70 protein-coding genes, 4 tRNA genes and 1 riboswitch are annotated in these 84,641 nt (G+C 70.0%); of the genes, 37 read left to right on the plus strand and 37 right to left on the minus strand.

The genetic code is table 11. The annotated features are described in order from the left end of the window. The coding region (locus ACTHL4_RS12075) for an NAD-binding protein (protein ID WP_440283017.1) at positions 1 to 244 on the minus strand (244 nt) is incomplete at its 3' end. Positions 245 to 305: 61 nt separating this feature from the next. Here ACTHL4_RS12075 and ACTHL4_RS12080 point away from each other — a divergent pair. From ACTHL4_RS12080 to ACTHL4_RS12100, 5 genes are all read left to right on the plus strand, one after another. Continuing rightward, positions 306 to 2,309: an APC family permease gene (locus ACTHL4_RS12080; RefSeq protein WP_440283018.1), complete on the plus strand. Its 2,004-nt coding sequence runs from the start codon at positions 306 to 308 to the stop codon at positions 2,307 to 2,309. Next, a complete protein-coding gene (locus ACTHL4_RS12085) occupies positions 2,306 to 3,610 on the plus strand; it encodes a class I SAM-dependent RNA methyltransferase (RefSeq protein ID WP_440283019.1) in 1,305 nt (434 codons plus the stop codon). The genes ACTHL4_RS12080 and ACTHL4_RS12085 overlap by 4 nt, the downstream gene beginning before the upstream one ends. A 53-nt stretch (positions 3,611 to 3,663) precedes the next feature. Further along, on the plus strand, positions 3,664 to 4,203 hold the full coding sequence (locus ACTHL4_RS12090; protein ID WP_440283020.1) for a TIGR03086 family metal-binding protein: 540 nt from the start codon (positions 3,664 to 3,666) through the stop codon (positions 4,201 to 4,203). A 140-nt stretch (positions 4,204 to 4,343) separates the two neighbouring features. After that, the gene (locus ACTHL4_RS12095; protein ID WP_440283021.1) at positions 4,344 to 7,166 is read left to right on the plus strand and encodes an aconitate hydratase; all 2,823 of its coding nucleotides are present in this window, start codon (positions 4,344 to 4,346) and stop codon (positions 7,164 to 7,166) included. Between the two features lie 153 nt (positions 7,167 to 7,319). Continuing rightward, a complete protein-coding gene (locus ACTHL4_RS12100; protein ID WP_440283022.1) occupies positions 7,320 to 8,672 on the plus strand; it encodes a C39 family peptidase in 1,353 nt (450 codons plus the stop codon). A gap of 20 nt (positions 8,673 to 8,692) precedes the next feature. Here ACTHL4_RS12100 and ACTHL4_RS12105 read toward each other — a convergent pair whose 3' ends face one another. The 3 genes from ACTHL4_RS12105 to ACTHL4_RS12115 form a co-directional block, all read right to left on the minus strand. Continuing rightward, positions 8,693 to 9,385, minus strand: coding sequence for an energy-coupling factor transporter transmembrane component T family protein (locus ACTHL4_RS12105; protein WP_440283023.1), 693 nt, complete (start codon positions 9,383 to 9,385; stop codon positions 8,693 to 8,695). Further along, positions 9,382 to 10,806: an ABC transporter ATP-binding protein gene (locus ACTHL4_RS12110; RefSeq protein WP_440283024.1), complete on the minus strand. Its 1,425-nt coding sequence runs from the start codon at positions 10,804 to 10,806 to the stop codon at positions 9,382 to 9,384. Before ACTHL4_RS12110 ends, ACTHL4_RS12105 begins: the two co-directional genes overlap by 4 nt. After that, the gene (locus tag ACTHL4_RS12115) at positions 10,803 to 11,432 is read right to left on the minus strand and encodes an ECF transporter S component (protein WP_440283025.1); all 630 of its coding nucleotides are present in this window, start codon (positions 11,430 to 11,432) and stop codon (positions 10,803 to 10,805) included. Before ACTHL4_RS12115 ends, ACTHL4_RS12110 begins: the two co-directional genes overlap by 4 nt. After that, a riboswitch (TPP riboswitch) is annotated at positions 11,423 to 11,526 on the minus strand. (Overlaps the previous gene by 10 nt.) Positions 11,527 to 11,667: 141 nt before the next feature. On the opposite strand from ACTHL4_RS12115, the gene dxs reads away from it, so the two are divergent. Together dxs and ACTHL4_RS12125 are read left to right on the plus strand one after the other, a co-directional pair. Continuing rightward, positions 11,668 to 13,542 carry a 1-deoxy-D-xylulose-5-phosphate synthase gene (gene dxs / locus ACTHL4_RS12120; protein ID WP_440283026.1) on the plus strand — a complete coding sequence of 625 codons (1,875 nt, stop codon included), beginning with the start codon at positions 11,668 to 11,670 and terminating at the stop codon, positions 13,540 to 13,542. Continuing rightward, positions 13,539 to 14,531 carry a phosphotransferase gene (locus ACTHL4_RS12125; RefSeq protein ID WP_440283027.1) on the plus strand — a complete coding sequence of 331 codons (993 nt, stop codon included), beginning with the start codon at positions 13,539 to 13,541 and terminating at the stop codon, positions 14,529 to 14,531. The genes dxs and ACTHL4_RS12125 overlap by 4 nt, the downstream gene beginning before the upstream one ends. Here the strand turns inward: ACTHL4_RS12125 and ACTHL4_RS12130 are convergent. Then, a complete protein-coding gene (locus tag ACTHL4_RS12130) occupies positions 14,461 to 15,510 on the minus strand; it encodes an FUSC family protein (RefSeq protein WP_440283028.1) in 1,050 nt (349 codons plus the stop codon). The two genes, ACTHL4_RS12125 and ACTHL4_RS12130, sit on opposite strands and share 71 nt — an antisense overlap. 269 nt (positions 15,511 to 15,779) lie before the next feature. Here ACTHL4_RS12130 and ACTHL4_RS12135 point away from each other — a divergent pair, with 269 nt between their 5' ends. Continuing rightward, positions 15,780 to 17,297 (plus strand): DEAD/DEAH box helicase, encoded by a 1,518-nt coding sequence (locus ACTHL4_RS12135; protein ID WP_440283029.1) that lies wholly within the window; start codon positions 15,780 to 15,782, stop codon positions 17,295 to 17,297. A 62-nt stretch (positions 17,298 to 17,359) separates the two neighbouring features. On the opposite strand, the gene ACTHL4_RS12140 is transcribed toward ACTHL4_RS12135, so the two are convergent. The 6 genes from ACTHL4_RS12140 to ACTHL4_RS12165 form a co-directional block, all read right to left on the minus strand. Further along, a complete protein-coding gene (locus ACTHL4_RS12140; RefSeq protein WP_440283030.1) occupies positions 17,360 to 18,148 on the minus strand; it encodes a glycerophosphodiester phosphodiesterase in 789 nt (262 codons plus the stop codon). Positions 18,149 to 18,165: 17 nt separating this feature from the next. After that, the gene (locus ACTHL4_RS12145; protein ID WP_440283031.1) at positions 18,166 to 19,698 is read right to left on the minus strand and encodes a helix-turn-helix domain-containing protein; all 1,533 of its coding nucleotides are present in this window, start codon (positions 19,696 to 19,698) and stop codon (positions 18,166 to 18,168) included. Positions 19,699 to 19,807: 109 nt separating this feature from the next. Continuing rightward, entirely contained in the window at positions 19,808 to 21,919 is a 2,112-nt protein-coding gene (locus ACTHL4_RS12150; protein WP_440283032.1) for a 3-hydroxyacyl-CoA dehydrogenase NAD-binding domain-containing protein, read from the minus strand. Continuing rightward, complete coding sequence (locus tag ACTHL4_RS12155) at positions 21,919 to 23,157, minus strand: thiolase family protein (RefSeq protein ID WP_440283033.1); 1,239 nt, start codon at positions 23,155 to 23,157, stop codon at positions 21,919 to 21,921. The genes ACTHL4_RS12150 and ACTHL4_RS12155 overlap by 1 nt, the downstream gene beginning before the upstream one ends. 51 nt (positions 23,158 to 23,208) lie before the next feature. Next, entirely contained in the window at positions 23,209 to 24,561 is a 1,353-nt protein-coding gene (locus tag ACTHL4_RS12160; RefSeq protein WP_440283034.1) for an HRDC domain-containing protein, read from the minus strand. Between the two features lie 67 nt (positions 24,562 to 24,628). Beyond that, entirely contained in the window at positions 24,629 to 25,216 is a 588-nt protein-coding gene (locus tag ACTHL4_RS12165; protein WP_440283035.1) for a DUF3000 domain-containing protein, read from the minus strand. 101 nt (positions 25,217 to 25,317) lie between these two features. Between ACTHL4_RS12165 and hemE the strand changes: the two genes are divergently transcribed. Continuing rightward, the gene (gene hemE / locus ACTHL4_RS12170) at positions 25,318 to 26,379 is read left to right on the plus strand and encodes a uroporphyrinogen decarboxylase (protein WP_440283036.1); all 1,062 of its coding nucleotides are present in this window, start codon (positions 25,318 to 25,320) and stop codon (positions 26,377 to 26,379) included. Here the strand turns inward: hemE and yczE are convergent. Further along, complete coding sequence (yczE, locus tag ACTHL4_RS12175; protein ID WP_440283037.1) at positions 26,273 to 27,016, minus strand: membrane protein YczE; 744 nt, start codon at positions 27,014 to 27,016, stop codon at positions 26,273 to 26,275. The two genes, hemE and yczE, sit on opposite strands and share 107 nt — an antisense overlap. 125 nt (positions 27,017 to 27,141) lie before the next feature. Here yczE and yczR point away from each other — a divergent pair, with 125 nt between their 5' ends. The 3 genes from yczR to hemQ all read left to right on the plus strand — a co-directional run bounded on the left by yczR (position 27,142) and on the right by hemQ (position 30,786). After that, the gene (yczR, locus tag ACTHL4_RS12180; RefSeq protein WP_440283038.1) at positions 27,142 to 28,563 is read left to right on the plus strand and encodes a MocR-like transcription factor YczR; all 1,422 of its coding nucleotides are present in this window, start codon (positions 27,142 to 27,144) and stop codon (positions 28,561 to 28,563) included. Positions 28,564 to 28,667: 104 nt separating this feature from the next. Next, positions 28,668 to 30,050 (plus strand): protoporphyrinogen oxidase, encoded by a 1,383-nt coding sequence (gene hemG, locus ACTHL4_RS12185; protein WP_440283039.1) that lies wholly within the window; start codon positions 28,668 to 28,670, stop codon positions 30,048 to 30,050. Between the two features lie 22 nt (positions 30,051 to 30,072). Continuing rightward, a complete protein-coding gene (gene hemQ, locus ACTHL4_RS12190; protein ID WP_440283040.1) occupies positions 30,073 to 30,786 on the plus strand; it encodes a hydrogen peroxide-dependent heme synthase in 714 nt (237 codons plus the stop codon). A 2-nt stretch (positions 30,787 to 30,788) separates the two neighbouring features. Here hemQ and ACTHL4_RS12195 read toward each other — a convergent pair whose 3' ends face one another. The 3 genes from ACTHL4_RS12195 to ACTHL4_RS12205 all read right to left on the minus strand — a co-directional run bounded on the left by ACTHL4_RS12195 (position 30,789) and on the right by ACTHL4_RS12205 (position 35,259). Beyond that, positions 30,789 to 32,219: an amino acid permease gene (locus tag ACTHL4_RS12195; RefSeq protein WP_440283041.1), complete on the minus strand. Its 1,431-nt coding sequence runs from the start codon at positions 32,217 to 32,219 to the stop codon at positions 30,789 to 30,791. Between the two features lie 88 nt (positions 32,220 to 32,307). Beyond that, the gene (msrB, locus tag ACTHL4_RS12200; RefSeq protein WP_440283042.1) at positions 32,308 to 32,733 is read right to left on the minus strand and encodes a peptide-methionine (R)-S-oxide reductase MsrB; all 426 of its coding nucleotides are present in this window, start codon (positions 32,731 to 32,733) and stop codon (positions 32,308 to 32,310) included. A gap of 123 nt (positions 32,734 to 32,856) precedes the next feature. Next, a complete protein-coding gene (locus ACTHL4_RS12205; RefSeq protein ID WP_440283043.1) occupies positions 32,857 to 35,259 on the minus strand; it encodes a lamin tail domain-containing protein in 2,403 nt (800 codons plus the stop codon). 136 nt (positions 35,260 to 35,395) lie between these two features. Here ACTHL4_RS12205 and ACTHL4_RS12210 point away from each other — a divergent pair, with 136 nt between their 5' ends. Continuing rightward, positions 35,396 to 36,475: a DNA polymerase domain-containing protein gene (locus tag ACTHL4_RS12210; protein ID WP_440283044.1), complete on the plus strand. Its 1,080-nt coding sequence runs from the start codon at positions 35,396 to 35,398 to the stop codon at positions 36,473 to 36,475. Positions 36,476 to 36,716: 241 nt separating this feature from the next. After that, entirely contained in the window at positions 36,717 to 38,030 is a 1,314-nt protein-coding gene (locus ACTHL4_RS12215) for a DUF222 domain-containing protein (protein ID WP_440283045.1), read from the plus strand. A 241-nt stretch (positions 38,031 to 38,271) separates the two neighbouring features. On the opposite strand, the gene ACTHL4_RS12220 is transcribed toward ACTHL4_RS12215, so the two are convergent. Continuing rightward, positions 38,272 to 39,333, minus strand: a complete 1,062-nt coding sequence (locus ACTHL4_RS12220; RefSeq protein WP_440283046.1) for an ATP-dependent DNA ligase — start codon at positions 39,331 to 39,333, stop codon at positions 38,272 to 38,274. Between the two features lie 36 nt (positions 39,334 to 39,369). Here ACTHL4_RS12220 and ACTHL4_RS12225 point away from each other — a divergent pair, with 36 nt between their 5' ends. Continuing rightward, positions 39,370 to 40,521 carry an alpha/beta hydrolase family protein gene (locus ACTHL4_RS12225; protein WP_440283047.1) on the plus strand — a complete coding sequence of 384 codons (1,152 nt, stop codon included), beginning with the start codon at positions 39,370 to 39,372 and terminating at the stop codon, positions 40,519 to 40,521. A gap of 28 nt (positions 40,522 to 40,549) precedes the next feature. Then, positions 40,550 to 41,425 (plus strand): polyphosphate kinase 2 family protein, encoded by an 876-nt coding sequence (locus tag ACTHL4_RS12230; RefSeq protein ID WP_440283048.1) that lies wholly within the window; start codon positions 40,550 to 40,552, stop codon positions 41,423 to 41,425. A 12-nt stretch (positions 41,426 to 41,437) separates the two neighbouring features. Here the strand turns inward: ACTHL4_RS12230 and glgX are convergent, their stop codons facing one another. Further along, entirely contained in the window at positions 41,438 to 43,555 is a 2,118-nt protein-coding gene (gene glgX, locus ACTHL4_RS12235; RefSeq protein ID WP_440283049.1) for a glycogen debranching protein GlgX, read from the minus strand. A 94-nt stretch (positions 43,556 to 43,649) separates the two neighbouring features. On the opposite strand from glgX, the gene ACTHL4_RS12240 reads away from it, so the two are divergent. The 5 genes from ACTHL4_RS12240 (at position 43,650) to ACTHL4_RS12260 (ending at position 45,277) form a co-directional block, all read left to right on the plus strand. After that, the gene (locus tag ACTHL4_RS12240) at positions 43,650 to 44,750 is read left to right on the plus strand and encodes a YihY/virulence factor BrkB family protein (RefSeq protein WP_440283050.1); all 1,101 of its coding nucleotides are present in this window, start codon (positions 43,650 to 43,652) and stop codon (positions 44,748 to 44,750) included. Between the two features lie 41 nt (positions 44,751 to 44,791). Continuing rightward, a tRNA-Gly gene (locus ACTHL4_RS12245) sits at positions 44,792 to 44,864 on the plus strand. A gap of 51 nt (positions 44,865 to 44,915) precedes the next feature. Next, positions 44,916 to 44,986: transfer RNA gene (locus tag ACTHL4_RS12250), tRNA-Cys, on the plus strand. Between the two features lie 109 nt (positions 44,987 to 45,095). Then, positions 45,096 to 45,168, plus strand: a tRNA-Gly gene (locus ACTHL4_RS12255). A 34-nt stretch (positions 45,169 to 45,202) separates the two neighbouring features. Then, positions 45,203 to 45,277, plus strand: a tRNA-Val gene (locus ACTHL4_RS12260). A 120-nt stretch (positions 45,278 to 45,397) separates the two neighbouring features. Here ACTHL4_RS12260 and ACTHL4_RS12265 read toward each other — a convergent pair. Together ACTHL4_RS12265 and ACTHL4_RS12270 are read right to left on the minus strand one after the other, a co-directional pair. Next, a complete protein-coding gene (locus ACTHL4_RS12265; RefSeq protein WP_440283051.1) occupies positions 45,398 to 46,858 on the minus strand; it encodes an MFS transporter in 1,461 nt (486 codons plus the stop codon). Between the two features lie 103 nt (positions 46,859 to 46,961). Continuing rightward, positions 46,962 to 47,768, minus strand: a complete 807-nt coding sequence (locus ACTHL4_RS12270; protein ID WP_440283052.1) for a GAF and ANTAR domain-containing protein — start codon at positions 47,766 to 47,768, stop codon at positions 46,962 to 46,964. Between the two features lie 74 nt (positions 47,769 to 47,842). Here ACTHL4_RS12270 and ACTHL4_RS12275 point away from each other — a divergent pair, with 74 nt between their 5' ends. From ACTHL4_RS12275 to ACTHL4_RS12285, 3 genes are read left to right on the plus strand one after another with little or no spacing between them, the layout of a single operon-like run. Beyond that, the gene (locus ACTHL4_RS12275) at positions 47,843 to 48,019 is read left to right on the plus strand and encodes a hypothetical protein (protein ID WP_440283053.1); all 177 of its coding nucleotides are present in this window, start codon (positions 47,843 to 47,845) and stop codon (positions 48,017 to 48,019) included. 9 nt (positions 48,020 to 48,028) lie between these two features. Further along, the gene (locus ACTHL4_RS12280) at positions 48,029 to 48,820 is read left to right on the plus strand and encodes a GntR family transcriptional regulator (RefSeq protein WP_440283054.1); all 792 of its coding nucleotides are present in this window, start codon (positions 48,029 to 48,031) and stop codon (positions 48,818 to 48,820) included. A gap of 25 nt (positions 48,821 to 48,845) precedes the next feature. Next, entirely contained in the window at positions 48,846 to 49,667 is an 822-nt protein-coding gene (locus ACTHL4_RS12285) for a sulfite exporter TauE/SafE family protein (protein WP_440283055.1), read from the plus strand. Positions 49,668 to 49,689: 22 nt separating this feature from the next. Here ACTHL4_RS12285 and ACTHL4_RS12290 read toward each other — a convergent pair whose 3' ends face one another. Beyond that, positions 49,690 to 50,844 carry an acyl-CoA dehydrogenase family protein gene (locus ACTHL4_RS12290; protein WP_440283056.1) on the minus strand — a complete coding sequence of 385 codons (1,155 nt, stop codon included), beginning with the start codon at positions 50,842 to 50,844 and terminating at the stop codon, positions 49,690 to 49,692. A 90-nt stretch (positions 50,845 to 50,934) separates the two neighbouring features. On the opposite strand from ACTHL4_RS12290, the gene ctaD reads away from it, so the two are divergent. The 3 genes from ctaD to ACTHL4_RS12305 all read left to right on the plus strand — a co-directional run bounded on the left by ctaD (position 50,935) and on the right by ACTHL4_RS12305 (position 54,785). Continuing rightward, positions 50,935 to 52,695: an aa3-type cytochrome oxidase subunit I gene (ctaD, locus tag ACTHL4_RS12295; protein WP_440283057.1), complete on the plus strand. Its 1,761-nt coding sequence runs from the start codon at positions 50,935 to 50,937 to the stop codon at positions 52,693 to 52,695. Further along, a complete protein-coding gene (locus ACTHL4_RS12300; protein WP_440283058.1) occupies positions 52,692 to 53,099 on the plus strand; it encodes a cytochrome c oxidase subunit 4 in 408 nt (135 codons plus the stop codon). Before ctaD ends, ACTHL4_RS12300 begins: the two co-directional genes overlap by 4 nt. Before the next feature lie 81 nt (positions 53,100 to 53,180). Then, positions 53,181 to 54,785 carry a phytoene desaturase family protein gene (locus ACTHL4_RS12305; RefSeq protein WP_440283059.1) on the plus strand — a complete coding sequence of 535 codons (1,605 nt, stop codon included), beginning with the start codon at positions 53,181 to 53,183 and terminating at the stop codon, positions 54,783 to 54,785. Positions 54,786 to 54,830: 45 nt separating this feature from the next. Here the strand turns inward: ACTHL4_RS12305 and ACTHL4_RS12310 are convergent, their stop codons facing one another. Next, positions 54,831 to 55,301, minus strand: a complete 471-nt coding sequence (locus tag ACTHL4_RS12310) for an SRPBCC family protein (RefSeq protein WP_440283060.1) — start codon at positions 55,299 to 55,301, stop codon at positions 54,831 to 54,833. A gap of 93 nt (positions 55,302 to 55,394) precedes the next feature. Between ACTHL4_RS12310 and ACTHL4_RS12315 the strand changes: the two genes are divergently transcribed. Further along, positions 55,395 to 56,462 carry an NAD-dependent epimerase/dehydratase family protein gene (locus ACTHL4_RS12315; RefSeq protein WP_440283061.1) on the plus strand — a complete coding sequence of 356 codons (1,068 nt, stop codon included), beginning with the start codon at positions 55,395 to 55,397 and terminating at the stop codon, positions 56,460 to 56,462. 7 nt (positions 56,463 to 56,469) lie between these two features. Here the strand turns inward: ACTHL4_RS12315 and ACTHL4_RS12320 are convergent, their stop codons facing one another. Beyond that, positions 56,470 to 57,258, minus strand: coding sequence for an MBL fold metallo-hydrolase (locus ACTHL4_RS12320; protein WP_440283062.1), 789 nt, complete (start codon positions 57,256 to 57,258; stop codon positions 56,470 to 56,472). 99 nt (positions 57,259 to 57,357) lie between these two features. Between ACTHL4_RS12320 and ACTHL4_RS12325 the strand changes: the two genes are divergently transcribed. The 3 genes from ACTHL4_RS12325 to ACTHL4_RS12335 are packed head-to-tail and all read left to right on the plus strand — an operon-like array spanning position 57,358 to position 61,656. After that, positions 57,358 to 58,452 carry a baeRF2 domain-containing protein gene (locus tag ACTHL4_RS12325; RefSeq protein WP_440283063.1) on the plus strand — a complete coding sequence of 365 codons (1,095 nt, stop codon included), beginning with the start codon at positions 57,358 to 57,360 and terminating at the stop codon, positions 58,450 to 58,452. Then, positions 58,449 to 61,391 carry an FAD-binding and (Fe-S)-binding domain-containing protein gene (locus ACTHL4_RS12330; protein ID WP_440283064.1) on the plus strand — a complete coding sequence of 981 codons (2,943 nt, stop codon included), beginning with the start codon at positions 58,449 to 58,451 and terminating at the stop codon, positions 61,389 to 61,391. Before ACTHL4_RS12325 ends, ACTHL4_RS12330 begins: the two co-directional genes overlap by 4 nt. Positions 61,392 to 61,395: 4 nt before the next feature. Further along, on the plus strand, positions 61,396 to 61,656 hold the full coding sequence (locus tag ACTHL4_RS12335) for a hypothetical protein (RefSeq protein WP_440283065.1): 261 nt from the start codon (positions 61,396 to 61,398) through the stop codon (positions 61,654 to 61,656). Here the strand turns inward: ACTHL4_RS12335 and ACTHL4_RS12340 are convergent, their stop codons facing one another. Next, a complete protein-coding gene (locus tag ACTHL4_RS12340) occupies positions 61,657 to 62,103 on the minus strand; it encodes a hypothetical protein (protein ID WP_440283066.1) in 447 nt (148 codons plus the stop codon). Between the two features lie 21 nt (positions 62,104 to 62,124). Beyond that, positions 62,125 to 63,141: a glycosyltransferase family 9 protein gene (locus ACTHL4_RS12345; RefSeq protein WP_440283067.1), complete on the minus strand. Its 1,017-nt coding sequence runs from the start codon at positions 63,139 to 63,141 to the stop codon at positions 62,125 to 62,127. A 126-nt stretch (positions 63,142 to 63,267) separates the two neighbouring features. On the opposite strand from ACTHL4_RS12345, the gene ACTHL4_RS12350 reads away from it, so the two are divergent. Both ACTHL4_RS12350 and ACTHL4_RS12355 read left to right on the plus strand, forming a co-directional pair. After that, positions 63,268 to 63,849: a hemerythrin domain-containing protein gene (locus ACTHL4_RS12350; protein WP_440283068.1), complete on the plus strand. Its 582-nt coding sequence runs from the start codon at positions 63,268 to 63,270 to the stop codon at positions 63,847 to 63,849. After that, positions 63,846 to 65,024: an alcohol dehydrogenase catalytic domain-containing protein gene (locus ACTHL4_RS12355; RefSeq protein WP_440283069.1), complete on the plus strand. Its 1,179-nt coding sequence runs from the start codon at positions 63,846 to 63,848 to the stop codon at positions 65,022 to 65,024. Before ACTHL4_RS12350 ends, ACTHL4_RS12355 begins: the two co-directional genes overlap by 4 nt. A 46-nt stretch (positions 65,025 to 65,070) precedes the next feature. Here ACTHL4_RS12355 and ACTHL4_RS12360 read toward each other — a convergent pair whose 3' ends face one another. Together ACTHL4_RS12360 and ACTHL4_RS12365 are read right to left on the minus strand one after the other, a co-directional pair. After that, positions 65,071 to 65,751, minus strand: coding sequence for an HAD family hydrolase (locus ACTHL4_RS12360; RefSeq protein ID WP_440283070.1), 681 nt, complete (start codon positions 65,749 to 65,751; stop codon positions 65,071 to 65,073). Continuing rightward, entirely contained in the window at positions 65,748 to 66,374 is a 627-nt protein-coding gene (locus tag ACTHL4_RS12365) for a D-sedoheptulose-7-phosphate isomerase (protein ID WP_440283071.1), read from the minus strand. Before ACTHL4_RS12365 ends, ACTHL4_RS12360 begins: the two co-directional genes overlap by 4 nt. A gap of 144 nt (positions 66,375 to 66,518) precedes the next feature. On the opposite strand from ACTHL4_RS12365, the gene ACTHL4_RS12370 reads away from it, so the two are divergent. Then, positions 66,519 to 67,481 (plus strand): TIGR03557 family F420-dependent LLM class oxidoreductase, encoded by a 963-nt coding sequence (locus tag ACTHL4_RS12370; RefSeq protein ID WP_440283072.1) that lies wholly within the window; start codon positions 66,519 to 66,521, stop codon positions 67,479 to 67,481. Between the two features lie 2 nt (positions 67,482 to 67,483). Further along, positions 67,484 to 68,575: a transaldolase family protein gene (locus tag ACTHL4_RS12375; RefSeq protein WP_440283073.1), complete on the plus strand. Its 1,092-nt coding sequence runs from the start codon at positions 67,484 to 67,486 to the stop codon at positions 68,573 to 68,575. A 1-nt stretch (position 68,576) separates the two neighbouring features. Here ACTHL4_RS12375 and ACTHL4_RS12380 read toward each other — a convergent pair whose 3' ends face one another. Further along, positions 68,577 to 70,463: a transketolase gene (locus ACTHL4_RS12380; protein WP_440283074.1), complete on the minus strand. Its 1,887-nt coding sequence runs from the start codon at positions 70,461 to 70,463 to the stop codon at positions 68,577 to 68,579. An 80-nt stretch (positions 70,464 to 70,543) separates the two neighbouring features. Here ACTHL4_RS12380 and ACTHL4_RS12385 point away from each other — a divergent pair, with 80 nt between their 5' ends. Next, entirely contained in the window at positions 70,544 to 71,782 is a 1,239-nt protein-coding gene (locus tag ACTHL4_RS12385; protein ID WP_440283075.1) for an enolase C-terminal domain-like protein, read from the plus strand. Between the two features lie 45 nt (positions 71,783 to 71,827). Here ACTHL4_RS12385 and ACTHL4_RS12390 read toward each other — a convergent pair whose 3' ends face one another. The 3 genes from ACTHL4_RS12390 to ACTHL4_RS12400 are packed head-to-tail and all read right to left on the minus strand — an operon-like array spanning position 71,828 to position 75,375. Next, positions 71,828 to 73,495 carry an alpha-amylase family glycosyl hydrolase gene (locus ACTHL4_RS12390; RefSeq protein WP_440283076.1) on the minus strand — a complete coding sequence of 556 codons (1,668 nt, stop codon included), beginning with the start codon at positions 73,493 to 73,495 and terminating at the stop codon, positions 71,828 to 71,830. Positions 73,496 to 73,514: 19 nt separating this feature from the next. Then, entirely contained in the window at positions 73,515 to 75,122 is a 1,608-nt protein-coding gene (locus ACTHL4_RS12395) for an alpha-amylase family glycosyl hydrolase (RefSeq protein WP_440283077.1), read from the minus strand. After that, positions 75,103 to 75,375, minus strand: coding sequence for a DUF7218 family protein (locus ACTHL4_RS12400; protein WP_440283078.1), 273 nt, complete (start codon positions 75,373 to 75,375; stop codon positions 75,103 to 75,105). Before ACTHL4_RS12400 ends, ACTHL4_RS12395 begins: the two co-directional genes overlap by 20 nt. A 123-nt stretch (positions 75,376 to 75,498) precedes the next feature. On the opposite strand from ACTHL4_RS12400, the gene ACTHL4_RS12405 reads away from it, so the two are divergent. After that, positions 75,499 to 76,032, plus strand: a complete 534-nt coding sequence (locus tag ACTHL4_RS12405; RefSeq protein ID WP_440283079.1) for a hemerythrin domain-containing protein — start codon at positions 75,499 to 75,501, stop codon at positions 76,030 to 76,032. Positions 76,033 to 76,068: 36 nt separating this feature from the next. On the opposite strand, the gene ACTHL4_RS12410 is transcribed toward ACTHL4_RS12405, so the two are convergent. The 7 genes from ACTHL4_RS12410 to ACTHL4_RS12440 form a co-directional block, all read right to left on the minus strand. After that, complete coding sequence (locus ACTHL4_RS12410) at positions 76,069 to 76,788, minus strand: SDR family oxidoreductase (RefSeq protein WP_440283080.1); 720 nt, start codon at positions 76,786 to 76,788, stop codon at positions 76,069 to 76,071. Next, complete coding sequence (locus ACTHL4_RS12415; protein WP_440283081.1) at positions 76,772 to 78,172, minus strand: PfkB family carbohydrate kinase; 1,401 nt, start codon at positions 78,170 to 78,172, stop codon at positions 76,772 to 76,774. The genes ACTHL4_RS12410 and ACTHL4_RS12415 overlap by 17 nt, the downstream gene beginning before the upstream one ends. Then, positions 78,172 to 79,395 carry a glycosyltransferase gene (locus ACTHL4_RS12420; RefSeq protein ID WP_440283082.1) on the minus strand — a complete coding sequence of 408 codons (1,224 nt, stop codon included), beginning with the start codon at positions 79,393 to 79,395 and terminating at the stop codon, positions 78,172 to 78,174. Before ACTHL4_RS12420 ends, ACTHL4_RS12415 begins: the two co-directional genes overlap by 1 nt. After that, positions 79,392 to 80,369, minus strand: coding sequence for a glycosyltransferase (locus ACTHL4_RS12425; RefSeq protein WP_440283083.1), 978 nt, complete (start codon positions 80,367 to 80,369; stop codon positions 79,392 to 79,394). Before ACTHL4_RS12425 ends, ACTHL4_RS12420 begins: the two co-directional genes overlap by 4 nt. Next, positions 80,357 to 81,436, minus strand: coding sequence for a glycosyltransferase family 9 protein (locus ACTHL4_RS12430; RefSeq protein ID WP_440283084.1), 1,080 nt, complete (start codon positions 81,434 to 81,436; stop codon positions 80,357 to 80,359). The genes ACTHL4_RS12425 and ACTHL4_RS12430 overlap by 13 nt, the downstream gene beginning before the upstream one ends. Next, positions 81,433 to 82,962, minus strand: a complete 1,530-nt coding sequence (locus tag ACTHL4_RS12435) for an HAD-IIIA family hydrolase (RefSeq protein ID WP_440283085.1) — start codon at positions 82,960 to 82,962, stop codon at positions 81,433 to 81,435. The genes ACTHL4_RS12430 and ACTHL4_RS12435 overlap by 4 nt, the downstream gene beginning before the upstream one ends. Then, positions 82,959 to 84,641: carbamoyltransferase family protein (locus ACTHL4_RS12440; protein ID WP_440283086.1), on the minus strand; the 1,683-nt coding region annotated here is incomplete at its 5' end. The genes ACTHL4_RS12435 and ACTHL4_RS12440, both read right to left, overlap by 4 nt.

Consider the following 84,641-nt stretch of genomic DNA (forward strand, 5'->3'; position numbering starts at 1 on the left):
AGATGATGTTCGAGTTGTCGCCGCTGGAGACGGCGGCGAATGCGTCGGCCCGCTCGGCACCGGCCGCGACGAGGACCGCGCGGGGGAAGCCCTGCCCGACGACCTGGCGCCCGTGGAACTCCGGACCGAGCCGGCGGAACGCCTGCGAGTCGCGGTCGATGACCGCGACCTCGTGCCCGTGTTTCTCCAGGCTCAGCGCCAAAGTGGCTCCCACCCGGCCGGAGCCCATGATCACGAAGTACACGCACTGAACGCTACCGGAGCGGTGGTGCGACGACGTCGGCACGGCCCTAGACTCACGCGTTGTGTCTGGGACCGGTCGCGCACTGAAGCGCATCGTGGTGGGTCGCGCCATGCGCAGCGACAAACTCGGTGAAACCCTGTTGCCCAAGAAGCTCGCGCTGCCGATCTTCGCCAGCGACGCGCTCTCGTCGGTCGCCTACGCGCCCGACGAGATCCTGCTGACACTCGGCCTGGCCGGTGGCTCGTTCGCCTTCACCCACTCGTGGCAGATCACTCTCGGTGTCGTCTTCGTGATGGCGGTGGTCGTGGCGTCATACCGGCAGAATGTGCACGCCTATCCCTCGGGCGGCGGCGACTACGAGGTGGCCACCACCAACCTGGGCCCGAAGGCGGGGTTGACCGTCGCATCCGCGCTGCTGGTCGACTACACGCTCACGGTGGCGGTGTCGATCTCCTCCGGTGTGCAGAACGCCGCCTCGGCCATGCCGTTCCTGCACGGGCACGAGGTGATCGTCGCGGTCCTGCTGATCGTCGCCCTGACCGCGATGAACCTACGAGGGGTGCGGGAGTCGGGCAGCTTCTTCGCCATACCCGTGTACCTGTTCATGCTCGGCGTGATCGCGCTGGCGATCGTGGGTGTCATCCGCAAACTGGCCGGCGACCTGCCGTTGGCAGAGAGCGCGAAGTTCACCCTGGCGCCGCAGCCGCACATGGACACGTTGTCCCAGATCGCCGTGGTGTTCCTGTTGCTGCGCGCTTTCTCCAGCGGGTGTGCCGCGCTGACCGGTGTCGAGGCGATCTCCAACGGCGTGCCGGCGTTCAAGAAGCCGAAGAGCAAGAACGCCGCGACGACGCTGTTGCTGATGGGTTCGATCTCGGTGGTGATGCTGGTGTCGATCGTGACGCTGGCCAACTGGACCGGCATCCACATCCAGGACCCGGACCACCCCGGCAACCTGCTGCTGCACGGCAAGCCGGTGACCGGCTACACCGAGGACACGGTGCTCGGTCAGTTGTCGCACGCGGTGTTCCACGGCTTCCCGCCCGGCGTCGTGTTCGTCGCCATCGTGACCGGCGTCATCCTGGTGCTGGCGGCCAATACGGCATTCAACGGCTTCCCGGTCCTCGCCTCGATCCTGGCCCGCGACGGCTGGCTGCCCCGGCAGCTGCACACCCGCGGTGACCGGCTGGCCTACTCCAACGGCATCCTGATCCTGGCCGGTGTCGCCATGCTGCTCGTGGTGGTCTACCAGGCCGAGCCCACCCGGCTGATCCAGCTCTACATCGTGGGTGTGTTCGTCTCCTTCACCACCAGCCAGATCGGCATGATCCGGCACTGGAACCGCAACCTGCGGCTGGACGACCCACCCACGTCGCCGGCCCGGATGAAGCGGGCGCGCGTCATCAACGCGATCGGCGCGGCGATGTCCGGCACGGTGCTGGTCGTCGTGCTGCTGACCAAGTTCACCCACGGAGCCGGTTACGCGGTGGCGGCGATGGTGGTGCTCTTCGCGCTGATGGTGCAGATCCGGCGGCACTACACGCACGTCAGCGAGGAGCTGCGACTCTCCGAGTCCGCCGAGGACCAGCTGCTCCCGTCCCGGGTGCACGCTGTGGTGCTGGTCTCCAAACTACACAAGCCGGCGATGCGCGCCCTGGCGTATGCGCGCGCCACCCGGCCGTCGGTGCTCGAGGCGATCACCGTCGAGGTCGACCCGGAGGAGACCCGGGCGCTGCAGGAGGAGTGGGACCGCCGTGAGATCCCGGTCACGCTGAAGATCATCGCCTCGCCGTACCGGGAGATCACCCGGCCGATCATCAAGTACGTCAAGACGATCCGGCGGGACAGCCCGCGCGACGTGGTGATGGTCTACATCCCCGAATACGTCGTCGGCCGGTGGTACGAGCAGCTGCTGCACAACCAGTCGGCGCTGCGGCTGAAGTCGCGACTGCTGTTCACTCCCGGCGTGATGGTCGCCAGCGTGCCCTGGCAACTGCGCTCCAGCCAGGGCCATGAGATGCGGTATGACGGCCCGGCGCCCGGCTCGGTCCGGAGAGGTCGATGAGCCGCTCGAGCAGGGGTCGGCAGCGCCGAGGGGCCCGGCGCGGCGGACGCGAGCGCGTAGCCGCCCGAGGTGATTCGCTGGTCGGCGCCGAGTTCGAGGTGGAGGTCGGTGACGTCGCGCACGGGGGCTTCTGCGTCGCCCGGCACGAGGGGCGGGTGCTGTTCGTGCGGCACGCCCTGCCCGGTGAACGCGTCGTCGCCAGGGTCACCGACGGCGGCACGACGTCGCGCTTCCTGCGCGCGGACGCCGTGCAGGTGCGGGACGCCTCGCCGCAGCGGCGGGAGGCGCCGTGCCCCTTCGCCGGTCCGGGAGCCTGCGGCGGATGCGACTGGCAACACACCTCTGCAGCCTTCGGCCGTGAGCTGAAGACCCGCGTGGTGCGCGAGCAGCTGCGGCGACTGGCCGGCCTGGAGTGGGACGGCGCGGTCGAGGCGGTGCCCGGCGACGTGAACGGCCTGCGCTGGCGGACCCGCGTGGAGTTCTCGGTGGCGACGGACCGCTGGCTCGGCCTGCGCAAGCATCGCTCGCACGACGTCGTGCCCGTCGACGACTGCCTGATCGCGGTGCCGGAGATCGCGGCCACCGGGCTGCTGCAGGAGCCCGCCGAGCCGGGCGTCACCGGCGTCGACGTCGCGGTCGCCGCCGACCGGGAGGTGGTGGCCGTGGACCTGCCGGTGCGCGACGCGGGCGTGCCCGACGTCGTGGAACGGGTGGGCCCGCCCGGGGAGCACGCGCGCGACTTCCGGGTGTCGGCGCGAGGTTTCTGGCAGGTGCACCCGGGGGCGGCGGCGACCTTCGTCGGCGCTGCTCTCGACGGGCTCGAGCCGCGGACGGGAGAGCGGGCGCTGGATCTGTATGCCGGGGTCGGTGTCTTCACGGCGTTCCTGGCCGACGCGGTCGGGCCGGCCGGCCGGGTGCTCGGCCTGGAGGGAGACTCCCGGGCGGTGCGCGACGGCGGACCGAACATCGGCGGACTGGGGCAGGCGACGTTGCAGCGTGCCGACATCGGCACCGGCGACTGGATGATCCCGGTCGACGAGATGCTGGACCGGGTCGACCTGGTGGTGCTGGACCCGCCGCGGTCCGGCGCCGGACGTGCCGTCGTCCGCGACGTGCTGACCCGCGGCCCGCGGCGGGCGGCATACATCGCCTGCGACCCGGCCGCGCTGGCGCGTGATCTGGCGTATGCCGCCGAGTGCGGCTACGAGCTGGTGTCGCTGCGTGCGTTCGACGCCTTCCCGATGACCCACCACGTCGAGTGCGTGGCGATCATCGAGCCGTCCGGCGCTGCTGCGCAGTAGCGTGGTCCTGCGGCCGGCGACGGGCGATTCGGCCACGGCGAAGGGGCGATGCGATGTTCGATCTGGGGCACGGCACCACGCTGATGAGCGACCTGGTCTGCGCGGTGCGTGACGACCAACTGGGGCAGCCCACACCGTGCACCGAGTGGACGGTGGCCGACCTGTTGACGCACATCCACCAGTTCAGCAACGTCTTCACCGCCAATGCGACGAAGACGGCGCCGGACCCGCCGGGGGCGCTCGTCGACGACTGGCGGACGGCGATCCCCGAGGCGCTGGCCGACCTTGCTGCGGCGTGGCAGCGCGAGTCCGCCTGGCAGGGCAGGGTTTCCGCGGGCGGGGTGGAGATGGATGCGGCCGACAATGCCGTGGTCGCAGCCGAGGAGCTGACCGTCCACGGGTGGGACCTGGCACGTGCAACGGGCCAGGCCATGGCGCCGGTGGACAGTCAACTCGACCGCGTCGACGCCTTCTTCGAGGTCTTCGGGGGCGCCCCGTTCGGCCCGCCCGGCGACGCCGCCCCGGACGCCACGCGGCTGGCGCGCGTCATCGCACGCACCGGGCGTGACCCGCACTGGTCGCCCGCACGCTGACGCGGTCGGCCCCGCCATACGGCCGCCGGCGGTGAGAGGATCGGGGCGTGCTCGCCGGCCGGCGACAGTTAGGCAGACCTTCGCTGATGCCGCGACGCACGCTGTGATTAACTTATCTTGACATCAAGATAAAGCCGTCCATGAGTGCCAGAGACGAAGGAGTCGATGTGAGCACCAACAGCTTCGGGGCGAGGGACACGCTCGCCGTGGGCGAGAAGTCGTACGAGATCTACCGCCTGGACAAGGTCGAGGGCAGCACCAATCTGCCGTTCAGCCTGAAGGTGCTGCTCGAGTGCCTGCTGCGCACCGAGGACGGCGCCAACATCACCGCCGACCACATCAACGCGGTGGGGCAGTGGGACGAGAACGCCAACCCCAGCACGGAGATCCAGTTCACGCCGGCCCGGGTCATCATGCAGGACTTCACCGGAGTGCCGTGCGTGGTCGACCTGGCCACGATGCGCGAGGCCGTCCGCGACCTCGGCGGTGACGCCAAGAAGATCAACCCGCTGGCACCTGCCGAGATGGTGATCGACCACTCGGTGATCATCGACGTGTTCGGCCGCGCTGACGCCTTCGAGAAGAACGTCGAGATCGAGTACGGCCGCAACAAGGAGCGCTACCAGTTCCTGCGCTGGGGCCAGACGGCCTTCGACGACTTCAAGGTCGTGCCCCCGGGCACCGGCATCGTGCATCAGGTCAACATCGAGCACCTCGCCCGCGGCGTCATGGCGCGTGAGTCCGCCGACGGTGTCGTGCAGGCCTACCCCGACAGCTGCGTCGGCACCGACAGCCACACCACCATGGTCAACGGCCTGGGCGTGCTCGGCTGGGGTGTCGGCGGCATCGAGGCCGAGGCGGCGATGCTCGGCCAGCCGGTGTCGATGCTCATCCCGCGCGTCGTCGGCTTCAAGCTCACCGGTGAGATCCCCTCGGGTGCCACCGCCACGGACGTCGTGCTGACGATCACCCAGATGCTGCGTGAGCACGGTGTGGTCGGCAAGTTCGTGGAGTTCTCCGGCGAAGGCGTCGCGTCCGTGCCGCTGGCCAACCGCGCCACCATCGGCAACATGAGCCCCGAGTTCGGCTCGACCTGTGCGATCTTCCCGGTCGACGACGTGACGCTGGACTACCTGCGCCTCACCGGTCGCACGGACGAGCAGGTCGCGCTCGTCGAGGCCTACGCCAAGGAGCAGGGTCTCTGGCACGACCCGAGCGTCGAACCGCGCTTCTCCGAGCGGCTCGAGCTGGACCTGTCGACGGTCGTGCCGTCGATCGCCGGCCCGAAGCGGCCGCAGGACCGCATCGAGCTGTCCGTCTCGAAGGAGTCGTTCCGCAAGGTGCTGCCGACCTACGTGTCGCACCACGAGGGCGACGCCGGCAACGCGTCGAGCTTCCCGGCCAGCGACCCGAGCCCGGAGGGCACCACCGAGGGGCAGAACGGTGGCGATCGGCCGGCCGAGGAGGGCGCGGGCGCCGACCGCCCGACCCGCAAGGTCCCGGTGACCCTCGCGGACGGCCGCAGCTTCGAGCTGGATCACGGCATCGTGGCGATCGCGTCCATCACCAGCTGCACCAACACCTCGAACCCCTCGGTGATGCTCGCCGCCGCGCTGCTGGCCAAGAACGCCGTCGACAAGGGCCTGACCGCCAAGCCGTGGGTCAAGACCTCGGTCGCTCCCGGTTCCCAGGTCGTCACCGACTACTACGAGAACGCCGGCCTGTGGCCCTACCTGGAGAAGCTCGGGTTCTACCTGGTCGGCTACGGCTGCACCACCTGCATCGGCAACTCCGGCCCGCTGGACGAGGCGATCTCGCAGGCGATCCAGGACAACGACCTGGCCGTCACCGCGGTGCTGTCCGGCAACCGCAACTTCGAGGGCCGGATCAGCCCGGACGTGAAGATGAACTACCTCGCGTCGCCGCCGCTGGTCATTGCCTACGCGCTGGCCGGGACGATGGACTTCGACTTCGAGAAGGACTCCCTGGGCCAGGACGCCGAGGGCAACGAGGTCTTCCTCAAGGACATCTGGCCGGCTCCGGCGGAGGTCGAGCAGGTCATGGCGCAGTCCATCTCCACCGAGATGTTCAGCAAGGACTACGCCGATGTCTTCGCCGGTGACGAGCGCTGGCAGTCGCTCCCGACGCCCGAGGGCGACATCTTCGAGTGGGATGCCGAGTCGACATACGTCCGTAAGCCCCCGTACTTCGAGGGTATGGCGAAGACCCCGGAGCCCGTCGAGGACATTCACGGTGCCCGCGTGCTGGCCAAGCTGGGCGACTCGGTGACCACCGACCACATCAGCCCGGCCGGGTCGATCAAGGGTGACAGCCCCGCGGGCAAGTACCTGCGCGAGCACGGCATCGAGCGCAAGGACTTCAACTCCTACGGTTCGCGGCGCGGCAACCACGAGGTCATGGTCCGCGGCACCTTCGCCAACATCCGGCTGCGCAACCAGCTGCTGGACGACGTCGCGGGGGGCTTCACCCGCGACTTCACCAACGACGGCGAGCAGACGACGATCTTCGACGCCGCGCAGAACTACGAGAAGGCCGGCATCCCGCTGGTCGTGCTCGCCGGCAAGGAGTACGGCACCGGCAGCTCGCGCGACTGGGCGGCCAAGGGCACCGTGCTGCTCGGGGTGCGGGCGGTCATCGCCGAGTCGTTCGAGCGGATCCACCGGTCCAACCTGATCGGCATGGGTGTGCTGCCGCTGCAGTACCCGGAGGGCGAGACCATCGAGTCGCTGGGGCTGTCCGGCACCGAGACCTTCGACATCACCGGGGTCACCGCCCTCAACGAGGGCAAGGACATCCCCCCGACGGTCCACGTGAGCGCGGCCACGGAGGACGGTTCGACGGTGGAGTTCGACGCGGTGGTCCGCATCGACACACCCGGTGAGGCGGACTACTACCGCAACGGCGGCATCCTGCAGTACGTCCTGCGGTCCCTGGTGGACTGAGAGTCGTCATACGCAGGAAGGCCCCGCACTCTCGTCGGAGGGTGCGGGGCCTTCCTGCGCGCGAAAAGATTTTGCGCGGATCTTCCGTCGGCGGACGTCCTTTACGCAAGACTGAGGGGATCGTCCCCCGTACGGTCTTCAAGGAGTCTGATCATGTCCGATCGTTCCGCGCTGCTCCCCACGGTGCATTTGCCGTCGCTGACCCGCCGCCAGGCGGTGCTGGGTGGTATGGCGGCCGGCGGCGCGTTGTTGTTCGGCGCGCCGGTCGCGTCGGCGGCGTCGCGTGTCACCGCCGCAGCTGGGAGTGAGCGCCACATCCGCTATCACCGGTTCACCGGTGCGCGGGCTTGGGCCCACGGCAAGGGTGCCGGCGTGCACTTCGACCAGCACGGCCTGCGGATCGCCCGCCCGTCCGGCACGCGCGCCTTCGCCGACCCGACGGTCACCGGCGCACCCACCACGCTGTATGACGTCAGCACGTGGACCTCACCGTGGCGCGCCAACGGCTTCGGGCTGACCGAGCTGATCAGCTCCTGGAACGCCGACACCCCGAACGGCACCTGGATCGAGGTCAACGTCCGCGGACATGCCGAGGACGGCACGCTGACCGACTGGTTCGTGATGGGCCGCTGGTGCAGCAACGACCCGGCGCAGGGCGGTGCCATCAACCGTCAGTCGGTCGATGGGCAGGGCACCGACTACGCGACCGTCTGGACCGACACACTGCACATGTATGGCGCGCACACCCTGCAGGACATCCAGTTGCGGGTGCAGTTGCTGCGTCCGCACGGCACGTCGCTGACCCCCACGGTGCGCTTCCTCGGCGCGGTCTCGTCCGCCCTGCCGGACGACGCGACCGTGCCGGTCAGCACGTTCACGCTGGGCCGTGAGCACATCCTGGACGTGCCGACCTTCTCCCAGGAGAAGCACGTCGGGCAGTACCCGCAGTGGGACAACGGGGGAGAGGCCTGGTGCTCACCGACATCGTCGTCGATGGTGCTCGCGTACTGGAAGCGCGGGCCCAGCAAGGCCGATCTGTCGTGGGTCGATCCGTCATACGAGGACCCGCAGGTCGACTTCGCGGCACGCAACACCTACGACTACGTCTATGAGGGCTGCGGCAACTGGCCGTTCAACACGGCATACACCTCGCGCTACGGGCTCGAGGGCTTCGTCACCCGGTTGCGGAACCTGGCCGAGGCGGAGCCGTTCATCGCCGCCGGTATGCCGGTGATCACCTCGGTGTCGTTCAAGAGTGCGGATCTGGACGGTGCCGGCTACTCCACCAACGGCCACCTGATGGTGCTGGTCGGCTTCACCGCCGACGGCGACCCGGTGATGAACGACCCGGCATCGCACCTGATCGCGGACAACAAGGAAGTGCGGGTCACCTACCAGCGCGAGCAGTTCGAGAACGTCTGGGTCCCGCACAGCGGCGGCACCGTCTACATCAACCACCCGGCGCACCTGAAGCTGCCGCGTGCGCCGCGCGAGGCCAACTGGTGACCGTCAGCTCCCGGTCGCGCTCACCCCAGCGCGATCGGGAGGACGATCGTCACCAGCACCGCCACCACGACGACGACGGTGTCGCGTCGGTGCCACGGTGACGGCTGCGCCCACGTGCGTCGCTGCGCGGTCGCGAAGCCGCGCGCATCCATGGCGAGCGAGAGCTGGGTCGCGCCGCGCATCGCCGAGACGAGCAGTCCGAAGGTCAGGGGCACGGTGCTCGCGGCCCGCGAGAGGGGGCTGCGGGTCGGCCCGAAACCGCGGATCCGGCGAGTGCGCTGCAGCTGCTCGAAGGTCTCGCCGAGCCGGTCGAAGCGGGTGAGGGAGGCGGTGAACGCCCCGACGAAACGCGCCGGCAACCGCAGGATCTGGGCCAGCGCGTCACCGAAGCGCATCGGGTCGATGAATGCCGCGACGATCGCGCCGGGCAGGGCCAGCACCAGGATGCGGCCCGCCGCGACGGTGGCCAGGGACGGATCGTGGCCGCCGAGCAGCCACGAGGACCACCACAGCGAGATCGCGGCGAATCCGACGGCGAGCAGCCGCCACCGCAACGGGCGCCAGCTCGGCACGACGAGGGCCGCCAGCACGGCATACACGGCGACGACGATCACGGCGGCCGACACCCGATCGACCAGGAACGAACCGAGCACGGCGGAGAACCCGAAGGCCAGCAGCGCGAGCGGGTTGGCGCGGGCCACGACGGTCTTCATCCGACCGCCTGCCCGCTCTTGAGTTGTATGACGCCGTCCGACCGGTGCATCAGCGCCACGTCGTGCGTCGCGACGCCGACGGTGGCACCGGCGTCCCTGGCCGCCTGCATCCAGCCGACCACAGCCGCCCAGGTGTGCCGGTCCTGCCCGACAGTGGGTTCGTCGAGCAGCACGACGCCCGGGCGGTGTGCCAGGGCGGCCAGCACGGCCAGTCGGCGTTGCTCACCACCGGACAGTTGGTACGGATTCGCTCCGGCGAGATGGTCCAACCGCAGCAACGTCAGCAGTTCGTCCACCTCGACCGTTCGGCCGAGGCGCGTTGCGGTGCACGCGACTTCGTCGCGCACGGTCGTGCGCAGGAAGCCGTGCTCGGGGTTCTGCGGGACGAAGCCGACAGCGGCCGCGAGGTCGGCCGAACGCCGCCGGGCGAAGGCAGGTGCGGCGCCCAGCACCCCGCCTGCCGTGGGTTGCAGCAGCCCGGCGAACGCCGCCAGCAGGGTCGACTTGCCGGCTCCCGACGGCCCGACGAGGGCGGACAGCCGGCCGGCTCGCAGCGTCGTCGTGGCACCGTCGAGCGCGCGGTGGGTGCTGCGGCCCTGCAACGACCGCGTGGTGAGGTCGACCCGGAGTGCGTCGGCGCGCAGCTCCGGCCCGGGCGCCGCGGGCGCGACCCGCGCTCGGTCCACTGGGACGGGCTCCGGGTCGGGCGCGTCCGGCATCCACACCCCGGCATCGAGCATCCGGTCCCGGTGCTCGGACACGAAGACCGCGGGAGTGGTGTCCGCGATCACCGTGCCGTGTTCGAGGACGACGACCCGGTCGCAGTGCGGCAACCACGGGCCGATGCGGTGCTCGACGATCACCGTCGTGGCGCCGGTCCCGCGTGCGGCATCCAGCACGCAGTGCCGGACCCGTGCGGCCGATTCGTCGTCGAGCATCGACGTCGGCTCGTCCAGCAGCAGCAGTCCGGGTCGTACCGCGAGGACGCCGGCGAGGGCGAGACGTTGCAGTTCGCCGCCGGACAGCGCCGAGGTCGATCGGTCCACGTCATACCGCAGCCCGACCCGGTCGAGTCCCTCGTGCACCCGACGCCAGATCTCGTCCCGGTCCAGTGCGAGGTTCTCCGGCCCGAAGGCGACCTCGCGGCCAATGGTGGCGGCCACCAGGGAGTCCGCGGGGTTCTGCAACAGCAGCCCGGTCGGTGCATCGATCTCGACCGTGCCGCTGCGTTGGCCCGGCACGGCGTCGCCGAGCAGACCGGCCAGGGCACGCAGCACCGTCGACTTGCCTGCGCCGCTGCCCCCGGCGAGCAGCACGATCTGGCCCGGGGCGAACGTCAGGTCGAGGTCGCTGACGACCTCGTCACGACGTCCCAGCGGGCGCCAGCCGAAGCCGCGCAGAGTGGCGTGTGCGCCGGTCACACCGCGTTCCGGGCGTGGTGCTCACGACCGGCGCCGAACGCGTCCAGCACACCGGTCGCGGCCAGCGCACGCACCAGCAACCAGCCGAGCACACCGGCCAGGACCGCACCGGACAGCATGGTGCAGCCCAGGTAGGCCAGCTTGTAGTTCCAGGTCCACGCCGAGTAGTAGGCGTGCCACTCGTAGAAGATCTCCAGTGCGCCGGCCATCGCGCCGCCGAGTGCGGCCACCACGACACCGAAACGCTTGTAGAGCACCAGGGCGAGCACGACCTCGACGCCGAGCCCCTGCAGCAGGCCGGAGATCAGCGTGCTGGTGCCCCATTGGTTGCCGATCAGCATCTCGACGGCGGCGCCGATCAACTCCGCTGCCAAGGCCGCGCCGGGCTTGCGCACCACCAGTCCGCCGAGCACGCCGGCGATCAACCATGGCCCGCTCAGCAGGCCGAGGACCGGGGGAGCGGTGAAGAGAGCGAGCGTGCTGATGCCGTTCCATGCCTGGGACCAGGCCCAGAAGACGACGCCGGAGGCGACGCCCAGGGTGGCCACCGTGACCAGGTCGATGGTGCGGTAGGCCAGCAGTGAGGTGGTGGACGCCCGGTGCTCGGGCGCGCTGACAGTTGCCATGTGTGACTCCCTTCGCCGGTGCTAACCGGAGCAGGTTCAAGGGTCTGCGGGCGAGCCGCACTCTCAGCGCCGAAGCGCTCCCCTGTCGGTAGGTGTGTCCTCCAAGGTACCAGCGTCTGCGTGCTGCGGGCGACCGGATGCAACCGGCCCGTGGCCCGGGCGTCCTGACAGGGAGAGCGTCCACCGACGCGTAGACTCGACCGACGCACACCCGACCAGGAAAGGCGCGTACGACGTGGGACTGCTCGACACGATCTCGTCACCCGAGGACCTGCGGCGGATCCCGGCCGAACGCCTGGACGAGCTGGCGGCGGAGATCCGCGAGTTCCTGGTCGACTCGGTGTCACGCACCGGCGGGCACCTGGGACCCAACCTGGGGGTGGTGGAGCTGACCATCGCGTTGCACCGTGTCTTCGAATCACCCTCGGACGCCATCGTGTTCGACACCGGGCACCAGTCCTACGTGCACAAGCTGCTCACCGGCCGGCACGACTTCTCCAAGCTGAAGAAGCAGGGCGGCCTGTCCGGTTACCCCTCGCGCGCGGAGTCCGAGCACGACATTGTCGAGAGCTCGCACGCCTCGTCCTCGCTGTCCTGGGCCGAGGGCATCGCCAAGGCCCGTGTGCTCGGCGGCGAGCCACACCGTCATACCGTCGCCGTGATCGGTGACGGCGCACTCACCGGCGGTATGTCGTGGGAGGCGATCAATAACATCGCGGTCGAGCGCGACCTGCCGCTGGTGATCGTGGTCAATGACAACGAGCGCAGTTACGCCCCGACCATCGGGGGACTGGCCGACCACCTCGCCGCGCTGCGCACGACGCGCAACTACGAGCGGATGCTCGGCTGGGGCAAGACGACGCTCAAGGGCACGCCGGTGGTCGGCGACCTGGTCTACGAGACCCTGCACGGCGTCAAGCGCGGCATCAAGGACATCGTCTACCCGCAGCAGGGTATGTTCGAGGACCTCGGCATCAAGTATGTCGGACCGGTCGACGGCCACGACGAGGCCGCGGTCGAGCAGGCGCTGCGCCGGGCGCGTGCCTTCGGTGCTCCGTGCATCGTGCACGTGATCACCGAGAAGGGTCGTGGTTACCAGCCCGCGCTCGACGACCAGGCCGACCACATGCACGGCATCGGCAAGATCAACCCGGAGACCGGCCTGCCGTTCGAGGTCGCCGGACGGATCTGGACCGACGAGTTCAGCGACGAGATGGTGCGGCTGGGTGCCGAGCGGCCGGATCTGGTCGCCATCACCGCCGCCATGATGATCCCGGTCGGGCTCGACAAATTCGCCGAGGCCTACCCGCAGCGGGTCATCGACGTCGGCATCGCCGAGCAGCACGCCGTCACCATGGCGTCCGGCCTGGCGTACGGCGGCATGCACCCCGTCGTCGCCGTCTACGCGACATTCCTCAACCGCGCCTTCGACCAGATGCTGATGGACGCCGGTCTGCACCACGCCGGGGTCACCTTCGTGCTCGACCGCGCCGGCGTCACCGGTTCCGACGGTGCCTCGCACAACGGCATGTGGGACATGTCGATCTGCTCCATCGTGCCCGGTCTGCGGCTGGCCGCGCCGCGCGACGGCGAGCAGGTCAAGGCCCAGTTGCGCGAGGCGGTCGTGGTCGACGACGCGCCCACCGTGATCCGTTTCCCGAAGGGCGACGTGGCCGAGCCGCTGGCGGCGGTGCGCGCCGACGGCTCTCTCGACGTGCTGCACGACGCGACCGATGCGGAAGTCTTGATCGTCGGTGTCGGCTCGATGTGTCCCACGGCCTTGCAAGTCGCCGAAAAACTTGAAGCACAAGGACATTCGACACTCGTCGTCGACCCGCGTTGGGTCCTGCCGGTGTCCGACGACGTCGTGCGTATGGCGCGCACGGTGCGCCACGTCGTCGTCATCGAGGACAACCTGGTCACCTCGGGGATCGGCGTCGCGACAGCGCATGCGCTCGCCGAGGCCGACGTCGCGACCCGGGTGCACACCTTCGGCATACCGAAGGAATATCTCGAGCACGCCTCGCGCGGTCAGGTGCTGGAGGCGATCGGCCTCACCCCGGACGTCATCGGCACGCGGCTGATCGCGCGACTGTCGTCGCACGCGTGAGCGCTTCGACGTCGCAGCTCTGGCAGACCGATGCGTGGCGGCAGGAAGCCACCCGCTGGATCGACGAGTCCCTCGAACGCCGTGGCCTGACGCGAGTTCCGGTGACTCCCCGGCAGCCGCGGGTCCGCGCCTGGTCCACCCAGCTCGTGGTGGACACCTCGGCGGGGCGTGCGTGGTTCAAGGCATGTTCACCGAGCACGTCGCCGGAGCCGTCGATCCATCGACTGCTCACCAGGGTCGCGCCCGACCGGCTGCCGGAGGTGTGGGCATCGCACGAGGACCGCGGTTGGCTGTTGATGCCCGACCAGGGACCGCAGCTGCGCGAGGTCGCCGACGCCGAGACGATCGTCGGACTGTGGTCCGGTGTGCTGCGGCGGTATGCCCGGCTGCAGCGTGCGTCCATGGAGGTGGTCGACGACCTCGTCGCCGCCGGAGTGCCGCGCTGGGATCCGCAGGACCTGGTGGCGCACTGGATCGCGGGGCGTGGCGCCGCATGGCCAGCGGCCGCGGCTCCGTTGCGTGCGGCGGCCGAACGATTGGCCGCGTCCGAGTTGCCGGACACCATCCAGCACAACGATCTGCACGCCGGCAACGTGTTCTGCGCGGACGGGTCCGCGGCTGCGATCCACGATTCCCGGTTCTTCGACTGGGGTGACGCGTATGTTGGAAACCCGCTCTGTTCACTACTGATCGCGCTCGCCGGTCCGACACGCCACTTCGGTATGCCGCCCGACCCCGAACGCGATGCACGGTGGGTGCGGGCCTACCTGTCGGCCTGGGCGGACCTGGTGCCGAGCAGCCGGCTGCGGGCGGTCATGCCCGACGCGATGCTCATCGCGCAACTCGCGCGGGTTCGCGCGATGGAGCGGGCACTCGACCGTGGGACGGCGGCCGAACGCGCCCAGTGGGAGCCGCAGATCATCGATCCCGTCGTCCAGCGGATCCTGGCGACCGCCGGCGCCGAGGGATCAGCAACGCCAGCGCGATGAGCGCACCGAGCGCGGTCTCCACCGCCCGATCGGTGAGCACCGTGCCGATCGGCCGCGGTGCCGACAACTGGCCCATCAGCAGTGCCAGGGGCGTGATGGCAAGCAGCGCGACGGCGTAGTTGCGACCGACCAGCAGCTCAGCCGCCATCTGCAGCACCATGATCAGCACGACCATCACGATCGGCGTGGGATGCGTCTCGAGCAGTGGCCACGCCACGAACACTCCGACCAGGGTGCCGACGACCCGATGCACGCCCCGGATGACCTGCGTATGACGCCGCGGGCCGGTCAAGGTCGCGACGACCGCGACCATCGCCCAGGACGGGTGCGGGCCGCCGAAGCTGGTCGCGACGGTCCCGGCGAGCAGGATGCCGGCCAACAGCCGCGCGACGGTGCCGCGTTGGAGCGGGTCGCGCAGTGTCGCGCCCAGGTCTGCCGACGGGACCACTGCACGTGGCCGGTGCGCGGGCTCGCGCAGTGCACCGATCCGGCCCACCAGCATGGCGAATCCGGCGCTGAGCATCGTCACCGCAGCCGCGACCGGGACCAGGTGGGCCTTGCCCGGGATGGATGCGCAGACCGTGATGCCGAAGACCAGGAAGATGGATCCTGGCGGGTGCCAACGGAACGCCGACGACACCAACTGGCCGGCGACGGCGACGACTGCCGCCCCGGGGATCGTCCACCACGCCCGGCCCGGCAGCAGCGCGATGGCAGTGCCGAGCACGACCGACATCGTCAGGAAGAGACCCGCCATCGCCTGCATGCCGGTGCGCTCGGCATACCCGCTCCGCCGCCCGTAGAGGGAGGTGAAGGCACCGAACGCCGCGTATGCCGCCCAATCCATGTGATCGATCAGCACCAGCACGAGCAGCGGCACGAAGACCGAGATGCCGGCCCGGGCCGCGACACGATGTGCGCCGGCGTGCGGACCGAAGGTGAACGCGGTGCGCAGGGGACCGGTCGCAGCGTCATTCATGGGCATGACGAGGATATCGATGGTTCTGAGGCGTTCGCCCCATCCTGACTGTCGCGCTGCTCACATGGGGGGCGCACGATGGCCGGTGCCGTGCAGGCGCCGAACGCCCTGTCGATTCGTCGATTCCGGTCCCGGACCGGTAGCCTTGTGCCATCTGCTCGTCACGGCTCTCGCCACGAGTTGATCCGCATGTCGAGCACGCTCCATGCGCAGCCCCTGACCACAGGAATCGGCTGGCCAGGCGAGGCAACCGACAAGATTGAAGTTTCGTGACCTCATCGTTCACTGCCCTCGGCGTACCCTCGCGCCTCGTCGACGTCCTTGCCGCACAGGACATTTCGACGCCCACCCCGATCCAGGCGGCGACGCTGCCGGACTCACTCGCCGGACGTGACCTCCTCGGCCGTGGCCGCACCGGCAGCGGCAAGACCTACGCCTTCGCCCTGCCGCTGGTCGCCCGTCTGCAGCAGAGCCGGACCCAGCGCGCCGCCGGGCGGCCCCGGGCGCTCATCCTCGCGCCGACGCGTGAACTCGTGGCGCAGATCCAAGACTCACTGCAACCCCTGGCGGACACCGCCGGGCTCCGGACGCTCACGGTCATCGGTGGCGTCGGCCAGAACCCCCAGGTGCGCGGATTGCGTTCCGGCGTGGACATTGTGATCGCCTGCCCGGGCCGGCTCGAGGACCTGATCAGCCAGGGGCACTGCTCACTGGCCGCCGTCGAGATCACCGTGCTGGACGAGGCCGACCACATGGCCGACCTGGGATTCCTGCCGGGAGTGCGCCGGTTGTTGAAGCAGACGCCGAAGAACGGCCAGCGGCTGCTCTTCTCTGCGACGCTCGACAAGGCCATCGACGTCCTGGTGCGCGAATTCCTGCGCAATCCCGTGACACACGAGGCGGATTCAGCGCAGTCACCGGTCGCCAAGATGAGTCACCATGTGCTGCACGTCGCCAACCGCGAGCTTCGCGTGCCGGTGCTGGCGGACCTGGCCGCGGCGCCCGGCCGCACCGTGATCTTCACCCGCACGAAGTATGGCGCCAAGGCGCTGGCCCGCCAGTTGAACAAACGCGGCGTGCCGTCCGTCGACCTGCACGGCAACCTCGGGCAGAACGCGCGGACCCGCAACCTCGCCGCCTTCCACTCCGGTGCGGCGAGCACGCTGGTCGCGACCGACGTGGCGGCCCGCGGCATCCACGTGGACGACGTGGCGCTCGTCATACACGCCGACCCGCCCGCCGAGCACAAGGCCTATCTGCACCGCTCGGGGCGCACCGCCCGTGCCGGCGCAGAAGGCACCGTCATCACGCTGATGACCGACGATCAGCGCAAGGACGTGCGCGACCTGACGAAGGCGGCCGGCATCACGCCGACCACCACCAAGGTGGCCGACACCGATCACCCCGTGCTGCGCGACCTGGCACCCGGCGACCGCGTGCTGGTCGACGGCGGGTATGTCGCACCTGCCGCGGCCCAGCAGCAGCCGAAGAGCAAGCAGGGCGCAGCATCGCCGTCCGGCGCGCGCAAGACCGGCAGCGGGCAGCGTTCCGGGCGCAACCGGAACAAGAGCCGCCGCAACGGAAATGGTTCTGCAGCACCGAGTTCCGCGCAGTCGGCCAGTGGCGGCTCCGGCAGCAGCCGCCGGTCCAACGGTGGTTCGAGTGCCGGCCGGGTGGCGGGCGGCCGGTCGTCGGCCGGTCGCGGAGCCACTGGCCGGCGGTCCGCCGGTGGCGGTCGCTCCAGTGGCGGTCACTCGGCGGCAGGGTTCAGCTCCGGCCGCCGCTGACCTGCGCGAGTAACCGGCAACGGTCGCCGGTTGGGTCGCCGGTGAACGAATCGGGACACCAGTCAGCCGACCCACTCGCCACGGTCGATGAGGACCTGCCGCAGTATGTCGGCACGGTCGGTCATGATGCCGTCGACGCCGAGGTCGAGCAGTGCGTGCATCTGCACCGCCTCGTCGATCGTCCAGACGTGGACCTGGACGCCGGCGCGATGTGCCCGACGCAGTGTTGCAGCACTGACGACCCGCACCCGGCCGGCCGAGACCGGCATCTGCAGGCAGTCGACACCGCGAAGAGCGTTCTGCCCGAGGGGGACACGCGCCCACTGCGGCGAGCGTCCGCCGATCACGAATCGAGCGATGACCGACTGGCCGCCGGAGGTGGCCACTGGTCGGGAGAGGCGCCGTAACACCGCGCGACGGCGGGTGTCCGAGAACGAGGCGATGCAGACCCGGTCATGTGCCCGGTGTCGCTCGATGACCGCCACGAGCGGTTCGACAGCACCGGCGGCCTTGCAGTCGATGTTGACCCGCAGGTGCGGCCACGATTCGAGCACCGCGTCGAGCGTCGGTATCTCCGCCGCGCCGGCGATCCTGGCCTGCCGCACGTAGCTCCACGGCAGCTTCGCCACGACGCCGGTGCGGTCGGTCTCCCGGTCGAGCCGATCGTCGTGGAAGGCGATCAACTGCCCGTCCGCGGTCGCGTGCACGTCGGTCTCGACATACCGGAAGCCGAGATCGACGGCCGCCCCGAACGCCGGCAACGAGTTCTCCGGCGCGGCCGGGTGGTCGGTGAAACCGCGGTGCGCCATCGCGATGACGCCGGGATGATCGAAGAATGCGGTCCGCGTCACGGTTGCCCGTGCCGGAGTCAGATGTCGCGGAATGTCTGGATGTCGGCACCCAGCTTGTTGAGCCGGGTGTCGAGCTCCTCGTAACCGCGGTCGATCACGTAGATGTTGCGCAGCACTGAGACACCCGGGGCAGCGAGCATCGCCAGCAGTATGACGACAGCCGGGCGCAGGGCCGGCGGCGACATGACCTCCGCGGCGCGCCACTTGGTCGGGCCCTCGATCATCACCCGGTGCGGATCCATCAGGTGCACCTTGCCGCCGAGCGCGTTGAGCTCGGTCAGGTAGATCGCGCGGTTCTCGTAGACCCAGTCGTGCAGGGTGGTGGTGCCCTGCGCGTAGGCGGCGATGACCGCGAAGAACGGCAGGTTGTCGATGTTGAGGCCCGGGAACGGCATCGGGTGGATCTTGTCCTTGGGCGCCCGCAGCGGACCGGGCTTGGTGGTGATGTCCACGAGCCGGGTCTTGCCGTTGGCCGAGGCGTATTCGTCGCCCTCGATCTCGTACTTCATGCCCATGCCCTCGAGCAGGGTCAACTCGATCTCCATGAACTCGATCGGCACCCGGCGGATGGTGATCTCCGACTCGGTGACGACCGCGGCGGCGACGAGGGTCATCGCCTCGATCGGGTCCTCGGAGGGGTGGTATTCGACGTCCTTGTTGATCTCCTTGACGCCGTGCACCCGCAAGGTGGTGGTGCCCACGCCCTCGATGCGCACGCCGAACTTCTCCAGCATGAAGCACAGGTCCTGGACCATGTAGTTGGGGCTGGCGTTGTGGATCACCGTCTCGCCGTCGTACAGCGCGGCGGCGAACAGGGCGTTCTCGGTGACGGTGTCGCCGCGTTCGGTCAGGATGATCGGCTTGACCGGACGCACCGACGGGTCGACCTTGGCGTGGTAGTAGCCGTGCGAGGCGACGACGTCGAGGCCGAACGCGCGCAAGGCGTAGAGGTGTGGCTCGACGGTGCGGGATCCGAGATCGCAGCCGCCGGCGTTGGGCAACTGGAACTGGTCGAACTGGTGCAGCAACGGTCCCAGGAACATCAGGATGGTCCTGGTCCGCCGGGCGGCGGTTTCGTCCATGGCGGCGAGGTCGAACTTCGCCGGCGGAATGATCTCCAGGTCACTGCTGTCGGGTAGCCAGCGGGTCTTGACGCCGATCGAGGTCAGCACCTCGGTGATGCGGTTGACCTCTTCGATGCGGGCCAGGTTGCGCAGCGTCGTGCGGCCCTTGTTGAGCAAGGTCGCGCAGAGGCAGGCGACCGCGGCGTTCTTGGAGGTGCGCACGTCGATCTCGCCGGACAGCTTCCGGCCGCCCTTGATGCGCAGGTTGAGGGGAGTGGACGAGGCGACCGCCACGACCTCGGTGTCGAGCGCCTCGCTGATGCGGGCCAGCGTCTCCAGGCTGAGGTTCTGTTTGCCCTGCTCGATGCGGGCGACCGCACTCTGCGACGTTTGCAGCGCTTCGGCGAGCTCGTTCTGGGTGAGCTTCTTGTGCCGCCGCGCGTCGCGGATCAGCGTGCCGACTCGGGAGAGGTAGTCATCGGTCATGCGGCGAGTGTAGCTCACATATGAGATCGAATAGGGCCCCGCGACACGCGATGCGTGTCACAGGGCCCTGTTTCGCGTCGATCTACGACGTCCCGTGGTATGACGCGGGTCAGTCCGCAGACCGGACCGAGGCCACCCCCGGCTCGAGGAACCGGCGGCCGGTCACCTTCTCACTGATCCCGGTGCGGTCCAGCAGCGGGGTGACGCCGCCGTTCCAGAACGGAAAACCGGCTCCGGTGATCATCGCCAGGTCGATGTCCTCGGGCGCCTGGACGACGCCTTCGTCCAGCATCCGTCGCACCTCGTCGGCGAGGGACGACAAGGCCCGCTCGCGGACCTGCTCGGACGCGAGCTCCACCGGCGAGGCCGGCGCCTCGAACAGCTCCAGCACCGTGCTGTCGATCGCCCCGTCGCTGCCGTAGAAGCTGCCGATCTTGGCCTCGACCACCGCGGCCAGGTTGGGCGAGACGTAGAACCGGTCCGGGAACGCGGCGGCCAGCGTCTCGCTGTTGTGCAACGCGATGGCCGGCCCGACCAAGCTGATCAGCATGAACGGTGGCATCGGGGTGAGCCCGGCGAACGCCTGCTCGACGACCTCGATGGGGGTGCCCTCGTCCACGATCCTGCCGGCGTCGCCCATGAAGCGGCCGAGCAGCCGGTTGACCACGAACGACGGGGAGTTCTTGACCAGGATGCTGGTCTTGCCGAGGCCCCGGGAGGCGGCGAACGCTGTTGCGAGCGTGGCGTCGTCGGTCTGGTCGCCGCGGATGATCTCCAGCAGCGGCATGACCGCGACCGGGTTGAAGAAGTGGAAGCCCACCACTCGCTCCGGGTGCGTCAGCTCCGACGCCATCTCGGTGATGTCCAGCGAGGACGTGTTGGTCGCGAGCACGCACTCCGGTGACACGACGGCCTCCACCTCGGCGAAGACCTTCTTCTTGACCGACATCTCCTCGAAGACCGCCTCGATCACGAAGTCGGCGTCCGCGAAGCCGTCCTTGCCGGTGGATCCCGACACCAGCGCCTTGAGCCGGTTGGCGCCGTCGGCGGACAGGCGGCCCTTGGCGAGCAGCTTGTCGATCTCGCCGTGCGTGTAGGCCACGCCCTTGTCGACGCGTTCCTGGTCCAGGTCGGTGAGCAGCACCGGCACCTTCAGCTTGCGCGCGAACAGCAGCGCCATCTGGCTGGCCATCAGGCCGGCGCCGACGATGCCGACCTTGGTCACCTTGCGGGCCAGCGACTTGTCCGGGGCGCCCGCCGGGCGCTTGGCGCGCTTCTGCACCAGGTTGAACGCGTACAGCCCGGCGCGCAGCTCATCGGTCATGATCAGGTCGGCCAGTGCCTGGTTCTCGGCCTCGAAGACCTCCTCCCGCGACGCCGTACGCGCCGCGCGCATCAGCTCGATCGCCCGGTATGGCGCCGGCGCCGCCTTCCCGGTCTTGGCATCGGCCTCGGCGCGCGCCTTGTCCAGCGCGCCGTTCCACGCCTCCTCGGAGGTGTCCACAGAGGTGCGTTCGACGGTCTCCTCGCCGGTGATGACGCGGGCGGCGAAGGTCAGCGAGTCCTCCAGGAAGGTCACCGGCTCCAGCAGCCGGTCGGCCAAGCCGAATTCGAAGGCGTTCTTGCCCTTGATCATCCGGTTCTGCGACAACGGGTTGCCGATGATCAGCTGGGCCGCCTTCTCGGTGCCGATCAGGTGCGGCACGAGGTAGGTGCCGCCCCAGCCGGGCACGAGCCCGAGGAAGCACTCGGGGGTCGCGTAGGCGGGCACGTCGGAGGAGATGGTGCGGTAGTCGGCATACAACGCGATCTCGACCCCGCCACCCATGGACGCGCCGTTGATGAAGACGAAGGTCGGCACCGGCAGGGCGGTGATCTTGCTGAACGTGTCGTGGCCCGCGCGGGCGATCTGCAAGGCCTGGTCGCGATCGGTGATCGACGGGATGCCGGTGATGTCGGCTCCCACCGCGAAGATGAACGGCTTGCCGGTGATGCCCGCACCGACGATCTCGCCGCGATGGGCGCGGTCGGCGACGGTGTCGAGGACCTCGCCCAGCTCGGCCAGCCCGGCGGGTCCGAACGAGTTGGGCTTGGTGTGGTCGAAGCCGTTGTCCAGGGTGATCAGCGCGAAAGTGCCTGCGCCGCCCGGTAGCTGGACGTCCTGGAGGTGGGCGTGCGTGACGACCTCGTCCACCTGGGGGAGTGTCTGTGTGTCGGTCATCACGCGGCTCCTTCCGACGTGTTCGAGTCCACGCTGCTGACGTAGTCCTGGTGGTGCGGGTTCTCCCAGATGACGGCGCCACCCATGCCGATGCCGATGCACATCGCGGTCAGTCCGTAACGAACCTCCGGGTGCTCGGCGAACTGACGGGACAGCTGCGTCATCAGCCGCACGCCGGAGGAGGCGAGCGGGTGACCGGTGGCGATCGCACCGCCATACAGGTTGACGCGCTCGTCGTCGTCGGCGATGCCGAAGTGGTCGAGGAACGCCAGCACCTGGACGGCGAAGGCCTCATTGAGTTCGAAGAGCCCGATGTCGCTGATGTCCAGGCCCGCGTGGTCCAGCGCCTTCTCGGTGGCCGGCACCGGTCCGACGCCCATGACCTCCGGCTCGACACCGACGAAGGCGTAGTTGACCAGCCGCATCCCGACCGGCAGGCCGAGCTCGGTGGCGGCGCGCTCGGACGCCAGCAGACACGCGGTCGCGCCGTCGTTGAGACCGGCCGCGTTGCCCGCAGTGACGTTGCCGTGCGGACGGAACGGCGTCTTCAGCTGGGCCAGATCCGCGACGGTCGTGCCCGGCCGCGGCGGCTCGTCGGTGGTGGCCAGGCCCCAACCCTTCTCGGCGTGCCGCGTCGCGACGGGCACCAGGTCGGGCTGGATCTTCCCGTCGGCATACGCCTGGGCCAGCTTCTCCTGGCTGCCCACTGCGAACGCGTCGCAGCGTTCCTTGGTGATCTGCGGGAAGCGGTCGTGCAGGTTCTCAGCGGTCTCGCCCATGACCAGCGCCGACGGGTCGACCAGTTTCTCGGCGATGATCCGCGGGTTGGGGTCCACGCCCTCACCCATCGGGTGCCGGCCCATGTGCTCCACGCCGCCGGCGATGGCGATGTCGTAGGCGCCGAAGGCGATGCTGGACGCGGTGTTCGTCACGGCGGTCATCGCGCCCGCGCACATGCGGTCGATGGAGTAGCCGGGCGTCGAGGTGGGCAGGCCGGCGAGCAAACCGGCGACGCGACCGAGTGTCAGGCCCTGGTCGCCGATCTGGGTGGTTGCCGCGATGGCGACCTCCTCGACCTTCGCCGGGTCCAGGTCGGGCTGGCGGCGGAGGAGTTCACGAATGCATTTGATGACCAGGTCGTCGGCGCGGGTCTGGGCGTACATGCCCTTCTCCCCGGCCTTGCCGAACGGCGTGCGAACGCCGTCGACGAAGACGACCTCAGAAAGCGTGCGGGGCACGGTGCCTCCCGAGAGTGGGACGAGTTGACGTCTCCGACTCTACGGGACTTGTTACTCGTCAGTAACAGGGGGCCCGCTCGGCGCTGCCAGGATGTATGGCGCCACGACGTCGACCTGCCACGGCCGGGCGCCGAGCTCGGCGAGCTTGTGCCGAATGCTGCTGTCGCTCAACGGATCCGGGGGAGTCCACAACACGCGGCGCAGAGTGTCCGGCGTGATGAGGTTCTCCAGCGGCACGTCGTGCTGCTCGGAGAACTCGCCCAGCCGCTCACGCACGAAGTTCAGTCGGGCAGCCGCCTGCGGGTTGCGGTCCGGCCAGGTGCGCTGCGGGGGCGGCGCATCGCTGCGCACGGTCGCCGGCGGCAGCTCGGCCTCGCTCATCGCCGCCACCCGCGCGATCGCATCGAGCCAGCGGGCGGCGTACCGGGCGGTGCCGCGGCCGGCGGCCCGGGCGCGGCTGCGCGACGAGGTGCGCAGGGACGACCCGACCTGCTGCAGCGCCTCGGCGGTGCGTGGTGCGGCATTGGCCAGCTCGACGATCATCGCGTCCGGCAGGATCCGCCCGGGCGCGATGTCCTGCTCCTGCGCGATGGCGTCACGGACCAGCCACAGCTCACGGACCCGCGCGATCGCCCGCTTGTCCCGGATGCGATGCATGCCCGACGTGCGACGCCACGGGTCGGTGCGCGGCGGGGGCCCGGTGAACGAGGTGAGCGCGGCGAAGTCCTGCAGCGCCCAGTCGAGCTTGCCCTGCCGCTGGAGGTCCTCACGCAACCTGTCGCGCACCGCGACCAGCACCTCGACGTCCAGGGCTGCGTAGTTGAGCCACGGCTCCGGCAGCGGACGCGTCGACCAGTCGACCGCGGAGTGCTCCTTGGCCAGGGAGATGCCCAGGTAGTGCTCGATCACGGCGGCCAGGCCGACGCGCGGCAGGCCGGCCAGGCGCGAGCCGAGCTCGGTGTCGAACAGCGCGTGTGGGTGCAATCCGACCTCGGCCAGACACGGCAGGTCCTGAGTGGCGGCGTGCAGCACCCATTCGGCGGCACCGATCGCGTCCTGCATCGGCGACAGGTCGGGCAGCGCGGCCGGGTCCAGCAGGAACGTGCCGGCGCCCTCCCGGCGCAGCTGCACCAGATAGGCGCGATTGCCGTAGCGGTATCCCGCGGCGCGTTCGGCGTCCAGCGCCACGGGCCCGTGCCCGGCAGCCACGGCATCGGCGGCACGCTGCAGTCCGCGCTCGTCGGCGATCACCTCGGGTATGCCGTCGGCGGGCGCCGCGAGGACCGGGTATGCCGGCGTTTCGTCCGGGGTGTCCGTCGTGCTCAATCCTTCTGTCGTGCCTCGTCCCTTGGCTGCGGGCCGCACTCGTGCCTCGCTCGGATGCTCGCCTCGGTCGGAGCTCACCGCGTCCCCCTCCTTCGTCGGGAGTCGCGCTTCGCCCTGAGTCCGATAGGTCGCTTGCTTCGCTCGCTCATCGGCGCTGCCCCGGCAGGGCGACGACGCCCTCGGGCAGCGGAGGCAGACCGGCGACGGTCGACAGGAGGTTGGTCCAGGCGGCCAGGTGGGTGCCCAGGTCGTGTCCGGCCGGTGTCCACGACGCACGAATTTCCAGCTCGACGCTGCCGCCGTCCTCGGCGAGCGAACCGAAGCCCTCGGACAGCACGCGGGTGACCGTGCCGGCTTCGGCGCGGAACTCGGCTCCGGCCTCGCGCAGCGAGTCCAGCAGCCAGCTCCAGCCGACCTGGCCGAGGAGTGGATCAGCACCGGTCTCGGCCTCGAGCTCGGCTCGCGCATAGGTGACCAGGCGCCACGAACCCTCCCAGGGCTCAGGGAAATCCGGGTCGTGCAGCACCACGAAACGGCCGGTCGCCAGCTCGGCGTCGTCGGGGTGGACGGTGCTGCAGACATCGGCGGTCATGGCCAGCGAGTAGGGGGCGATCCGCCTCGGGGCAGGCACTTCGGTCAGGCTGATCTCCGGCCGCAAACGCACGCTCTGCAGGTCGCGAACCGCCGCCTGAAAGTCCGGTGCCGTCGCGCCGCCAAGGTCTTGGTTTCCCACGTCTGCCAGCCTAGGTCGTACATCCCTTCGATTGCTGCATCTCGGTCCGGCGGGTCGCCGTGCCGGCGTGCGCGCTGCGGGTCCGTGCGAGGATCGTGCGCGTGACTGCTGCTCCCGACCCCCGCGACAGCGCGCTGGTGCGCGCCGCCCGCGGCCTGCCGACGACACACACCCCGGTCTGGTTCATGCGCCAGGCGGGGCGATCGCTGCCCGAGTACCGCCAGGCCCGGGCGGACGTCCCGATGCTCCAGGCGTGCCGGACGCCGGAGCTGGTCTGTGAGATCACCCTGCAGCCGGTGCGGCGTCACGGCGTCGATGCGGCTGTCTTCTTCAGCGACATCGTGGTCCCGCTCGCAGCGGCCGGTGTCGATGTCGACATCGTGCCGGGGACCGGTCCGGTCGTGGCGCGCCCGGTGCGTACGGCGGCGGACGTCGAGGCGTTGCCGGAGCTGAGGCCTGACCAGGTGCAGGACATCGCGGAGGCGGTGCGTCTGTCGACCGCCGAGCTGGGCGGGACACCGCTGATCGGTTTCGCCGGCGCGCCGTTCACCCTGGCCAGTTACCTCGTCGAGGGTGGTCCGTCCAAGAACCACGAGCACACCAAGGCGCTGATGTACGGCGCTCCCGACACCTGGAACGCGTTGTGTGCCAAGCTCGCTCGCATCTCCGGCACGTTCCTGCGGGTGCAGGCCGCGGCCGGCGCGAGCGCCGTACAACTCTTCGACTCGTGGGTCGGAGCGTTGTCGTTGGCCGACTACCGACGCTTCGTGCAGCCGCACTCGGCCGCTGCGCTGGCTGCCGTCGCGGACCTCGACGTGCCGCGCATCCACTTCGGTGTCGGCACCGGTGAGCTGCTGGCCGCGATGGGCGAGGCGGGCGCCGAGGTGGTCGGCGTGGACTACCGGGTGCCGCTGGACGAGGCGGCCCGGCGGGTCGGGCCGTCATACAGCCTGCAGGGCAACCTCGACCCAGCACTGCTGTTCGCGCCCTGGGAGCCGCTGGAGGCGAAGGTCCGGGAGATCTTGGAGCAGGGCAGGGCCGCCCGCGGCCACATCTTCAACCTCGGCCACGGGGTGTTGCCGAGCACCGATCCGGACGCGTTGACGCGGGTGGTGGAGTTGGTGCACTCGGTGTCGGGCGCTGGGTCGAACTCGACGTCCTGACCGGCTCGTCCAACGGCACGACCAGGTGCCGCAGGAAGAACTGCACGAGCGGGCCGATCGACACCGCGTAGAGCACGGTGCCGATGCCCACGACGCCGCCGAGCAGCCACCCGACGACCAGCACGGTGAGTTCGAGTGACGTGCGCACCAGGCGCAGGCTCAGTCCGGTGCGCAGGTGCAGGCCGGTCATCAGGCCGTCCCGGGGGCCGGGACCGAGCTGGCTGCCGATGTAGAGGGCACCGCCGATCGCGTTGATCACCAGGGCGATCGGCAGCATCACGATCCGCGCCGGCAACGCGTGTTGCGTCGGGATGATCGCCAGTGCGACGTTGGTGGCGATGCCGATCCAGATGGCGTTGGCGATGGTGCCAAAGCCCGGCCACTGGCGCAGCGGGACCCACAACAGCAGGACCGGGATGCTCACCAGGATGACGGTGGTGCCGAGGTCGAGGCCGAGGTGTTGGGCGACGCCGTAGTGGAAGACGTCCCACGGGTCGAGGCCGAGTCCGGCACGCACGAACAGCGCCATTGCCAGGCCGTACAGCGTGAGGCCGGCAAAGAGACGGACCAGCCGGCTGGGCAGGCGTCCGGCGCGCAGTTGTTCGCGGGGCGTGAGCGCGGCGAGGGTCGGCTGCATGCCGTCCAGCATGGCCGATGAGTGGCCCGCAGAAGAAGAGCCACTCATCGGCAAGTGGCGTGACCGGGCCGACCGAGGAACAAGGTGGCCTTGCCCGACGATGCCACTGCGGGGATCATGGGCGCATGGAGACCCGTGTGTCGGCCCGCCGCCTGTCCGTGCTGCTCGGCCCGCGGGTGGCGGGAGCGCCGGCGTACGGCTGGCTGGCCGACGGCATCCGCCGACTGGTCGCCGACGGTCGCCTGCTGCACGGCACCCGGCTGCCCAGCGAGCGCGAACTGGTCACGGCCCTGGGCGTCAGCCGCACCACGGTCACCCGGGCGTACGGCGTGCTGCGCGAGCGCGGTTATGCGTCCGCCGTGCGCGGGTCGGGCACCGTCGTGCAGGTTCCGGGCGGGCCGGTCGCCGGTGGCGGCGAGCCGCTCGAGCTCTCCGCGCTGCAGCCGTCCGGCGAGGACGTGATCGACCTGACCTGCGCGGCCCCGGCGGCGACGCCCGGTCTGAATCGCGCGTACGAATGGGCGGTCGAACGGATGCCGTCCTTCATCGCCGGCGCCGGTTACTTCCCGCTCGGAGTGCCGGAGCTGCGGGAGGCGATCGCGACCCGATACGCCGAGCGCGGTGTGCCGACCGATCCGGACCAGATCATCGTGACGACCGGCGCCTTGGCCGGGCTGGCCGCGATCTTCCGGGCGACGCTGCATCGGGCGGATCCGGTGGTGGTGGAGAGCCCGACCTATCCGAACTCGCTGCGCGCGCTGCAGCACGCCGGCGCGCGGGTCGTCGGCGCGCCGCTGGTCACCGAGGCGATCGACGACGTCGCGGGCGTCATACGACGCTCGGGTGTGCGAATGATGGTGGCAATGCCCGATTTTCACAATCCGACCGGTGCGGTGTGGTCCGACGAGGAACGCGCCCGCATCGCGCGCAAGTGGCGGTCGTCCGGGGTGACCGGAGTGGTCGACGAGACGATGTCCGACATCTGGCTGGATCGCCCGATCGATGCCCGTCCGATGGCCGGCCACGCACCGGACTGTGTCACGGTCGGCAGCGCGTCGAAGACCTTCTGGGGCGGCCTGCGGATCGGCTGGATCCGCGCGCCGCACGCGCTCAGCGGAGCGATCGCGCGGGCTCGGCTGTCGATGGATCTGGGCGCGCCGGTGCTGGAGCAGCTCGTGGTGGCGCGGCTGTTGCGGACCCAGCGGGAGTTGAGTGCGGAGTCGCGGCAGCGCATCACGGACTCGCGCCGCGTGCTGCTCGGCCTTGCCGAGCGCTGCCCGGGCTGGCAGGTGGACGCCCCGGCAGGCGGTCTCAGCCTGTGGTGGCACCTGCCGACCGAGAGCTCGACCGCACTGGTCACGGCGGCCGAACGCCGCGGCGTGCTGCTGGCGCCCGGGTCGCTCTTCGCAGTCGACGGGCGGGGGCTGGAGCGGTGGATCCGCACGCCGTACGCGCTGGACGAGATGACCCTGCGGCGAGCGGCGGACGCGATCGCCGAGGCGTGGTCCGAGGTCGGCATGCGGCCCGGAGCTGTCCGCTCGCACTGACAGGGTGCGCGCATGAGTCGCGAATTCTGCCTGGACTGAACGGTTTTCGGACAGTGGCCGGGTGCTCCTACGCTCATGGGTCGCGCGGGTGAGAAGCTGATGGCATGGCTCGTATCGTCATCGTCGGCGCAGGGATCAGTGGTCTGGCCGCTGCCCTGGAAGCAGCTGCTTCCTCACACGAAGTGGTGGTTCTGGAAGGGTCCCCGCAGATCGGCGGCAAGCTCCGGCTGGCGACGATCGCCGGTCACCAGGTCGACGTCGGCGCCGAATCCATGCTGGCCCGCCGACCGGAGGCCCTGAAGTTGCTGGCCGATCTCGATGTCGCCGCTGTGCACCCTGCGCCGGTGTCCGCCTCGATCTGGACCCGGGGCCGGCTGCGGTCGATGCCCCGCGGCACGATGCTCGGCGTACCCGCTGACGCCGACTCGTTGCGCGCACTGCTGACGGACGACGAATTGGACCGGGTGCGTGCCGAACAGCTCGTGCGGCCGGACGGTGACCTGTCGGTGGGGGAGTTGGTGGAGGCCGCGCTGGGGCCGGCGGTGGTCGACCGGCTGGTCGAACCGCTGCTCGGCGGGGTGTACGCCGGCCATGCCCGCCGGCTCTCGGCGGCGGCCGCGGCGCCGGCGCTGCTGACCGCCGCCCGGCACGGACGCGCGCTGACGGAGGCGGCTCGTGCGGCGAGCGCTCGGCCGGTCACCGCCGAACCACCCACACCCGTCTTCGCCGGCCTGCGCGGCGGGATCGGTTCACTGCCCAAACACCTGGTGCGGCTCCTGCTCGACCGTGGTGTCACGGTGCGCACCGGGGCCACCGTGCGGGACGTCGCACACGTGGGCAGCCGGTGGCGGATCACCGTGGGGGAGACGCGGTCCCCGGAGTTCCTCGATGCCGACGGGGTGGTCCTCGCAACGCCGGCACGGGCCACCTCACGGCTGCTCGACGGCGTTGCCCCGGACGCCTCACACACGCTCGGCCAGATCGAGTACGCATCGATGGCGATCGTGACCTATGCCTTCGCCACCGACGAATCTGATGTGTTCGCAGGCAGTTCCGGCTTCCTGGTGCCACCGGTCGACGGTCGCCGGATCAAGGCCTCGACGTTCAGTTCCAGCAAGTGGCCCTGGTTGACGGAGGCGGCGCCGGAGGTCAGGTTCGTGCGGGTCTCGATCGGGCGTCACGGCGAGGAGGCCGACCTGCAGCGCAGCGACGCCGAGCTGGCTGCCGCCGGGATGGCGGACCTGCGGGCGGCGCTCGGCAGCGACGTCCCGCGTCCGGTCGCCGCGCACGTGCAGCGGTGGGGAGGGGCACTGCCGCAGTATGCCGTCGGCCACCTGGACCGGATCGCGGCAGTGCGGGCCGCGCTGCGGCCGTTGCCCGGCCTCGAGGTCGCCGGTGCGGCATACGAAGGGGTCGGCATACCGGCGTGCATCGGGACCGGCCGGAAGGCGGCCGGTGCGGTGCTCACCCACCTCGGCGGGCGCTGACCGACCGAGGGACAATGAGGCCATGAGCGACGACCAGCGACTGCGACCCGGTGCCAAGGCGATCAACGAGATCAACGACACCATCCGCTACACGATGTATTCCGCGTTCAAGGCGACCCGCGCGTTGCCGGACGACCGGGAGGGCGCGATCGCCGAGGCCGAGCAGTTCCTCAAGGAGCTGGAGTCCCAGGACGTCGTGGTCCGCGGGACGTACGACGTGGGCGGCCTGCGCGCCGACGCCGACCTGCTGATCTGGTGGCACAGCTCCGACATCGAGCCGCTGCAGGACGCCTACCACCGCTTCCAGTTGACCGAGCTGGGCCGCAGCTTCGATCCGGTCTGGTCCAACGTCGCGGTGCACCGTCCGGCGGAGTTCAACAAGTCGCACGTGCCGGACTTCCTGGTCGACCCCGAGCCTAAGAAGTACGTGTGCGTCTACCCGTTCGTGCGTTCCTACGAGTGGTACCTGTTGCCCGACGTCGAGCGTCGCACGATGCTCAAGGACCACGGTCTGCTCGCGCGCGGCTACCCGGACGTGCGGGCCAACACCGTGCCGGCGTTCGCCCTGGGTGACTACGAGTGGATCCTGGCCTTCGAGGCCGGCGAGTTGCACCGCATCGTCGACCTGATGCGCGACTTGCGCGCCGCCGAGGCCCGCATGCACACCCGCGTCGAGATCCCGTTCTTCACCGGACCGCTCACCCCGATCGGGGACCTGGCACGCCGCTTGCGGTAGGCCTACCCGTCGTCGGTCTGGACGGCTTCGCCCTGACCGACCTTGCTGTGCCGATAGCCGTATGCCGCGTAGACGATCGCGCCGAGGACGAACCAGACGGCGAAGCGGATCCAGGTCGCCTCGCTGAGCTTGGTGACCAGCCAGATCGAGAACCCGATGCCGAGCAACGGGGTGATCGGCATGAAGGGCGTCCGGAAGGTGCGCGGCAGGTCGGGTGAGCGGTAGCGCAGCACGATCACCGCCGCGGAGACGACGACGAAGGCGAGCAGGATGCCGATGTTGGTGAGTTCCGCGGCCTCGCCGATCTTGACGAACCCGGCGATGGCGGCCGCGACGACGCCGATGATCCAGGTCGGACGGTGCGGCGACTGGTGCTTGTTGGTCTGGGCGAACCAGGCCGGCAGCAGGCCGTCCCGGCTGATCGCGAACCACACCCGCGAGGCGCCGAGGGTGAAGGAGTAGAGCACGGTGATGATGCCGACGATCGCACCGAGCGCGACGATCTTGGCGAAGACCGTCAGCCCGACACCGTTGAACGCCTCGGCGAAGGCGGCGCTGTCGGACAGGTGCGTGTAGTCCACCATGCCGGTCAGCACGGTGGCGGCCAGCAGGTAGAGCACCATGGCGATGGCGAGCGACAGGATGATCGCCTTGGGCAGATTGCGCTCGGCGTCCTTGGCTTCCTCCGCGGCGGTGCTCATCGCGTCATACCCGAAGACCGCGAAGAAGACGGTCGCCGCGCCGGTCGCGACACCGGACATGCCGTAGGGCAGGTAGGGCGAGAGATTGTCCGACTTGACGTAGAAGAAGCCCACGACGATGACTGCGAGCACGATCGCGATCTTGACGAAGACCAGCCAGGTCTCGACCTTGGCGCTGGTGCGCATGCCACGGTTGAGCAACCAGGCGACGCCGAGACACAGCAGCACCGCGAAAAGATCGATGTGGTGGCCCGGACCGGTGCCCGGAGCGCCCAGCATCCAGGCCGGCAGATGGATGCCGATCGCATCGAGCAGGAAACTGAAATACTGCGAGACGCCGATCGCGACGACAGCCACGATCGCGGTGTATTCCAGCAGCAGGTCCCAGCCGATGAACCAGCCGACGGCCTCGCCGAGCACGGCATACCCATAGGTGTATGCCGAACCGGCACGCGGGATCAGCCCGCCGAACTCGGCATACGACAGCGCAGCGCACGCACTGGCGATGCCGGCGATGATGAACGAGATCGAGACGGCCGGCCCCGCATCGTGTTTGGCGACCGTGCCGGCGAGCGCGAAGATGCCGGCGCCGATGATGGCGCCGAGGCCGATGGCGGTCAGTTGCCAGAGACCGACGGTGCGCTCCAGGCCGCTGTCCTCGGCGGCCTCGATCGGTTTGCGTCGAAAGATCCCGGTGGTCCTGGGGATCGGGGTGGGACGGTCCGTCGCCATGGCTCTCCTCCTGTGCCGAACCGGCCCAGCGTGGCACCCGTTCGGGGTGCTGTCGAGGAGGCGCGGCGACGGCCCGCCAGGTTACCGGTCAGTCGCTCCCGGTGGTCGGCGCGAGCTTCAACGACACCGAGTTGATGCAGTAACGCTGATCGGTCGGCGTCGGATAGCCCTCGCCCTCGAAGACGTGGCCCAGGTGCGATCCGCAGCTGGCGCAACGGACTTCGGTGCGGACCATCCCCATCGACCGATCGGAGATCAGCTCGACGTTGTCGTCCTCGGACGGCGCGTAGAAGGACGGCCAGCCGCAGTGGCTGTGAAACTTCGTCGTGCTGCGGAAGAGTTCGGCACCACACGCGCGGCAGTGATAGACGCCCTCGGTCTCGGTGTCGTTGTATTCGCCGGTGAAGGGGCGCTCGGTGGCCGCCTCCCGCAGCACGGCGTATTCGGCCGGCGACAGCTCCGCCCGCCACTCCTCGTCGGTCTTGCTCACCTGGTATGCCGACTGGTCGCTCACGGGGGCGTCCTTTCCGTCGTGGAAGTCCTGTCGTAGTGCACAACAACGCGGCCGCCCGGGGCGTTCCCGGGCGGCCGCTGGTCTCGGTACGGGCGCGATCCTCGCCCTACCCGACCGGCGTCATCAATGCACTGCCAGTTTCACGACCTGCGGGTCGTGGTCGGAGTCCTGGTCGTAGAACTGCGAATTGGTGTGCACGACCTGATAGTCGTACTTCGTGGTCAGCGCCGGGCTCACCAGGATCTGGTCCAACACCTGACTGTTGCCCTGGTAGTCGTAGGTGTAGCGCTCGTTCGGCGGCAGGGTGTCGATCAGGTCCGTCATCGCGGTCCTGCCCGACCCCTTGAGGATGGCCGCGGTCTGGCTGAAGTTGAAGTCGTTCAGGTCACCCAGAACGACGATGTTCGCGTGCTTGTTCGCCGCGAGCAGGTCGTCGATGAAACCGCGAACGGCGGTTGCCTGGGCGTGTCGCTGCACCTCCGAGGAGCGCTGCGGCGGCTGGTAGCGGCCCATGATGCCGTCGTCGCCGCCCTTGGAGTTGAAGTGGTTCGCGACGACGAACAACGGCTTGCCCCACCACAGGAACTCGCCGACGAGCGGCTTGCGGGAGTCCTCCCACGCCGAGTTCGTCGGGTCGATCCGGCCGGGGGAGTAGTTGATCGACGCCCACGGCCCCTTCCCGGTGACCGCGACCGAGTTGGTCGACGTGCCACCGGGCTTGTCGACGAACGTCATACCGCGGTCGCTGCGGTAGAGGAAGACCGACCGGATGTTGCCGCCCGGCTGGCCGCCGTCCTGGTCGTTGACCGGGTTGATCCACTTCGCCTGGTATGACGGCCCGCCGGCGGACCTGATCGCGGCGATCAGCTTGTCCGTGGTCGCGGTGGAGTCCACCGTGCCGTCGTCGGTGGCGCCCGTGTTGTCCTGGATCTCCTCGATGGCCAGGATGTCCGGGGACGCCAGGTTGGTGACGATCTGGCCCGCCAGGCGGTCGAACTTGCGCTGCGGGTCGCTCGGCGCGAGGTTCTCCACGTTGAAGGTGGCGACCGCCGCCTGCTTCTTGCCGGCGGGTTCGACGACGTCGCGGGTGGTGCCGCCGGACTGCCGCTGGCCGGCCTGGGTCGCCATCAGGGTGAAGTTGCCGAAGTTGTAGTCCAGGACGCCGGCGGTGACGCCGGCGTAGCTGTCGCCGGTGTTGGCCGGGGCGATCGAACCCTTCGGCAGCAAGGCATCGGACAGGATCAGTCGCATCGCGTTCGGCGTGTCGTAGCTGCGGTAGAGCACGCCGCCGTCGGGGGTCCAGGTGACGTCGGTGGTGTTCGCCGGAACGATGGGGGTCTCGCCGTACGACGTGGCGGTCGGGCCGACGGCCTTGGCGTCGGTCTCCTGGATCCGCATGCCCTCCAACGACTCCCAGAAGTCGAGGGCGTTCATCGCCGGGTCGAGGGTGAGTCCGGCCTGCTCGACGTTGCCCGGCGTGCCCTGTTCGACGACCTGTGCCGGCGGGACGTGCCCGGTCGAGCCGATCTCGATCGCCTCGGGCAGCGGGTTGCCCGAGCTGGTGACCTGGATGTTCGGTGAGCCGAGCTCGGTGGTCGTCAGGTTGCCGTTGGACACGCCCCCGGGCCGGTACTCGGACACCTTGCCGGCGACCGTGACGGCGTCACCGACCTTGACCATGCCGGCTCCGCCGAACACGTACAGGCCCTCGCTGGTGCGCGGGTTGTCGTCCGGGGTCGCCGACTGGATCCAGAAGCCGGCGCTGCCGTTGACAGCGGTGACGATGCCGCGCACGTCCTTGACCTGCTGCCCGGCCAGCGGCGACTCGAAGCCGATGCCCTGGATCTGCTCGATGCTCGAGGACGTGCCGGTGGGTGGCGGCTGGGTGTTGCCGTCGGTGCCGCACACACCCGCCGGTGCCGTGGAGTTCAGCGGCCTCGGGTCGGCGCCGACGAAGTCCTGGGAGTTGTCGTCGGTGTCGATGCAGCCGGTGCTGCGGCTGTCCGCCGTCTTGTTGGACATCGCCGGTGCGTTCGAGCCCTCGACATACGAGGAGGTGACGGCGCCGTACCCGACGGTGTCGACGGTGGCACCGGCCTGGCGCAGGACGACGCTGCCGTTGGTGGCCGACATGTTGAGGGTGCCGCTGGCGTCGGGGGCGGGGAGCGCCGGGGCGGAGCCGGTGCCGGCGCCCTCCTGGACCAGGAAGTGACCGCCCGCGGTCACGGAGCCGCTCAGCGTGGTCGTGCCGCCGCTGTTGCCGCCGGCGGAGTAGTAGGTGAGCGTCCAGCCGGTCAGGTCGACCGGGTTCGAGCTGCGGTTGTAGAGCTCGATGTAGTCGTTCTGGTAGGGCGCGCCGCTGTTGCCGCCGCCACCGTAGACGGCGGAGATGACCACGGAGTCGGAGGCCGCGTGTGCCGGGGTGACGGCCAGGCTCGCGGAGCCGCCGACCGCCAGGGCGGACGCGGCGAGGAGGGTGACGAGTCGTACGCGGGTGACGCGCGTGCGCAAGGGGAGTTGTGGCATGGGGACCTTCCAGGGGTGATGCGAGACGGCGCGATCGCGCCGCGTCCCAGTGACTGTAGGACTCGGCATGGTGCGGTGGGGCGTTGCGCGGTGACGACCTGCTGAACTCGGGGCGAATCGCCCGTAGGTTGGTCCCATGGCCAAGACTCCAGCGGCACAGGTCGTCGTGGGTGACCGCGAAGTGCGCGTGTCCAGTCCCGACCGGGTGATCTACGACGCCACGGACCGCACGCCGGCGATCAGCAAGCTGCAGGTGTGCGAATACTTCGCGACGGTCGGCGAGGCATTGATGCGCGCGGTCGGCGAGCGGCCCACCGCGATGGAGCGCTGGCCGAGCGGCTACCGGGAGGGCATGCGGCTGTCCACCGGGTCTGGCGACGACGGCGACGGTTTCTATCAGAAGCGCCTGCCGCGGGGAGCGCCCGACTACGTCGAGACGGTCGCCGTGACGTTCCCCAGCGGACGCACCGCACAGGAGTTGTGCCCGACCGAGCCGGCGTCGCTGGTGTGGGCGGCACACATGGGCACCCTGACGTTCCACCCGTGGCCGGTGTGTCGCCCGGACGTCGACCAGCCGGACGAGCTGCGGATCGACCTGGACCCGCAGCCCGGCACCGGTTTCGCCGACGCGCAGCGGGTCGCCGCGGTCGCTCGCGAATTGCTGGAGGAGCTGGGGTTGCGGGGCTTCCCCAAGACGAGCGGCAACCGCGGCGTGCACATCTATGTGCGCGTCGAACCACGATGGAGCTTCGAGGAATTGCGGCACGCTGCCATCGGGTTCGGTCGCGAGCTGGAGCGGCGCGACGGCGGGGTGACGACCAGTTGGTGGAAGGAGGAGCGGGGGAAGCGGATCTTCGTGGACTTCAATCAGAACAACCGGGACCGGACGATCGCCTCGGCGTGGTCCCTGCGCGCGCGTCCCGGCGCGCCGGTGAGCACGCCGATGTCCTGGTCACAGTTGGCCGAGGTCTCGGATCCGCGCGACTTCAATCTGGTGACGGTGCCCGAGCTGCTGGCCGAGGGTGACCCGTGGGCGGACATGAACGACACGGCATACTCCCTCGAGCCGTTGCTGCAGCTGTGGGAGACGCTGCCCGGCGGCGAGCTCAATTTCCCGCCGGACTATCCCAAGATGCCCGGCGAGCCACCGCGTGTGCAGCCGTCGAAGAAGGTGGCCGAGCACTGGGACGCGGACGGTAACCGGATCGCGGAGTAGCGCGACACGCTTCGTCGACGACTGCGGCGTCGCAGCGCCGGCCAGCGCAATCGACGCGCTCGTATTCATACACAGTTCCGAATGGCGTCGACCGGTTGTCGGTGGTAACAGTTAGGCTGAAAGCAGTCGAAACAGTGGTCATCGGAAGAGGTGAGGCGTTGTGGCAGTCGATTCGAGGATGGTGCTGCCGGATCGATCGAAGCAGAATGCTTCGGCCGAAAATGTAGACGGTTCGGGGCGTGTGGTGCCTGGTCGAGGGCCGGAGTTGGCCGCGCAGATTCATCAGCTGCGGGAAGCGGTCAGTGGATTGCCTGCGGCACTGGCACAGCTGGGCGATGATGCGCTGACGCAGGTGATGTCCGATCTGATGTTCCTGCATACCCGCTCCGCGCAGGTCGCGGCGTTGGTGACCAGTGATGCGGTGCAGCGGGGCACGGTGGCGCAGTCGGATGCGGCCAGCACGCAGCAGTGGGTGATCGGCGCGGCCACCGCGGCCGGGTGTGTGCTCGAGCCGCGGGAGGCGCACACGATCGCGGTGGTGGCCGAGGCGTGCCGGGAGCGGCGCAACGAGGTTCTTGCCGCAGCGGTCCGGGACGGTGCGTGCACGTTGGCGGTCGCCAAGACGGCACTGCACGCGGCGAAGAAGGTGGCGCCGGTGCTGCCGGACGCGGACCGTGGCGAGATCCTGGGCTGGTATCTGCAGCTGGACCCGGCGCTGGGCACGTCCGGGGTGGACGCGTTGACCCGGAAGATCCTGGCCACCTACGGCCCGGAGAAGTTGTCCGATGAGGACGAGCAGTTGGAGGAGGCGGAGTCGCTGAGCTGGTCGCGCACGCCGACGGGGATGCTGCGATTGGTGGCCGAACTGTCCCCGGCGAATGCGGCGGTTCTGAAGGCGGCCATCAGTGCCGGGTCGGCGCCGAAACCGTCGACGGACGGATGCGCCGACCATGATCGCCACAGCCGCGACGCCGCCGAGGAGCCGGGACACGACTGCACACGGGACGAACGGACTCCGGGCAAACGCCGGGCGGATGCGTTGCTCGATCTGATCAACGCGGGCGCGAAGGCGCTCACCGGGAAAGGCTGTCCTGCCGGCGGCGCGACGGTCCTGGTGACGATGGGGTTGGCGGCGTTGACCGCGGGTGTGGGTGGCGCGTCCAGCCCGACCGGGGATGTGCTGGATGCAGGCGCGTCGCGCAGGTTGGCGTGCAACGCCAACCTGATCCCGGTGGTGCTGGGCGGGCCCAGTGAGCCCTTGGATGTGGGGCGAGAAGTGCGCTTGGTGACCGGCGGGCTGCGGTCCGCGGTGCTGCTGCGCGATGGCGGGTGCACGTTCCCCGGTTGCGATCGGCCGCCGGGATTCTGCGAAGTGCATCACGTCACCCCGTGGTGGGCCGGCGGCGACACGTCGCTGATCAACTCGGCGTTGTTGTGCGCCCGGCATCACCACACCGTGCACCGGCGCGGGTACCTCGCAACGGTTTCCAGCACCGGTGTCACGTGGCACCTGATCCCTGGCCGGATGCCCGGACACGCGATCACCGCCGCCTGACCGCCGGCGGTATCCCGCGCGCGTTGTCGATGCCACTCGCCTGCTGGGCGCCGGCGAGACTGCCGCTTCGCCGCGGCCGACTCGATGACGACGAGGAGATCGGAAGCCGGAGACATTCCACCCAACACGGCCGAGCCGTGCACCTACACACCGATGAGGTTCGGTAGGAAGCGCTGGCACAGCGCAGCGACTGCGTGAGCCTGCTCGTGCCACCCGGTGGGCTGGACCACGCGTCGAACCGTCAGTCGGCCGTCGTCAGCACGTCGTCCAGGTCGTATGCCGGCGCCCGGTCGACCTGGGACAGCAGGCACGACTCGGGCTCGCGATCGGGCCGCCAGCGCACGAATCCGACCCCGTGCCGGAAACGCCGGCCCTCCAACTGGTCGAACTTCACCTCGACCACCCGCTCGGGCCGCAGCCGGACAAACGACACGTCCTTGTTGCTGCTGAAGCGCGAGCGATCGGTCTCGCCGCGCACCGCGTCGCCGTCGTCGTCACGCACCACCAGTGGCTGCAGTTCATCGATCAGTTCGAGGCGGCGCTTAGCCGTGAAGGACACGATGCCGCCGACGTTGCGCAGCGTGCCGTCGTCGTCATACAGCCCTAGCAACAGGGAACCGACACCCTTGCCGCTCTTGTGGATCCGGTAGCCGACGAGCACCGCGTCGGCGGTGCGGGTGTGCTTGATCTTGAGCATCGTCCGCTTGCCCGGCTGGTATGGCGCGAGCTTCGCCTTCGCCACCACACCGTCGAGGCCCGCGCCCTCGAACCTGCGGAACCAGTCCTGCGCGACCGCCGGGTCGTCGGTGACCCGGGTCAGGTGGAAGGGCGCACCCACCGAGCGCATCACCGCCACGAGCGCATCGCGACGTTCCTCGAAGGGCTGATCCAGCAACGATCTGCCGTCGACGACGAGGGCGTCGAAGAAGATCACCTCGGCCGGCGTCTCCTCGGCGAGCTTGCGCACCCGCGACTCCGCGGGGTGGATGCGTTGACTGAGCGCTTCGAAATTGAGCCGGGCAGAACCCCTTTCGCCGGCGCGCACTACCACCTCACCGTCCAGGGCGCACCGGTCGGGCAGCTGCTCACGAACCGCCTCCACCAGCTCCGGGAAGTAGCGGGTCAGCGGCTTGGACCCGCGGGAGGCCAGCTCCACCTCGTCACCGTCCTTGAGCACGATGCAGCGAAAGCCGTCCCACTTCGGCTCGTAGAGGAACCCGCCCTCGACACTGTCCGCGGCCGGCACGGCCGTCGTCGCCTTGGCGAGCATGGGGGTGATCGGCAACTCCAGCGGCAGGTCCATCCGGCCATTGTGCCCGTCGGCTGCGACGATGACGTCATGAACAGCACTGTGCTCCGCCGGGCCATCGCGCCGGCTGCCGGCGTGACGACCGGTGTCACCGCCGCGGTGGGCGGGGGAACGGTGGGCATCTCCAGCTACTTCGCACGGCAGTTGGTCACGCCGGTCGTGCCGGTGGACGACGTGCCACTGCTCGCCGTCGGTGCCGACCACGTCGTGTTGGCGGCCACCGAGGAGTCCGTCGCACCCGGCCGGTACGGCGTGTGGCAACACGCATTCGAGACACACGCACGCATCGGTGAGGTGCTCGACGTGACCGGTGACCGGGTCACCCGTCGGCTCGACGGCACGGACTTCGGTGAGTTGCGGGCCGGGCAGGTCCGCTTCAACGGCTATTACTTCTGCGGCCCGCCGGCGACCTCCTTGCCGGTGGCGCTGAAGGACATCGAGCTGGACACACCGGTCGGTCCGATGCCCGCCTGGGCGGACCGGGTCGCCGGCAGCGACCGCTGGGCCGTGTTGGTGCACGGCCGCGGAGCCCTGCGCAGCGAGGCGCTACGCGCGGTGCCGGTGCTGCACGAACTGGGTGTCAGCAGCGTCATACCCAACTACCGCAACGACTTCGGCGCGCCACCGTCGAGCGATCACCGCTACCACCTGGGCCTCACCGAGTGGGCCGATGTCGAAGCCGCCGCCCTGTATGCCGCTGCGCACGGCGCCCGCGACGTACAGCTGTTCGGCTGGTCGATGGGCGGTGCCACGGTGCTGCAACTGCTGGACCGGTCCTGGACCGCCGACCTGGTCAGCCGGGTCGTCCTCGACTCCCCGGTGGTGTCCTGGGCGCCGGTGCTCGACTTCCACGCCGGTGCACACCGGCTGCCCCGGCTGATCTCCCGGGTGGGCGCCCGGTTGATGCGCGGGCCGCTGCGCGCCCGGGCCGCCGGACTGGACGAGCCGGTCGACGTGCGGCTCACCGACTGGGTCCGGCGCGCCGACGAGCTGAGCCGGCCGATGCTCGTGATCCACTCCGCGGTGGACGAATTCGTGCCCTACGCGCCGTCCGCGGCATTGGCGGCGGCGCGCCCGGACCTGGTGTGTCTGCAGACCTGGGACGTCGCGCGACACTGCCGCGAGTGGAACGTCGACCCGGACCGGTGGGAAGGCCTGGTCGCGGAATTCTGCTCGGGCTGAGCGACCGCCCGCTGTGCCATCATGCAGCATGGCGAAGAACAAGCACGGCGGGAAGAAGCCCGAGCAGGTGGACGACTCGTTCGGCAGTGTGCTGCAGGTCGGCCCCGGGTTCCGGCTCGCCGACCTGGATCCCGCTGCCACGCCTGGCTTCTCGGGCAAGAAGAAGGACGCCGAGAAGGCGATGGACGCGGCGCGCGACGAGATCGACGATCTGCAGGAGCGGCTCTACGCCGGCGGCCGGGACGGCGACGGGCCCGCCATCCTGCTGGTCGTGCAGGGCATGGACACCTCCGGCAAGGGCGGCGTCATGCGGCACGTCGTGGGCACGGTGGACCCGCAGGGTGTGCGGCTGCACGCCTTCAAGGCACCGTCCGTCGAGGAACGGCGCCACCCGTTCCTGTGGCGCATCCGCCGCGAGCTGCCGCCGCCCGGCTACATCGGGGTCTTCGACAGGTCCCACTACGAGGACGTGCTGGTGGTGCGCGTGCACGACCTGGTGCCACCGGCGACCTGGCGCCGCCGCTACGACCAGATCAACAGCTTCGAGCGCTCGGCCAACGACAGGGGCATCCACCTGATCAAGGTGATGCTGCACATCTCCTCCGGCGAGCAGAAGGCCCGCCTGCAGGAGCGCCTCGACCGGCCGGACAAGTATTGGAAGTTCAACCCCGGTGACATCGACGAGCGCGAGCGATGGGACGACTACCAGCAGGCCTATCAGGCCGTCTTCGACAAGACGTCCACCGAGCAGAACCCTTGGTATGCCGTCCCGGCCGACCACAAGTGGTATGCCCGACTGGCCGTCCAGCAGCTGCTGCTGGAAGAACTGCGCGGTCTGGACCTGCACTGGCCCGGGCCGGACTTCGACGTCGCCGAGCAGCAGCGACGCCTGGCCGCCACCTGACCGGCCCGTCGCTCAGTCGGTGCCCTCCGCCTGCAGGAGCAACATGGACCGGCTCGGGACGTCCAGGCTCGCGCCCGGCTCGAAGGTCGCGTCCTGGTCGGTCTCGTCGCCGGCCGTGCTCAACGCGATGTGCCACGTGCCGTCATACAACTCGGCGGGGACGGTGAACTCGACCGGCTCGGAGTGACCGTTGAACAGCAGCAGGAAGTGGTCGTCGAGCACCTCTCGGCCGCGTTCGTCCGGTGCGCTGATCGCCCGGCCGTTGAGGAAGACCATCAGCGTGCGGGCGTAGCCGTTGCGCCAGTCGAGGTCGTTCATCTCCTCACCGGTGGGGGAGTACCACGCGATGTCGCCGTGGTCACCGGCGCCGGCCTGATGGGCGTCGCCGTCGAAGAAGCGCCGCCGCCGGAAGGTCGGGTGCTCGGCCCGCAGTGCGATGACCCTGCGGGTGAAGTCCAGCAGTGACTGCTCGTCGTCGTCGAGTTCCCAGTCGATCCAGGAGATCTCGTTGTCCTGGCAGTAGGTGTTGTTGTTGCCGCGCTGGGTGCGGCCGACCTCGTCACCGTGCGCGAGCATCGGCACGCCCTGGCTGAACAGCAGCGTCGCGATGAAGTTGCGTTGCTGACGCAGACGCAGGCGGTTGATCTCGGGGTCGTCGGTCGGTCCTTCGGTCCCGCAGTTCCAGGAGCGGTTGTGGCTCTCCCCGTCGTTGTTGTCCTCGCCGTTGGCCTCGTTGTGCTTCTCGTTGTAGGACACCAGATCGCGCAGGGTGAAACCGTCGTGCGCGGTGACGAAGTTGATCGAGGCGATGGGCCGGCGCCCGGAGTGCGCGTAGAGGTCGCTGGAGCCGCTCAGCCGGGAGGCGAACTCGGCCAACGCGGACGGTTCGCCGCGCCAGAAGTCGCGCACCGAGTCGCGGTACTTGCCGTTCCACTCGGTCCACAACGGGGGGAAGTTGCCCACCTGGTAGCCGCCGTCGCCCAGGTCCCACGGCTCCGCGATCAGCTTGACTTGGGAGATCACCGGATCCTGCTGGATGATGTCGAAGAACGCCGAGAGCTTGTCGACCTCGTGGAACTGCCGGGCGAGCGTCGCCGCCAGGTCGAAGCGGAAGCCGTCGACGTGCATCTCCTGCACCCAGTAGCGCAGCGAGTCCATGATCAGCTGCAGCACGTGCGGGTTGCGCAGCAGCAGGCTGTTCCCGGTGCCGGTCGTGTCGTAGTAGTGCGTCTTGTCGTCGTCGACCAGGCGGTAGTACGCGGCGTTGTCGATGCCTCGGAACGCGATCGTCGGGCCCAGCTCGTTGCCCTCGGCGGTGTGGTTGTAGACCACGTCGAGGATCACCTCGATGTCCGCCTCGTGCAGCGCCCGGACCATCGCCTTGAACTCACTGACCTGCTGTCCGTCCGTGCCGGATCCGGCGTATTCGTTGTGCGGCGCGAGGAAGCCGATGGTGTTGTAGCCCCAGTAGTTGCGCAGTCCCTTGTCCACCAGACTGCTGTCCTGGACGAACTGGTGCACCGGCAGCAGTTCCACGGCGGTGACGCCGAGGTCGGTGAGGTGATCGATGATCGCCGGGTGCGCCAGGGCGGCATACGTGCCCCGGATCTCCTCCGGCACCTCCGGATGGGTCATCGTCAGGCCCTTGACATGGGTCTCGTAGATGACGCTGTCGTGGTATTCGTGTCGCGGCGGCCGGTCGTCACCCCAGTCGAAGAACGGGTTGATGACCACGGACAGCATCGTGTGCCCCAGCGAGTCGTCCTCGTTGTAGGCCTGCGGGTCCTCGAACCGGTAGCTGAACAGCGACTCGTCCCCGTCGACCTGACCGTCGAACGCCTTGGCATAGGGGTCGAGCAGCAACTTGGCCGGATTGCACCGGTGCCCCTCGGACGGGTTGTGCGGTCCATGCACGCGGTATCCGTAGCGCTGTCCGTCCTGTATGCCGGGCAGGTACCCGTGCCACACGTGGCCGTCGACCTCCGTCAGGGCTACTCGGGTTTCTTCACCGGTCTCGCTGATCAGACACAACTCGACACCGTCGGCGATCTCGGAGAAGAGCGCGAAGTTGACGCCGGCGCCGTCATACGTGGCACCGAGGGGATAGGGCTTGCCCGGCCAAATTTCCATAAAGGGCATTGTGGTCCACGGGATTCCGGTCCGACACGGCTACCTTGGGTCAAGTGATCGGTGAGACCGCGCGGCCCGGGACGTGCCGATGGGTGTGAAGGACACTCTGCGACGCGAATTGTCCCGGGTGCCAGGTCTGTTGGGCCTGGCCAGGCTGGCCGCCGGCACGTTCCGGGTGTGCATGAAGCACCGGGTCACCGGGCTGGCCGCCGAAGCCGGCTTCTTCGCGCTGCTCTCCCTGCCGCCGCTGATCTTCGGGTTGCTGGGTGCGGTCGGCTACCTCGGGCACTGGCTCGGACCGGACATCGTGAGTCAGGTCACGGCCAACATCGAGCACTACGCGTCCGGCTTCCTCACCGAGCAGAGCCTGCGCGACGTCATCATGCCGACCATCAACTCCGCGCTGAGCGCCGGCCGCCCCGACGTGGTGTCGGTCGGCTTCCTGCTGTCGCTGTGGTCCGGATCCCGGGCCCTCAACGTCATGCTCGACACCGTCTCGATCATGTACGGCCACGGCGGCCACCGGGGGATCGTGCCGGCCCGCCTGCTGAGTCTGTCGCTGTATTTCGGCGGACTGATCTTCGGCGCGCTCGTGGTGCCGCTGATCGTCATCGGGCCGGACATCCTCAGCGGCTGGCTGCCACCCGGCCTGCGCTTCCTGATGGTCTTCTACTGGCCGCTCGTGGGCGGCCTGACGATCCTGACGCTCGCGACGTTCTTCCACATCGCCACGCCCGGCCGACTGCCGTGGTTGCGGCATCTGCCCGGCGGCGTGCTGACCCTCGCGATCTGGGTGCTCGCCTCGATGATGTTGCGGTGGTTCCTCGGCCGCTCGGTCGGCGACCACAGTGCCAGCATCTATGGACCGCTGGCGGCAGCCATCGTGGTGATGACGTGGTTGTACTTCCTCGGCATTGCCGTACTGATCGGCGCGGCCCTCAACGCCGCCTCCGTCAGATTGTGGCGGGCTCCGGAGCGCACGCCGGTGCGCGAGCGGGCGATCGAGTGGATCGGGGACGGTGTGACCAGGCTCAAGGAGCAGACCGTCGAGCCGGAGACCGGCCGCCTCAAACTGCCGGTGACGCGGCTCGATCTGGCCGAGCGGCGCAGGGTGCGCGCCGTACCCGAAACCGACGCGGGAGAGGACACCGCGCCGGAGGAGCCCCGTTTGGATTCCCGGCGCGCGATCGGCTAATGTTTCGGCGCGTGCACGACGCGTTTCGCGTCGGGTTGCAGGCGGACATAGCTCAGTTGGTAGAGCGCAACCTTGCCAAGGTTGAGGTCGCCGGTTCGAGCCCGGTTGTCCGCTCTGGTGCACGGTTCCCGAGTCTCTTCGCGAGGCTCGGGAACCACACCGCACGGTGGAGTGGCCGAGAGGCGAGGCAACGGCCTGCAAAGCCGTCTACACGGGTTCAAATCCCGTCTCCACCTCGTGAACCAGGACTGCCAAAGCGTTCCGAGAGGGTCGTTTTGGAGGTTGGGCAGGGTGTCGGATAGAGTTCTGATCCGTTGCCCCGGCTGACGAAGTCAGGGTTGACAGGCGGACATAGCTCAGTTGGTAGAGCGCAACCTTGCCAAGGTTGAGGTCGCCGGTTCGAGCCCGGTTGTCCGCTCTGCGATGTCGTATCGCGTGTGTAGTACCGCCTTGGACGATTGGCGCAGCGGTAGCGCGCTTCCCTGACACGGAAGAGGTCACTGGTTCGATCCCAGTATCGTCCACCACGACACAGCCCCTGACTCCGCACACCTGCGGAGTCAGGGGCTGTTTCCGTGTCGGATGCGGTCATCCCTCTCGCGTGAGCTGTCGAGTGCTGCTCCACCCGGAGGGGACGCACGGCCGTGTCATGAGTGCGCCTCCTGGCGGGGAAGGGAGTCGCCCCGGTCCTCTGGCTCGCCGGCGGCTACCGGACGCCTGGTGTGCATGAGGGCCATGGTGACCGCTGCGCCGATGAGTGCGGTCACGGCGGCGACGATGAACGCGGCCGAGTAACCGTGTGTGGCCGCGGCGAGGTCGCCCGCCTTCCCGGTCCCGGCTGCTGCGGCGACGGCCGTGGCGATCGCCAGCCCGAGCGCCGAGCCGACCTGGTAACTGGTGCTGACCAGACCGGAGGCCAGGCCGCCCTCCTCGGGCCGCGCGGCGCTGATGGCGGTGCCCAGGGACGGGATGAACGCCAGCGCCATGCCGAGCGCGGAGACCAGAGAAGCAGGCAGGACGTCGACGGCGTAGGAACCGGCCGGGTCGATCTGCGCGAGCCAGAACAGCCCTACGGCCAGGATCAGCAGGCCGCCCACGAGTGGTGGCTTGGGGCCGAGCTGCGCCATGACTCGCGGCGCCAGGACCACCATGCCGAGCATGATGAGTCCGGTCATCGGCAGGAGTGCTGCACCGGAAGGGAAGGCGGACAGGCCGAGGACCTGCTGTAGATAGAGGTTCAGGAAGAACCACATCGGGACCCAGGCAGCCCCGAGCAGAGCCTGCGCCAGGTTCGCGGCACCCAGGTTCGGAGCCGAGAAGATGCCCAGTCGCAGCAACGGGTTTCGCTGGGTGGCCTGCAACATCAGGAATGTCACCAGCAGCACGGCCGCAATGGCGAAAAGGATCCAGGTGCGTGCTGCACCCCAGCCCGCGTCGGGCGCCGAGACGACCGCGTACACCGTTACCGCGAGTCCGCCGGTGACCGTGACGGCACCGAACACGTCCACCCGCGCGTGGACACCCGTGGAGCCGCTGGGCAGGCTGCTGACGGTCAGCGCCAGGACGAGCGCTGCGATCGGCAGGTTGATGAAGAACACCCACGGCCAGGTCGCATATTGGGTGAGGACGCCGCCCAGGAACACACCTGCCGTCCCGCCGGCGGGTGCGGCGGCGCCGTACACCGCCAGCGCCTTCGGGAGTTCCGTGGGATGCGGCCCGAACAACATCATCAGCATCGTGAGCGCGGGGGGTGCGATCAGTGCGGACCCGGCACCCTGCACGGCGCGGCCGACCAACTCCGTGGCCGGGTCGGCGGCCACGCCGGCCGCCACCGATCCAGCGGCGAGCACCACCCAGCCGGTCACGAACATCCGACGCGCTCCGAACAGGTCGGACAATCTTCCGCCGGCCAGCAGCAGGCCGCCGAACGCGACCACATAGGCGTTGAACACCCACGTCAGCCCGTCGCCGGAAAAGCCCAGATCACGCTGCATGTCCGGCAGGGCCACACCGATGATCGACGTGTCCATGATCACCATGAACTGTGCCGTTGCAATGACGGCCAGTCCCAGCCAGCGCCGCGGTGGCGCGGCAGTCGTGGTTTCCATCAAGTCCTCCTCGGTTATACCCCCAGGGGGTATCTAGACGATGGCTTGAGGGTACCCCATGGGGGTATATGGGTATAGGCGCGGTGGCCGGGCGATGCCGCGTTCAGTCCGAAGTCGGCCGACCGTTCTCGGTCGTGGCCGGCGGGGTGGCGATGGCGTCCTGGATGCCGCTGGTGACGCGGCCTGCGGCGACGAGCTGTTCGGCCACGACCCGGAGTCGGACGTTGTTGTCGTTGGAGTAGCGGCGCAGCACCTCGAAGGACTGATCGAGGGTGAGCCCGTAGCGCTGCATGAGCATGCCTTGAGCGATCCCGATGACCTGCCGGGTCCGGAGCGCGTCCTGCAGCCCGTCGTGGCGCCGGGTGATCGACAGCGCGTTGGAGGCGTGGCGGGCGAAGATGCTGGCGATCATCACGTCGGTGTTGTCGAAGGCGGCCCTGGTGTGGGAGTAGAGATTCAGGCCGCCGAGGGTGTGTTCGGGCGTCTCCAGTCGCAGGCTGAGGATTGCAGCGAACCCAAGGTCCACGGCCGCCGGCGCCCACTGGGGCCAGCGTGTCTCGGTGGCCAGGTCGTCGATGAGGTACATGTCCATCTTCCAGATGGCGTCCAGGCACGGCCCCTCGCCGAGTTGGTACTGCAGCGCGTCGGACTGCTCGACCAGTGCAGAGGTGCACGCAGGGGTGTCGACGCTGCCGTCGCTGCGTCGGATCGACACACCGCATGCATCGCATCCGTCGATCGTGGCGACGGCCAGCTCGGTGATGCGTTCCAGGGTGGGTTGTTCGCCCGCGGTGTGCAGGAGTTCTCGACTGATCTCCTCGAAGGAGCTCTGCCGGGCGAGGTCGGCGGCGTCGTGTGCCACGACGTCGGCCGGGTCGGAGGGCGCGGGTGAGGACGTCTCGGAGGACATGGGGGGCTGCTCCGGCTGATCCGAGGATCCGAGAGGACCCGAAGTGGCAGCACCCCGGTTCTGGAGGTGTCCGAATGACCTGGCTCCCGGCCGGTGCGGTGCGCGCGTGGGCGACCGGCACAGGTTCCGGCTCGGGCGCGCTCATCCTAACCAGGCCGCGGGCGGGCATGGTGCAGGAGGCGGCCACGGACGGTCTGGGCGTCGGCTGCCTCGCGACGTCCGATCTGGCGGAACTCTGGCGTAACGGGTAGGCTGGTGGTATGACGGGGCCGACGGAGCAGCGCACCGCGCGTGTGATCCCGGCCGCGTGGACGTCGGCGCACCCACGGCAGGAACGTGCCCGAGCACTGGCGGAGGTGCTGCGCGCGCAGATCCTGGATGGTGACTTCGCCGTCGGTGACCGGCTGGACGAAGCAGAGCTGGCCACCCGGCACACCGCCTCGCGGAATGCGGTGCGCGATGCCCTGGCCGTGCTACGCAGCGAAGGGCTGATCGCACGCAAGCGCGGAGCGGGCACGACGGTGGCGCAGCCCCGGTACGGCCATGGGCTGGATCGTCTGGAGGGCCTGGGCGAGACGCTGGCCGGCTACGGCACCGTGCGCAACGAGGTGCTGGACGCCCGACGGGTGCACGAGCTGCCGGCGCGGGTGGCCGCACAACTCGGCGTCGAGACGTCCACCGGCGGCGTACGCCTGGAGCGGTTGCGGCGGATCAACGACGGACCGTTGTCGTGGGACGTGAGTTATCTGACGGCCGATGTGGGCGCGGCGCTGCTGTCCGCGGACCTGATCGGGACGGATGTGTTCACCCTGATCGAGCAGACCAGCGGGTCCCGGCTGGGACGCGCCGAGGTCACCGTGCACGCGATCGAAGCCGAGCAGCCGGCAGCCCGGTTGCTCCAGATACCACCGGGTTCCGCGCTCTTCGCGATCGAGCGGCTGACCCGTCTCGCCGATGGACGCGCCGTGGACAGTGAGCAGTTGCAGATCCGCGCGGATCGGTTCGCGCTGCATGCGGTCGTGCACCGCGACGCTCGCAGCACAGCAGAGTGATGCGCGGCAACCGTCGTGACACCGGGTGCTGCGCGGCCCCCACGTGTCGCTGTCCCGAGGAGGACCGGCCATCGCCGACCTGTCGATACTGATCATCGTGGTGCTCGCCGCCTTCGGGCTGGCGGGCGGAATCGGCATCACCGCCATCGGTCCGGGCGGCGTGTTGCCGACGGTCGGGCTGGTGATGTTCACCGACCTGACGCCTGCCCAGGTCGCCGGCACCGCGATCGTCACCCACGTGGCCACCGGCGCGCTCGGCACGGCGGCCTATGCGCGTTCCGGTCAGCTGCGCAGCCGGCAGAGCGCGCGAACGGCCACGCTGCTGGCGGCCACCGCGGCGGTCGGGACCCCGCTGGGCATCGTGGCCAACTCGCTGTTGTCGCCACGTGCGTTCGGTGTCGTGCTCGGACTGCTGCTGGCGATCGTGGCGGCCCTGGTCCTGCTGCGGCAGCGGACCGACGAGACCGGTGCCAGCGGTCGCACCCTCCACCATCCGCCCGCGCCGCTGGTCGGCGCGATCGGCCTCCTGGTGGCGCTCGCAGCCGGGATCATCGGCATCGGCGGCCCGATGCTGACGGTGCCGTTGCTGGTCGCGGCCGGAACGGACATGCTCGAATCGCTGGCGGCGGCGCAGGTGCAGTCGGTGATCATCGCCGGCGTCGGCGCGGTGGGTTACGTGGCCCTGGGCAGCATCGACTGGGGACTGGCCGTGGTCGTGGGCGTTCCGGAGCTTGCCGGGGTGCTGATCGGCTGGCGCATCGCCCGGGCGCTGCCGACACGGACGTTGCGGACGGCGCTGGTGACCGCCATGTTCGCGCTGGCGCCTTACCTGATGCTGCACGGATGAGATCGGGCGCCGCAGGGCGCCCTCACAACGATCTGGCCACCAGCTCCTTCATGATCTCGTTGGTGCCACCGTAGATCTGCTGCACGCGCGCGGCGGCATACATCCGGGCGATCGGGTACTCCGCCATGTAGCCGTATCCGCCGAAGATCTGCAGGCAGCGGTCCACCACCTTGTTCTGCACGTCGGTGCACCAGAACTTCGCCAGCGATGCGCCGGCCGCGTCGAGCTCTCCGGCGAGGTGCCGGGTGATGCAGCTGTCGACGAGGGTGCGCGCGGCGAGGGCGTCAGCGGCGCTTTCGGCGAGCACGAAGCGAGTGTTCTGGAAGGACAACAGATCTCGGCCGAACGCTTGCCGCTCCTTGGCGTAGGAGGCGGCACAGCGGACGGCGGCCTCGGCTGCTGCCGCCGCGCTGACCGCGATGATGAGTCTTTCCTGCGGCAACTGCTGCATCAACTGCACGAAACCGTCGCCCTCCCGCTCGCCCAGCAGGTGCGCGGTCGGCACCCGCATGTCGACGAACGACAGCTCTCGGGTGTCCTGGCCGTGCATGCCGATCTTCCGCAGCACGCGTCCGCGGTGGAAACCCGGCAGGTCCTCGGTCTCGGCGACGATCAGCGACAGGCCCTTGCCGCCCTCCTCGACGCCGGTGCGCGCCACCACGACCAGCAGGTCGCCATGAGTTCCGTTGGAGATGAACGTCTTCGCACCATTGATCAGGTAGTCGTCGCCGTCGCGCACCGCGCGGGTGCGGACCGCCTGCAGGTCGGAGCCGGTGCCCGGCTCGGTCATCGCGATGCCGCCGACCAGGTCACCGGTGGCCATGCGCGGCAGCCACCGCTGCTTCTGTTCCCGGGTGCCGAAGGCGTCGAGATAGTGGGCGACGATCGTGCTGTGCACCTGGTTGCCCCAGGCGTCGTCGGCGGCCAGCGCCTGCTCGATGGCGATGACGGCTTCGTGCGCGAAGGTGCCGCCGCCTCCGCCGTACTCCTGCGGGATGCTCGTGCACAGCAGCCCCGCGGCGCCGGCCGCCCGCCACAGGTCACGGTCGACCATGTGCTGCTCGGCCCAGCGTTCCTGGTGGGGCACCACCTCGCGAGCGAGGAAGGTGCGCGCCAGCTGCCGCAGGTCGGTGAGCTCCTCGTCGAGCCACGGTGAGCGGTAGTCGTCCAGGATCACGAGCGTCGTCCTGCCTGTGGGCGTCAGATACCGCACATGCTAGGTGCGCGGGCGACGGTTCGAAGCCGCCGCGGTGGGTATGGCGCTGGCATGCTGCCAACACTCCGCAGGGACGCTGCCACGGCCCGGCGGAGGCGGCGGGCACCTTCAGGGCCGGTGCCACCTCGGGCCGGGAGGCGGCTGTGGAAAGTCGTCACCACCACCGACCACAAGGTGATCGGCAACCTCTACCTGGCCACATCGTTCGCGTTCTTCATGGTCGGCGGCGTCCTGGCACTGATGATCCGTGCGGAGCTGTGGGCGCCGGGGCTGCAGATCGTGCAGAACACCGACCAGTTCAATCAGTTGTTCACGATCCACGGCACGATCATGCTGTTGCTCTTCGCGACACCGCTGTTCGCGGGCTTCACCAACGCGATCATGCCGTTGCAGATCGGCGCTCCGGACGTGGCGTTCCCGCGGCTGAACGCGCTGTCCTACTGGCTCTACCTGCTGGGTGGCATCGAGGTGCTCTCCGGCTTCCTGACGCCCCAGGGCGCGGCGTCGTTCGGCTGGTTCGCCTACACGCCGCTCAGCGGCACGCAGTACTCCCCGGAGGTGGGCGGCAACCTGTGGACCATGGGCCTGGTGATGAGCGGCTTCAGCACCATCTTCGGCGCCGTCAACTTCATCACCACGATCATCTGCATGCGGGCGCCCGGTATGACGATGTTCCGGATGCCGATCTTCACCTGGAACGCGCTCATCACCTCGCTGATGGCGCTCATCGCGTTCCCGGTGCTGGCCTCGGCGCTCTTCGCGCTGGCGGCCGACCGGGTGCTCGGCGGCCACGTGTTCGACGCGGCCACCGGGGGAGCGATGCTGTGGCAGCACCTCTTCTGGTTCTTCGGCCATCCCGAGGTCTACATCGTCGCCCTGCCGTTCTTCGGGATCGTGACCGAGATCTTCCCGGTCTTCTCCCGCAAACCGCTCTTCGGTTATCTGACATTGGTTTTCGCCACCATCGCGATCGCCGCCCTGTCGATGACCGTGTGGGCGCACCACATGTACGCCACGGGCCAGGTGCTGCTGCCGTTCTTCGCGATCATGACCATGCTCATCGCGATCCCGACAGGGGTGAAGTTCGTCAACTGGGTGGGCACCATGTACGGCGGGTCGCTGAGCTTCGAGACACCGATGGTGTGGTCGATCGGCTTCCTGGTGACCTTCCTCTTCGGCGGCATCACCGGCGTCATACTCGCCTCACCGGCCCTGGACTTCAGTCTCACCGACAGCTACTTCGTGGTCGCGCACTTCCACTACGTCCTCTTCGGCACGGTGGTGTTCGCGATGTTCGCCGGCTTCTACTTCTGGTGGCCCAAGCTCACCGGCCGGATGCTGAACGAGCGGCTCGGCCAGATCCATTTCTGGTTGTTGTTCGTCGGCTTCCACACGAGGTTCCTGATCCAGCACTGGCTGGGGGTGAAGGGCATGCCGCGGCGGTATGCCGACTACCTGCCCTCGGACGACTTCCAGTGGATGAACGACATCTCCTCGGTAGGCGCCTTCATCCTCGGCATCTCGATGCTGCCGTTCTTCCTGAACGTATGGCGCACCTGGCGTTCCGCGCCGAAGATCGAGGTCGACGACCCGTGGGGTTACGGCGGGTCCCTGGAATGGGCCACCTCCTGCCCGCCGCCGCGGCACAACTTCGAGAGCCTGCCGCGGATCCGCAGCATCCGGCCCGCTTTCGACCTGCACCATCCCCAGGCGAGCACGGTCCCGCAGGTCCGCGCCGGCTCCGGCGACGACGCCGCACAGGACGCCGAAGAGGACGCCGCACAGGGCGCATCGGGGAGTTCGTCGTCATGAAGCGCCACGCGGCACTGCGCACCGAGACCAGGCTCTTCGCGTTCTGGACCGTATTCTTCCTGGTGGTGGCCGTCATCTACGCATGGTTCACCTACGGCCACGAGCTCGCCGGGACGGCCGCGTTGGTCGTCACCGCGCTGATCTCCGGCGTGCTCACGCTCTACCTGTGGTGGACCGGTCGCAAGACCGACGAGCGCCCCGAGGACGACAGCGGCGGCGAGATCGCCGAAACCGCAGGGGACTACGGCTATTTCGCGCCGCACAGCATCTGGCCGCCACTGCTCGCGGTCACCGCCTCGATCGCCTGTTTCGGGATCGCGATCGGCTGGTGGCTCGTGCTGCTGGACGTGCCGCTGGCGTTCTTCGCCGTCATAGGCTGGACCTTCGAGCACTTCCGGGACTAGGAGCCGTGAGGGGTGGGACCACAACGGCGCCACGCCGATGACCGGTTTCTCCGCCGTCTCGCCGGGTAACCAGGAGCGACCATGACTTACCGAGCTGAGAACGCAGACGCCGTCGTGATCGGCGCCGGACCGAACGGACTCGTCGCCGCCAACGCCCTGGTCGATGCCGGCTGGGACGTGGTGGTCGTCGAAGCGGAGGACGAGGTCGGCGGCGCGGTGCGCAGTGCCGAGCTCTTCCCCGGCTACATCAGCGATCTGTTCAGCGCGTTCTATCCCCTCGCCGCGGCCAGTCCGGTCGTGCAGGACCTGGGCCTGGAAGGACACGGGCTGGTCTGGCGCCGGTCGGCGTCACCAGTGGCACACGTCGTCTCGCCGGAGCGCGCGGCCGTCCTCTGGTCCGACGTGGACCGCACCGCGGCGGCGCTGGACGACTTCGCGCCGGGCGACGGCAGTGCCTGGCTGGAGATGTTCGCCACCTACCAGCGGGTGCGGCCGGCCGTGCTCGACGCGTTGTTCACCGTGTTCCCCCCGGTGCGCGCCATCCTGTCGTTCCTGCGACGCACCCGGGTGGCCGGGCTGGCGGACCTGGCACGCCTGGCGATCACGCCGGCGCACCGGCTCGGGGAGGAGAACTTCGCGGGCGAAGGCGGCCGGGTCCTGTTGTCCGGCAATGCGATGCACAGCGACCTGGGTCCGAACGGCGACGGCGGCGGCTTCATGGGCTGGCTGCTGGTGATGCTCGCACAGGATGTGGGTTTCCCGGTCCCGGAAGGCGGCGCCGGCCGGCTCGCCGGGGCGTTGCGCAGTCGCGCGGAGTCCGGCGGCGCACAATTCCGCTGCGGCACGGCGGTCGACCGCATCCACGTGCAGCACGGTTCCGCGACCGGTGTGCACCTGGCCGACGGCACCCGCATCACCGCACGCCGGGCGGTGCTCGCCGACGTGGCCGCCCCGGCGCTCTACACGCATCTGTTGGCCGGCACCGATGTGCCGGAGCGGATGGCGCCGGACCTGCGCCGCTTCGCCTGGGACCACTCGACCGTCAAGCTCAACTGGGCGCTGGACCGGCCCATCCCGTGGCGCACCCCGGTGCTCGGCAACGCCGGGACGGTGCACCTGAGCGGCTCGGCCGGGACGTTGCTGCGATCCGGACTCCAGTTGCAGGCCGGCGACCTGCCCGAGCAACCGTTCGTCGTCCTGGGACAGATGGCGCGGGCCGACCCGACCCGCGCTCCGGAGGGTTGCGAATCCGCTTGGGCCTACACCCATCTGCCGCAGTCGATGGCGCACGACGAGCAGGCGATCGCGACCGTCATACGCCGTGCGAAGGCTGCCCTCGAAGATGCGGCGCCGGGCTTCGGCGATGCGGTCGTCGGTGAGGTCGTGCAGCGCCCCGCCGACCTGGAGGCGATGGACCGCAATCTGGTCGGCGGTGCCATCAACGGCGGCACGTCGGCGCTCTATCAGCAACTGTTCTTCCGCCCGACACCCGGCCTCGGGCGTCCGGAGACGCCTGTCGCGAACCTGTATCTCGCCAGCGCCGGCGCCCACCCCGGTGGCGGAGTCCACGGGGCGTGCGGCTGGAACGCGGCACGGGCCGCACTGTCCGCGCACGGCAGGCTGGGCGCCGTCCACCGCGCACTCACACAGACCGCGTGGAACCGGTTGCTGCGCAACAACCCCTGATCAACCCCTGCCCCAGGCGGCGCGACGACGTCGCCCGGGACCCGGCTAGGCGCCGTTGCGTTCGGCGATGAGCGCCAGCCGCCGCAGGCACTCCCGGTTGCGCGGGCGCAACATCAGCTGCCGCGCCGCGCGGGGCAGGGCCAGGCCCGGTCCCGAGATGACGTCCTCCGCCATCCCGACGACGCACGTGTCGCCACGGTCCTCCAGCGTCAGCCTGACCTCACTGCGTCCCCACGGCCACGCACGCGGTGCGAGCACCAGTTCCCTGCCGGGGACACTGCTCACCGCGTCGGTGTGGTCGTGGATCATCACCGGCCACAGACCGACCGAGTGATACAGCCGCGCGCGATCCTGCGGCCACCCGGCGTCGACCGCGCGGATGCGGGCACTGCCCACCACCCAGGCGGCATACGACCACCCGTTGCTGAGCACCTCCCAGACGACCGCGGCGGGGGCGTCGATGGTGCGGCTCACCGGACGTGCGGTGATTCGGTCCGGTCGGGGAGTGATCGACATGCGTGTACCTCCTGGGATGCGGGCACCTCATACCCTGGCGTCGAGACGCCGAATCGCGTTGCGCTGCACGGCCGAGTGGGTACGCCACCGGTCATGAGAGTTGTGGTGACCGGCGCGACCGGCAACATCGGGACTGCCCTCCTGCCCCACCTGCTGCGGGCCGGACACACCGTTCAGGCGGTGGTGCGGCGGCCGGCTCCCGGGTGGCTCGGGCCCGACGCGGTGCGATGGACGGCACTGGATCTGGCGGACGAGGCTGCCCGCGGGCCGTTCGAGCGACTGTGTCGTGGGGCGGACGCGCTGGTGCACCTCGCGTGGGGATTCCAGCCGATGCGCCGCCCGGATCTGCTCGCCGAATCCGGACCCGGGGCGGCCGGCCGGTGCGTCGACGCCGCGCTCGCAGCCGGCGTGGACCGTGTCGTGCAACTGTCCTCGGTGGCGGCATACCGCCCGCGTACCTCGCTCGACCCGGCCGACGAAGGGCATCCGCTCGGCGGCATCCGGTCCTGCACCTACAGCCAGGACAAGGTGCGGGCCGAAGCGGCGGGGCGCGCGGCCGCGCACCGGCACGACGCGCTCGAACGCCTCACCCTGCTGCGCCCCTGCATGATCGGACAGCGCGCAGCGGGCGGTATGATGCTGCGTTGCTCGCTGCCCGCCATCGTGCCGTCGTGCGCAGTGGACCGGTTGCTCCTGCTGCCGGTCGACCCGGACTTCCGCATGCAACTGATCCACGCCGACGATGTCGCGCTCGCCATCGTCCGGTGCCTCGAGCGGGACGTCGGCGGGGCGTTCAATCTGGCGGCCGACGACGTGCTCGACGGTGAAGACATGGCCAAAGCGTTGCAGGCCATGCCTATTCGCGACATACCGCCGGGCGTTCGCGGACTGGTCGCCGGCGCATGGGCTGCCCATCTGCACTCGTTGGAGCCCGGTTGGGTCGACATGGCCAACCGGGCTCCGATGGTCAGCTGTGCACGCGCCCACGACGAACTGGGGTGGCGGCCCCGGCACCGGGCGTCCGACGTGCTGGCCGAACTCATCGCCGGTATGGCGGACGGTGCCGGCACGGACACACCGGCGCTGCGGCCGCGGACCATCCGGGACGGTCTGCGACGTTTCGTCCGTGACGGCACCGTCGCTCGCCGTGCGATGACCTGACCTGACCTCACTGGTCGCCGAACAACGGCCGGGTCTCGCCGCGCCGCGGCACGGCGATGCGGTCCGCGAGTCCGTGCCGGCGCGCACGGGCGATGAAAGCCGAGACCGGAGAACGGAAGACGCGGTAGTCGTCGTGGTGGACCGGCACAACGCGGTCGAGCGGAAGACGGCGGATGGCATCGACTGCCTGCACATCGTCCATCGTCACCGTGCGCAGCAGGACACGAGTGCCACCGCAATGCAGGATGCCTGCGTCGATGGCCGGATACCGCTCGGCGATGGCGTCCAGATGAGGTCCGGTCAGGGTGTCCCCGCTGATGTAGAGGCGCCGGTCCGGACGCCCCGGGACACGGTGGGTCAGCATGCTGCCCATGACCGGCGGCAGCATCCGGCCCAGCAAGCCGGTGGCGTGGATCGCGGGCAGCGACTCGACGACGAGCTGCTCGCCGTCGCGCTGGAGGGTCGTGGTCTGCCAGGTCTCCAGCGCCTCCGTGGCGAACCCGCGACGCCCGAGGCGCCGCGCGGCCTGTGGCGTCGTCAGCAGCGGCACCTCCTTGTCCAGCTGTCGCCGTGCGATCCGGTCGAAATGGTCGCCGTGCAGGTGCGAGAGGAGGACCGCGTCGAGCGCGGGCAGCTGCGAGGGTTGCACAGCAGGATCCACCAGCCGTCGCGACACCAGGCCCCAGCCCAGGTAGGCGAACTGACCACGGCGCAGGAAGTTCGGATCCGTCAGCACGGTGAACGACCCGATGCGCAGGATGGTCGTGGCGTTGCCGACGAAGGTCATCGTGTCCATCGGGCGGTGATACCCGACAGTGGCCGCTGCCACACCACGGTTTGTGGGTAACGCTCTCGGGTAGTTCGTCAGGACCCAAGACACAGGAGATCCGCCCTGATGAGACTGGATGCGTGGAAGAACCTGCAGCAGGCCGGCGACGACTACGTGACCGTCGCGCTGGACACCACCCGTGACGGTCCGGGCGCCGCACACCGCATCGAACTGCGATGGGAGGCCGCCCGCGACGAACTCGCCGCCGCCGGGGTGCCCGATCGGCTGCTCGAGCTGATCGGCGATCGCTTCGCCGTCGTCGATGGACGCACCGGGCCGGTGGGGCGCTGTGTGATCGCCGCCGTGGGCGACGACGGTGACGCGGCGCGGATCGTGCTGGACGTTCCGCTGCCCGAGGCGCCGGACGGCATCGCCGACCGAGGTCCGGTGCCGAACCTGTTGCCATTGCTGCGTTCCGGTCAGCGGTACCCCGCCCATCTGCACGTGAACATCGACCGCACCGGGGCGGACATCAGCGTGCGGGGACCGCTCGGTGCGGATGCCGGGGAGCCCGCGGTGTCCGGCGATCACGACGTGATCCACAAGGTGAGTGCTGGTGAGGCGTCCGAACAGCGGCTGCAGCGCCGTGCCGAGGACTCCTGGGAGCGCAATGCGACCGAGGTCGCCCACCAGGTGGACCGGCTCGCGCAACAGCACCACCCGGCAGTGATCACCGTCGCCGGAGACACCCGTGCCGTCACCGCGCTGCACGCGCACGTCAACGAGCGGGTGGCCGCGCTGCTGACCGTCCTGGACACCGGCGGCCGCGCCGACGGCACCGACCAGGAGGCGCAGGAGGCCGCGATCCGCGACGCGCTGGACGCGGCCGTGGCCACCGACGTGGAGCAGACCACCGCGCAGCTGTTGCAGGCGGAGGGACGCCAGGACCGGGCCGCACAAGGACCGGACGAGGTGACCCGGGCGTTCGACCGCGGCCAGGTGGAGACCCTGGTATTGACCGACCCACCGCCGGACACCCGCCGTGCCGTCGAGCTCGCCGCCGCTGCGTTGAGGACGGACGCAGCCGTGGTCCTCGTGCCGGCGGAGGTCACCCTGCCGGGCGGTGTGGCGGCGGTGCTGCGCTGGGCGGACGGCGCCACCCCGCACGACTCCGGTCCGAGCATGCCCGGCCACGGTGAGCAGCCCGGCTGGCAACCGTGAGCGGGACACTCGAGGACGATCTTCGCGCCCACGTGGACGGCGAGGTCCGTTTCGACGCCGGCACCCGAGCGGCATACTCCACCGACGCCTCGAATTTCCGGCAGGTGCCCATCGGGGTCGTGGTGCCGCACAGCGTGGAGGCGGGGGCGGCCGCGATCGCGGTGTCTCGCCGGCACCACGCCCCGATCGTGTCGCGTGGTGGCGGCACCAGCCTCGCCGGTCAGGGCACGAACCAGGCGGTCCTGATCGACTGGTCCAAGCACTGCCACCGGGTGCTGGAAGTCGACCCGGACGGGCGCACCTGCGTCGTCGAGCCCGGTATCGTCCTGGACCAGCTCAACCGTGAACTCGCGGGCCATTCCTTGCGATTCGGGCCGGAGCCGGCAACGCACCCCAACTGCACCGTCGGCGGGATGATCGGGAACAACTCGTGCGGTGCGACCGCACAGCGCACCGGCAAGGTGGTCGACAACATCGCCGGCCTCGAGGTCCTGTTGGCCGACGGCACCCGCTTCTGGTGCGGACGCACCACCGACGAGCAGTATGCCGAGATCGAGCGGCACGGTGACCGCCGCTCCGGCATCTACCGTTCGCTGCGGCGGCTGCGGGAGGAGTATGCCGACGAGATCCGCGCGCGGTACCCCGACATTCCGCGGCGAGTCTCCGGTTACAACCTCGACTCGCTGTTGCCGGAGTACGGCTTCGACATCGCCCGCGCCCTGGTGGGCAGCGAGTCGACGCTGGTCACGGTGCTGCACGCGAAGCTGGACCTGGTGCCGGTGCTGCCCGAACGCACCCTGGTGGTCCTGGGTTACGACTCGGTCGCGGCCGCCGCCGACGCGGTGCCGGACCTGTTGCCGTACGAGCCGATCGCGCTGGAAGGCTTCGACCACCGGCTGATCCACGACGAGCGGGTCGAGCACCTTCACGACGACGCCCGGGGGCAGATGCCCGACGGGAACGCCTTCCTGATGGTGCAGTTCGGCGCACAGCACAAGCAGGACGCCGACCGTGCCGCCGCGGCGATGCTGCGCGGCACCGGCCGCGCACCCGAGGACCCGGATGTGTCGCTGGTGTCGGATGCGGACCTGGAGGGCGACCTGTGGGCGGTGCGCGAGTCCGGCCTGGGCGCCAGCGCACATGTCCCGGGTGAACCCGACGCCTGGTCCGGTTGGGAGGACGCAGCTGTCGCCCCCGAGAGACTGGGCGACTACCTGCGGGACTTCGAGGCGCTCTGCCGGCGCTTCGGTTACTCCGACGACGCCGTGCAGAGCATCTACGGTCACTTCGGACAGGGTTGCATCCACACCCGGATCCCGTTCCGGCTGGCCGACTCCGGTGGAGTGGACGCCTACCGCAGGTTCATGGAGGAAGCGGCGGACCTGGTCGTCTCGTATGGCGGATCGCTGTCCGGAGAACACGGCGACGGTCAGTCCCGCGGCGAACTCCTGCCGCGGATGTTCGGCGACCGGATCATGACGGCGTTCGCCGAGCTGAAGTCGCTGTTCGATCCGGAGAACCTGATGAATCCCGGCAAGCTGGTCACGGCGGACCGGCTGGACGAGCACCTCCGGCTGGGCAGCTCGTGGTCACCGCGACTCGCGGCTTCGCCGGCGTTCGACTATCCCGCGGACGGCGGCTTCATCCATGCTGCCAACCGATGCGTCGGCGTGGGCCTGTGCCGGGCTCCCCAGCCCAAGGACGACGACGACGTCATGTGCCCCTCCTACCGGGCGACCCGCGAAGAGGTCCATTCGACCCGCGGCCGGTCCCGGTTGCTCTTCGAGATGTTGCACGGCCACGACGACGGCCCGATCACCGACGGCTGGCGCTCGACCGCGGTCCGGGACGCCCTCGATCTGTGCCTGTCCTGCAAGGGCTGTGCGAGCGACTGTCCGGTCAACGTCGACATGGCGACCTACAAGGCCGAATTCCTGCACCACCACTATCGGCATCGGCTGCGTCCCCGCGCGCACTACGCCCTCGGCTGGCTCCCGGTGGCCGCACGCGCCGTCACGGCCACGCGCAGCGCTCCGATCATCAACCGGCTCAGTGGGATTCCCGCGGTCCGCCGTCTCGGTGCGAGAGCGGCCGGGGTCGAGGACCGGCCGGTGCCGAGGTTCGCCGCGCGCACACTGCAACAATGGTTCGCCGCGCGCCGTCCCACCGGCAGCGGTGAACGCGGCAGCGTGCTGCTCTGGCCGGACACCTTCACCAATCACTTCGACCCACAGATCGGGCAGGCGGCGGTCGCGGTGCTGGAGGCGGCCGGCTATCGGGTGCAGCTGCCCACACGCCCCGTCTGCTGCGGACTGACGTGGACGTCGACCGGTCAGCTCGATATCGCGCGGCGGGCGTTGCGGCGCACGGTCGACGCCCTGGGGCCCGCCCTGCACGAGGGTCTACCCGTCGTCGGGCTCGAACCCAGTTGCACCGCGATGCTGCGCTCGGACGCACCGCGCCTGTTGCCCGACGACGTGGAGGTGCGGCGGTTGGCCGATCAGTTGCTCGGCTTCGCCGAACTGCTGCACCAGCACACCGACGGCTGGACACCGCCGGCTCTCGACCAGGCCGAGGCCTTGGTCCAGGTGCACTGCCATCAGCACGCCGACCGCGGTTGGGACGCGGACCGGTCGCTCCTGCAGGATGCCGGCGTGACCGCGCGCAACGTCGGCGGATGCTGCGGCCTGGCAGGCAACTTCGGCTTCGAGGCCGGCCACCTCGAGGTGAGCCGGGCCTGCGCCGAGGACCGGCTGTTGCCGGCCCTGCGGGCCGCCGACGACGCGACGGCCGTGCTGGCCGACGGCTTCAGTTGCCGCACCCAGATCAGCACCTTCGACGACACCGGACGCGCACCGCTGCACCTCGCTCAACTGCTCGCCCGCGGACTGCGACCCGCGGGGCACACCACCCGATCCGGCCTTCACCGAGGGAAGTGACGCCATGTCCACTCCACAGCCGACTCCACAGCCCACTCCATCGCCGCAATCGACCGCCGGCGAGCCGCAGGACGACCAGCTCACCGAGCAGTTGGCGATGCTGCGCCGCGCCATCGACGACCAGGGTCCATTGTCCATCCGCGACCTGGCGGAAACCGTTGCGGCGCAGTACTGGGAGAACGGCGTCTTCGAGCAGGCGCTGACGACGGCGTTGGCCGACGGGCGGCTGGTCCGCACCACCGACGGCCGCGTCGCCGCACCGTGATCAGGACGACTCGGTGTCGGTCTGCTGATCGATCGCGGGGCCGTCCGACGCGTGCGGTTGTTCCATCGCGTTGGCCTCCGAGAGGGCGCCGGCGAGCACCCGGTCCTCGCAGATGACCGTGACGAGCCCCCCGGAGTTGCGGAAGATCTCCTGCCACTTGTTGACGATTTCGTCCGGGTGGACGACCCCGAACTCGTCGTTGACCTGGCGGATCATCGACGCCATCTCGTCGGCGTCCGCATCGGTCTGCTGGGCGGTGGACCACAGGGCCATCGCGTAGTCGTCGGCCGCGTCACCCAGCTTCTGCACCAGGTCGTCGGAGATCGGGATCTGCGCGGAGGGGTGTCCGACATCGCCCGCCGATCGGTCCGGTGTCGGGTCCTCCGGCGACGAATGCTTCGGCGCGGAGTTCGGATCGGTTCGCTGCTCGGTGTGTTCCTCGGTCATGACGGGGTCCTTCGTCGCTTCTCACGGTGCTGCGGAAGTGGTCGCCCTACCCCTTGGCTCACCGGACGAATCAGCCGCGCCGGGCTGAGACGCCAGCAGCTCGTGCGCGGCGGTCAGCACCTCCGCGACGGTGATGGCGGCCAACCGCGGATCGAGATGGTCGCCGTGCGGGTCGCCGGGCACCGTGGCTCCCCGGCCGTGCCAGAGACAACGATGCAGGTCCCGGTCGATCGCCGGACCCCACAGATCAGGCGACACCGGACCGAACAACGTCACCGACGGTATGCCGAAAGCCGTTGCCAGATGGGCTGTTCCGGTGTCGCCGGAGATGAGCAGACTGCTTCCTGCGATGAGGTCCGCCAGGGCGGGGAGCGGAGTGCGACCCGCGCGCGACTCGGCCGCGGTGCCTCGACACACGGCCTCGCACAGAGCCCGCTCCGCCGGACCCCCGGTCACCACGACCCGGTGATCGGTCCGCAACGCCCGGGCCACCGCCCGCCAGCGGGTTGCCGGCCAGCGCCGGGACGCCGACGCTGCGCCGGGGTGCAGCACGACCGGCCCGAGTGCGGCCCGGCCGGGGGAGCCCAGCCGTAGGTCGGCAGGGCCGCACGTGCCGCCCGCCCAGCGTGCCAGCGTGCACCATCGCTCGACCTCGTGCGCGCCGTCGTCCCAGCTCGGGCCATCGGTGAAATCCGCTGCCGCGCAGGCGAAGCCGACCATCCGGCGCGGCCTCGTCATACCCAGGACGTGGTGGCTGCGCGGGCCGCGACCGTGCAGGTTGACCGCCACATCCGGCCGTGGTGCATCGGTGAGCGGGTCGAGGCCGTGCGCCGGCACCACCCCGTCGACCACGTTCAGCGCCGTCAGCCATCGGCCCACCGCCGGCGGGCAGGCGAGCAGCACGGTGTGCTCGGGGTAGGCACGCCGAAGGCCGCGCAGGGCCGGCACCCCGGTGAGGGCGTCACCCAGCCCCAGAGCCCGCAGTGCCAGGACGACGGGTGCGAAGGAGCGGCCGGTGCCGGCGCGGTGATGGCCCATGACCGGTCGGCTACCCCGTTGCACAGCGGTCCAATCCGACGCTCGGCGGTGTTTGCTACCGATGTCCCGGGGTAGTGCCCACAGCGACCGTGACAGCAGATCCGTTCATCGCGAAGGAGACCGATCATGGGTGGTGCGGCAGAGGACCGCGCGGAGGCAGCGAAACTGCCGGAGGGAGACGTGATCCGCATCCTGCTGGAGCAGCATGCCCGGATCCAGGACCTCTTCGACGACGTCGCCTCGACGAGCGGCGACCACAAGCAGATGGCGTTCGAAGAGTTGCGTGCGCTTCTCGCAGTCCACGAGACGGCCGAGGAGATGATCCTGCGACCGGTGTCCACACCGCTGGCCGGCGACGGGGTCGCCGACGCACGCAACCAGGAGGAGGCGAAGGCCAACGAGGTGCTCGCCGAACTGGAGAAGCTGGACGTCACCTCCAGCGACTTCGACGCCACATTCCGGTCCTTCCGACAGTCGGTCGTGCAACACGCCGAGAACGAGGAGAAGGAGGAGTTCCCGGCGGTGCTGAACCAGTGCGACGCCGACAAGCGACGCAGCATGGGCGAACGGCTCCAGGCGGTCGAGTCGCTCGCGCCCACCCATCCGCACCCGTCGACGGCCGGTTCGCCGGTCAAACAGTGGGCGGTCGGCCCGTTCGCGTCCCTGGTGGACCGCACGAAGGATGCGCTCAGCGGTGGTGACCGGTGAAGGCGCTGACCTGGCAGGGCCGCCAGCAGGTCGAAGTCACGGATGTGCCCGAACCCGTGCTGAAGGAACCGACCGACGCGATCGTCCGGGTCACCTCGACCGCGATCTGCGGCTCGGATCTACACCTGTACGACGTGCTGACGCCATTCATGCAGCAGGGCGACATCCTCGGCCACGAGGTGATCGGTGTGGTGGAGGAGGTCGGCTCGGAGGTGGAGCGGCTGTCCGCCGGCGATCGGGTGGTGGTGCCGTTCAACATCTCGTGCGGCCACTGCTGGATGTGTCAGCACGGGCTGCAGTCGCAGTGTGAGACCACCCAGATGCGCCGCACCGGCAAAGGCGCCAAGCTGTTCGGCTACAGCAGCCTGTATGGCGCAGTGCCCGGTGGGCAGGCCGAGTTCGTCCGAGTGCCGCAGGCGCACTACGGCCCGATCGTGCTGCCGTCGACCGGCGCGGACGAGCGATATCTCTATCTGTCGGACATCCTGCCCACGGCGTGGCAGGCGGTGCAGTATGCCGACGTCCACGACGGTGACACGGTCGCCGTCATCGGGCTCGGACCGATCGGCCAGCTCTGCTGCCGGATCGCCGGTCACCTCGGCGCGCGCGTCATCGGTGTCGATCTGGTCGCCGACCGGCTGGCGACCGCGGGCCGGCACGGTGTCGAACTCATCGACAGGCGGTCGGTCGACGACGTCCCGCAGGCGATCCGTGAGCTGACCGACGGTCGCGGCGCCGACGGGGTGATCGATGCGGTCGGAATGGAAGCACACGGCGACAAGGTCGCCGAGACGGCGGCGGGCGTCGCGAGCCGGCTGCCCTCCGTGGTCGGCAAACCGGTGATGAAGCACTTCGGGCTCGACCGGATGGCGGCCCTGCGGACAGCGTTCGCGGCGGTTCGCCGGGGTGGCACGATCTCGATCAGCGGGGTGTACGGCGGGGCGTTGGACCCGATGCCGATGATCGAACTCTTCGACAAGGGCGTCACCCTGCGGATGGGCCAGGCGAACGTCCGTCGCTGGACCGACGACGTGCTGCCGCTGGTGCTGGAGGAGGACGTCTTCGACCTCGAGCACTTCGCGACGCACCACCTCCCACTCACCGAGGGTCCGGCGGCATACCGGATGTTCCGGGACAAGACCGACGCGTGCCTGAAGGTCGTGCTGCAGCCCTGATGGCGCGCGTTGCTCCGGCCCGGCGGCACCCCAGGGGACGCGTCCGTCATGTCCGCGAACCACCCAGCAGCGACCGGGGGAAGCGCTCCAGCAGCGCTGCAGCGTCGTCATACACCTCGGCGGCGCCGGCACTTCGTAGTTCGGACGCGCCGATGCCTCCTCCGGCCAGGCCGATGCAGGGGATGCCCGCCCGCGCGGCGGAGCGCACGTCCCACACGGAGTCACCCACCGCGACGGTGCGGTCCACGGCGAGACCGTGTGCCTGCATCGCCGCGAGCATCAGCTCCGGACTCGGTTTACCCTGCTGCACGTCCTGCGAGGTCGTCGCACCGGCGATGACGTCGTCCGCGCCGATCAAGGGCAGCATCCACTCCAGGTCCGCCGTGCCGCCGCTGGTGGCCAGCGCCACGGTCCATCCCTGAGCCGCGCACCGGCGCAACAGGTCGGGCGCGCCGGTCAGGGCATTGACGCCGTAACGCTCGCGCAGCCGTGCGAAGTGCGCGGCGTGGGCCTGGACCAGGTCCGGTCGGTCCTGCCCGACCAGGTGCTCCACGAGCGCCTCGCTGGGGCGTCCGATCGAGCGGTGTATGTCGGCCATCTCGACGCGGAAGCCGTTGTCGCAGAACGCTGCCGACCACGCGAGCACGTGCAGGTAATTGGTGTCGAGCAGGGTGCCGTCGATGTCGAAGACGACACCGGCCCGGCCGGACGCGACAGCCGGTGTCATGCGTGCGCCTCGGGGCGCAGATCGCTCCACGTCCCGCCGGTGTCCTCGGTGCTGCCCAACTCCTCGTCCAGCGCCGCACACAGCGCGTGCACCGCAACGAGATGGCCCTCCTGGACCGCCGCCGTGGAGTGGGCGGTGACAGCCAGGCATTCGTCAGCCAGTTGTGCCAACGGGTTGGGCAATCCGCCGGTCATCGCCCACACACGCAGCCCGAGTTCGCGGCCCACTTCGGCTGCACGCAGCACGTTCGGGCTGCGCCCGCTGGTCGACAACAGCATCAGGACGTCGTCGGTGCGTCCGTGCGCGGCAACTTGCCGGGCGAAGATCTCCTCGCCGCCGTAGTCGTTGAGGATCGCTGTCACACTGGACGATTCGGCGGACAGGCAGATCGCGGACAGGGCCCTGCGGTCCCGGTCGAACTTGCCCACCAGCTCGGCGGTCAGGTGCTGCGCCTCCGCCGCACTGCCCCCGTTGCCGGCCGCCAACAGGCGGCCGCCGGTCGCCAGAGTCAGCGCCAACCGCGAACCCCAGCCGCGCAGCAGGCCCTCCTGCCGCGCGATCGACGCCGACCCAATCTGCAGATCGTGCAAGTGCTCGGTGAGCCATGGCCATTCAGCAGTCATGGCGGCTGGTTACCCGTCTGGTCAGCGGTTGAACCCGGTGCGCGGCGGACGGCAGGGCCCCACCACGCGACGGAATGACGCGGTTTTGCAGGGTTCCGGCGTGGGTACCTGCCGGGCAACGCGAACCGGAGTTGGAGGACTGACATGCGGATCGGCTACTTCCTGTCGTGCGAGGAGTACACGCCCCACGAACTGGTCGACCAGGCGTGGGCGGCGGCCGATGCCGGTTTCGACTGCCTGTGGATCAGTGACCACTACCACCCGTGGAACGACGAGCAGGGCCAGAGCGCATTCGTCTGGTCGATCATCGGCGCGATCTCCCAGGCGTGCGAGTTGCCGGTGACCACGGCGGTGACGTGCCCGACGCAGCGGATCCACCCGGCCGTGATCGCCCAGGCCGCGGCATCCAGTGCGGTGCTGCTCAACGGACGATTCACTCTCGGCGTCGGGACCGGTGAGGCGCTCAACGAGCACATCACCGGGGAGGGCTGGCCGCACGAGGACGTCCGCCTCGAGATGCTGGACGAAGCGGTCGAGGTGATCCGGCGATTGTGGAGCGGCGAGGTCGTCTCGCACGACGGTCGCTTCTACACCGTCGACACGGCCCGGATCTACTCGCTGCCGGAGGAGCCGCCGCCCATCTATGTGTCCGGTTTCGGTCCGAAGGCCATCGAGCTCGCCGGGCGGATCGGCGACGGCTTCATCTCCACCAAGCCGGATGCCGATGCGTTGCGGCAGTTCCGTTCGGCCAAGGGCCGAAACGCCCCGGCAGAGGCCGGCGTGAAGGTGGCGTTCGCGCCGACCGAGGAGGAGGGGGTCGATCATGCGCACCGGCTGTGGGCCAACGCGGGCGTGCCCGGCGAACTCGCCCAGGTGCTGCCTTCCCCCCAACACTTCGAGCAGGCATCACAACTGGTGACCCGGGAGATGACCGCGAAATCGGTTGCTGCCGGCCCGGATCCGGAGACGCACCTGGCCGCCATACGTCCGTATTTCGAGGCGGGCTACGACACGGTGAACGTCGCGAACATGGGCCCGCACTATCGGGAGATGATCCAGTTCTACGGTTCGGTGATCATCCCCGAGCTGAAATCGGACGAGGACTGAGCGTGCCGCCCGCCGCCGCCGTCGGCGCCCCGGAACCGCGCGGGGTGCGGCTGCGGCTGGCCGACGTCTCGCGGCCGGGACTGGCGGACGGCAGCATCCACCGGCTCGTTGCCGAATACCCCGTGACCGGCATCGCCCTCGACACGGCCGCCGTCGGGGCCGCTCTGTCCGAGGGCGTGTATGGCGAGCAGCTCGCGCAATTCGCCGCGGAGCAGGTGCCGGCCGGCGATGCACTGCTCTGGGCGATGACCGACGACGCCCGTACGGTCTGCGATCTGCTGGCCGCAGTGCATGATTCGACCGCGCGCACCGACGGCCGCGTCTCCCTGGCGGTCGATCCGCGGTGCGCACGCGACACGGAGGGCACGTTGCACGACGCACGGCGGCTACGGACGGTGGTGGGCCGTGACAATCTCTACGTGGGTGTGCCCGCGACCGCGGAAGGGATGTCCGCGATGCAGGCACTGTTGTCCGAGGGCGTCAGCGTGGATGCGACCAACATCTACGGCCTGGAGCGGCTGCGGCAGGTGCTGGCCACAGTGCTGGCCGGGCTCGAACAGGCCGCCGCGCGCGGGCGCGACCTCACCCGCATATCCGCGGCACTGTCCCTGCGGGTCGCGGACGTGGACGCCGAGGTGGCACGGCTGACCGGCGCCGAGCAGGGTCGGGTCGCCGCCGCGCTCGCCGACGCTGCCGGTCGGCTGCTGGAACAGACGTACGCCGGCGACTTCTGGCGCGACCTGCAGGCGTGCGGCGCCCGCCCGATCCGCATGGTGTGGGACACCACCGTGGGTGCCGGCCTGCCGGGCGCGGACACGTTGTACGTCGAGCGGATGCTGACCGCCGGTGGCGTGATCGCGCTGTCCAGCGCCACCCTGCTCGCCCTCGCGGACCTCGGTGCGCCGTCCGGCGGGACGCATGCGACGTCGTCGGCGGCGGCCGCCGGCGAGGTGCTCACGACCGTCGAGCGGCACGGGGTCCGCCTGGAAGGCATCGCGGAATCGTTGGAGGACAGGCGCATTCGCGAGCTGAGCGACATCCGCGAGTCGACGCTGCGGGTTCTCCAGGACCGGCTGGCGCAGGTCTCGACCTGACTCAGCCCCGCCGTTGTCCTGCCTCGGCACAGACGGAGCGGGCCGCATCCGCGATCGACCGGGCATCGATGTGGGCGGCACGCATCAGCTCCTCGGGGGTGCCCGAGGTCGGCATGATGCCAACGGCGAGCTTGTGCACCCGTGGCCGGTCGGCGCACTCCGCCAGCGCCTCCAGGACCGCGTCGCCCAGTCCTCCCTCGGCACGGTGGTCCTCGACCGTCACGATCGCCGAGGTCTCGCCCGCGGCGCGGCGTACCGCCTGCTCGTCGATCGGCTTCACCGAGTAGCAGTCGATGACGCGAGCCGTGATCCCTTCGGCGGCCAGCAGATCGGCAGCCTTCACCGCTTCGTCCACGGTCACGCCGCACGCGATCAGCGTCACCTCGTCCTCGTCGCTGCCGGCCAGCGTGCGGCTGCCGCCGATCCGCACCGTCTCGTCGGCGGGGGTGCGGACGGTGGTCTTGCCGCGCAGCACACGCAGGTAGCTGATCCCGCTGCGGTCGGCCATCTGCTCCATCAGGGACGTCACCTGGTTCGCATCCGACGGGTGCAGCACCGCACTGCCGTGTATGGCGCGCAGCGAGGCCATGTCCTCCAGCGCCATCTGCGACGGCCCGTCGGCACCGATCGAGACACCGGCGTGCGACCCGCACAGCCGCAGGTCGGCACGCGACACGGCGGCCATGCGGACGAAGTCGTACGCCCGTGCCCAGAACGCGCCGAACGTGGAGGCGAACGGGATCCAGTCGCGGGTGCCGAGTCCGACGGCGGCGGCAGCCATCTGCTGCTCGGCGATGAACATCTCGAAGTAGCGCTCCGGTGCGATCTTCGCGAACTGGTCGGCGTGCGTGGAGTTCGACACCTCGCCGTCCAACGCCACGACATCCTCACGGGTGGCTCCCAACCAGGCGAGCGCGGCGCCGTACGCCTCACGGGTGGAGCCGTCGGACCCCACGTCGTACGACGGCCGCTCGTGCTGCGTAGTGGTGAAGCGATGCGGCTCGCGGTCGGTGTCGGGGCGCTGGACGTCGACCTGCAGATCGCGGAAGCCGCCCAGCTCCTGGACGGCGGCAGCGGCATCCGCCAACGGTTTTCCGTGTTTGCCGGGCTGGTCCTCCACGGCGCGGACACCCCTGCCCTTGAGGGTCCGGGCCACGACCACGGTCGGTTTCCCTTTGACCCCGGCTGCGTGGTCGTATGCCGCGTCGATCGCCTGCACGTCGTGACCGTCGACCACGATCGGATGCCACCCGAACGCCGCCGCCCGGTCGGCATACGCCTGCACGTCGTGGCCGAGCATCGTCTCGCGTGTCTGGCCGAGGCGGTTGACGTCGATGATGGCGGTGAGGTTGTCCAGGCCGCGCCAGGCGGCATACTGGAACGCCTCCCAGATGGACCCCTCGGCCATCTCCGAGTCGCCGCAGAGGACCCACACGCGGTAGGGCAACCGGTCCAGCTCCTTGCCCGCCAGGGCGATCCCGACACCGATCGGCAGACCCTGCCCGAGCGATCCGGTGGCCACGTCGGTCGGTGGCATCCGCGGCGTCGGGTGACCCTCCAGCCTGCTGTCCAGCGTGCGATAGGTGCGCAACTCCTCCTCGTCGATGGCACCGGCCGCGTGCAGCATCGCGTAGTAGAGCGGCGAGGCGTGGCCCTTGGAGAAGATCAGGTGGTCGTTGTGCGGATCGTCCGGGGTCTGCAGGTCCCACCGCAGGTGCCGGCCCAGCAGCACCGCGATCAGATCCGCGGCCGACATCGACGACGTCGGATGGCCGGACCCGGCGCGGTCGCTCATCACCACCGAGTCGACGCGGAGTTGCTGACCGAGTTCGGCACAGAAGTCCAGGTCGGGCAGCGAGTCGGACGGGGGACCGGAAGGTGTTGGCATGGGGGCGTGCTCCTCTCAGCGACTGAGATGAAGCCACCTACCCGGCGGTCACCGGCCGGAAACCGGGCGGCGGTGAACGCATGGCCACCTGCCTGCAGGGGTATGCGCGCAGCATGTCGCCCGTCGTTGTCGTCGACCAAGTGGAAGCTCGTGCGCTGTCGTTCCCGACGGCCGCGGCGCAGAGCGACGGCACGTTGACGTGGGATCACGTCGACGTGGTGACGGTGGAAATCCGGGCCGGTGGGCACGTGGGACTGGGGTGGTCCTACACGTCGCCGGCGGCGGTCGAGATCATCCGGTCGGTGCTGGCGCGTCAGGTGCTCGGGGAGGACCCGGCGAGCCCATCGCGCCTGTGGGAGCGCATGCACGGCGCCTGCCGCAACCTCGGCACGCGCGGTGTGGTCATGGCGGCGATCAGCGCCATGGACGTCGCGCTGTGGGACTTGCGCGGCAAGGGTCTGCGCGTGCCGCTGGCGGAGCTGTGGGGTGTGCATCGCGAGGCCGTACCCGTGTACGGCTCAGGTGGTTTCACCTCGATGAGCACCCGCGACCTCGACCGCCAGGTCCAGGACTGGCTCATCGCCGGATGTTCGGCGGTCAAGCTGAAGATCGGCGAGAACCGGGGGCACGACGTCGCCCGCGACCTCGACCGGGTCGCCCGGGTGGTCAACGCGGTCCAGGACCACGCCCGGACCGGCACGCAGGCCCGTCCGACTGCGGACGTCCAGGTGATGGTCGACGCGGACGGCGCCTATTCGCGCAGCCAGGCGATGCGCGTCGGTCAGGACCTGGACATGCTCGGGGTCACCTGGTTCGAGGAGCCGGTGTCCGCGGAGGACACCCAGGGCCTGGCGCAGTTGCGGGACGCACTCAACTGCGACGTCGCCGCCGGTGAGTATGTCGCCGAACTGGCCGACGCCCGGTCTGTGAGCGAGGTGGTGGACTGTCTGCAGTTGGACGTGACCCGATGCGGCGGCTTCACCGGGTGGCGCCGGTGCGCGGCATACGCGCACGCGGCGCACGTGCCGGTGTCCGCGCACGGTGCGCCGGCGTTGCACCTGCCGCTGGCGATGGCCGACCCGGCCGTGCGGCACGCCGAGTGGTTCAGCGACCACGTCACCGTGGAGGAGCAGATGCTCGACGGTGCACCGATCGTGCAGTTCGGGCGGATGACGGCACCGCACACGTCGTCGCCCGGGCACGGCTACCGGCTCCCCGACGTGTCGGCCTTCGCGGTCGACGGCGGCGCCCCGCCGCCCACCGGCACGCACGCCGTGACCTCGCTCGACACGCACCGGCTGCGGCGACGCAGCAGGTAGGACGCGGCGCGAGGCGCAGCACGGCCCGGCGCGTTCGCGGCGGGTTCAGATCCGGTGCTTGGCCGTGCTGGAAAGCACACGGATCCAACGGGATTCACGTGGCCCGAGGTGCAGGATGCGGTCGGTGTCGGGGTCGTCCTGCGGGTCGGGGCTGTCACCCAGCACCCGGTAGGGGCCGTCGGGCAGCGTGTCGTGATCGAGTGCTCGCTCGATGGTGCGGTCCGACAGGTTGTGCAGGATGACGATCCGCTTGCCCAGCCAGTCGTACTGCAGGGCGAGCACGGCATCATCGGTCGCCGGCAGCGTCCGACAGGTCCCGTGGCCCACTTCCGCACTGTCCCGGCGGGCCCGGATCGCCCTGCTGACGTCGGTCCACAGACTGTCGTCGCGGTACTGCTGCCCGGCGACGGTCGCGTCACGTCCCGGCCTGGGGTCCGCGGGCGGCCGGATCCACTGGTCCTCCGGCGCGGTGGAGAAGCCGTCCTCGACGGTCCAGGGCATCGGCACGCGCGGTGCCAGCCGGGCCGGCAGCGTCAGGTTGTCGCGGAGGCCGATCTCGTCGCCATACAGGATGATCGGCATACCGGGCAGCGAGAGGACGAGTTGCAGCAGCAGGCGGATGCGCTCGGTGTCGCCCTGCAGCAGTGACGCCGTCCGGCGGCGCAGCCCCCGGTCGTAGATCCGCCCGACGCCGTCGGGGTCGAAGGCGTCGTACACCTCGTGTTGCTCGGACTCGGACAGCACGTTCTCGAAGGTGAGTTCGTCGTGGTGCCTGCCGAAGACCGCGTAGGCGCAGCCGTGCGGCAGTTCCGGTCGCTCCCGCAACGCACGCACGACCGGTTCGGCGGACCCGCGCGCCAGGGCCAGCCAGAGCGCGCCCTGCATGGCGAAGTCGAAGAGCAGGTGTGTCTCGGTCGACTCGCGCGGCTGGTTCAACGGACCGAAGAAGCGCAGCTGTTGGTCGCGGGGCAGATTGGCCTCGCCGAGCAGCACCGCGCTGCCGCGGCGCCGACTCAGGAAGTCGCGCATGACCTCCAGGTGCTCGTGCCGCTCGTCCTCGGACTCACCCGACCCGGGCTTGTCGATCAGGAAGGGCAGTGAGTCGACACGGACCCCGTCGACGCCGAGCTCGAGCCAGAAGCCGAGGATCTTGTGCACCTCGTCGTGCACCCGCTCGTGCATGAACGCCAGGTCGGGGGAGAAGTCGTAGTAGTGGTGGAAGTAGTACGCCTGTGCCTCCTCGTCCCAGGTCCAGGTCTCGGTCTGCTCACCGGGGAACACCGGCGGGTGCGCGTCGGGCGGACGGTCCGTCGACCACAGGTAGAAGTCGCGGTAGGGCGAGTCGGGGTCGCGGCGCGCCTGCTGGAACCACGGGTGGTCGATCGACGTGTGGTTGACGACCAGATCCATGATGACCCGGATGCCCAACGCATGCGCGGTGCGCACCGTCTCGACGAAGTCGCCCAGGGTGCCGATGCGCGGGTCGACCGTGTAGTAGTCGGTGACGTCGTACCCGTCGTCACGCAGTGGTGAGGGATGACAGGGCATCAGCCACAGGCAGTCCACGCCGAGTTCGCGCAGATAGGCGAGGTGTTCGGTGAGACCCGGCAGATCGCCCCAGCCGTCGCCGGTGGAGTCGGCGAACGTCTTGACGTCGAGGCAGTAGCAGATGGCATTGCGCCACCAGATGTCGCTGGTCGCTTTGTCAGTCATGACGATTCGGCTTTGTCAGTCATGCCGATCGAGCCCCGTGCACATCGGTCTGCTCGCGACCGGCAGCGGTGGCCGGTGCGAGGACGAGGGCCTGCTCCGGCCGTACCCGCCCGTCATACGGTTCGAGGGCTGCCTCGCCGCGGAAGGCGCGACTGTCGATGTGTACCTCCCACTGTCCGTCCAGGGGTACGTCGCGCACCGAGTCGGTGAAGTTGATCAGGCAGACGAAACGTTCGTCGTCGAGCTCGCGGCGGAAACCGAGAACGCCGCGGGTGATGTCGAGTTCGGTCCAGCTGCCGTAGCGCAGTGCGGTGCTGCCGGATCGCAACCGGATCAGTCGCCGGGTCAGGTGCAGGATCGAGTCGGGGTCGTCCCGCTGGGCCTGGACGCTGTGGGCGCCCGAGTCGGGGGAGAACGGCAGCCAGGGTGTGTTGCCGGTCCAGCCGTGGGGTGCCTCCCGGGTCCACGGGATCGGTCCGCGGGAGCCGTCACGTCCGCCCGGGTCGCGCCATGCGGACCTGCGCAGGTCGACGTCGCAGAGGCCCAGTTCCTCGCCCTGGTAGACGAACACCGTGCCGCGCAGGGTGAACAGCAGCACGATGGCGGCGCGGGCACGATCGAGCGATCCGCCATACCGGGTCCGCACCCGCGAATTGTCGTGATTGGCAAGGGTCCAGACCGGCCATGCGTCCGCGGGGCCGAGGCGGTGCTCGATCTCGGCGATGATCGAGCGCCAGACGATGGGGTCCCACGGCGCGTCCAGCGGCGGGAAGTTGAAGGTGAGGTTCAGCTCGTCGCCGTGCCCGTAGTACTGCACGATGGACGCCTCACGGCGCAGGTTGACCTCGCCGACGAGCACGGCCTCCGGGTTCTCCCGCTCGACCAGCGCGCGGATGTCTCGCAGCAGCTCGTGCGTCTCCGGTTGGTCGTTGAAGCTGTTGATCGGCTCTCCGGCGAGGCTGCGGTCGTTGTCGGAGAAGGTCAGGTCCTTGCCGAGGCACTGCACGGAGTCGATCCGGAAGCCGTCCACGCCCCGCGCGAGCCAGAACCGCAGGGTGTCGTGCATCGCCTCGACGACTCGCGGGTTGGTCCAGTTCAGGTCCGGCTGCTGCGGCAGGAAGAAGTGCAGGTAGTACTGCTCGGTGTCTTCGTCGAGGGTCCAGGTGCTGCCCAGGTCGATCGCCGAGCGCCAGTTGGTCGGTTCGTCGCGCCAGTAGTACCAGTCCCGGTGCTCGGCGTCGCGCCCCGAACGGGCGTCCAGGAACCACGGGTGCTGGTCGCTGGAGTGGTTGGGCACCCAGTCGACCAGGACCCGGATACCGCGGGCGTGCGCGTCGGCCAGCAGCCGGTCGAACTCCTGCAGCGAGCCGAACCGCGGGTCGACGTCGCAGAAGTCGGCCACGTCGTAGCCGCTGTCGACCATGGGCGAGGGGTAGAAGGGGCACAGCCAGAGCGCGTCGACGCCGAGCCACTCCAGATGGTCCAGGTGCTCCCGGACGCCGGCGAGGTCGCCCTCGCCGGACCCGTCGGAGTCGGCGAACGAGCGCACGTACACCTCGTAACACACCGCGCTCATCCACCAGGGACGCCGCCGGTCGCCGAGCTGTTCAGTGCTCGCGGAGGGCATCGATGAGTTCGTCCTTGGTCATCGAGGAGCGGCCCTCGATGCCGATCTCGGCGGCACGCTGGTGCAGGTCGTCGACGGTCCAGTCCTCGTACGACCCGTGTTCGCCGCCCTTGCGGCCGACCTCGGACCGCGAGGAGTTCGCCGCGGCGTTCGCGATGCGGGCCGACTTCTCCTTGCTGTTGCCCTCCTCGCGCAACTCCTCGTAGAGCTCGTCGTCCTTGACCGAGGGTCCTGGCTTCTTGTTGCTGGGCATGCGAGTCACCTTCCGTGGGTTGGCGGTTCGTACCGTGGCGCCATACCCGATCGACCGCGTCTGACGCGTGCCACCGGTCGGCGCCGCGGTGTCGCCCCCGGCAGGATCGGGTATGGCGCGAAGATGGACCAGAATCACATCGACGACGTACCTGCCGCCAGCGAGATCGCCGGGCAGGTGACCGCGCAGCACGGCATGATCCGCTCCGCCTTCCACGCAGCCAAGTCCGGATCGGCCGAGCAACAGGAGGCGGCCACCCAGCACCTGTTGCGGCTGCTCGCGATGCACGAGGCTGCCGAGCAGTTGACGGTCCATCCCGCGCTGGCACGTGCTGGTGGTGGCGCGATCGGGGTCGGCGACGACCGGATGGCGGAGGAGGAGCAGGCGGTGCAATTGGCCGAGCGACTGCAGTCGCTGGACCACGGGTCCTATGAGCACAAGATGCAGTTCCGGTTGCTGGAGGAGGCGGTCACACACCACGCGACCAGCGAGGAGACCTCGGAGCTGCCGTTGTTCGGCGACCTGGACGCGACCGAGCGGCTCACCATCGGGCAGGCGCTGCATGCGGTGGCGGCTGCGGTGGAAGGCGACTGCCCGATCGAGTACGGCCCCTTCGCCACCATGGTGCAGGACACGAAGGCCTGGCTGGCCGGATGAGCCGGGCTCGTGCCAGGGCTCGTCCCAGGGCTCGTCCTAGGGCCAGGACGGCTCGGTCGACGCGGTCACGATCACCTCGCGCAACTCGACCCCGGCGGGTTGGGCCAATGCGGTCACCACCGCGGCCGCCACGTCGGCGGGGTCCATCAGGTCCGCGTCCGGCCCCGGCCGGTACTGCTCCGGCCGACCGTCGAAGAAGTGGGTGCGCATGCCGCCCGGCACCACCATGGTGACGCCGACGTCACCAGCCAGTTCCATCGCCAGCGCGCGGGTGAAGCCGACGACCCCGTGCTTGGAGGCGCAGTATGCCGTGGCGTCGCCGGCGGGCCGCAGACCCAGGGTGGAACCGATGGTCACCACTCGACCGTGCACCCTGCGCAGCTGCGGCACCGCTGCTCGCACCACGGCCGCAGTGCCCAGCAGGTTGACCGTGAGGACGCGGTCCCATGCGGCGCCCTCGACCGTGTCGAGCGCCCCGCACACATCGGTGCCCGCCGCGGTGACGACTCCCGTCACGTCGCCGTACTCATCGACGACCCGGCCGACGGCCGCCTCGGTCGCGCGGGTGTCGCTCAGGTCGACCTCGACATGATCGAACTCGCCCTCCGGTGTGTTGATGTCGAGGACGACCGGTCGTCCGCCGGCGCGGAGTACGGCGTGCGCGACGGCCTCACCGAGTCCGCTCGCGCCGCCGGTCACGATCACCGTGCCGGTCAGGGTCGCGGTGTTCGATCGGGTGTCAGCTGACGTTGTCATGCAGGTTCCTCTCCTGGTGTCGGCGAAGCAGGGATGTGGTCGAGCGGCCGTTGAGGTAGGGAAGGAGCACGACCTGGCCGCCCCATGAACGGACGACCTCTGCTTCGGGAAGTGAGTTGGCGTCGTAATCGCCGCCCTTGGCCCAGATGTCGGGCCGCAGTCGGCGTAGCGCCTCACGCGGATCGTCCTCCTCGAAGACGACCACGTCGTCGACCACCGACAGCGCCCGCAGCAGCCGGGCGCGGTCCTCGACGGACTGCACCGGCCGGCCCGGACCCTTGCGGCGACGGACCGAACTGTCGGAGTTGAGCATCACGACGAGTGAGTCGCCGAGCCGCCTGGCAGCCTCCAGCGAGGCGAGGTGCCCCGCGTGCAGGACATCGAAGCAGCCGCCGGTGGCGACCAGCGTGCCGCCGACCGGACAGCGGCCCGGGCGGTCTGCGACTTCGGCGGCCGGCGGCGGCCCGGTCCGGTCCCGGAAACCGGTGGTGCCACCCTGGGCCACCCACCGGGAGGCCTCCTGGACACCGTGATGCACGGCCTCCGGCGGGGTGGCGCCGGACGCGAGCGCCAGCGTGATCGTCGCGGACAGGCAGTCGCCTGCGCCGCACGGATCGGCAGCCTCGGCGTCCGGTGCCGGTGCGAAGTACGGCTCCGGCGAGGATGTGGCCAGCCAGGCACCCTGCTCACCGCAGGTCACGCACATCGCGGTCGCCGACCACCGCCGCAGGAGCTCGGCGGCCAGGTGGGCGCCGTCCCAAGTGGAGACGTCTTCAGAGGTCTGCGCAGCGAGCGCGGCGCTCGCTTCGGCCAGATTGGGCGTGACCAGCGTGGCGCCGCGGACCGGTGCCGCGCCGCGCGGATGCGGGTCCCAGACCAGGATCCGTTCCCGGCTACTGCGGCGCTGGAGCACCGTCCGTAGTTCGGGCTGCGCCGTCATACCGGCGCCGTAGTCGGACACGAGCACCGCATCGGCGCGCAGCACCCGATCGGCGGCCTCGGCGGGCAGTGCGCCCGGGGTGCCAGGTCCGCCCTCGTCGAACCGGGTGAGCGAGTAGCCGCCGGCGCGCACACGGGTCTTGCAGCGGGTGGGTCCCGTGTGCTCCAGCGCGATGACCCGCACCCCCTCGTGGGCGAGCAACCTGCGCAGCTCCGCCCCGGCGGCGTCGTCGGCGAGCGGCGCGATCAGAATGACCCGGGCGCCGTGGCGGGCGCAGAGCACCGCCGCGAGGCCGGCGCCACCGGGCCCGCTGCGGACCCGGTCGACGTCCACCACCGGTGCGGGGGCGTCCGGGCAGAGGCGGTCGGCATGGCCCTGCAGGTCGCGGTCCAGCACGACATCGCCCACCACGACCACGTCACGTCCCGGCGTGATGCGCGCCATCACCGGGCCACCGACCCGACCGGGGCGCCGGCTCGTGCCAGCGTCTCCCGGAACACGGTCTCGGTCTGCTCGGCGACGCGGGACCAGGCGTAACGGTCGTGCGCGCGCTCGGCGGCGCGGACCCCGCACAGCCGCAACAGCCGTGGCGAGGAGGTGATGCGGGCGACGGCGCCGGCCAGGGCGACCGGATCCTGGGGCGGGACCAGCAGACCGGTGCTGCCGTCGACGACGCTGTCGAGCAGTCCGCCGACCGCGGTGCCGACGACGGGGCGCCCGCATGCCGCCGCCTCCAGGGGCGTGATGCCGAACGGCTCGTACCACGGGCTGGCGACGACCACGTCCGCGGCGTGGTAGGCGGCGGGCATCTGCTCGTGCGGCACGCTGCCGGCGAACCGCACCCGGCCCAGCACGCCGAGCGAACCGGCGATCCGCACCAGTCGGCGTACTTCGGGGTCGTCCTCCAACTGCGCCGCGGGAGGACCACCGATGACCAGCAGTCGCGCCGTCGGGAGGTGGGCCAACGCCCGGATGACCGTCTCGACGCCCTTGCGCGGCACCAGCCGGGCGACGCTCAGCAACAGCGGGCCCAGGTCGGCCGTGCGCTCCTGGTGCTCGCCCGGACGGAACAGGTCCGTTTCGACACCGCACGGCACCACGCTGGTCCGGGCCGTGTCGACACCGGCCCGTTCGAGTTCGCGCACCTCGTCCGAGCAGGTCGCGATGATCGCGTCGGCACGCTGCCCGATGCGCGTCTCGTCGCCGATGCGGGACGGCGGGCTGGTGTCGTCCGCGCCCTGGTGGCGCCGTTTGACGGTGCCCAGGGCGTGGAAGGTCTGCGCCATCGGTATGCCGGAGGCGTCTGCGGCCCGCATGGCGGCGATCCCGGACATCCAGAAGTGGGCGTGCATGATGTCCGGCCGGCCGTGCCGGGACCAGTCACGTTGCATCCAGTCGGCGAAGGCCGGCATCAGCGGCAGCAGGTCGTCCTTGGGCAGGTAGCGGGCCGGGCCGACCGGGACGTGGACGACCGTTACGCCGGCCAGATCGACCCGTTCGGGCAGGTCGTCCAGGGGACGGTCGCGGCGGGTGTAGACGCTGACGTCGTGGCCGCGTGCCGCGAGCTGCTGTGCCAACGCCGCGACGTGAACGTTCTGCCCTCCGGCGTCGACCCCGCCGAGGGTGGCCAGCGGGCTTGCATGTTCCGAGATCATCGCGATCTTCATGATGTTGCCCCTTCCAGTAGTCGATCCCAGTCGTCCAAAAACCTTGGTAGCCCGAACTTCTCGAGCGCGTGTCGGCGTGCGGCGCGACCGGCTTCGCGGGCGCTGTCCGGATCCTCGATCCAGTGGTCGGCCCGTCGCAGCAGCGCGTCGAGGTCGCTGGAGACCAGTCCGGCGTCCGCCGGCACCGCCGCCGACGCCTCGGTCGTGTCGACGGCGAGCACCGGCATACCCAGCAACATCGCCTCGATGAGCGAGAGGCCGAGGCTGGTCCAGCGGCATACGTGCAGGTAGGCGCGGTGGCGGGGGAGGCGCTCGAGCATGTCGTGTTGCGGCAGGTCGTCGTGCAGTCGTGCGGTCCACGCCGAGAGCCCCAGGGCCGTCGCCTCGGTGGCCAGATCCTGCATGCCCATGCCGTAGACATCCAGCGGCCGGTGCCCGCGCGCCAGCTGCAGCAGGAGGTCCGTCCCGACGACGCGACCACGCCGCACCGGTTCGTTGACGACCGAAGCGAGGCCGGCGTGTTCTCCGGTGTAGCGGTAGCCGGGATCGACGACACCGTGCTCGACCACGGTGGTGGGCGCCCGGCCGCAGTCCCACATCAACCGGTTGAAGTGGGTGACGTGGACGACCGGGATGGTGTGTTGCTCGGCCATCGGGTGGCGGGTCGTGGCGGCAGGACCGCCGGGAGTGTTGTGCTCCAGGTAGAGCGCTGGCAGGTCGGCCCCGGGGACCCGCCCGGTCCACTGCCGGCAGAGCTCCTCCTCGTGCGGGCGCTGCAGGATCACGCAGTCGACATCGGTCCGGCCCAGCTCGTGAACCGGCACCTCACGCACCCGCTCCGGCCAGTCCCAGGTCCGCGCCCGGCCGCGGCCGTCCGGCCCGCGCTGCCCGTCCACGGGTATGACGACCTCGTGCCGACCCTGGACGAAGGACGTCGTCCAGGAGCCGTGCACGTGCCACATCAGGACGCGCATGACACCTCCCGGACCGTCGCCCCGGTCAGTTCGTCGACCGCGGCGACCACCCCGGCGCCGGTCACACCCCGCATGCACGGATGACCGGGGACCGGACAGACACGCGCACGGGAGGCGGCACAGGCGGCGCCCTGGTCACCGAGCAGCACGTGCGGGACCCCCCACGGCCGCCACCGGGCGGCCGGCACCACCGGGGCGAACACCGACACGACCGGCGTGCCGACCGAGGCGGCCAGGTGCGCCGCGCCGGTGTTGCCGGCCACCACCGCGTCGGCCGCGGCGATCACCTGCCGCAGCCGTTGCAGGTCGGTGCGGCCGAGGAGATCGGTCACGGCGTCCGCGGCGGTCTGCGCAGCCAGCCCGCTGATCAGCTCCCGGTCACGGTCGTCCCCGGTCAGCACCACGTGCCGGCCTCCGGCCACCAGCGCCTGCACCGCGTCCCGCGTGAGCGCCGGACCGATCTGTCGCGCGGGGACCGAGGCGCCGGGGTGGACCACGACGTAGTGCTCGGGCAGACCCGACCCGTCGACCGGGCCGGGCGTCAAGCGCAGCCGCGCGTCGTCGTGGGCCGGCAGCGGGTATCCGGCGGCCTCGGCGAGGCGCAGCGCGGCGTGCACCTCGTGGCCGCCACGGTCGCCGCCGTCGTCGTCGGTCTCCGGTCCGCCGGGGGCGCACATCCGGCGGTGCCGGACGTCCAGCAGGCTGCCCGGGCCGGCGTCGCTGGTGCCCGCGATGCGCGGGATGCCGGCGAGGCGGCACACCATGGCGGCCGGCAGCGGACTCTGATGGAACGAGGTGAAGATGATCGCTTCGTCGTACGTCTCCCGCAGCCGTCCGACCAGCACGGCCAGTTCACCCGCGAACGTCGAGTGGCAGGGCGCGCCGACCCATGGCGCGTCGTAGGCGAGCGTGTCGGTGACACCCGGCAACAGCGCGGCGGCGGCCGCACCAGCGGTCGAGCTGAGGTAGTCGACCTGCTCGGCACCGGCGGCGATCGCGCGGACGGCCGGGCCGGTCAGCAGCACATCGCCGATGCCGTCCATCCGCACCGCGAGCACTCGGGTCATGACTGTGCCCCCTGCAGCACCCAGCGCACGGCCGCCGTCAGGTCGGGCGCGACCTGTGGGGCGTCGTCGACCTCGCCGGCGCGGGTGGCGGCGTTGGGGACCAGCACCGCACGCGCGCCCGCCCGGCGGGCGGCGAGTATGTCGCCCTCGGTGTCGCCGATGACCACGCATTGCCCGGCCGGTATGCCGAGGGCACGCGCCGCTGCCCGGATCATCCCCGGCGCCGGTTTGCGGCAGCCGCAGCCGTCGGATGCACGGTGCAGGCAGGTCTGCCAGGTGTCGAACGGGCCGATCGCACGCTCCACCGCGGCGTTGCGTGCCGCCACGTCGTGCACCGTGCTGCGTCCCTCGCCGACCGCACCCTGGTTGGTGACCACCCCGGTCGCGATGCCCCGCGTGCGCAGCGCGGCGACCGCGTCGGGTGCACCGTCCAGCGGCCGCACCCGCGCCGGGTCGACCGGGCGCTCCTCGTTCTCGATCAGTGTGCCGTCCCGGTCGAAGAGCACCGCCCGGACCGGAAGCGGCCAGGGCTGCGCGTGGCGGTGGCGCCAACGGCCGGTGGCCGCATGGGCGACCGCGGACCACGGGATGAGTGCGGAGGTGACCGCCATCCGGCCGATCTCGGTGGGCGTCCGCGGCCCGGGCACGATCCGGCGCACGGCGAACTCGACGGTCGCCGTCAGCCAGCCGGCCGCTCCGGCAGCGGCGACCCGCCTGCCCCGGGAGGTCCGGCCGCACAGCGCGCCGCCGACCGCGACGCACCCGAACCCCACCGTGAGCAGGTGGCTACGCATCCGGCCCGGTCCCGCGGCCGCCGCGCGGCGCCCCGCCGGGCCGTGCAAGCGGCGCATCAGGGCATCGTCGGCGTTGCCCCGCTGCAGCCGGACGCTGATCCATGGTCCGGCCGGTCGCACGGGATGCACGATGACCCGATCCCCTTGCCGCAGAGACCATCCGGCCCGCTGCAGACGCAGCGCCAGGTCGGAGTCCTCGCGGTAGGCGCGCGGAAAGCGCTCGTCGAAGCCGGACACCTCCACCAGCGCCTCGCGCCGGAACGCCATCTCGGCGGTGATCCATCGAGCATCGGCCAGGCCGGCGGTGTTGCGCTCCCAGTCGGTCGGCCGCCGGTGCTGCGGCAGCGGCACACGGACCACGGCCTGGACACCGCCGGTCGTGGTGGGCGCGTCGGCCAGGTCGGCGAGCAGGTCCGGCGACCAGTCCGGTGGCACCTCGACGTCGTCGTCGACGAAGACCACCCAGGGCGCCCTGGTGACCTGCCAGCCCAGGTTGCGCGCCGCGGCGGGTCCGCGTGCCGGCCCGGCGACCACGCGGGTGCGGCAGCGCGCGGTGAGTGCGGCGGGCGCCGACAGGGGAGGGTCACCGGCCGGTCGGTCGTCGACGATGACCACCTCGGACGGGGGATGCGCCTGTCCGGCGAGACCGGCCAGAGTCACCTGCAGGCTCGGCCGGCCGATCGTGGGCACGACGACCGCGTAGTCGATCGTGCTCTGCGCGTGCTGCGTCATCGGTCGCTCCCGAACAGGTCACGGCGGCGGACGACGTGCGGACCCAGCACCAGCAGGTCGACCGATGCCGAACCGAAGATCTCCAGTGCCTCGCGCGGGGTGTCGACCATCGGCCGTCCCGCGGTGTTCAGGCTGGTGTTGATGACGACCGGCAGCCCGGTGAGCTGGTCGAACCGCTCCAGCATGTCCGCCAACCGGGGCTTCGTCTCCCGGTCGACGGTTTGGGCCCGGGCTGTTCCGTCGACGTGCGTGACAGCCGGGATGCGTTCTCGCCATTCGTCTTTCACGTCATGGATGAACAGCATGTAGGGACTCGGCAATGGGCCACCGGAGAAGATCTCGCCGGCCCGCTCGCGGCGCACCATGGGCGCGACCGGCCGGAACTGCTCCCGACCCTTGACGTCGTTGAGCCGGCGCAGGTTGTCCGGATTGCCGGGGTGTGCCAGCAATGACCGCTGACCCAGGGCGCGCGGTCCGAACTCGCTGCGACCCTCGAACCACGCAATGATCCCGTCGTCCGCCAGCGCCTGGGCCACGACACCCGGCAGATCGTCGGGGGTCTCGTACGGGACGGCGGCTCGGTGCAGTTCGGCCGCCAGGTCCCCGTCGGACCATTCGCGCCCCAGCGCGGCCGTGGTGAAGTCGGCGCCGCCGGTCGCCACGATGTCGTCGGACGCGGCGAGAGCTGCACCCAGCGCTGTGCCGGCGTCTCCAGCCGCAGGCTGCACCCACACCGCGTCGAAGGGCGAGTCGCGCCACAGCCGGGAGTTGGCGACACAGTTCAGCGCGGTGCCGCCCGCCATCGCCAGGTGCGAGGTCCCGGTCTCGCCGTGCAGCCACGAGGCGAGATCCAGCAGCGTCTCCTCCAGACAGGCCTGCACCGAGGCCGCCAGGTCCGCGTGCGGCGCGGACCACTCCTCGTGCGGCGCACGGCGCGGTGCCCAGCGGGTCCAGTCGGGGACCCGCGCAGTGAATCCGCCGCCGCCGTCGGCGTGCATACTCTCCCGCAGCTCGCGCAGGTGACGGGGACGCCCGTACGACGCGAGCGCCATGACCTTGTATTCGTCGCTGGAGCGCAGGAAGCCCAGATGTTCGGTGAGTGACTCGTAGACCAGGCCGAGCGAGTCCGGAAGCTGTTGCGTCGCAAGGACATTCAGCTTCCCGTGGTCATAGGCGCCGGCAAGGTGCGAGGCGCTCTCGCCGCGTCCGTCGACCACCAGCACGCTCGTGTGCCGTTCGTCGTCCTGGCCGGCCCGAAGCAGCCCGGCCGACGCTGCGTGCGCGACGTGGTGGGGCACATACCGGAACACCCCGGGGCCGAGGTCGCCGAGTTCGTGGGCGATGAACTTCGGTGCGTGTTCGGCATACCGCTGGCGCAGCCAGTCCCACGGGTCGTCGAGCCCCAGATCCGCCGCCGGGGCGGCCAGGGCGGGGTCGTAGGAGTAGGCCACCGCGTCGAGGTCGGCCGCCGACAGTCCGGCGCGGTCGAGGCACCATGACATCGCCTCGACAGGCAGCTCCCACGCGGCGAACGGCACCGGCCGTTTGCCGTGCTTGCGGCGACTGAAGCGTTCTTCCTCCGCGGCCGCCACGATCCGTCCGTCGACGACCAGGGCAGCCGACGGGTCGGGGAACAGGGCATTGATCCCGAGCCCACGCATGCCGAGCCGGTACCCCAT

Source organism: Flexivirga sp., assembly GCF_051955415.1.
Classification (GTDB): domain Bacteria; phylum Actinomycetota; class Actinomycetes; order Actinomycetales; family Dermatophilaceae; genus Flexivirga.

Bases quoted from the DNA above. Each gene is read 5' to 3' on its own strand.
- yczE (WP_440283037.1), bottom strand. From the start codon at position 27,016: ATGCAGCCGACCCTCGCCGCGCTCACGCCCCGCGAACAACTGCGCGCC.
- ACTHL4_RS12425 (WP_440283083.1), bottom strand. From the start codon at position 80,369: ATGCGCGTCCTGATGTGGCACGTGCACGGCTCCTGGACGACGTCCTTC.
- ACTHL4_RS12115 (WP_440283025.1), bottom strand. From the start codon at position 11,432: ATGGCAACTGTCAGCGCGCCCGAGCACCGGGCGTCCACCACCTCACTG.
- ACTHL4_RS12350 (WP_440283068.1), top strand. From the start codon at position 63,268: ATGGGTGGTGCGGCAGAGGACCGCGCGGAGGCAGCGAAACTGCCGGAG.
- hemG (WP_440283039.1), top strand. From the start codon at position 28,668: ATGGCTCGTATCGTCATCGTCGGCGCAGGGATCAGTGGTCTGGCCGCT.
- ACTHL4_RS12370 (WP_440283072.1), top strand. From the start codon at position 66,519: ATGCGGATCGGCTACTTCCTGTCGTGCGAGGAGTACACGCCCCACGAA.
- ACTHL4_RS12410 (WP_440283080.1), bottom strand. From the start codon at position 76,788: ATGACAACGTCAGCTGACACCCGATCGAACACCGCGACCCTGACCGGC.
- ACTHL4_RS12205 (WP_440283043.1), bottom strand. From the start codon at position 35,259: ATGCCACAACTCCCCTTGCGCACGCGCGTCACCCGCGTACGACTCGTC.
- ACTHL4_RS12315 (WP_440283061.1), top strand. From the start codon at position 55,395: ATGAGAGTTGTGGTGACCGGCGCGACCGGCAACATCGGGACTGCCCTC.
- ACTHL4_RS12305 (WP_440283059.1), top strand. From the start codon at position 53,181: ATGACTTACCGAGCTGAGAACGCAGACGCCGTCGTGATCGGCGCCGGA.
- ACTHL4_RS12085 (WP_440283019.1), top strand. From the start codon at position 2,306: ATGAGCCGCTCGAGCAGGGGTCGGCAGCGCCGAGGGGCCCGGCGCGGC.
- ACTHL4_RS12360 (WP_440283070.1), bottom strand. From the start codon at position 65,751: ATGACACCGGCTGTCGCGTCCGGCCGGGCCGGTGTCGTCTTCGACATC.
- ACTHL4_RS12415 (WP_440283081.1), bottom strand. From the start codon at position 78,172: ATGGCGCGCATCACGCCGGGACGTGACGTGGTCGTGGTGGGCGATGTC.
- ACTHL4_RS12400 (WP_440283078.1), bottom strand. From the start codon at position 75,375: ATGCCCAGCAACAAGAAGCCAGGACCCTCGGTCAAGGACGACGAGCTC.
- ACTHL4_RS12095 (WP_440283021.1), top strand. From the start codon at position 4,344: ATGAGTGCCAGAGACGAAGGAGTCGATGTGAGCACCAACAGCTTCGGG.
- ACTHL4_RS12280 (WP_440283054.1), top strand. From the start codon at position 48,029: ATGACGGGGCCGACGGAGCAGCGCACCGCGCGTGTGATCCCGGCCGCG.
- ACTHL4_RS12395 (WP_440283077.1), bottom strand. From the start codon at position 75,122: ATGCCCTCCGCGAGCACTGAACAGCTCGGCGACCGGCGGCGTCCCTGG.
- ACTHL4_RS12220 (WP_440283046.1), bottom strand. From the start codon at position 39,333: ATGGACCTGCCGCTGGAGTTGCCGATCACCCCCATGCTCGCCAAGGCG.
- ACTHL4_RS12300 (WP_440283058.1), top strand. From the start codon at position 52,692: ATGAAGCGCCACGCGGCACTGCGCACCGAGACCAGGCTCTTCGCGTTC.
- ACTHL4_RS12225 (WP_440283047.1), top strand. From the start codon at position 39,370: ATGAACAGCACTGTGCTCCGCCGGGCCATCGCGCCGGCTGCCGGCGTG.
- ACTHL4_RS12340 (WP_440283066.1), bottom strand. From the start codon at position 62,103: ATGACCGAGGAACACACCGAGCAGCGAACCGATCCGAACTCCGCGCCG.
- glgX (WP_440283049.1), bottom strand. From the start codon at position 43,555: ATGGAAATTTGGCCGGGCAAGCCCTATCCCCTCGGTGCCACGTATGAC.
- ACTHL4_RS12385 (WP_440283075.1), top strand. From the start codon at position 70,544: ATGGCCACCTGCCTGCAGGGGTATGCGCGCAGCATGTCGCCCGTCGTT.
- ACTHL4_RS12150 (WP_440283032.1), bottom strand. From the start codon at position 21,919: ATGACCGACACACAGACACTCCCCCAGGTGGACGAGGTCGTCACGCAC.
- ctaD (WP_440283057.1), top strand. From the start codon at position 50,935: ATGCTGCCAACACTCCGCAGGGACGCTGCCACGGCCCGGCGGAGGCGG.
- ACTHL4_RS12335 (WP_440283065.1), top strand. From the start codon at position 61,396: ATGTCCACTCCACAGCCGACTCCACAGCCCACTCCATCGCCGCAATCG.
- ACTHL4_RS12430 (WP_440283084.1), bottom strand. From the start codon at position 81,436: ATGACCCGAGTGCTCGCGGTGCGGATGGACGGCATCGGCGATGTGCTG.
- ACTHL4_RS12270 (WP_440283052.1), bottom strand. From the start codon at position 47,768: ATGTCCTCCGAGACGTCCTCACCCGCGCCCTCCGACCCGGCCGACGTC.
- ACTHL4_RS12210 (WP_440283044.1), top strand. From the start codon at position 35,396: ATGGCCAAGACTCCAGCGGCACAGGTCGTCGTGGGTGACCGCGAAGTG.
- ACTHL4_RS12105 (WP_440283023.1), bottom strand. From the start codon at position 9,385: ATGAAGACCGTCGTGGCCCGCGCCAACCCGCTCGCGCTGCTGGCCTTC.
- ACTHL4_RS12420 (WP_440283082.1), bottom strand. From the start codon at position 79,395: ATGAAGATCGCGATGATCTCGGAACATGCAAGCCCGCTGGCCACCCTC.
- ACTHL4_RS12265 (WP_440283051.1), bottom strand. From the start codon at position 46,858: ATGGAAACCACGACTGCCGCGCCACCGCGGCGCTGGCTGGGACTGGCC.
- ACTHL4_RS12090 (WP_440283020.1), top strand. From the start codon at position 3,664: ATGTTCGATCTGGGGCACGGCACCACGCTGATGAGCGACCTGGTCTGC.
- ACTHL4_RS12390 (WP_440283076.1), bottom strand. From the start codon at position 73,495: ATGACTGACAAAGCGACCAGCGACATCTGGTGGCGCAATGCCATCTGC.
- ACTHL4_RS12320 (WP_440283062.1), bottom strand. From the start codon at position 57,258: ATGGACACGATGACCTTCGTCGGCAACGCCACGACCATCCTGCGCATC.
- ACTHL4_RS12275 (WP_440283053.1), top strand. From the start codon at position 47,843: ATGACCTGGCTCCCGGCCGGTGCGGTGCGCGCGTGGGCGACCGGCACA.
- ACTHL4_RS12145 (WP_440283031.1), bottom strand. From the start codon at position 19,698: ATGACCGATGACTACCTCTCCCGAGTCGGCACGCTGATCCGCGACGCG.
- ACTHL4_RS12230 (WP_440283048.1), top strand. From the start codon at position 40,550: ATGGCGAAGAACAAGCACGGCGGGAAGAAGCCCGAGCAGGTGGACGAC.
- ACTHL4_RS12100 (WP_440283022.1), top strand. From the start codon at position 7,320: ATGTCCGATCGTTCCGCGCTGCTCCCCACGGTGCATTTGCCGTCGCTG.
- ACTHL4_RS12195 (WP_440283041.1), bottom strand. From the start codon at position 32,219: ATGGCGACGGACCGTCCCACCCCGATCCCCAGGACCACCGGGATCTTT.
- ACTHL4_RS12130 (WP_440283028.1), bottom strand. From the start codon at position 15,510: ATGAATGACGCTGCGACCGGTCCCCTGCGCACCGCGTTCACCTTCGGT.
- ACTHL4_RS12405 (WP_440283079.1), top strand. From the start codon at position 75,499: ATGGACCAGAATCACATCGACGACGTACCTGCCGCCAGCGAGATCGCC.
- yczR (WP_440283038.1), top strand. From the start codon at position 27,142: ATGGAGACCCGTGTGTCGGCCCGCCGCCTGTCCGTGCTGCTCGGCCCG.
- ACTHL4_RS12380 (WP_440283074.1), bottom strand. From the start codon at position 70,463: ATGCCAACACCTTCCGGTCCCCCGTCCGACTCGCTGCCCGACCTGGAC.
- ACTHL4_RS12365 (WP_440283071.1), bottom strand. From the start codon at position 66,374: ATGACTGCTGAATGGCCATGGCTCACCGAGCACTTGCACGATCTGCAG.
- ACTHL4_RS12325 (WP_440283063.1), top strand. From the start codon at position 57,358: ATGAGACTGGATGCGTGGAAGAACCTGCAGCAGGCCGGCGACGACTAC.
- hemQ (WP_440283040.1), top strand. From the start codon at position 30,073: ATGAGCGACGACCAGCGACTGCGACCCGGTGCCAAGGCGATCAACGAG.
- ACTHL4_RS12435 (WP_440283085.1), bottom strand. From the start codon at position 82,962: ATGACGCAGCACGCGCAGAGCACGATCGACTACGCGGTCGTCGTGCCC.
- ACTHL4_RS12310 (WP_440283060.1), bottom strand. From the start codon at position 55,301: ATGTCGATCACTCCCCGACCGGACCGAATCACCGCACGTCCGGTGAGC.
- ACTHL4_RS12345 (WP_440283067.1), bottom strand. From the start codon at position 63,141: ATGGGCCATCACCGCGCCGGCACCGGCCGCTCCTTCGCACCCGTCGTC.